The 115,343-nt window shown below is 59.9% G+C and carries 88 protein-coding genes (1 of these 88 running past the window's edge); 41 read left to right on the top strand and 47 right to left on the bottom strand.

Features of this window, described 5'->3' with window-relative positions; genetic code table 11:
• Positions 1–303: 303 nt before the first annotated feature.
• Together VJ464_05775 and VJ464_05780 are read right to left on the bottom strand one after the other, a co-directional pair.
• Positions 304–1,803 (bottom strand): PQQ-dependent sugar dehydrogenase, encoded by a 1,500-nt coding sequence (locus VJ464_05775; GenBank protein ID HKQ04619.1) that lies wholly within the window; start codon positions 1,801–1,803, stop codon positions 304–306.
• A gap of 319 nt (positions 1,804–2,122) precedes the next feature.
• The gene (locus tag VJ464_05780; protein ID HKQ04620.1) at positions 2,123–2,863 is read right to left on the bottom strand and encodes a phosphatase PAP2 family protein; all 741 of its coding nucleotides are present in this window, start codon (positions 2,861–2,863) and stop codon (positions 2,123–2,125) included.
• Positions 2,864–3,014: 151 nt separating this feature from the next.
• Between VJ464_05780 and VJ464_05785 the strand changes: the two genes are divergently transcribed.
• Both VJ464_05785 and VJ464_05790 read left to right on the top strand, forming a co-directional pair.
• Positions 3,015–4,853, top strand: coding sequence for a BatA and WFA domain-containing protein (locus VJ464_05785; protein HKQ04621.1), 1,839 nt, complete (start codon positions 3,015–3,017; stop codon positions 4,851–4,853).
• Positions 4,854–4,946: 93 nt separating this feature from the next.
• Entirely contained in the window at positions 4,947–7,898 is a 2,952-nt protein-coding gene (locus tag VJ464_05790; GenBank protein ID HKQ04622.1) for a VWA domain-containing protein, read from the top strand.
• A gap of 29 nt (positions 7,899–7,927) precedes the next feature.
• Here the strand turns inward: VJ464_05790 and VJ464_05795 are convergent, their stop codons facing one another.
• The 4 genes from VJ464_05795 to VJ464_05810 form a co-directional block, all read right to left on the bottom strand.
• Entirely contained in the window at positions 7,928–9,040 is a 1,113-nt protein-coding gene (locus VJ464_05795) for a hypothetical protein (protein HKQ04623.1), read from the bottom strand.
• A 260-nt stretch (positions 9,041–9,300) separates the two neighbouring features.
• Positions 9,301–10,551 carry a hypothetical protein gene (locus VJ464_05800; protein ID HKQ04624.1) on the bottom strand — a complete coding sequence of 417 codons (1,251 nt, stop codon included), beginning with the start codon at positions 10,549–10,551 and terminating at the stop codon, positions 9,301–9,303.
• Between the two features lie 128 nt (positions 10,552–10,679).
• Complete coding sequence (gene leuB, locus VJ464_05805) at positions 10,680–11,738, bottom strand: 3-isopropylmalate dehydrogenase (protein HKQ04625.1); 1,059 nt, start codon at positions 11,736–11,738, stop codon at positions 10,680–10,682.
• A gap of 122 nt (positions 11,739–11,860) precedes the next feature.
• Positions 11,861–13,033, bottom strand: a complete 1,173-nt coding sequence (locus VJ464_05810; protein ID HKQ04626.1) for a 2-isopropylmalate synthase — start codon at positions 13,031–13,033, stop codon at positions 11,861–11,863.
• 158 nt (positions 13,034–13,191) lie between these two features.
• On the opposite strand from VJ464_05810, the gene VJ464_05815 reads away from it, so the two are divergent.
• The 5 genes from VJ464_05815 (at position 13,192) to VJ464_05835 (ending at position 18,551) form a co-directional block, all read left to right on the top strand.
• On the top strand, positions 13,192–14,109 hold the full coding sequence (locus VJ464_05815; protein HKQ04627.1) for a LysR substrate-binding domain-containing protein: 918 nt from the start codon (positions 13,192–13,194) through the stop codon (positions 14,107–14,109).
• A gap of 78 nt (positions 14,110–14,187) precedes the next feature.
• A complete protein-coding gene (gene leuC / locus VJ464_05820; protein HKQ04628.1) occupies positions 14,188–15,594 on the top strand; it encodes a 3-isopropylmalate dehydratase large subunit in 1,407 nt (468 codons plus the stop codon).
• A gap of 124 nt (positions 15,595–15,718) precedes the next feature.
• A complete protein-coding gene (locus VJ464_05825) occupies positions 15,719–16,189 on the top strand; it encodes a hypothetical protein (protein HKQ04629.1) in 471 nt (156 codons plus the stop codon).
• 41 nt (positions 16,190–16,230) lie between these two features.
• Complete coding sequence (gene leuD / locus VJ464_05830) at positions 16,231–16,827, top strand: 3-isopropylmalate dehydratase small subunit (GenBank protein ID HKQ04630.1); 597 nt, start codon at positions 16,231–16,233, stop codon at positions 16,825–16,827.
• Between the two features lie 14 nt (positions 16,828–16,841).
• A complete protein-coding gene (locus tag VJ464_05835; GenBank protein HKQ04631.1) occupies positions 16,842–18,551 on the top strand; it encodes an acyl-CoA dehydrogenase family protein in 1,710 nt (569 codons plus the stop codon).
• Between the two features lie 11 nt (positions 18,552–18,562).
• Here the strand turns inward: VJ464_05835 and VJ464_05840 are convergent, their stop codons facing one another.
• The 4 genes from VJ464_05840 to VJ464_05855 form a co-directional block, all read right to left on the bottom strand.
• Positions 18,563–20,452 carry a S8 family serine peptidase gene (locus VJ464_05840; protein ID HKQ04632.1) on the bottom strand — a complete coding sequence of 630 codons (1,890 nt, stop codon included), beginning with the start codon at positions 20,450–20,452 and terminating at the stop codon, positions 18,563–18,565.
• Positions 20,453–20,514: 62 nt separating this feature from the next.
• Positions 20,515–21,378, bottom strand: coding sequence for a hypothetical protein (locus VJ464_05845; protein HKQ04633.1), 864 nt, complete (start codon positions 21,376–21,378; stop codon positions 20,515–20,517).
• Positions 21,379–21,469: 91 nt separating this feature from the next.
• Positions 21,470–25,159: a CHAT domain-containing protein gene (locus VJ464_05850; GenBank protein ID HKQ04634.1), complete on the bottom strand. Its 3,690-nt coding sequence runs from the start codon at positions 25,157–25,159 to the stop codon at positions 21,470–21,472.
• A gap of 62 nt (positions 25,160–25,221) precedes the next feature.
• Positions 25,222–25,770 carry a hypothetical protein gene (locus tag VJ464_05855; GenBank protein ID HKQ04635.1) on the bottom strand — a complete coding sequence of 183 codons (549 nt, stop codon included), beginning with the start codon at positions 25,768–25,770 and terminating at the stop codon, positions 25,222–25,224.
• Positions 25,771–26,059: 289 nt separating this feature from the next.
• On the opposite strand from VJ464_05855, the gene VJ464_05860 reads away from it, so the two are divergent.
• The 6 genes from VJ464_05860 (at position 26,060) to VJ464_05885 (ending at position 34,602) form a co-directional block, all read left to right on the top strand.
• Complete coding sequence (locus VJ464_05860; protein HKQ04636.1) at positions 26,060–26,713, top strand: YceI family protein; 654 nt, start codon at positions 26,060–26,062, stop codon at positions 26,711–26,713.
• A 236-nt stretch (positions 26,714–26,949) separates the two neighbouring features.
• Positions 26,950–28,038, top strand: a complete 1,089-nt coding sequence (locus tag VJ464_05865) for a ferritin-like domain-containing protein (GenBank protein ID HKQ04637.1) — start codon at positions 26,950–26,952, stop codon at positions 28,036–28,038.
• A 168-nt stretch (positions 28,039–28,206) separates the two neighbouring features.
• Positions 28,207–29,379: a dipeptidase gene (locus VJ464_05870; protein HKQ04638.1), complete on the top strand. Its 1,173-nt coding sequence runs from the start codon at positions 28,207–28,209 to the stop codon at positions 29,377–29,379.
• 220 nt (positions 29,380–29,599) lie between these two features.
• Positions 29,600–30,628, top strand: a complete 1,029-nt coding sequence (locus VJ464_05875; GenBank protein HKQ04639.1) for a polysaccharide deacetylase family protein — start codon at positions 29,600–29,602, stop codon at positions 30,626–30,628.
• Positions 30,629–30,822: 194 nt separating this feature from the next.
• Entirely contained in the window at positions 30,823–32,835 is a 2,013-nt protein-coding gene (locus VJ464_05880; protein HKQ04640.1) for a glycosyltransferase family 39 protein, read from the top strand.
• A 27-nt stretch (positions 32,836–32,862) separates the two neighbouring features.
• The gene (locus tag VJ464_05885) at positions 32,863–34,602 is read left to right on the top strand and encodes a glycosyltransferase family 39 protein (protein ID HKQ04641.1); all 1,740 of its coding nucleotides are present in this window, start codon (positions 32,863–32,865) and stop codon (positions 34,600–34,602) included.
• Positions 34,603–34,692: 90 nt separating this feature from the next.
• On the opposite strand, the gene treS is transcribed toward VJ464_05885, so the two are convergent.
• The 4 genes from treS to VJ464_05905 all read right to left on the bottom strand — a co-directional run bounded on the left by treS (position 34,693) and on the right by VJ464_05905 (position 40,885).
• Positions 34,693–36,345 carry a maltose alpha-D-glucosyltransferase gene (gene treS, locus VJ464_05890; protein HKQ04642.1) on the bottom strand — a complete coding sequence of 551 codons (1,653 nt, stop codon included), beginning with the start codon at positions 36,343–36,345 and terminating at the stop codon, positions 34,693–34,695.
• Between the two features lie 286 nt (positions 36,346–36,631).
• The gene (locus VJ464_05895) at positions 36,632–38,914 is read right to left on the bottom strand and encodes a hypothetical protein (protein ID HKQ04643.1); all 2,283 of its coding nucleotides are present in this window, start codon (positions 38,912–38,914) and stop codon (positions 36,632–36,634) included.
• Positions 38,911–40,068: an SIR2 family protein gene (locus tag VJ464_05900; protein HKQ04644.1), complete on the bottom strand. Its 1,158-nt coding sequence runs from the start codon at positions 40,066–40,068 to the stop codon at positions 38,911–38,913. Before VJ464_05900 ends, VJ464_05895 begins: the two co-directional genes overlap by 4 nt.
• Before the next feature lie 385 nt (positions 40,069–40,453).
• Positions 40,454–40,885, bottom strand: coding sequence for a transposase family protein (locus VJ464_05905; GenBank protein ID HKQ04645.1), 432 nt, complete (start codon positions 40,883–40,885; stop codon positions 40,454–40,456).
• Positions 40,886–41,174: 289 nt separating this feature from the next.
• Here VJ464_05905 and VJ464_05910 point away from each other — a divergent pair, with 289 nt between their 5' ends.
• On the top strand, positions 41,175–41,852 hold the full coding sequence (locus VJ464_05910; GenBank protein ID HKQ04646.1) for a DUF1080 domain-containing protein: 678 nt from the start codon (positions 41,175–41,177) through the stop codon (positions 41,850–41,852).
• A 136-nt stretch (positions 41,853–41,988) separates the two neighbouring features.
• On the opposite strand, the gene VJ464_05915 is transcribed toward VJ464_05910, so the two are convergent.
• Positions 41,989–42,306 carry a hypothetical protein gene (locus VJ464_05915; protein ID HKQ04647.1) on the bottom strand — a complete coding sequence of 106 codons (318 nt, stop codon included), beginning with the start codon at positions 42,304–42,306 and terminating at the stop codon, positions 41,989–41,991.
• A gap of 172 nt (positions 42,307–42,478) precedes the next feature.
• Between VJ464_05915 and VJ464_05920 the strand changes: the two genes are divergently transcribed.
• The 6 genes from VJ464_05920 to VJ464_05945 all read left to right on the top strand — a co-directional run bounded on the left by VJ464_05920 (position 42,479) and on the right by VJ464_05945 (position 47,832).
• Positions 42,479–42,829, top strand: coding sequence for a hypothetical protein (locus tag VJ464_05920; GenBank protein ID HKQ04648.1), 351 nt, complete (start codon positions 42,479–42,481; stop codon positions 42,827–42,829).
• Between the two features lie 549 nt (positions 42,830–43,378).
• Positions 43,379–44,050, top strand: coding sequence for a hypothetical protein (locus tag VJ464_05925; GenBank protein ID HKQ04649.1), 672 nt, complete (start codon positions 43,379–43,381; stop codon positions 44,048–44,050).
• A 61-nt stretch (positions 44,051–44,111) separates the two neighbouring features.
• Positions 44,112–45,122 (top strand): ABC transporter substrate-binding protein, encoded by a 1,011-nt coding sequence (locus VJ464_05930; protein ID HKQ04650.1) that lies wholly within the window; start codon positions 44,112–44,114, stop codon positions 45,120–45,122.
• A 17-nt stretch (positions 45,123–45,139) separates the two neighbouring features.
• Positions 45,140–46,021 (top strand): ABC transporter permease, encoded by an 882-nt coding sequence (locus VJ464_05935; protein HKQ04651.1) that lies wholly within the window; start codon positions 45,140–45,142, stop codon positions 46,019–46,021.
• A 5-nt stretch (positions 46,022–46,026) separates the two neighbouring features.
• A complete protein-coding gene (locus VJ464_05940; protein HKQ04652.1) occupies positions 46,027–46,809 on the top strand; it encodes an ABC transporter ATP-binding protein in 783 nt (260 codons plus the stop codon).
• A 705-nt stretch (positions 46,810–47,514) separates the two neighbouring features.
• Positions 47,515–47,832, top strand: coding sequence for a hypothetical protein (locus tag VJ464_05945; protein HKQ04653.1), 318 nt, complete (start codon positions 47,515–47,517; stop codon positions 47,830–47,832).
• An 87-nt stretch (positions 47,833–47,919) separates the two neighbouring features.
• Here the strand turns inward: VJ464_05945 and VJ464_05950 are convergent, their stop codons facing one another.
• From VJ464_05950 to VJ464_05980, 7 genes are all read right to left on the bottom strand, one after another.
• The gene (locus tag VJ464_05950; protein HKQ04654.1) at positions 47,920–49,455 is read right to left on the bottom strand and encodes a pyridoxal-dependent decarboxylase; all 1,536 of its coding nucleotides are present in this window, start codon (positions 49,453–49,455) and stop codon (positions 47,920–47,922) included.
• Entirely contained in the window at positions 49,455–50,219 is a 765-nt protein-coding gene (locus VJ464_05955) for an enoyl-CoA hydratase-related protein (protein HKQ04655.1), read from the bottom strand. Before VJ464_05955 ends, VJ464_05950 begins: the two co-directional genes overlap by 1 nt.
• A 31-nt stretch (positions 50,220–50,250) precedes the next feature.
• On the bottom strand, positions 50,251–50,817 hold the full coding sequence (locus tag VJ464_05960; protein HKQ04656.1) for a helix-turn-helix transcriptional regulator: 567 nt from the start codon (positions 50,815–50,817) through the stop codon (positions 50,251–50,253).
• A gap of 88 nt (positions 50,818–50,905) precedes the next feature.
• Positions 50,906–51,178 carry a TMEM165/GDT1 family protein gene (locus VJ464_05965; GenBank protein HKQ04657.1) on the bottom strand — a complete coding sequence of 91 codons (273 nt, stop codon included), beginning with the start codon at positions 51,176–51,178 and terminating at the stop codon, positions 50,906–50,908.
• A 100-nt stretch (positions 51,179–51,278) separates the two neighbouring features.
• Entirely contained in the window at positions 51,279–51,638 is a 360-nt protein-coding gene (locus tag VJ464_05970) for a hypothetical protein (GenBank protein HKQ04658.1), read from the bottom strand.
• A 6-nt stretch (positions 51,639–51,644) separates the two neighbouring features.
• Entirely contained in the window at positions 51,645–53,009 is a 1,365-nt protein-coding gene (locus VJ464_05975) for an acyclic terpene utilization AtuA family protein (protein HKQ04659.1), read from the bottom strand.
• Positions 53,010–53,130: 121 nt separating this feature from the next.
• A complete protein-coding gene (locus VJ464_05980; GenBank protein HKQ04660.1) occupies positions 53,131–53,376 on the bottom strand; it encodes a CDGSH iron-sulfur domain-containing protein in 246 nt (81 codons plus the stop codon).
• A gap of 271 nt (positions 53,377–53,647) precedes the next feature.
• Here VJ464_05980 and VJ464_05985 point away from each other — a divergent pair, with 271 nt between their 5' ends.
• From VJ464_05985 to VJ464_06010, 6 genes are all read left to right on the top strand, one after another.
• A complete protein-coding gene (locus VJ464_05985) occupies positions 53,648–53,776 on the top strand; it encodes an ECF-type sigma factor (GenBank protein ID HKQ04661.1) in 129 nt (42 codons plus the stop codon).
• Between the two features lies 1 nt (position 53,777).
• Positions 53,778–56,690, top strand: a complete 2,913-nt coding sequence (locus VJ464_05990) for a protein kinase (protein HKQ04662.1) — start codon at positions 53,778–53,780, stop codon at positions 56,688–56,690.
• Positions 56,691–56,816: 126 nt separating this feature from the next.
• Positions 56,817–58,109, top strand: a complete 1,293-nt coding sequence (locus tag VJ464_05995; protein ID HKQ04663.1) for an amino acid permease — start codon at positions 56,817–56,819, stop codon at positions 58,107–58,109.
• Between the two features lie 249 nt (positions 58,110–58,358).
• A complete protein-coding gene (locus tag VJ464_06000) occupies positions 58,359–60,335 on the top strand; it encodes a S8 family serine peptidase (GenBank protein ID HKQ04664.1) in 1,977 nt (658 codons plus the stop codon).
• A gap of 120 nt (positions 60,336–60,455) precedes the next feature.
• Positions 60,456–61,361, top strand: a complete 906-nt coding sequence (locus VJ464_06005; GenBank protein ID HKQ04665.1) for a GNAT family N-acetyltransferase — start codon at positions 60,456–60,458, stop codon at positions 61,359–61,361.
• Entirely contained in the window at positions 61,361–63,841 is a 2,481-nt protein-coding gene (locus tag VJ464_06010) for an EAL domain-containing protein (protein HKQ04666.1), read from the top strand. Before VJ464_06005 ends, VJ464_06010 begins: the two co-directional genes overlap by 1 nt.
• An 86-nt stretch (positions 63,842–63,927) precedes the next feature.
• On the opposite strand, the gene lipB is transcribed toward VJ464_06010, so the two are convergent.
• From lipB to VJ464_06025, 3 genes are read right to left on the bottom strand one after another with little or no spacing between them, the layout of a single operon-like run.
• Positions 63,928–64,620 carry a lipoyl(octanoyl) transferase LipB gene (lipB, locus tag VJ464_06015; protein HKQ04667.1) on the bottom strand — a complete coding sequence of 231 codons (693 nt, stop codon included), beginning with the start codon at positions 64,618–64,620 and terminating at the stop codon, positions 63,928–63,930.
• 3 nt (positions 64,621–64,623) lie between these two features.
• The gene (locus VJ464_06020) at positions 64,624–65,835 is read right to left on the bottom strand and encodes a serine/threonine-protein kinase (protein ID HKQ04668.1); all 1,212 of its coding nucleotides are present in this window, start codon (positions 65,833–65,835) and stop codon (positions 64,624–64,626) included.
• Entirely contained in the window at positions 65,828–66,394 is a 567-nt protein-coding gene (locus VJ464_06025; protein HKQ04669.1) for a sigma-70 family RNA polymerase sigma factor, read from the bottom strand. The genes VJ464_06020 and VJ464_06025 overlap by 8 nt, the downstream gene beginning before the upstream one ends.
• Positions 66,395–66,604: 210 nt before the next feature.
• Between VJ464_06025 and VJ464_06030 the strand changes: the two genes are divergently transcribed.
• Positions 66,605–67,045 (top strand): hypothetical protein, encoded by a 441-nt coding sequence (locus tag VJ464_06030; GenBank protein HKQ04670.1) that lies wholly within the window; start codon positions 66,605–66,607, stop codon positions 67,043–67,045.
• Positions 67,046–67,174: 129 nt separating this feature from the next.
• Here the strand turns inward: VJ464_06030 and VJ464_06035 are convergent, their stop codons facing one another.
• The 10 genes from VJ464_06035 to VJ464_06080 all read right to left on the bottom strand — a co-directional run bounded on the left by VJ464_06035 (position 67,175) and on the right by VJ464_06080 (position 76,697).
• The gene (locus VJ464_06035; protein ID HKQ04671.1) at positions 67,175–68,620 is read right to left on the bottom strand and encodes a dihydrolipoamide acetyltransferase family protein; all 1,446 of its coding nucleotides are present in this window, start codon (positions 68,618–68,620) and stop codon (positions 67,175–67,177) included.
• Between the two features lie 119 nt (positions 68,621–68,739).
• Entirely contained in the window at positions 68,740–69,720 is a 981-nt protein-coding gene (locus tag VJ464_06040; protein ID HKQ04672.1) for an alpha-ketoacid dehydrogenase subunit beta, read from the bottom strand.
• 19 nt (positions 69,721–69,739) lie between these two features.
• Positions 69,740–70,354 carry an outer membrane beta-barrel protein gene (locus VJ464_06045; GenBank protein ID HKQ04673.1) on the bottom strand — a complete coding sequence of 205 codons (615 nt, stop codon included), beginning with the start codon at positions 70,352–70,354 and terminating at the stop codon, positions 69,740–69,742.
• A gap of 140 nt (positions 70,355–70,494) precedes the next feature.
• Positions 70,495–70,770, bottom strand: coding sequence for a DUF4242 domain-containing protein (locus tag VJ464_06050; protein ID HKQ04674.1), 276 nt, complete (start codon positions 70,768–70,770; stop codon positions 70,495–70,497).
• 42 nt (positions 70,771–70,812) lie between these two features.
• Complete coding sequence (locus VJ464_06055; protein ID HKQ04675.1) at positions 70,813–71,808, bottom strand: thiamine pyrophosphate-dependent dehydrogenase E1 component subunit alpha; 996 nt, start codon at positions 71,806–71,808, stop codon at positions 70,813–70,815.
• Between the two features lie 136 nt (positions 71,809–71,944).
• Positions 71,945–73,351, bottom strand: a complete 1,407-nt coding sequence (gene lpdA, locus VJ464_06060; GenBank protein ID HKQ04676.1) for a dihydrolipoyl dehydrogenase — start codon at positions 73,349–73,351, stop codon at positions 71,945–71,947.
• A 50-nt stretch (positions 73,352–73,401) separates the two neighbouring features.
• Positions 73,402–73,716: a Rieske (2Fe-2S) protein gene (locus VJ464_06065; protein ID HKQ04677.1), complete on the bottom strand. Its 315-nt coding sequence runs from the start codon at positions 73,714–73,716 to the stop codon at positions 73,402–73,404.
• 274 nt (positions 73,717–73,990) lie between these two features.
• Complete coding sequence (locus tag VJ464_06070) at positions 73,991–74,854, bottom strand: hypothetical protein (protein ID HKQ04678.1); 864 nt, start codon at positions 74,852–74,854, stop codon at positions 73,991–73,993.
• 435 nt (positions 74,855–75,289) lie between these two features.
• Positions 75,290–75,994, bottom strand: a complete 705-nt coding sequence (locus VJ464_06075) for a hypothetical protein (GenBank protein HKQ04679.1) — start codon at positions 75,992–75,994, stop codon at positions 75,290–75,292.
• A gap of 19 nt (positions 75,995–76,013) precedes the next feature.
• Positions 76,014–76,697 carry a DNA alkylation repair protein gene (locus tag VJ464_06080; protein ID HKQ04680.1) on the bottom strand — a complete coding sequence of 228 codons (684 nt, stop codon included), beginning with the start codon at positions 76,695–76,697 and terminating at the stop codon, positions 76,014–76,016.
• A gap of 154 nt (positions 76,698–76,851) precedes the next feature.
• Between VJ464_06080 and VJ464_06085 the strand changes: the two genes are divergently transcribed.
• On the top strand, positions 76,852–77,904 hold the full coding sequence (locus VJ464_06085) for a glycerophosphodiester phosphodiesterase family protein (GenBank protein ID HKQ04681.1): 1,053 nt from the start codon (positions 76,852–76,854) through the stop codon (positions 77,902–77,904).
• A gap of 54 nt (positions 77,905–77,958) precedes the next feature.
• The gene (locus tag VJ464_06090; GenBank protein HKQ04682.1) at positions 77,959–79,260 is read left to right on the top strand and encodes an RNA-binding domain-containing protein; all 1,302 of its coding nucleotides are present in this window, start codon (positions 77,959–77,961) and stop codon (positions 79,258–79,260) included.
• Between the two features lie 99 nt (positions 79,261–79,359).
• Here the strand turns inward: VJ464_06090 and VJ464_06095 are convergent, their stop codons facing one another.
• Positions 79,360–80,607 (bottom strand): VWA domain-containing protein, encoded by a 1,248-nt coding sequence (locus VJ464_06095; protein ID HKQ04683.1) that lies wholly within the window; start codon positions 80,605–80,607, stop codon positions 79,360–79,362.
• A gap of 167 nt (positions 80,608–80,774) precedes the next feature.
• On the opposite strand from VJ464_06095, the gene VJ464_06100 reads away from it, so the two are divergent.
• Positions 80,775–81,104, top strand: a complete 330-nt coding sequence (locus VJ464_06100) for a helix-hairpin-helix domain-containing protein (GenBank protein ID HKQ04684.1) — start codon at positions 80,775–80,777, stop codon at positions 81,102–81,104.
• A 119-nt stretch (positions 81,105–81,223) separates the two neighbouring features.
• Here the strand turns inward: VJ464_06100 and VJ464_06105 are convergent, their stop codons facing one another.
• On the bottom strand, positions 81,224–82,192 hold the full coding sequence (locus VJ464_06105) for a DUF4436 family protein (GenBank protein ID HKQ04685.1): 969 nt from the start codon (positions 82,190–82,192) through the stop codon (positions 81,224–81,226).
• A gap of 199 nt (positions 82,193–82,391) precedes the next feature.
• Here VJ464_06105 and VJ464_06110 point away from each other — a divergent pair, with 199 nt between their 5' ends.
• The 6 genes from VJ464_06110 to VJ464_06135 all read left to right on the top strand — a co-directional run bounded on the left by VJ464_06110 (position 82,392) and on the right by VJ464_06135 (position 89,081).
• Positions 82,392–83,450, top strand: coding sequence for an asparaginase (locus VJ464_06110; GenBank protein ID HKQ04686.1), 1,059 nt, complete (start codon positions 82,392–82,394; stop codon positions 83,448–83,450).
• Positions 83,447–84,571, top strand: coding sequence for an aminotransferase class V-fold PLP-dependent enzyme (locus tag VJ464_06115; protein HKQ04687.1), 1,125 nt, complete (start codon positions 83,447–83,449; stop codon positions 84,569–84,571). Before VJ464_06110 ends, VJ464_06115 begins: the two co-directional genes overlap by 4 nt.
• 24 nt (positions 84,572–84,595) lie before the next feature.
• Positions 84,596–86,677, top strand: coding sequence for an amidohydrolase family protein (locus VJ464_06120; GenBank protein HKQ04688.1), 2,082 nt, complete (start codon positions 84,596–84,598; stop codon positions 86,675–86,677).
• Positions 86,678–86,821: 144 nt separating this feature from the next.
• Positions 86,822–87,397: an AAA family ATPase gene (locus VJ464_06125; GenBank protein HKQ04689.1), complete on the top strand. Its 576-nt coding sequence runs from the start codon at positions 86,822–86,824 to the stop codon at positions 87,395–87,397.
• 36 nt (positions 87,398–87,433) lie between these two features.
• Entirely contained in the window at positions 87,434–87,859 is a 426-nt protein-coding gene (locus VJ464_06130) for a PEGA domain-containing protein (protein ID HKQ04690.1), read from the top strand.
• A gap of 220 nt (positions 87,860–88,079) precedes the next feature.
• A complete protein-coding gene (locus VJ464_06135; GenBank protein ID HKQ04691.1) occupies positions 88,080–89,081 on the top strand; it encodes a hypothetical protein in 1,002 nt (333 codons plus the stop codon).
• A 131-nt stretch (positions 89,082–89,212) separates the two neighbouring features.
• Here the strand turns inward: VJ464_06135 and VJ464_06140 are convergent, their stop codons facing one another.
• From VJ464_06140 to VJ464_06180, 9 genes are all read right to left on the bottom strand, one after another.
• Positions 89,213–90,007: a thioredoxin domain-containing protein gene (locus VJ464_06140; GenBank protein ID HKQ04692.1), complete on the bottom strand. Its 795-nt coding sequence runs from the start codon at positions 90,005–90,007 to the stop codon at positions 89,213–89,215.
• A gap of 36 nt (positions 90,008–90,043) precedes the next feature.
• Complete coding sequence (locus VJ464_06145; protein HKQ04693.1) at positions 90,044–91,183, bottom strand: HAMP domain-containing sensor histidine kinase; 1,140 nt, start codon at positions 91,181–91,183, stop codon at positions 90,044–90,046.
• An 86-nt stretch (positions 91,184–91,269) separates the two neighbouring features.
• A complete protein-coding gene (gene metH, locus VJ464_06150; protein ID HKQ04694.1) occupies positions 91,270–94,758 on the bottom strand; it encodes a methionine synthase in 3,489 nt (1,162 codons plus the stop codon).
• A gap of 104 nt (positions 94,759–94,862) precedes the next feature.
• Positions 94,863–95,459, bottom strand: coding sequence for a hypothetical protein (locus tag VJ464_06155; GenBank protein HKQ04695.1), 597 nt, complete (start codon positions 95,457–95,459; stop codon positions 94,863–94,865).
• A 19-nt stretch (positions 95,460–95,478) separates the two neighbouring features.
• The gene (locus tag VJ464_06160) at positions 95,479–96,012 is read right to left on the bottom strand and encodes a YbjN domain-containing protein (GenBank protein ID HKQ04696.1); all 534 of its coding nucleotides are present in this window, start codon (positions 96,010–96,012) and stop codon (positions 95,479–95,481) included.
• Between the two features lie 74 nt (positions 96,013–96,086).
• The gene (locus VJ464_06165) at positions 96,087–97,916 is read right to left on the bottom strand and encodes a bifunctional homocysteine S-methyltransferase/methylenetetrahydrofolate reductase (protein ID HKQ04697.1); all 1,830 of its coding nucleotides are present in this window, start codon (positions 97,914–97,916) and stop codon (positions 96,087–96,089) included.
• 247 nt (positions 97,917–98,163) lie between these two features.
• Positions 98,164–99,276, bottom strand: coding sequence for an alanine dehydrogenase (ald, locus tag VJ464_06170; protein ID HKQ04698.1), 1,113 nt, complete (start codon positions 99,274–99,276; stop codon positions 98,164–98,166).
• A 132-nt stretch (positions 99,277–99,408) separates the two neighbouring features.
• Complete coding sequence (locus VJ464_06175; protein HKQ04699.1) at positions 99,409–100,938, bottom strand: aldehyde dehydrogenase family protein; 1,530 nt, start codon at positions 100,936–100,938, stop codon at positions 99,409–99,411.
• Positions 100,914–101,258 (bottom strand): hypothetical protein, encoded by a 345-nt coding sequence (locus tag VJ464_06180; protein HKQ04700.1) that lies wholly within the window; start codon positions 101,256–101,258, stop codon positions 100,914–100,916. Before VJ464_06180 ends, VJ464_06175 begins: the two co-directional genes overlap by 25 nt.
• Positions 101,259–101,688: 430 nt before the next feature.
• On the opposite strand from VJ464_06180, the gene VJ464_06185 reads away from it, so the two are divergent.
• The 4 genes from VJ464_06185 (at position 101,689) to VJ464_06200 (ending at position 112,385) form a co-directional block, all read left to right on the top strand.
• Entirely contained in the window at positions 101,689–102,183 is a 495-nt protein-coding gene (locus VJ464_06185) for a nuclear transport factor 2 family protein (GenBank protein HKQ04701.1), read from the top strand.
• 834 nt (positions 102,184–103,017) lie between these two features.
• Positions 103,018–109,419: an RHS repeat-associated core domain-containing protein gene (locus VJ464_06190; protein ID HKQ04702.1), complete on the top strand. Its 6,402-nt coding sequence runs from the start codon at positions 103,018–103,020 to the stop codon at positions 109,417–109,419.
• 204 nt (positions 109,420–109,623) lie between these two features.
• On the top strand, positions 109,624–111,015 hold the full coding sequence (gene lysC, locus VJ464_06195; GenBank protein ID HKQ04703.1) for a lysine-sensitive aspartokinase 3: 1,392 nt from the start codon (positions 109,624–109,626) through the stop codon (positions 111,013–111,015).
• 131 nt (positions 111,016–111,146) lie between these two features.
• Positions 111,147–112,385: a GAF domain-containing SpoIIE family protein phosphatase gene (locus tag VJ464_06200; protein ID HKQ04704.1), complete on the top strand. Its 1,239-nt coding sequence runs from the start codon at positions 111,147–111,149 to the stop codon at positions 112,383–112,385.
• A 94-nt stretch (positions 112,386–112,479) separates the two neighbouring features.
• Here VJ464_06200 and VJ464_06205 read toward each other — a convergent pair whose 3' ends face one another.
• On the bottom strand, positions 112,480–114,915 hold the full coding sequence (locus VJ464_06205; protein ID HKQ04705.1) for a diguanylate cyclase: 2,436 nt from the start codon (positions 114,913–114,915) through the stop codon (positions 112,480–112,482).
• A 299-nt stretch (positions 114,916–115,214) separates the two neighbouring features.
• Here VJ464_06205 and VJ464_06210 point away from each other — a divergent pair, with 299 nt between their 5' ends.
• A protein-coding gene (locus tag VJ464_06210) for a hypothetical protein (protein HKQ04706.1) crosses the window boundary here: on the top strand, positions 115,215–115,343 show its 5' end (the start). The gene runs 522 nt beyond the window's last position; the window shows 129 of its 651 coding nt (coding positions 1–129); the start codon lies at positions 115,215–115,217; the stop codon falls past the right edge of the window.

Below are 115,343 nucleotides of genomic sequence, written 5' to 3' on the forward strand. Positions count from 1 at the left end.
TTAAGGAATACGGTGATCGGCTTGCTGCGCAAGACAGGCGAGAGCAACATCGCCGCCGCTTGTCGGAAGTATGCGGCGCAACCTCAAGCCGCGCTAGCACTGATTGGCATCAAAACCTGAGAACTGAATGGCCGTGACAAGGGCCATTCAGTTCTCGACATTGATAAAGATGAGATAAACACAGAGACACAGAGGCACGGAGGCACGGAGTCTTCTCTGTGTCCCTCCGTGCCTCTGTGTCTCTGTGTTTGTTTCTCTTCCCTTTTTGCAGAACTCAATGGCCCTGGAGAAAACGACGTGTCGCTATTGCTCGGCGACGACTTGTAGGGTCAGCGCATTCGAGCGCGAGCCGTCGGCGCGCACGACTTCGACGACGAGCGGGCCGGGCGTCGCCAGCATGAAGTTCTTCAGCCGCGCGACGAATACCGGCTGGCCCGCTTCTATCGTGTAATCGGTGGCAAGCTCGGTGCCGTTGACGACGACCGTGGCATTGATTGATGCCGCCACCGGCGTTGACGATGATTCAAAGACGACAATCTCGAACTTCTTGGCGTTGCCGCGCACGCTGATGGGGTCTAGCACTGCGCCGCTCGCCCGCTTGCGCACCACGGCGCTGCTGACCGCAAACGGCAGCGGCGACCCCGACTCGCTGCCCAGGCGATAGATCGTGCCCTCTTGAGCGACGACGTAGACCTCACCGGCCTCGTCTTCGCCGAACGAGGTGATGTGCAACGTGGTGTCTTCGAGCCGCGTTGACCCGCCGCCTTGCAGCAGAAAGATTTCGCCCGTGCAGTAGTCGCCATAAACATAAGCACCTGCGGGCAGGCTGCCGCGCGTGCCGCGATAAACATAGCCGCCGGTGATCGAGCAGCGCCCGCCCGTGTGCGCGTATTCAGCGATGGGCGGCTCGGTCTGCACCGTCGCGCACAGCGCCGGGTCATTGCCCGTGCAGGACGTGCCTTCGATAATCCGCCAGCCATAGTTGCGGCCCCGCCGGACAATGTCTATCTCTTCACGGGCGCTCTGCCCGACGTCTGCGACATACAGCTCACCCGTCGCGCGGTCGAACGAGAAGCGCCACGGATTGCGCAGCCCGTAAGCGTATATCTCGTCGCGCCCGGTGACCGAGCCGAAGAACGGATTATCAATCGGCGAGCTGTACGGCTGGCTGCCATTCGAGCGGTCTACGTCAATGCGCAGAATCTTGCCGAGCAGCTCGTTGAGATTCTGTGCGCGGTTGCCGGGATCATTGCCCGAGCCGCCATCGCCCATGCCGATGTAGAGATAACCGTCCGGGCCGAACTCGACCATGCCGCCGTTGTGATTGGCGAACGGCTGCGGGATGACGAGCAAAGTCTTTTCGACAGGCGTGGCGATGTTGGCATTCGACGACACTTGATACTCGGCGATCACCGTCGCACCGTCGGGCCGCCGCGTGTAGTCAACGAAGAAGCGGCGGTTGGTCGCAAACTGCGGGTGAAAGGCGAGGCCCAACAGTCCCTGCTCGCCGCCCGATAAAACTTTCGCGCTGATGTCGAGAAAGACGGTTGGCGCGGTAGCGCCGGGTTGCAGCACCTTGATTCGCCCCGCCTGCTCGATGACAAACAGGCGGTTGCTGCCGTCGTGGGCATTGGTGATATAGACCGGGCCGGACAGCCCCGACAGCACAGGGACGAGCTGTGCGGTGGCGGCGGGCTCCTGTGAATGAATTGCGGTGGTGGTGCGCGCCGCGGCGCGCTGGACGGCAAAGCAAAGGACGGCGACGAGCATGAAAAGCAGGAAAGCAAACAACACCTTTCTCATAGCTCTCCTTGGCAGATCGCAGGCGATCCCTCAAGCGGTCTTCACTGGGCGTCACACTTTTGCGGGGGAGACAAGCGGGTGAGGTCGTGGCAGCGCGGTCTGCCATCTTCATTGCGCGCTTCCTGGTCGAAGCGTCTGATCGTTTCAAACCGATGCGCCGGGACGCAGATTCTTCCGTCGCTCAAAAATTCTGGCACAGCGAAAGGCAAAAGTAAAAAGTAAAAAGGCAAAAGTGCGGAGCCGGATCAATAGATAGTCTGATGCGATTTCGCCATTGCCCTGTCCTACTTTTTACTTTTGCCTTTTTACTTTTGCCTTTTTACTTTTGCCTTGCTTTCAAGCGGCGGTACAGCTCGATCATCAACGCCAGCCAGAGGCCGCCCGCCAGATAAGCGCCGACGGTATCGCTCGGCCAGTGGGCCCCGAGGTAGACTCGCGACACGCCGATCAGCGCAATCAACAATCCGAAGACCGCACAGCAGACGCGGCGCAGCCAGCCGCGCTTGAGCAGGACATAGCTGAGAAAAAGCAGGAAGCCGAAGTAGGTGACGAAAAATTCGACGTGACCCGATGGGAAGCTGTTGTGCTGGTATTGACGCATCACTTCGATCAGGCTGGCGTCGGGACGCGGGCGCGCGACAATGAGCTTGGTCAGGCCATTCATCCCCGCGCCCAGGCTGACGCCGATCATGCAAAGGACGCCTTCCAATCGAAAGCGTGCCGCGTACAATCCGACGCCCGCGACGAAGACGAGAATCGTCGGCACCAGGCCGCTGCCCAGCCACGACAAGCCGATCATCAACGGCTCGAATCCCGGCAAGCTCACGGCGCGAATCGCGTGATTGACTTTCAAGTCCCAGGCGAAATAAGCATAGGCGCGCGCCAGCACCGCGAGCCCGGCGTAAGCGCAGAGGATGATGCCGAAGACGACTAGCGCCCAGTGCGCCCGTGCGACGGCCCGGCGCGGCGAAACGGTAAGCTCGGTTTCGCCCGGCCCGCGCCCAACCACATCCGGCGCGCCCGGCGCTTCGTTCACGGTTTGCTCAGTTGTGTCGCTCATAGCCAACCTATCAGGCTAATTGTCATCCAAGCGGCGCGGGACGTAAACCTCGAACGGCTCGCGGGCGTATGAACTGTCGCAGCCGCCGGCCAATGCGGCGGCGCGCGATTGCCGCTATAATCGAATGGCTGCAAACGGGTGAAACTTCGTTATGAGATTCTTATCGGCAAGCGCGCTCGGCTGGCTGCTGCTTGGCGCCATCATCATCTTCTTTTACTTGCTCAAGCTGAAGCGCAAGCGGCGCGTCGTGCCGAGCGTCTTTCTGTGGCAGCGGGCGCTTGAAGAGATTGAAGCCAACGCGCCCTTCAAGAAGCTGCGCCGCTCGCTGCTCTTGCTGCTGCAACTCCTGGCGCTGGCCGCCATTGTTTTCGCCCTGGCGCGACCGCTCATCCAGATGCGCTCGCCGGCTTCGGGCAGCACCGTCATCATCATCGATTCGACCGCCAGCATGAGCGCCCGCGACGAAGGCACGCGCTCGCGCCTTGAGCGCGCCAAAGCATTGGCTCGCGACATGGTCGCGGGACTCGGCGGCGGCGACCGCGCCGCGGTGATCGAAAGCTCTTCGCGGGTCACCGTGCGCAGCGGGCTGACCGCGGACCACGCCGCGTTAAACGCCGCCATCAACAACATTCAAGAAACCGACGCCGCCGGCAACCTGACCGACGCCGTGCGGCTCGGCGAACAGATCGCCCGCACCGAACGCGACACCGGCATCGTCATCGTTAGCGACGGCGCAAGCGACCAGCTCGCTTCTGACCTCGGCGCATCGAGAGCAGAGGCGCGCCAGGTCGGGCTGCGCTTCGTGCGCGTTGGCGAGCGCACCGCTAACGTCGGCGTCGTCGCCATGAACTCGCGCCCGACGGCAAACAGCACGCGGCAAGAGCTATTCGCCTCGGTCGCCAACTTCGGTGACCGCGAGCAGACGTTCGGCATCGAGCTGCGCCTTGACGGCAAGCTCGCCGATGCGCGCACCGTGAGCGTCAACGCGCAGAGCCGCGCCGCGCTGGTCTTCGATACGTTGCCGCAAGCGGGCGGCCTTGCCGAATTGCGGCTCAACGTCGAAGACGATCTCGCGGCGGACAACACCGCTTATGCTTTTCTGCCTGACGCGCGCCGCCCGCGCATCGCCGTGATCAGCGACAACCCATTTCTGCTGCAAGCCATCGCCGCCAACGACGCGATTGACGCCCGCAAAGTCGGCACGGATGCGCCGCTCGCTTCGTTCGATTGCGTGGTGACGGACGGCGCGGTTACGGCGGGCGTCGTTGATTCGGGCCGCCCGCTGCTGGCCATCAACCCATCGGATGTCGCGGGCTGGTGGCACACGACCGGCAGCAGTCAGCGCCCGGAGATCACCTCGATTGATCACGGCCATCCGATCAATAGTTATCTCAGCTACGCCGACGTTCACATCGAATCAATGGCACGGCGCGAAGCCGCGGCGTGGCTGCGGCCTGTGGTCTCTGCCGCGAATGACGGCTTGATCCTGGCCGGCGAAGAGCGCTCGCGCCGCGTCGTGCTGATCGGCTTTGACCTGGCGCAGAGCGACCTGCCGCTCAAGGTCGAGTTCCCGATCTTGCTGGCGAATGCCGCCGGATGGCTGGCGGGTCGCGACACGCCGGCCAACGAGCGCACGGTGCGCACAGGCCAGCCGGTGTTGATCCGCACCGCACAGCCGAGCGCGACGATCAATCTGCCGGGCGGCGACGAGCAGACGGTCGCGGCACGCGACGGCACCATCGCCTTTGCCGACACGCTGCGTGCAGGGCTCTATCAGGTCAAAGACGCGCCGCCGTTTGCCGCAAGCCTCTTGAGCGAGTCCGAATCCAACACCGCGCCGCGCGATTCGCTCAAGACCCGCGCGGGAGAGGTGAGCGGCCAGGCCGAGACTTTTAAAACCGAGCGTGAAGCGTGGCGCTGGCTGGCGCTTGCGGCGCTGGCCGTGCTGGCCTTCGAGTGGTGGGTCTATCACCGGAGAATCGCCGCTTGATTGCGGATTGCGGATTGTGGATTGCGGATTATCGAATCGCTTCTAAAGATAATCCCCGTTCCAGATTCCGCAATCCGCAATCCGCAATCCGCAATGAGAATTGAGTTCACCAATCCGTGGGCGCTGGGGCTGCTGGCATTGATTCCGCTGGCGGTCTACTTTGCCCGTCACAGCTTGGCGAATCTGTCGCGGCGGCGCGGCCAGGCCAGCCTCGTCGTGCGTGTCATCATGCTGCTGCTCGCTGTGCTGGCGCTTGCAGGCTTGCGCGTCCGCACCTCTTCACGCGACGTTGCCGTGCTATTCGTCGTGGATGTGTCTGCGAGCGTCGCGCAAGAGTCGCGGGCTTACATACTCGACGCCATCAACAATGAAATCAATCGCGCCGGGCCGCGCGATTATGTCGGCGTCGTCGCCTTCGGGCGCGAGCCGGCGGTCGAGCTGGCGCCAACCCGCAAAGAGACGCTCGGCGACTGGCGTATCAAAGAGATCGCTTCCAGCCCGCCGCGCGATTACACAGACATCGCCGCGGCGTTGCGCCTGGCCGCGGCGCTGGTGCCCGAAGACGCGACGGGCCGTCTGGTGCTGATCTCTGACGGCAATGAAAACCTCGAAAGCGTCACAGACGAAGCGCAACTGCTGCGCGCCGCTGGCACCGAAGTCTTCACCCGCGCGATCAACACCACGAGCGAGCGCAACGAAGCGCGCGGCGAGGTCGCCATCCGCCAGCTCGATGCGCCGCCGTCACTCGCCGAAGGCGAATCCTTTGACTTGAAGGTGACGGTTGACAGCACCCGCGACACGGCGGCGACGTTGCGCATCTTCCGCAACGACTCAGTCGTCTCTGAGCGCGCGGTGCAGCTTCAGGCGGCGGGCGAGAATGTCTTTATCCTGCCGCAGCGCGTCGAGCAGAAGGGCTTCTTCACCTATCGCGCCGAAGTCGAAGCGGCGGGCGCAGACACCTTCCAGCAGAACAACAGCCGCGAAGCGTTCGCTATCGTCGAAGGCAAGCCGAAGACGCTTTACCTCTACGGCGACCCGAAGCCATCGCCGGGCCTGCTGCGCGTGCTTGCCGAAGCCAGCTTCACGGCGGACGTGCGCGCCGCCGCCGACGTGCCGACGACGCTTGCCGGCTTTCAGGATTATGACCTGGTGATCTTCGACAATGTGCCGGCAGCGGTGATGACGCCGGGGCAGATGAAGATGGTGCAGGCTTATGTGCGCGACCTCGGCGGCGGCTTTGTGATGGTCGGCGGCGATCAGAGCTTCGGGCCGGGCGGTTATTACAAGACGCCCGTCGAAGAAACCTTGCCGGTATCGCTAGACGTGCGGCAGAAGAAACATTTCCCGGCGCTGGCTATCGTCCTGGTCATTGACAAGTCCGGCTCGATGCTCGGCAGCAAGATAGAAATGGCTCTGGAAGCCAGTTCGGCGACGGTTGACTTTTTATCCGAGCGCGATTCCGTCGGCGTTGTCGCTTTTGACAGCAGCGCCTACCCGGTCGTCAGCCTCACCAAAGTCGAAGACAAGAAAGCGATCATCGATAAGATCGGCACGATCCAGGCGCTCGGCGGCACGAACATTTATCCCGGCATCAAGATGGCGTACGACTGGCTACAGGCGAGCGACGCGCAGATCAAGCACATCATCGTGATGTCGGACGGCCAGAGCGAGCCGGGCGATTTTCGCGGCATCGCTCGCAGCGTGCGCGATGCGGGGATGACGCTGTCGACCGTGGCGCTCGGCGATGATGCCGACTTTGACACGATGAAGTTTCTGGCGGACGGCGGCGGTGGGCGCTTCTATGCCGCCGACACGCCCGACAAGCTGCCGCGCATCTTCACGCGCGAAGCCTTCCTGGCGTCGAAGTCAACGATCATCGAAGAGCCGTTCGTGCCGCGCTTCGTGCGCGCGACGCAAGCGACCAATGGCATCGATTGGAGCACGGCACCACAGCTCGGCGGCTATGTCGGCACCGCCGAGCGCGACCCGGTGAAATCGCCGGCCATCACCGCCTTGATGTCGGACAAAGACGACCCGGTCTATGCCGTGTGGCAGTATGGGTTGGGCCGCGCGGCGGCCTTCACTTCGGACGCCAAGCCGCGCTGGGCTTCGGGCTGGATGAACTGGCCAGGCTTCGGGCAATTCTGGACGCAGGCGTTCCGCGACGTGCTGCGGCGTCAGGGCTCTGTAGAATTGCAACCGCGCGTCGAAGTCAACGCCGGGCGCGGCCACGTCACGGTTGAAGCGGCGAGCGCCGAGGGCGAATTCAAAAACAACCTGCGACTGAAAGCGCACGTCATCGCGCCCGACTTGACGGCGACCGACGTGACCCTGGAGCAGACGGCGGCGGGCCGTTACGAGGGCGACTTCCCGGCGACCTTGCGCGGCGCCTACCTGGCGAACATCAGCGAGGAAAGCGGCACGACCGCGCCGGTCGCGGGCGCGGTCAATTCCTATTCGCCGGAATTCAGCATTGTCGCGTCGGACACCAACCTATTGACGCAGATCAGCGAAGCGACCGGCGGCGCAAGCTTGCCGGCGCTCACCACGGACGCGGCGCAGGCGGGCGGAGTGAATCTATTCGAGCGGCGCGCGGCCCGCACTATGCCGCACGAGATATGGGAAGCGTTACTGCTCGCGGCTTTGCTGTTGTTACCGATTGATGTAGGAATAAGGCGCGTTGCCCTGTCGCGCGAGCAGATCGAGCGGGCGCGCGCCTGGGTTGCGTCGAAGCTGCGCCGACGTGTGCCGCTCGCCGTGGACGCCGAGGCGGTTGCCTCAATGGCGAGTTTGAAAGAAGCGCGCTCAAGGGTTCGCTTGAGCGACGCGCCTGCCGATGCCGTGACCGCTGCCGCCACGCAATCGCCTCTGGTTATCGAACCCGCGCGACGCAACACGGCAGCGGGCAATGATGCGCAGAGTGATTCGCGGCAAGTGAGCAAAGCCCGACATTCAGCCGACGCGACAAATTCAGCGGCGCCGGCGCAAGAAGGGTCGCCGCTCGCCAGCCGCTTGCTCGACGCCCGCAAGAAGCGGAGGGGTTAATGCACGGCGCGCACAGGCAAGTCGCCGCCTCAGGAGGTCAGTTTCTGAAGCTGTTTGTGGTTGGCGTATAGCGCCTGGCAAAACAGGTTGCGCTCGTATATCTTCGGCAACCCTTTCAAGGTGGCTTGCAGACTGTTCCGCAGCGCGGCGATCTTCTGATCCGCCAGGGCCGCCGTCTCCAACGCATCGTAGGACGCCAGCAGGCTGTAGATCATCATCAAACACAGCCGCGTGTTCGACCCATGACAGCGCAGCTTGCCCTGCTTGGCCGCCGCGCCCGCCGCGGCTTGTCGCAGGGCGGCCTCTTGCATAAAGACCAGCGCCCCACGGTTGAAATCGATCAGGCCGAAATCCGGGCGGCTCGTCGAGTAAGTCGGCGTGAACCGCTTCTCGGCGACCTCCTTGGCGTAATCCTGCAAGGTCTTCGGGCTGCCGCGCAAAAGGCCCAGCATCAGGCTGCGGTCGGCGTCAGACATCTGTGCGAACGGGCCGCCAGGGCTTTTGTAGTAGCTGAGCGGCCCCTGGAATTCGCTCACCGAAGTGATGACATATTTCGAGAGCGATTCGCGATCAATCGGGGTGCAGGCCGGCGAATAGACTTCATTCCTGACCCAGCCGGCGAATAATCGGAACAGGTCAACGAGGCTCTTCGGCGCGCCGCCCAGCAGGAAGATGGCTTTGGCCGTTTGCAGCCCGCCAACCAGGTCCGTCAGTTGTGCCAGGCTAATGTCTCCTGAAAGGTGCACGTGGATGTTCGAAGACCAGCCCAGGGCGGAAAGGTAGATGACCGGGCGCACACTGGCGCGGAACCCTGGGCCAGTCGCCGCCAGCTTCACGCGGGCGTGCAGCGGCCTGCCGACGAAAGGCAGTTGCAGGTTCCAGTAGTCGAGCTTGCCGTTGACGAACCAGAGGTCTTTGTAGCGCATCCAGAATCGGTTGTGAGTCAGCGTGCGCCCGGTCAAGGGCCGGACGGTTAAGTTGGCCGTCTGTACCGCCGCGCCGGCGTCGTACTGGGCACGGTACTGGGCGTCATTCACCAGGAAGCCGAAAGCCGGCTGAACGCAGCCGGGGTTGGCGAGCGCTTTGGGCACGCTGTGCACGTCAAAGGCGAAGAGGTTCACGTCGTGAAAGGTATACGCCATAATCGATTCACCTCGCTCGATGCGCCGCGGGGCGGTTGACGGATCAATGAACCGTCAGGTAGATTGTTGCCGTTCGAGTGGAGACACTCGGGCTGGTGAACGACCGAATCAGGGTTGGCTACAACCCGGGGTTCGTGAAACGCCGAAATTGTTGATAGCAACCGGCTCACCGAATCACACGCAGCGGCGTGACTGGTGTGGCATTAATGAGCCGGTTGAATCAATTACATTGCGGTGCCGGTCCACAAGACCGCCACCGCTCAATTTTTTAGCTCGACCAGCTTGCCCGTGCCTTTGTCCTCGCCGCCGATTGCACTTGTCACTTCGTCGTTTTGGATCGGCAGCGTCGCCCCGCCCGTGGGCATTGAGTTCCCACCGATTACCTGCTGGATCATATTGCGCCCATCCAGGAGAAGCCCTTCCTTGCGGGCGTAGCGGATCATCGGCAGCAACTCGCCGCCGGTCTCGTACTTCTTCAACTTTTGTGTGACACCCGGCCTGGCCGGGTCAAGGGTGATCGCAAACCAGCCGAACAGCCAGGTCGTGTCGCCGGTCTTGACATAAAGCGAGCACTGGTACTCGTCGCCGCTTTTGAACTGTACGGTGGTCAGCGGGCTGTAGCCGGGCTGCCGCTCAACGAGCGCGGCGTAATCTGGCCTGAGCCGCAATAATTTCTCGATCTTGTCATAAGCGGTGTCGCCGACTTTGATCGTCACCGAGGCAATCTGGCGCTGCCGCCACCACGCGTCAAACGCGCCGACGCCGACGCCGAGGAGAAGACCGACCCCCGAAAGCACCAGCAGTTTGACGACGCTGATGCCCGCGCTCACGTCGAAGTAGTCGTTCCAGTGTCGGGCGCGCACGACGCCGAGCGAGGCGACGGCGTAGCTCACCAGCCAGGCGAGCACGATGACCCCGACCGACACCAGGATGCTGTAGATCATCTTATCGCCAAGCGCAAGATCAACGCTCCAGGGCGGCTTCCAGTAAACGCTCAGCACGAGCCAGAAGAAGAGGCCGGGGACGACGTACCCGGCCAGCGTCAGCGGCACTCCGGCCACCGTGTCACTGCCCAGTAGCGTCGCCTTGAGGGGTTTCTCAGCCGTCACGAAGGTGTGCCCGCCTTTGCCGCTCTTTTGCCAGGTGTACTCAAAGGTGAAAAGGATGTTGAAGTCGCCGACCACGACGGTCGAATCGGACCTGACGCACAGGTCGAAGCGCCTGGCTTCGTTGGCGGGCAAGGCACCTAAATCGCGCGGACTCGAAAACGGCGCGCCGGCACAATCGTCGGCATACCATCTCAAGAAGCCGGGGCCGGCGACGTGCAAGCTCAGGGAGGCCAACTGCTGGTCGCCTTCGTTCGCCACCCAGACGTGAATCTCGACCTGGTCATTTTCGCGGATGCTCTGTTTGCTGAAAGATATCTGCACGGACGGCTTCGGCGCAGCCGCCTCCGGCTCCGCGGCCCTGCCGGCGCGCGCGCCGAAGAGCAGCAAGCCGAGTAATGCCATCAGGACCGGAGACGGATGATTGCGGCCTCTCATTGTCTTAAACCCAGGGCTACAGATCTTTGTTAGGGCAATTACTCTATAAGAAATGCAAGAAATGTCAAGGTGCTGATCGGTCGCGCCCGTCCGCTCTAGCCAAGTTGCTCGATGATGCGCTGGCCCATGTCGGTTGTGCTGATGGCCGACTCGCCTGCCGCAGCGAGGTCGCGCGTGCGGTGGCCGGCGGCGAGCGTTCGTTCGACAGCGGCTTCGATTGCGGCGGCCTCCGCGTCGAGGTCGAACGAATAGCGCAGCATCATCGCGGCGGACAGAATCGCGCCCAGCGGGTTAGCGATCCCCTGCCCCGCGATGTCGGGCGCAGACCCATGCACCGGCTCATAAAGTCCGACCGGCCCGCCCGTGCTCGCAGACGCCAGCAGCCCTAATGATCCGACGACCGCGCCCGCTTCGTCCGAGAGAATATCGCCGAACATGTTCTCTGTGAGGATCACGTCGAAGCTCGCCGGCCGGCTGACCAGCGCCATCGCGCACGAGTCCACCAGTTGATGCTCAAGCGTCACGTCCGGGTAATCCTGAGCGACGCGAATCACCGTCTGTCGCCAGAGGCGCGAGACTTCCAGCACGTTCGACTTGTCTACGGAGGTCACCTTGCGCCGCCGCTTGCGCGCCAGGTCGAAGGCGACGCGACTGATGCGCTCGACCTCCGTGGCGCTGTAACGCATGGTGTTGATGACGCTGTCGCCATCATCGCCGCGCGGCTGGCCGAAATAGAGCCCGCCGAGCAGCTCGCGGACGATCAGCATGTCTGTGGCTTCGATCACAACGGCCTTGAGCGGCGAGGCGTCTGCCAGCGCCGCGAACAGTCGCGCCGGGCGCAGGTTGGCATACGCGCCGAGCGCGTTGCGAATCCTCAGCAAGCCGGCTTCGGGCCGCAGGTGCGGCGGGTGATTGTCGAAGTCAGGGTGGCCGACTGCGCCGAGCAACACCGCTTGCGATTGCAAACAGGCCGCGAGCGTCTCGGCGGGCAGCGGGTCATTGAATTCGTTGATGGCGACGCCGCCGATCTTTTCGCTGGTGTAGACGAGCCGGTGGTCGAATTTCCGAGCGACGGCTTCGAGCACGCGCACGGCTTCCGAAGTGACTTCGGGGCCGATGCCGTCGCCGGGAAGAACGGTGATCTTGATCTGCATAGCGTTTGTTTTATCCGTGATGATTGCGCTTCGTCAATCGAAAGCGTGCGCCGAAAATAAAGCGGCCCACATCAGGTGATGTGGGCCTGGCTTTGGATGCGTTAGGGCCGGCAACAGGCAAATTATGCCGCGCTGGCTTCGGCCATCTGCTCGCTGATGATGGCAAGGATGTGATGATCTTCGACCGCCTTGATCTGATCGGCGAGCGCCGTGAAGCGGCGATAGATGCGGTCAAGCTCCTGGCGCGAGAACTGATAACCCAGAGCTTCGCACTTGCGACCGAGCGCGTGCCGGCCCGAATGCTTGCCGAGGACGAGCGTGGTCTCGGGCACGCCGACCGATTTTGGCGTGATGATCTCGTAGGTCAGGCGGTTCTTGATGATGCCATCCTGATGGATGCCGGCTTCGTGCGCGAAGGCGTTGCGCCCGACGATGGCTTTATTCGGCTGAACGGCCACGCCCGTCAGCTCCGTGAGCAACTGGCTGGACGGATAAAGCTCCTCGGTGTGAATCTCTGTGCGGTAAGGCATCACATCGGCGCGCACGCTCAAGGCCATGACGATCTCTTCGAGCGACGCGTTGCCGGCGCGCTCGCCGATGCCATTGATCGTGCATTCGATCTGCCGCACGCCGGCTTCAATGGCGGCGAGCGAGTTGGCGACCGCCAGCCCGAGATCGTTGTGGCAGTGAACCGAAAGCATCGCCCGCTCGATGTTGGGCACGCGGCGGCGAACGGTGGTGATGAAGTTGGCGTACTCACCCGGCGTGATGTAGCCGACCGTGTCCGGCAGGTTGACCGTGACCGCACCGGCTTCGATGACCGCTTCGATGACGGCGCAGAGATAATCCATGTCCGTGCGCGTCGCGTCTTCAGCCGAAAACTCGACATCGTCGCAGTACGAGCGCGCCAGCGCCACCGATTCGCGCGCCTGCCGCAAGGCTTCCTCGCGGCTGATCTTTAGCTTGTACTCCAGGTGAATGTCCGAAGTCGCCAGAAACGTGTGAATGCGCGGGCGGGCGGCTTCGCGCAGCGCTTCCCAGGCGCGCTCGATGTCGGCGCGGGTGGCGCGCGCCAGGCCGGCGATGACCGGGCGGCGAATCTGCCGGGCGATGGCCTTCACCGCTTCGAAGTCGCCATCGGAAGCGATGGGGAAGCCCGCTTCGATGATATCAACGCCGAGGCGGTCGAGCTGCCGTGCCATGCGAATCTTCTCGGGCAGGTTCATGCTGCAACCGGGCGATTGCTCGCCATCTCTCAAAGTCGTGTCAAAGATTTTCACCTGGGGTCGTGTCATTCAGCCTTCTCCTTGATCGTTTGAATGGTGGCCTATCGCGGATATGTTAGGGCCGTGACGGCTCAAAGTCAAAGTTATAATATTTAGAGTTGTGCCCGTTTTCGCTTATGATATAATCAGTGGCCGCTGGCCGGCAAAGTTTCTCTAATAGGCGCAAAATGGACTTATTTCAGCTAGAAATCTTCTTGACCGTGGCGCGCGAAGGCAGCTTCTCGCGCGCCGCCGAAAAACTCTACCGCACGCAGCCGGCCATCAGTCAGGCGATTCGCAAGCTGGAGCGCGAAGTCGGCGAGGCGCTCTTCGACCGCTCGTCGCGCGACGGCACGCTGACGGACGCCGGCCAGTTGTTGCAGGAGTACGCGCAGAAGCTCTTGAACCTGCGCGGCGAGGCGCGCACGGCGCTCAAAGAGTTGCGCGAGATGCACAAGGGCAAGCTGGCGATTGCCGCCAACGAGTTCACCTGTCTCTACCTGCTGCCGGCGCTCGCAGAGTTCCGCCGCCTCTATCCGGCGATCAAGGTCACCGTGCACCGGGCGCTGGCGAGCCGCATCCCGGCCGACGTGCTGAAGCACGCGGTCGAGATGGCCGTCCTCTCTTTCAATCCCGAAGAACCGCTGCTGCGCTCGATTGTCGTCTATAACGACGAGCTGGTCTTCATCGTCAACCCCAGGCATCCGCTGGCGTCGTCGCGGCAGGTCAGCATCCGTCAGCTCGGAGCCGAGACCTTCGTTGCTCATAACGTTCAGTCGCCTTATCGGGCGAAAGTGATTCAGGCATTCAAGCGCCACAAGACGCCGCTCAACATGGACGTCGAGCTGCCGACGATTGAAGCCATCAAGCGCTTTGTCTCAAGCGGCACAGGCGTCGCGCTGGTGCCGGGCATCTGCGTCGAGGCCGAGATCGCGCGCGGCGAGCTGGTGCGCATCCCCGTGCGCGAGCTGCGCATTGAGCGCAAGCTGCGGCTGGTCTATCGTAAGAATGCCAGCTTGTCACATGCGGCGCGGGCTTTTTTAAAAGTCGCCGAGCAGATGGCCGAGGAGCGCAAAGGGCGTTACCTCTACCATGCGGATCGTTGAAAGATTTGGACACATTCGCGCGCTGTGCAGTAGACTCTGGTTTTTACCTGCGCGGCGTTTGAAGATCAGGAATTATCTATGCCAAAGACGCTTTTCGAAAAAATCTGGGACGCGCATGTTGTCCGCCAGCAGCCTGAGCAGCCGGCGCTGCTCTACATCGATTGTCATCTGGTCCACGAAGTCACTTCGCCGCAGGCCTTCGAGGGCTTGCGACTGGCAGGCCGCCGCGTGCGCCGCCCTGACCTGACCTATGCGACGATGGATCACAACGTCCCCACCTGGAGCCGCAGTCTGCCCATCCTCGACGAGGTTGCCAAAACGCAGATACAGACGCTTGAAGACAACTGCCGCGAATTCGGCATCCCGCTCTACGGGCTCGACAGCCCCAGCCAGGGCATCGTCCATGTGATCGGCCCGGAGCTCGGCATCACGCGCCCCGGCATGACCATCGTCTGTGGTGACAGTCACACTTCGACGCACGGCGCGTTTGGGGCGCTGGCTTTCGGCATCGGCACCAGCGAAGTCGAGCACGTGCTGGCCACTCAATGCCTGCTGCAATCCAGGCCGAAGACATTTCGCATCAACATCAATGGTCGGTTGCCGCGCGGCGTGACAGCCAAGGACGTTGTGCTGTTCATCATCCGCACCATCGGCACGGCGGGCGCGACGGGGTACGTCGTCGAATACGCCGGCGAGACGATTCGCCGCATGACGATGGAAGAGCGCATGACGGTCTGCAACATGAGCATCGAAGCGGGCGCGCGCGCCGGCATGATCGCGCCCGACGATGTGACTTACGCTTACCTGCGAGGCCGCGAGTTCACGCCCGTCGGCGAGGCGTTTGCTGAAGCGGTCGCTTACTGGAAGAGCTTGCCGACCGACGAAGGCGCGACCTTTGATCGCGAGCTTGATCTTGATGTATCAAACCTCGCGCCGCAGGTGAGCTGGGGCACCAGTCCCGGCATGGTGATCAGCGCCACCGAGGCGATTCCCGACCCCGATTCGTGGTCGGACGACAACGTGCGCAAGGCGGCGCGGCGGGCGCTGGAGTACATGGGACTTGAGCCGGGCACGCCGATTCAGGATGTTGAGATCGACCGCGTCTTCATCGGCTCTTGCACGAACTCGCGCATCGAAGATTTGCGCGCCGCCGCGGAGATTGCCCGAGGACGCCATGTAAACCCGCACGTCCAGGCGATGGTCGTGCCCGGCTCGCAAGCGATCAAGCGGCAGGCCGAAGCCGAAGGGCTCGACGCGGTATTCAAAGCCGCCGGCTTCGACTGGCGCGAATCGGGTTGCAGCATGTGCTTAGGCATGAACCCGGACATCTTGCAGCCGGGCGAGCGTTGCGCGTCAACATCGAACCGCAACTTCGAGGGCCGCCAGGGCCGCGGCGGGCGCACCCACCTGGTGAGCCCGGCGATGGCAGCGGCGGCAGCGATTGCCGGCCACTTCGTTGACGTGCGCGGTTGGGACGCCGAGTAGGCGTTTCGGGCTTTATTGGCTTGTAGGTTTCAGCAAAGGCGGCAGGCGCAGGTTGAATGCGCATGGTTGAATAACCGAAGAAAGGCTGGGTGTGATGAGATCAATCCGCAAAGCGACGATGGTAATGATGATGGCAGCGCTGATGGCAAGTGCCGTTCTGCGGGCTGACGCGCGGATGTTGGCGCAGTCGAAAAGCGATCCACAAACGGTGGCCAAACTGGCAGGGATTCTTGAGCGGTCGGGCTACGCGTATAAAAAAGCGGCTGACAACATATGGGTGGTGAACTTCAAAGGCAACTCTCTCGCCGACGTGAACGTGATCGTCACCTCAGCTGAGGGCCTCGTTGTTATGGCCGTCGTGGTCGCTCAGAAAAGCACGATGAAGGTCACGCCGGAAATGATGTACAAGCTGCTCAAGCTGACTCACGACATTGACCGCGTGAAGATCGGATTCGATAGCGATGACGATTTATTCGTGCGTTCTGAAGTGAGTACGCGACTCTTCGACCTCGAAGAGTTCAAGTTCGATATGCAACAGGTCGCGGCGGCGAGCGACCAGATTCACGCCGCCATCAAGCCGTTTCTTGTGCGCTAGCCAGGCGCAAAAGTTATTTCACTGAAAACTAAAAACTGATCATGGAACCATTCAAGCGACACACGGGGCTGGTAGCGACGCTCGACCGCGTCAACGTTGACACGGATCAGATCATCCCCAAGCAATTCCTCAAGCGCATCGAGCGCAGCGGCTTCGGGCAGTTCCTGTTTTACGACTGGCGCTTCACACCCGAAGGCGAGATCAACAGCGAGTTTGAATTGAATGAGGCGCGCTTCGCGGACGCATCGATCTTGCTGGCGCGGGCGAATTTCGGCTGCGGCTCGTCGCGCGAGCATGCGCCGTGGGCGCTCGCGGATTACGGCTTCCGCGCCATCATCGCGCCGTCGTTCGCCGACATCTTTTATAACAACTGCTTCAAGAACGGCCTGCTGCCGGTGCAGCTTGAAGAGGCAGAAGTCGAGCGCCTGTTCACGGCGGCCAGCGCCATTCCCGGCTACGAGTTGACGATTGATCTGGAGCGCCAGTGGGTCGTGGACGACTGGGGCAACAAGTTCGGCTTCGCTGTTGATCCGTTCCGCCGCGAGTGTTTGCTCAAGGGCCTTGATGACATTGGGCTGACGCTTCAGCACGAAGACGCCATTGCCGAATACGAGGCCCGTCGCATCGCGATTACGTAATCGGAGGAGTGCTGATGGCGCGGCTCGAAGATTTCAAAGGCATCGAAAGCGCAGACTTCTTCGCCGAAGATCGCGGCATGCAGGTCATCCTCGGCGAATTGCTCAAGGAAGAAGAGCGCGAGGCGGTTTTCACATCGCTGCATGAATGCGCCCGCCTGGTGTCTGGTCCCTGGAATGAGCTGGCGCGCGAAGCCAACCGCGCCGAGAACCTGCCGCGCATCATGAAGTACGACCGCGCCGGCAACGCAACCGAGCAGATCGATTTTGGCCCGCTCACCCGACAACTGCGCCGCGACGCCGCCCGCTTCGGCATCCTCAACGAAGGGCGCAGTAACGTGCATCTCTTCGCGCTCGTCTACCTGCTGGCGCACAACGGCGAAGGCGGGCTGAACTGCGGCTTGAGCTGCACCGATGGCTTGATTCGTGTGATCGAAGCGCACGGCTCCGCGTTCTTGCGCGAGACCTATCTGCCGCGCCTGCGCTCCATCGAGACGCCGTTTGCGGGCGCGCAGTTTGTCACCGAGCGCCAGGGCGGCTCGGACGTCGGGGCGATTGAAACCGCGGCGCGTGATAACGGTGATGGGACGTGGGCGATTACTGGTGAGAAGTGGTTCTGCTCGAACCCGGACGAATACTTTCTGGTGGCGGCGCGGCCTGTGGGAGGTGCGGCGGGCACGGCGGGCGTAGCGATCTTCTTCGTGCCGCGGGTGTTGCCGGATGGTCGGTTGAATAACATTTCTTTCAGGCGCTTAAAGAACAAGCTAGGCACGCAATCGCTACCGACGGCGGAGATGGATTTCAACGGCGCGACCGGGTATGTGATTGGCGACGCGCGCGACGGCTTCAAGCTGTTGATGAGTTATGTGATTAATGTGTCGCGCCTGCATAACGCGGCGAACGCCTGCGGGTTTCTGCACCGGGCATTTTTAGAGGCTCGCAATTATGTGCGCCAGCGTCAGGCGTTCGGCGGCGCGCTGATCGATTACCCGATGATTCAGGAGACGCTGGTTTCGATGCTCGAAAGGCTGTGGCGCTACCGGCTGCTGACGTTCAAGCTGGCGGCACTGATTGACGAGCACGGCCTGTTGCCCGAAGACAGCGAGCAGGCGATGTGGCAGCGGTTCTTAATCAATCTGGTGAAGTACCGCACCGGCGCGACGCTGACGGCTTCAATTCACGACGCGATCATGGTCTTAGGCGGCAACGGTATTGTCGAAGACTTCACGGTGCTGCCGCGATTGCTTCGCGACGCGATGATTATTGAGACATGGGAAGGCCCGCACAACACCCTCTGTTTGCAAATCATGCGCGATGCGGCGAAATCGAATTTAACCGACCGCTGGCGCGCAGAGATTAGCAGCGTGCTCGAACGCTGGCCGAAAGATTTCCTCTCGTCCACCCGCGAGCGATTCGCGCAGGCTTTCCAGCAATCCATTGAACTCTTATCAAGAGAGCGCCTCGCTGACCATGCCTGGGTCGCGGCGCACGCGCGGCGGCTGGTGGACCGCCTGGGTGATCTGCTCGAATCAGCATGGATGTCGGCTATGGCTTTGCGACGCGCCAGCGCCGATGATGTCACGGCAGCATTATTGACTTCCCTTGCAATGCGCGAGCGGCTGCCGGGGCAAGAGCAATTCCAACATCCTCTCTTAAACATTTCCTCACAGGATGTGAGCGCCCTAATTCAAGAGACCCCTGTGGCCATCGAGGTGGCCTGGCTTTAATCATCCCCAGGCTAATCATTGTTCCCAGGCGGCAACGCCATTCGCACGGCAGCCGCGGCATCCACTTTACCCGCTCCCAGGATGATCGAATGCTTGAAGGTGGGCGAAACTTTAACAAAGCCGACGTCCTTGCCCTGGAGGTTCGGATCATTGGGTAAATCAAGCAACTTATCCTTCTGTTCAGGAAAAGCTTCGCTATCCGCACTTTCCTGAAGAATTCTGATGATGTCTGTGGACCGCAAGTCCGGGTTCACGGAGCGCATCAGCGCAACGACCCCGGTAACGGTCGGGGCGGCGGCGCTGGTGCCGCCGAAGTCACCTCTGCACTCTTTCGAATCGGCCACCGCCGCGACGATTCCCTGGCCTGGAAACTCGGCCACGAAACCAGGCTGATTGATCAGGGGAGGAGAGTTGTCTGAGGGAGCGGTAACGGTCAGCTTCTCTCCCCAATTCGAATAGCCGGATTTGCGTTTGCTCGATGACATGGCTCCGACGACGACGACGTCGGGGATTTCCGGGTAAAGCGAGTGGACAGCTTGGCCCGGCGGGATTGTCGAGCCACTGAACCTTATTCCGTGCTTATTCTCATCGGCGGGCAGGAAGATAGGCGCGTCATGATTCCCGGCTGAGAAGACGATGACCAGGCCCTTCCCCAGCCGTCCGCCCGTGGCGATCATTTTGCTCACCTCTTCAACGAACGGGTGATGGTCAGGCGGATCACCCGCCAGATGATTTAACACTGACGGCGGCGCATTAAAGCTACAGTTGACGACATCCGCAAACCGTGAGGCGAGACTGAGCGCGCACAGTAAAACGGTAGGGTCAATGTGGGAACTCAGGGGGATGCGAATGGGTAACAAGGTACAACCCGGTGCAATTCCCAACATCAGGTCGTCGTGGGCGTTGGCGCTGCCGATGGCGTTGGCGACGGCGATGCTGGCGACGCTGGTGCCGTGTACTTTAGAGTCATCGCCGGGATTGTTATCGCCGTCGGCGTAGTCCCACATATTCGTCTTGTCGATTTTCTTAGGATCAAAGGCAGGATGCTCCAGATCAAAGCCGCTATCAATGACGGCAATGACGACGTCGGATTTTCTGAGCACGCCCCGCTTATCCACCAGTTTCCAGGCTTTATGCAGGTTGATACCTGCGGTGGGGCCGAAGGGGGGAGGGTCTGCCAAGATCTCTGGGCTGCCGGCGTTCAGATTCCACTGTCTTTTGACCAAGTGATGCGCCTCGAACAGCGCCGGCAACTCCGGCAGGGTGACGCCTGCCGCCTCGCTCGGCTCGATGGGCAAAAGGATTTGCGGGGTACTCGATTTCACATCCTTGGCCTCGCGCTCGGCAATCTGATTGGCGATCTTCAGCGGGTTCGCGCCGGAAGCATCCGTGACCTGGAGCACGTAGGCGCTGCCCATGCGACCGGCCGAAGAGAGAGCATATTTTTTTTTAATCTCTTCGAGCGTCTTGTCATCATCCTGGCGCAGGGTCAGGAGAATCTTATCGGTGAGGGCGATCTCCTCGGGTGCCTCAAGAACTTGATAGATGTGATGCACCACGTTCGTGCGGCGCAGGAGCTCCATCAGCCAGTCGACCTGCTCGGCTTTTACTACGGTGATGCGGTAGATTCCGGTCGTCAGTTGTGAAAGTGATTGATCCGGAATTCCGGCAAAATCGGGCAGGGCCTTCAGCAACTCCAGGATTTTCGCCTTGCGGCCCATGATGGAGAAGGATGTCTGGTGGGGCATCAGTCGCCAGGTTTCGGCGCCTATTTTGATATAGTCGCCGAACGTCGCCGGCTGGCTGCCGGAAATCGCGCCGACCGCCTTCTTCCATAGTGACTTCAGCCCGCCCAGGAGTTTCTTATGTAGCGGCTTATTCGTTCCGTCTTGTGGGGGCATAAGTTGACCTCAATAGAGGCCAGGGGCCGTGGCCCCCGGCCAGCAAGCTGCGCGTCAAGCGGTTATTGCAAAGCCTGTGCGGTGTGGAGTCCCCCACATATCACCTCGCGGTTAAACGATCCTGCCTCGTCCCGCTTCAGGTTCGGTCTTTCGGCGGCATCAAAACCTGTTACCGCCTCCTTAAAGATGGTAATAAAGTCGCTCACCAACAACTCCTCAGGGATTTCCTTTAGGAGTGTCTTGGGCAGTTCCGGGCAGTCACAGTCGAACATGATCTGGTAGGTGAAGCCATTGCGGACGTCGTCGGGAGTCACCATGAAGATTGCACCCTCGTCCGTTTTTAAGATGGCAGCGCCGCCCGCTTGATCCAGCTCGATATTCGCCGCAATCGTCCGCGCGATGCGGCCGAACGCTTTCGGGGGCCCGGCTTGCAGAAGCAGCACCGGCGCTTCGGTTAAATTGACCGTGTGAAAAACGCCCTTGTGGAGTTGGAAGACCGGCTTGATTTGCTGCGTGTTGACCTGCACCGCCTTCTGCGGATCACTGAGGATATCGCGCTCAAGGTCGATGAACCAGCGGAAATCTTGCTTGTCGCCCTTCCCCTCCTCCCTGTTGAACTCCTTATCCGGGTTTTGGAATTTGCGGATGCCGGTTTGCGGCGTGCCCGCAACGATCAGCTCGAAGCCTTTGTCAAAGTTATTTTCCTTGACGTCGAGGCGTTTGGCGACGTTGATCTCGTCGACATAGACGCCATTCTTGCGTCTTGTAATCGTGATTTTTGGCCGGTGGCACGGCTCGTCATCATCAACGATTGCGCCGACCTGGGCGAGCTCTGCTTCCAGGTGGGCGACGAACAGCCCCTGGAAGATCACTTGAATGGTTGCGTCGGGGAGGTCGGGGGTGACAAGCGGGTCTGGGGTTGACATGGGGGGTCTCCTTTCGAAGTCAAACTTGATAATGAATGTCAGGCCAAACCGCCTGGGCCTCAAGGCAGCCAGCCAATCGCGGTTCCAGCCGTCAGTAGCTGGCGTAGCCGCCGATGGCGACGAACGCGGCCCAGTAATACGGCGAGCGCGGCTGGCCGTCCTGGTCTCTGAGCATGTCGATTTGCGCAAGGCGGAGGGCCGCGACGGTCGATCCCTCACTCTTGCGATAACGGTGAAAGCGGATCATCAACTCTGCCGTCGAATCCGAGTTGACCGGCCACAGGCTGGCCACCACCAGCGGCACCCGCTTGGCGATGAACGGCCGCGCCAGGCCGACGACGCCTTCGCCGCCATAGTACTTCTCGGCGCCCGTCTGGCAGGCCGATAGCACTACGAGTTTGGCGCGCGTCAGATTCAACCGATAGATCTCGTAGGCTTGAAGAATGCTATCGGCGTCGCCCGCCGCAATGCTCGCCGGGTCTTTCGCCAGCAACAGCTTCGAGCGCATCGGGTTCCACGGATCGATGATGGCGTGGGTGGCGAGGTGAATCACTTCGGCCTTTTCCATCTCGCCCTTGACCCGGCTTTTTGTCGCCGCCGCCTCGACCACCAGCCGGGGAAAGGGGTAACAGGCCGCGACGCCTTTGGCCTCTTTGGTTGCCGAAGTCAAGTCCGCCAATTCGGGGAACGCCTGGCCATCAAAGTAAGGGTTGCCGACGCTCAACAGAGGCTCACTGCCGCCAGCGGCCTTCTCGCGGGCGGCCTGCGAGCAACGGACGAACATGGTCGAGCTGGGGGAGACCATGAAGGCATGTTCTTCGATGAAGTATTTCCCCGAAGCGGGCGAAAACAGCGACTCGAAAGGCAGGTAGTTTAAAATCTTGTCGGCGACGATGCAGAGCTGCTTGCTGCCGTCGAGTTGCTTCTCGATGGGCTTGATCAATAACTCATACAAATCAGCCGCCTCGCTTAAGATCGCTGCCGCGTTGTTTTCGGGCGGTGTGGTGACCATTTGCAGGTAGCCGCGGACCCGGTTATTCAGTTCCTCGGCAGAGATCCGCTGCGAACTGCTGAAAACTTCCGTTTTATCCTTCGACAAGACCCAGATCAGCAGGCTGTCCTTCAAGACCGCATACTGCACGATCTGCGACTGTTCCGGCATAAGCTCTTGTACCGTTTCGGCGCTCATCGGCTGTGAAGGCGCGCCGAAACTGATGTCGGGATTTTGGGCGTCGCCAATGATGTCGACCTTCGTGCTAATCAAATCGTGTAGCGATCTGGCGTGACACCTTTCTGAATAGTCAAAGGCCTTTTTCGCCTCGCCCCTGGCATACTCGAACTCCATTGCCAGGTCGTAGATGCTCTGCTCAGCGTCGAAGAACGTACTGCGGTTGCTCTCTTCTAGAATCTTGGCGCGGTGCTGCTCAAACAGCTTGAGCACGGTTTCCATTTCCTGCTCGACCGAAGGGCATTGGCCTTGCGCCAGGCAGCAAAGCAATTTATCCTTGCGCGCCACGTAACTGAAGGCCCAGGACTTCAGCTCGTCATAAAACCCGATGGCCCGGTCGTAGACATCTGCGGCTTTGCCAAACTCACCGGATTTCCGGTAAATAGCCCCTAATTGCAGAAAGCAGTTGGCGGTGTTCTCTATGCGGACCCTGCGGTCGGGGAAAGAGTCCCCGATTTCCAGAGCCTGCCCCACATGGTTTGCCGCTTCCGCATAGTTGCCGGACTTGGCTAAGATGATCGCTAGATAATTATGAGAGCGGCAGATCAGCCGGGGAGCTTCTGCTTCGGTGGCCAGATTCAACGCCTCCTTCTGGAAATCAATGGCCGCCGTGTATAAGTTCAGCCCGTCGAGTGATCGCGAGATTGAAAAATAGCTGCGCCACAACTGTACCGGCTGCGGGAAATAGACCTGGGCTAATAGCAAATCCTGCAAGTGCAGCTCGACGGCTTTCTGGAAGTTATCCACAAAGCGGTACTCGTCTGCGAGCTGGAAAAGCGTCCTCGCATAGCCGATAGGGTCGCCCATCTCTTTTGATAATCTCAGGGCGCGATTGGTATGCCGGATCGCCATCGAGAGATCATTCGTATAAGTGTTGGCGTTCGCCCTGGCGATCAGACTTTGCACAAGCAGCCACTGGTACTGCGTGCGTTCGCAAGTTTTGCCCAGAGACTCGAACAAGGAAAGCCCGGCCTCGGCTTTCGACTGTTGCAGGTAACAATTACCTAACCAGTAGGCGATGTACGTTACTTCCAAAACATCGCCGCTGCGCTCGAACCCCGCCTTGGCACGGGTGTAGAGGCTGATCGCCTCTTCGAGGTCCGGTTTGGGGTTGGAGTAACTCTCGTGGCCTGCCTTTATTAAGCGACGCGCCTGCACAACGTCTTTTAGTTGAGCGGCGGTGGCCGCCTTGTAAAAGCCGCACAGGTCAGCCAGGAAGCGGTCGCGCGCCTGGCGGTATTCCAGATCACCCGTATAAGAAAGGAGCTTGATTCGTTCGTCGGCCTCATCGCGACGCCCGCTGACGGCCAGGTCGAGATATTCGTCGATCAGTTTGTTCGCGATGAAGCTGCCGCGCCAATCGCGGTTCCGGCAGATAATCTCCCAGGCTCGTCCATCATCTTTGCTTTGGTAAGCGGCGATGAAATCATCAAAAATCTGGGCGCTAGCTTGCGCCGACTGGCGCGGGCGTTCTTCGAGTTGCTTGAGCCTTTGCCGCGCCTCATTCGCCCACGCTGAGTCCGAGTCTTTCTCTAAGTAAGCTTTCCAATCTTCTTTAGCCAGGCCATACAACTGCATGTACTCATGGCACAGGGCGCGATTGAATAAGGCTTCGAGCAGTGTGGCGTCCAGGGCCAGCGCACGGTCCAGATGCTCCAGGGCGCGGGCAAATTCTTCGAGGCTTTTGCCTAAAGCATCTTTCTGACGTTTGGCCTTGCCCATTTCCATCAGCGCCACGGCATAGTCGTTGTGCAGCTGCGCGTCTTTATCGCTCAGACTCAGGGCCTTGTCGAACTGCTCGATGGCTTCGTCAAGCCGGTGTTCGGCCAGGTACAAGCGGCCCAGCGCGTGATAGGAGCCCACGCCGGGATGCGCGTCAGCCTCATCCTGGAGGATTCGTTCGGCACGGTTGCGGGCGCTGCGATCAAACCGTTCTTCCTGACCGCCCCGCGTGATGGAGGGCAACGGGGCATAGCTTAATCCGGTGATGCGCGCCTCGGTCGGGCGCTGCTCGCGGTAGGCCTGGTTCAGCGCCTGAAGTCCTTTGCTCACGTCGGACGATGGGCGGGGCGGGATAATCCCGTCGAGCCACAGCCCGATGGCTATTAAAATGACCGCAGCGGCGGCGGCTAAGCCCATATAAATACGGCGGGACCGCCCGTGCGAAGGGTGTGGTACTTGGTTCGTTGCTTGCTTCGCTGCCAGGAAATCGACGACCGCAGGGTCATTTGTTTTTTTTAAGTTCGCGATCTTTGCGGGATCATCTTCCTTCATAGGTTCGGGCACGGGGTGGACGTGCTCGTGCAGGGCGAGCGACAGCTCAAGGCGGGCGCGGCGGTCGGGCGCTGCTAAGAAATAGCTGTCGAAGCGCGCTTGCTCCTGAGCGGACAACTCGTGTGTCGCGGCCTCGTCAATCAATTCGTCTTCGACGACCCGCAGCATCTCGAAAAGCTCGTCGTCGGTCATCAGACGCTCTTCGAAATGTGACATCTCGGCCTCGGCCATCTCCCCCAGCAGGTACTGCCGGATGGTTTTTTCGTCAGCTTCTACCATAATCGGTTATTGCTTTTGTATTTGCTCTCACATTACATTATGTGCCGCGGGCGCAAAGTATTTCATTCGCCGTCCTGCTTCAGGCACGCTTCTATGCACTCTTTCAGCGTCGCGCGCAGCCGGCTCAGGCGGATGCGCAACGCGTTTTCGCTAATTCCCAGCTCGGCGGCCAGTTGCCGCCGCAACTCGATCTTTTTCCGCCCCTCGGCGGCGTAATAATCCAACAGCCGCCGCCGGTCTGCCGGCGCGAGCTGCTCCAAGCAATGCTCAAGACACCGGGCGTAGCGCTCCTTCTCCTTCGCCACGTCGGGCGGCGGCGGCGGCGGCGGCACGAGCAGCCTGGGTCGGCGAAACCACTCATGTATCACATTGCGCGCCACGCCGTAACAGTAGGGCGCCGGATTGCCTTTGTACGAATCGGCAATCTCCGGCACCTTGCGGACGACGCGGTCGATTGTATCGTCGGCAAGTTCTTCGACCTCGTTTTTCGGAATGCCGTTTGCCCGACAGATCACCATGATCCGGCGGTAAATCTTTTCATATTTCTCACACGCTTCATCGCGGTCGGGGTCGAGCCACGCGAGGAAGCGCTCAAAGTCGTCCTGATTCATCACCCACTCTTTGGCCTTCGGGGCACGGTTTCCGAATCCGCATCTCAATTGTTTATTAATCAACCTGCGAGCGCTGTTGCTAGTACCGATGAAAAAAGCAGGCTTATCCTACAGCTTATCTGCGAGCGAATCAATCTTGTCGGTGATTTATTTTGCTTTCCTCTTGCGTGGTCTGCCCGAACCCAACTGCCCGGTTGGCATTCGCCCGCCGTGGTGTTAGCATCTCTCTATTAACAGTTCCACCCGTGACTTCCTCGTTAGGCTGCCAGGTTGTTTTGAGGTGAATGTCATGCCTACTGCTCATCGCTGCTTTCGAATGTTTACCGCCGCCGCGGTCACACTGCTGTGCGCCGGCTCGCTGCCGTCAGCCGCGCCCGGTCGCGTGCCGCCATCCGAAGGGCGCTATAAGATCAACGCCGCTCAGAGCCGCTTCACGGTTCGCGCCCTGGTCGGCGGTCTGCTCTCTTCGGTCGCCGGGCACGATCACACCATCGCTATCCGCGACTTCTCCGGCATGGCACAATTTACTTATGGCACGGTGACGCCCGCGGCCTTGCAATTCACGGTCAAAGCCGACTCGCTCGCCATCACCGACAAGGTGAGCGACAGCGACCGCGACAAGATTCAAGCGACCATGCGCAATGAGGTGTTAGACGTAAACAGCTACCCGGAGATTACCTTCAAGAGCGCCTCCATCACAGCCACGCGCGTCGAAGAAGGCAAATACGAAACCCGCATCAACGGCGAGCTGACCCTGCACGGCACGACACGCCCTCTCACCCTCAACGCCTTCGTCACCTTCCTCGCGACCAGCCTGCAAGCCGAAGGACAGTTCGCGCTGCGGCAAACCGACTATGGCATCCGCCCCGTATCGGTCGCCGGGGGAACGATCAAGGTCAAAGACGAGCTGAAGTTTTCTTTCCACATCGTCGCCGAACGCTGACGTGCTGCGCACGAAGGTAAAAGTAAAAAGTAAAAAGGCAAAAGGTCGGCAGGGGATTAAATAAGTAGTTGAAGCTATCTCTTATTCCGGCTCCGTCACTTTTGCCTTTTTACTTTTTACTTTTGCCTTGCGGCTGCGGCGCAGCCGCCTGCTTGACTTGGCTGCGCCAGAGCGTTTACGCTCGTGAGCGTTCCTCGGACCCCTGACAAATTTCTTCGCAAGGAGCCCACACATCTATGAGCACACGAATGTATACGCTGCCCGTCGAACAGACCCGGTGGCAGGTGCCGAACCAGGGGTCAACCACCGTCTTCAACTGGGAGTATGATGAGAGCCGCGACAAGCTGCTGACGCTTTATGAGAAGGGCAAGACGAAACAATGGAACGCCAGCGACCGCCTCGACTGGTCAATCGAAGTTGACCTCGCGAACCCGCTCGGCTTCCCCGACTATTACATCTCGATATACGGCTCGCCGATCTGGGAGCAGATGGACGAGAAGAAGAGAGGCGAGACCCGGCTGCACCTCGACGCCTGGCGCTTCTCGCAATTCCTGCACGGCGAGCAGGGCGCGTTGATCTGCGCCGCCAAGATCGTTCAGACCGTCCCCGACATCGACTCGAAGTTCTATGCCGCCACCCAGGTCTTTGACGAAGCGCGCCACGTCGAAGTCTACTCGCGTTATCTCAGAGAAAAGCTCAACCTCGCCTACCCGATCAACCCGCACCTGAAAACGCTGCTCGACCAGGCGATCAGCGACGGGCGCTGGGACTTCACCTACCTGGCCATGCAGGTAATCATCGAAGGGTTGGCGCTGGCGGCCTTCGGCACGATCCGCGACCTGGCAACCGAGCCGCTCGGTCAGGCCTTGAACGCCTACGTCATGCAGGATGAAGCGCGCCACGTCGCCTTCGGACGGCTCGCCCTGCGCGATTATTACCCGCACCTGACCGAGCGCGAGCGCGACGAGCGCGAGGCGTTTGCCGTCGAAGCTTGCTACCTGATGCGCGACCGTTTCATGGCCGAAGAGATATGGCAGAATCTCGACCTCGACGTCGAAGGCTGCGTCAGCTATGTGCGCCAGTCGCCCTTCATGCAGCAGTACACCAAGATGCTCTTCTCGCGTATCGTGCCGACGCTGAAAGATATCGGGCTCTGGGGGCCGCGCATTCAACAGGCGTTCGTTGATATGAAGGTCATCGAGTTTGCCGAGATCAACGTTGAAGAGCTGAGCGCCCGCGACGAAGACGTCGCCGCCGAATTCGACCGCCTGCGCGCCGCCCGCGACGCCCACGTTCAGAGCGTCATCGCCGAAGGCGCTTCTTAAGATGGTGACAAGTGACGAGTGACAAGTGACAAGAAAGAGGAAGTCAGGAATCAGGAGTCAGGAGTCAGAATAAGAACTGGAGGCGAAGCCGACTTCCTTATCCATTCTGTCTTCTGAATTCTGACTCCTGACTTCTCTCCGCGTTACTTGTCACTCCCAAAAGTATCTATGAAAAAATTCTTCAAGCGCCTCTTCTTCGTCCTGCTGATCCTTGTCGTGCTGGGACTCGGCATCCTCTTTTTCGTCGTGCCGGCGCAGGTCGAAAAGCGCATGAACGTCGTGCTCAACCCGCCGCCCTACCAGGCGAGCGAGCGCGCCGTCGAGCTGCATAAGAAGCTGCTGGTCGCTGACCTGCACGCCGATTCCCTGCTCTGGGCGCGCGACCTGCTCGAACGCGGCAGCCGCGGCCACGTTGACATTCCGCGCCTCATCGACGGCAATGTTGCGCTGCAAGCTTTTACCATCGTCACCAAGACACCGCGCAACATGAACATCGAGAATAACACCGGCGACACCGACAACATTACGCTGCTTGCGGTCGCCGAGCGCTGGCCGATAAAAGCCTGGCGCAGTTTGACTGAGCGGGCCATCTATCAAGCCCACAAGCTCCAGGATACCGCCGAGCGCTCCGGCGGCAAGTTCACCGTGATTCGCACTTCGGCAGAGCTGTCGGCGTATCTCGACCGACGCATCAAAGAGCCGGGGATCACCGCCGGCTTCCTCGGCATCGAAGGCGCGCACGCGCTCGACGGCAACCTCGACAACATTGACCGGCTGTTTGCCGCGGGCGTGCGCATGATGGCGCCGACGCATTTCTTCGATAACGACATCGCCGGCTCGGCGCACGGCGTCAGCAAAGGCGGCCTGACCGACAAGGGGCGCGAGATGATCCGCCGCATGGAAGAGAAGAAGATGATCGTTGATCTGGCGCACGCCTCGCCGCAGACGATTGACGATGTGCTGGCCATCGCCACGCGCCCCGTGGTGGTATCGCACACCGGCGTCAAAGGCACCTGCGACAACACTCGCAACCTGAGCGACGAGCAACTGAAAGGCATCGCCCGCACCGGCGGCGTCATCGGCATCGGCTTCTGGGATACGGCGGTTTGCGGCAATGATGCGAAAGCGATTGCCCGCGCCATTCGCTACACGGCGAACGTCGTCGGCGTTGATCACGTCGCCTTGGGCTCAGATAATGACGGCGCGGTCACGGTGCCTTTCGACATCAGCGGCGTCGTCCAGATCACCGACGCGCTTTTGGAAGAAGGCTTCAGCGACGAAGAGACCGGCAAGATCATGGGGCGCAACGCGCTGCGCTTGTTGATCGAAAACCTGCCTTGACGCGGCTTTCTTGATTGAACCACGGACGGCCAAGTAGAATAAGCTTCCCGCTGGGGAATTCATACAGTGGAAGATTCCTGACCGTGTGCCGCCAGGGGGCGAACTGCGGGGCGAGGGGCGCAGTTGGCTTCGTGGTTTTGCCTAATCCTTTCAGGCAAGCATGATCGCTCGCCCGCGCCGCGCTGGCGATGTTCAGGATCGATGGAGGCCTGAAATCAGTTTGAAAACCGTAACCGCAATCCTTCTGCTGGCCATCACCCTGCTTTTGACAATCGGCGCCACCGCCTGCAAACAGCCGGCCCGGAGTAGCGATAAGCCGCCGGTGGCCCGCTGCATGGAAGACCTCAACAACATCCCGGAACTGGCGGCGCTCAAAGCGCGCAATAAGGAACAGACGGAAGAGAGCGCTTCGGGCCGGCCGCTCGATGGCATGGAAATCGCCCTGACCTTGAACGATCAAGTGCGCAGCGCCGGCGACCCGAACGATGTCGACAACTGGTGCGAGCGCGAAGACAGCCGCGAAAATTTCGACCACCTGCTGGCGGCGCTCAAAGCCCAGCAGATGCCGCCTGTGGTTGACTTTGCCATCGGTCAGGGGATGGACGGGCAGCTCGCCTCGGATTGGGTCGCCAGCGGCCACCGGCTCGGCCTGCTCACCTTCAGCCACAAGAAGCCCAACAAATCGTCCGCCGAAGAGTTCATCGCCGACATCGCGCGCAACGAGCAAGCCGTCGGCCCTTATCAACCGAAGACGCCGGGACAGCCGCGCTATTTTCGCTTCCCGCGCATGAAGGTCAGCCTCGACCCCGAAGCCCGCGCCCGCATCGATCAATACCTGCGCGACAACGGCTACACGGTCGCGCCGGCGACGATTGACGCGCTCGACGAAACTTTCAATGGCATCTACTGCGCGGCGATGTCGCGCAAAGACGACGCCTGCGTCAATCTGCTGAAGGTCTACTTCAAGAGCCTGCTGCTCGACACCGCCACGAAGGCGCGTGAAACCGCTCGCCAGTTGGCCGGCCATGACGTCAAGCAGATACTGGTCTTCAAAGCCGATCAGTTCACCTGCGATATGCTCGGCGAAATCCTCGCCTGGTTAAAGACGACCGGCGTACGCTTCATCACGCTCGACGAGGCGCTACGCGACCCTTTCTATAAGATGGTGGACGAAGAAGGCAAGCCCGTGGCCACCGGTCTGACACGCACGATCAAGCACGCGCAGAGCGAAAGCGGTCAAAGAAAGTAACCTGTGTGGCGGGGCGAGGCGGAAGACGCAATGAAAGTTAAACACAGAGACACAGAGGCACGGAGACACAGAGAAACCCTTCGTGCTATCTCCGTGCCTCTGTGTCTCTGTGTTTAACTCGGCTCACGCATGTTCATCGTTGAATGGCCCTTATGCAACAGCTTCAGGACGTTCAGGCTCCAGAGATAAAGCGTGTGAAGTTATACAGGCTCGCGGCGCGATGGGATTTGCTGTTGTTCGCCGCGGTGCTGGGCGGCTTCCTGCTGGTGGCTACAGTGCGGATCAGCGATGTGCCGGTTTATGAGACCGACGAGTCGTACAGCTTACAGGTGCCTTACGAGGTGCTGACGCGCGGTCATCTGGCGCTGCCGATGTATCGCTTCCTCGGCGGCAACATCACTCAGGTCTGGCATTCGCTGACGCCGCTCTTCTTTCTTCTGTTGAGCGGCTTCCTCAAGCTCTTCGGCTTCGGCGTCCTTCAAGGGCGCGTCTTCAATCTCATCACCGTGGCGCTCGTCATGATGATGGTTTATCTGCTCGGTCGGCGGCTCTTCGATTGGCGCGCGGGGCTTGCGGCCCTCGTGCTGATGGCGTCGGACCAAACGGTGCTGGAGCGTGCGCGGCTGCTGCGCAATGACTACGCCGCGGAGTTCTTTGCCCTGCTCGCCTTCTGGCTCTACGACGTAGCCGAGCGGCGCGGGCAGGCGCGGTTTTATGTCGGCGCGGGATTGGCCGCAGGCTGTGGCGTGATGTGCCACTCCAGCATCCTTTACATGATCGCGGCCGTAGTGCTGCTGATGCTGATGCGCGACGGCTGGCGGTTGTTCAAACAGTCAAAGCTCTACCTCTTTCTGGCCAGCGCCTTCGCGGTGATGGCTTACGAAGTCGTCTATATCCTCCTCGACTGGCGAAATGCCCGGGCGCAGTACCGCAGCGACGATTTGCACTTCGGCATGTTTTCGCTGTCAGGGTTGTGGGCGAATCTGCTGGATGAGCCGCGACGTTACGTGCGCTGGTACAACGCCTATGATGTTTACTTCCCGAACGTGCCGCGCACGTTGTTGCACCTCTTTCAATTGCTGATTGCCGTAGCCATGGTTTATCTGCTGGTGCGGCTGGCGCTCGCCATCAAACGGCGCGTCGTCACGCGCGAGCCGCGTGTTCGCTTGCTGGTGGTTGCGCTCATCTCGGCGCTCTTCTTCGCGGTCATCACGCACAAGGCCGGTTATTACAACGTCCATCTGATTACCTGGTATGCGCTCGCGGTCGGCGTGATGTTCAGCGATGGGTTGAGCGTTGTGCGCGACACGTTGCGCGCCCGCTGGCCGCATGCGCTCGCCGCGCGAGTGATAGCCATTGGCGCGCTTGCCGTGGCGCTGCTCGCTTATGGCGCATTGTGGGCGCGGCAGACGGTGCGCTATCTCCGCGAAGTCCGCAACCCTGAGCTGGCGCGCTTTGATGAGATGAAAGCGGCGTTGCGCCAGATCATTCCCGACGACCTCTGCCCGGCAGCCGTCAAAGCGCCGGTGATGTGGCTGGCGTTCGTCGAAAAGGACGATTGCTTTGCGACCATCGAGCGCCGCATGGCCGACGCCATAGACATCGACGGCAAAGATTACGCGCTGATCGTGCGGCCCAAGAATCCCGATTACTGGGCGCGTGTGCTGGATGATGATGGCCACTTGCTTGGCGAGCTGAGCAATACGCCCTACGGAAATTTCCGCGTCTACTACACCGGCAACGATCCGCGCTTTCTGACCCGAACGCCTGAGCATTACACCTTCTTCCGCCGCTGGCGCGGTCACGCGACCGACGCACAGATTGCCGCCGCGCGACCGGTCTGGAATAAGAGTTATGATGTGGCGGGCGAGCAAGGATTGATAATCACGCCGCCGGAGAAAAACGCGACGGCTGACGGCGCGCAGACGATTGACGCCGTCGCGCTCAAGCCGAAGACGATCTATCAACTGCAACTCGAAGCCGCCTCCGGCTCGGATTGGCAACTGGTGATCGTTGATGGCCAGAGCAATGTTGAGCTGGAACAGATTGAAGTCAGTGGCGGAGGTATCGAAGCGCCGATTCAACAGGTCTTCAGAACGTTCAATGAGCGCGTCCGCCTGCTGGCGCGTCCGCTCAAGGCGAAGCGCGCCGAGCCGCTGCGCCTGATTCGCGTGACGATCAACGAAGTCGCGCCGGTCGAAGAGTGAAGCCCATCTGACAACGACGATCATTCGATGAAAGAAGCTCTCAACAAAGCGGACGCGACAGCGGCGACCGATCAGGCGCAAGGCTCGGCAACCGGGAAAGGCTCCGGGTGGTGGCACGCCTTGCGGGCGCGCGCCGACTTCGGGGCGCTGCTGTTGCTGATTGGCGGTTTCGCCTTTGTCGCCGCGCAGCGACTCGGCACGATTCCTGTGCCGGAGGGCGACGAGGCCATGATCCTGCAACTGCCCTACGAGGTCATGTACCGCGGGAAGTTCGCGTGGCCGATGTTCCGGTTGCTGGGCGGCAACATCGAGAACGTCTGGCATTCGCTCAGGCCGGTCTACTTCTGGATGATCACCGGCGTGTGCGAGCTGTTCGGCCTGGGGATAGAACAGGGGCGCATCTTCAACCTGGTTACCGCCGTCACGACGCTGCTGATGGTTTACCTGATTAGCCGCCGCCTCTTCGACTGGCGGGCGGGCATGTTTGCCGTGCTGATGCTGGTCGGCGACCAGACGTTCCTCGAACGCAGCCGCCTGATCCGCAACGACTATGCGCCGGCGACCTTCGCGCTGCTGGCTTTTTACCTTTACGAAATCGCCCGCGAGCGCCAGCGGCCCGGCTATTACATCGCTGCGGGACTGGCCGTCGGCTGTGGCGTGATGAGTCACACCAACATTCTTTACATGATCATCGTCATCGGGGTGCTGATCCTGCTGCGCGATGGCTGGCGCGCACTCAAGGAGCGCCCGCTCTACCTGTTCGGCCTGTCGGCGGTGGCGGTGATGGCCTACGAGATCATTTACGACATCATCGATTACCGGAATCTGGTGCAGCAATACCGCACCGACGACCTGCACTTTCGCGCGCTGTCGCCGGCGGGCATCTGGCAGAACCTGCTCGAAGAGCGCCTGCGTTACGGCAAGTGGCTCGCCGGCAGCGCCATGTTTGACAACTTGCCGCAGGCGACGCTGCGCGTCTTTCAACTGCTCAGCGTCGGCGCGGTAATCTATCTCACATTCGTCCTGATACGCCGGTGGCGCGGCGGGCGGCTCATTGAAGAGCCGCGCGCCCGCGTCTTCATCGCCATTGTGACGGTGGTGCTGTTTCACGCCCTGATCGTCAGCCACAAGCGCATTTATTACATGGCGCACATCGCGCCGTGGTTCGCCATTGGCGTTGGCATTCTCTTGCGTGACGCGATGGCGCGCATCTCGGCATGGCGCACGATGAATTGGCCGCGCGGCAGGCTGGCGCATCGCTTCGGAATGGCGCTGGTTGCCCTTGCGGTGATCGCTTATGGCGGGCTGCTGATCCGTCAAGCGACGCGATTCATTCAGGAGATTCGCAACCCGGAGCTGGCGACGTTTGATGAATTCGCCGCGACGCTCAAAGAGATCATCCCCGAAGGTCTGTGTCCGGTGGCGGTCAAGAATCCGAGCGTCTGGCTCGCCTTCCCAGAAAGCGACCGCTGCTTTGCGACGATTGAAAATCGCATGAAAGAGGCGCTCGACCTGGACGGCAAAGAATACGCGCTCATCACGCGGCCCAACGTCGTGACTCGCGGCGGCGAGCGCGCGAGCCCGCTCGAAATGGCGGCTGGAAAATATCACCTGTTGGGCGAGATGCAAGAGACGGCTTACGGGTCGTTGTTGATCTATTACACCGGCCGCGACCCGCGCATTCTGGCGCTTGCGCCAAAGCGCTTTCAGTTTTACGGCCTGCGGCGCGGGCGTCTGCAATTGAGCGAAACCGAAACGAGCCGCTGACCGCCTCGCCTCTATGTAGCGCAATGCGGTTAGCTTGCGCGAGTCACGGCGCAATCTGTTAGATTGCGCTACTCCCGATTGCAATCCGCTCTAAGCTCTGCCATCTGAGAGCAGAAACCAGTAAAAGCCATAGGGCGCGAGGGCGAGTTGATATGGCTGGCCGGTGATCTGCGGGAACGGCGTGCGGTCTATCATTTCGATGGGCACGCGCCCTTCGCAGGCTTGCAGGTCGAGGCTGACCGGCTGCGCCGAGCGCGCCAGGTTGTAGACACAGAGAACCGTCTCGCCTTCGTAGGAGAGCGTGAAGGCGAATACCTTGCGGTTTTCGGGCTTGATGAATTCCATCTTGCCGCAGCCGAATACTTGATGCTGCTTGCGGACGTGGATGATATGCTTCATCCAGTTGAGCAGCGACGATTCATAACGCTGCTGCGATTCGACGTTCACCGACTGGTAGCCATAAACCGGGTCCATAATCACCGGAAAGTACAACTGCGCGAAGTCTGCGCGCGAGAATCCGCCGTTGCGGTCTATGGACCATTGCATCGGCGTGCGCACGCCGTCGCGGTCGCCGAGATAGATGTTATCGCCCATGCCGATCTCGTCGCCGTAGTAAAGGAAAGGGCTGCCCGGCATTCCCAGCAACAGGCCATGCATCAGCTCGATGCGCCGCCGCCCGTTGTCGAGCAAAGGCGCGAGCCGCCGCCGTATGCCGAGGTTCAAACGCATCTTCGCCGACTTGGCATATTCGCTGTAGAGGTAATCGCGCTCTTCGTCGGTGACCATCTCTAAAGTCAGCTCGTCGTGATTGCGCAGGAACATGCCCCACTGGCAGTTCGGCGGGATGGCCGGCGTGCGCTCAAGGATTTCGACGATAGGCCGGCGATCCTCCTGGCGGATGGCCATAAACAGGCGCGGCATGATGGGGAAGTGATAGCACATCTGGAATTCGTCGCCGTCGCCAAAATAGGCGACCACGTCTTCCGGCCACTGGTTGGCTTCGGCAAGCAGCAACGCTTCAGGGTAATGCGTATCGACAAAGGCGCGCAGGCGTTTCAAGCAGGCGTGGGTTTCGGGCAGGTTCTCGCAATTCGTCCCTTCGCGCTCGTAGAGGTAAGGCACAGCGTCAACGCGAAAGCCATCAATGCCGAAGTCGAGCCAGAACTTGACGACATTGAGGATGGCTTGCTCGACTTCCGGGTTGTCATAGTTGAGGTCGGGCTGGTGGCTGAAGAAGCGATGCCAGTAGAACGCCCCGGCCTGCTCGTCCCACGTCCAGTTCGAGCGCTCGGCGTCTGTAAAGATGATGCGCGCCTGTGGGTAACGGCTGTCGGTGTCGCTCCAGACGTACCAGTTGCGCTTCGGCGAATGCGGCGACAGCCGCGCCTCTTGAAACCACGGGTGCTGGTCGGAGGTGTGATTGACCACCAGGTCGATGATAACCCGCAGGCCGCGCGCATGCGCCGCGTCGAGGAACGTCTTGAATTCGTCGAGCGTGCCGTATTCGGGCAACAGCGCGTAAAAGTCTGCGATGTCGTAGCCGCCGTCGCGCAGCGGCGAGGCGTACATCGGCAGCAGCCAGATGCAATCGACGCCGAGGTCGCGAATGTAGTCGAGCTTCTCGGTCAGGCCCGGAAAATCGCCGATGCCATCAGCGTTCGAGTCATAAAAGCCGCGGACATAAACTTCGTAAAAGACTGCATGCTTGTACCAGAGGGAGTCATTGACGTGGGGTTTCGCCACCGTTGCAACCTTCCAGCAAGAGAGTCACAGCAGCTCACAGTGTCCTTATGTTAAGTGTCTCTGCCGGCGGCGCGCATGTCAAACGAGCATGAGTGCAGGGCTGTTGCAAAGTCAAAGCAATCTTTGGGGTGTGGTGACAAGTCACCGCTTTGGAGTCAGGCTAAAACCATGATGGCCAACTCAAAAGCGCCGACTCGTCGGCGCACTCCAAAGAAGTAGCTGCCCTTCACTCCGTAAGTTACTTTGCAACAACCGTGCCGGCCTGATGCGGCTTTAATCAAGATGGTTACCGATCAACGATATCAGTGGCAATCTCTCTTTCGGTTTTCTGTCCGGCTTTAATCTCAACGATGCTGCTTGCACCCGACGAGCCATCCAGTAAAACATGACCAGGGGCTTCAACATATAAGAAATACTCGCCTGGCGGCGCGACTAGTCTGGCGGACTTTCCGGTGATACGTGCGCCCCCGTCTACTGGCGTTAAAATCACTGTGATGTTGGAAAGATGCACACCCTTATTCGATTGGGGATTGAAAAAAGTAACAATTAGCATGCCCCTCTCTATGTCGTCTGCAAACCATATCTCAAAATGTCCTGGCCGCATTTTGGAAGAGAATTTGAGTGCGACGGCAGACCAGTTCGGCTTATCTGTAGTCTGGATTATGCGTAGAACATCATTGGGATCAGGCGCTCCTGGTGATGAGTTGGATCCATCATCCGTTTTGTAATAACGTAACTGGTTGTTTGAGGGCGCGCGCTGACTGGTTACTGATTCATAAACCGGAATGTCAAATCCGAGCCCCTTTAGCGCGGCGGCGATTTTGTCGGCGCGCGCACGCTGCTTATCACTCGCTATCTTGATGTAAGCGCGCGGCTGCAATTCAGGTGTGGTCGGCGGCTTCAGTTTCTTTTTGGCCTCTTCAGCCGCCACGTCACGAAAATAAGAGGCCGCGTTAGATACTTCTTGAGATTCATCCTTCGATATAACCCCTAAAATTACGGGGACGAGGCCGGGCGGGAGTTGCCCTTCTTTATGTAGGTCGCGTAAACCAGTAACGGCTGTCAGGCGTTCTTGCGGGTCTACATTAGTCAGCTTGTCCAACAGCACGACAGTGTTTTCTAAACGTTCTTTTTGATCGGTCAACGCTTCCTGCGCTTGCTGCTCTGACTGACGGAGATACAAAGCATAGACCAATAAGCCGACCGCTACAATAAGGAGCAGGCTGAGGACGCTGATTCCGATCCACAGATTGCGTTTTCTCTTTTCGGCGGCCAGCTTGCGAGCCTCTATCTTTGCAAGCAGCGCCGTCTTTTTCTCTCGTATCCAAGGGACGAGGAATTCGCTGGCGATCTCGTAGAAATATATTTGATTGCGAGGCTCGCGCCTGACGAGATTGCGGTCGACCAGGGCTTCTAGAGCCGCGTCAATCTGCGCAGGCGTGAAATTAACTTTTTCGTTATCCCTGAGATCAGGTTCGGAAATGATGTTGCGCGTATTTGAGGAAGTGACCATGCGGCTGAGCAACGCGATGGCCGGGTCATATAGTTCATCCATCTCTGCAAGCACGTCTGCCCAGTGGTCTTCCAATATCTTTTGGATGCCCCCTTTTTGTTCGAAGAGGCGGACGGGGTCGGGCGATTCCCAAAGCTTGCGGCATATGATCTGTAGCTCCGAGAGATTGATAAAGCCGCTCTCACTGCGCTCCCGAAGTTGAGCGGCTATGGTTTTGGCCAACGACTCAGGTATCTCCTTGCCTCCCTCGCCGGGCGCATCTTTGATGAAGTTGCTCTTCAGATCATCAGCAAACGGCGCGCGTATGATCTTTTCCGCTTCCTCCACGCGCGGCGGCAGCAATCTCACGTACTGATCCAACACATCGGGACAGGTCTGGAAAAGAAGATTCAGCTTTGCCAGGTAATCTTCTCTGAATACGAAAAGAAGCTTGACAGGCAATGTGTCGTCGTCAATCAATCTGGTGAGCGTATCCAGAACAGCTTGCTGGACTCCGGGAGCCTCTTTCTGCGCGAGCTTCGCTTCGGATGTTTCCCCACCGCGAAGGGCTTCTTCAAAGATGGTGATGAACTCTTCGAACTGGTCGAAGATTAAAAGCGGGCGAGGCTCACCGAGCGGTTGATGCTCGTCGGGCGCTTTCCGAAGTCTCTGAAGACGCTCCCAAAAATCTCCCAAGGAAATATCCAGACTCAAAGCTTCATCTTTATCGGAACCCTCCTCGATGAAGGCCGAAGAAAGGTAAGGAGGCTTATCTTCGGATTCGGTAGAAATGCGTTCGATTTTAAACTCCTTGCCGTGTCGGGGTTGTATTCGCAGACGGTTGGCTATGAGCTTCTCTTCCAATGCTCCTGGAATCAGCCCGGCATTTACGAGCGAAGATTTCCCCGATCCGGAATCCCCGTACAACAAGACTCCGCGATAAATCAATATATTGCTCAAAAGGTCCCACGTTTCGTCTTCACGCGCAGAGAAGATGCGCTGGTCTATATAACGAAACGACTCAATTCCTCGGTAGGGCGATTCCGGCAGAGGCGGGTCCTTTGTGATCGCTGTCATTTCGGCCCCCCTTTGACGGCGGCATGGAGTTCGGGGACGAAATTCCAAAGGTTCTGGACGATAAACGACACGTAACGCCGCTGGCTTTCCCACACATCACGGATTAAGATATCGGGTTTCTTGTCGACCGAGTAGGTGGGAGGAATATACGCGGCGTCTAATTTCCACCGCAGGGTCTTGAAGAGGAGCCGCAGGTTATAATCGACCAGGCTATAGCCGATAAATAGGGTCGGCCACTTCATAAGGTGCGCCAGAATATTATTGCCGAATGGATGGTAGGGATGCTTATCGCTCATACGCAAGACGAACTGTATGTAATCCTCATCGGTGAGCACAATCGATTCCGGCTTGTCCACATCTCCATGAATCTTGAGAATATATGGCTGCTTGAAATCCGGGTTTCGCAAGCAATCAACCGTTTTAGTCTTGTTTTGGGTATTCGGGTTATAGACGCTGCGCCGATATTGCGTCGCGGGCTTGCCGGCGGCCTTCTCCTGTTCGGCCTTTTTGTCCAGCGCCTGTTCGTAAAGCTGGTCGTAGTTCGTGGTGATAACAATAGGAAACTCAAGGTCCGCCAGTTTTTGGAGAATCTCAGACGGCTCGCGCCCTACGTAAACCTCTTTCTTAATCTCTTCCACCAGACGGGACCGGAAAAGTCTAGTTTCAAAATGCTGTGCGACCCTTTGCAAATTCCACCAGTCACGGTTCGGATAATTACTCTTCTCTGCCAGATTTTTAGACAACTGGCTGGCAATAGGAGGAGCCTTCTCTTTTGGGTAACTATATTGCGGGAGTTCAGGAGGAGGAAGGGTGTGTATGGCAGAGCCTAGAAATAGTATGCATTGATGTTGAGCTACTCTCTCTACGATGTAGTTAAAAATTTCAACATAGGATGTATGGGCTTGATCGACTTCTGCGCCGTCAGTCAAGGCGATTCCGTTCGAGGTGTAAATTTCAGGTCGGTATTGCGGTTCGGGAATTGGCCTTCCGGCAGCACCGGCTGCTTCGAGCCAACGCTGTTTTTCTTTTTCAACTTTGGCGAGTGCTTCGGCTGGCGTTTGACCGAAGGCAGAGCACATTTCAAGGTCAGGAATGTCGGCAATGTAGCCTTGTTTATCCTCTTGGTAAAAAATATTGATGTGATAGTCTTTCATCAATCTATTCTTGGTTTCAAACCCTATTACCTTACAAGCCGGAGGAATCGATTGGGTACGGCCATGTGGCTGCCGCCTGATCCGAATGGTCGAAAACCAGATAACGATAGTCCTACATTATAACCGTGTCAATTAGATTACCCTTTGTTTCACGGCTGTAACAGAGTCTGGGTTAACGGCGCAAGATGAGCTTTAACCCTTCAAGTGGTTGAGCGTTCTACTTCCTTCTCGCATCGGGCAGGTACTTGGAGCCTTCCCTCAGCGCCAGCCCCATTACCAGATTGTTTATTACTGCCATTGCCTGCGCCGCATCTCCTATTCGCAACCTGCAATAATCCTCTCTCCGTGTCCAGTCTCTCCGATAGTGTAGCCTGTTTTCTATCTGTCAATGCTTTTGCACTATCTCCAATAACTTCAACGCATTTGCTTGTTTGTAGCTTAGGCTTGTTACTCCATAGCTCACCTCGTTACGCTTCTTGCCGCTTGTTAGTTTTTCCACTTCTCTTTCTATATCAACGGCCTTGCCCAGTATTCGAGAATAAGTAATCGGATGCGGCACTGTGTCGCGGTCAAAGTGGAGGGCTTGTTGGAGAAGTTCTTTTCGCAACTCTACCCGCTGAGCTATCTCGCGAGGTACCTGCTCGCCAGCAAGTTTAGCAAGGATGATGAAAACCAAAGCAACTGCAAGCGCATAGCGGATGCCGTGCGGATCGAGGCGGTCATTAAGATTCTGAAGATGTTCATAGAGGCTGCCTACAGCAAAGAAGAAAGCATCGTCTAAAGCGTCAAGCTCCAGACCAGCAGTGTTATACTTCATAGAGACCTTCCTCCGGCTCTGTTTAGTCTTTCAACTTACAGATTAACTGGGTTAGGTCCTTTTTTTAGTTGTCAACCTACTTTGTTACAGCCCTGAGCATGAGTGGCGATTTCGGCTTGCGCCGGACAAGGCGGCGGCTTAGAGTGTGCTTCTTGCCAATCGTGAACATCAATTCGAGGGAGAGACTATGCGAATGCTCAAATCGAGATGGTTGAAGATCAGCGCGCTGATGGCGTTTACGTCGCTCGCAATTATGATCATTTCTAGCATTGTGGGGTCAAGTCAAGCTATGCAAGAACTGAAGCCTTTCGATCCGCCGAAAACCGAGCCGCCCATCGTCACGCCGGGCCGCACGCCGAGCGATGCGCCGTCGGACGCCATCGTCCTGTTCGATGGCCGTGACCTGTCCGCCTGGCGCAGCGCCGCAGGCAGCACTGATGCGAAGTGGACAGTCAGGGACGGCTACATGGAGGTCGCGGCGCGCACCGGCGACATCGCCACCAAACAGGAATTCGGCGACTGCCAGTTGCACATCGAGTGGGCAACGCCCGCTGAAGTCAAAGGCACCAGCCAGGAGCGCGGCAACAGCGGCGTCTTTCTGATGGAGCGCTACGAAGTGCAGGTGCTCGATTCCTACGACAACAAGACTTACTTTCACGGCCAGGCCGGGGCCATCTACAAGCAGTATGCGCCGCTCGTCAACGCCTGCCGCAAGCCCGGCGAGTGGCAGACCTACGACATCATATTCAAAACGCCGAAGTTTGATGAGCAAGGCAAAGTCACCGAGCGCGCCCGCATCACCGTCTTGCAGAATGGCGTGTTGATCCAGAACAACGTCGAGATATACGGCAACACCTGGCACGACAAGCCGGCGCTCTACATCGCCCACGGGCCGAAGGCGTCGTTGAAGCTACAGGATCACGGCAATCCTGTGCGCTATCGCAATATCTGGATCCGTCCGCTCTGAAAATGATGAATGATGAATAAGGGAGACAAATCCCATGGCAATGGGCGCGGTAGGCTTACGGCAGCCTTCAGGCGACCGCCTGCCCTCCGGCCGTTCATCATTCATCATTCATCGTTCATCATTGCTTTTCCTGCCTCTAGGGATTGCCTTGAGCAGCCGGTGGCGGCTCGCTCGCCGCCGGGCGAATTGTCCGCTCGGCGTGGCTGGCGCTCTCCCACGCCGCCAGCATCACGACATCGTCGTGAAACTTATTGCACACCACCGGGTCTAACTGGCGCAAGGCATTCAAACCGCGCTTAAAGGCGGCTTCCTTTGCCGCCGTCGCCGTCACCCGGCTGTCCCTATGCGGATACCTGTCGCTCAGCGCATCCTCAAATTCCGCGATGTCGGCTGCCTTGATGATCAGAAAATCCGCCGGCAGCTCACGGTCGCAAATGGTTTTTGAAGGTCTCAAATCGAAGGACAAAGGGCCTTTTGAACAAGCACATCGAGTATTGGGTGAACTGATCGTCTTTGAAGCTGGCAAGGAAGAAATTGAGGATTCTCCTGATCCTTAGTGGATTGCGGGTGGTGTATGTTTCGTTTTAGAAGATCATGCAGGAGCGCAGGAGGATTCTGCACTTGATGTGAAAAAAGCGCGACGAGTTTCCTTGCACCCGAATTGGATGCGTGATCATCTTGACGCATCAAAAAGCACCGGAATAATTCCGGTGCTCGTAACTCCCGTGTCAAAAATTACACAAGGTGTTGTCTCGCACTTAAAAGGTGTGACTCTTTGGCCGCTCAATGAGTTTCGCAATTGGGCCGAAGTGGCAGTCTCAACAATTCGCGAGTTGCGCACCACGTTTCTTGAGCCTGGAGATTTAATTTGGCGCGCTCACGCTGCGGAACTTTTCGTGTCTCGTGGGCTAGATGCAACTAGCCTTACAGCCCGATTGAAACAGCGGCTTGCTAAAGATCACCTTAAGCCGATTTAAATAACCCAATAATAATCCGCCAAAGTCTGTCGATGCCTTTAATATCAAACCCTGACTATAAAGGCACTTGAAAGATTCCTTCGATAGAATTGCTCAATGATTATAGTGCAACATAACGTCCTTTATGTATCACAAAGCCTATGCTATAACTTCACTCGTCCGAAGGAGCATAACGGCTAAAAAGGGGATCAGACCGCCTGGATCGGGACAGGCTAGAGGAAGGCCCGGACCAAGAAAAGCGTTTATAGGCCAAATGTGGAGGGCGAATTTTGAGCACCGCTGCAAAAAGGTGGGAATACAATCAAGCAGCTTTGGGAACAGAATTGAATCTGCATTTGGCAGATAAGCACGCAGCCTTACGAGTTTAAGTTAAATAAAACAATGGCCCTATCTACGTTTCACAAACCTAATACTCGCACTATCATAACCATTATTTGGAATTTCTTGGTGCTGTCTACTGCCGTGATGAGCCCCATGTACTATTTGAAGATTAGCAATTGGCTTCAGTCTTTAGGGTTGTGGAAGTTTGTACCGAAGGAAAATGGCCAAGTGGAGCAAACCATCTTTGTTACAGCTGCTTGGCTAGTGGCAACAAACTTGAGCAGTGTTGTAAGCCTTTTCTTTGTTAATGACGAGGCAAGTCAAGAAAGAGGGAGATTGATAAGAGATAAAGCTATCCCATCAGAATGTAGGCAAATGGCTCGCCGCGTTGAACGTAAGCTTAGATTCGTCTACTCGATAACTTGGGTGATGGTCCTGTTTCTGGTACTTGTAATTTTCCTGCTTATTTATCACGGCCCTTCAGCGAGTGTAATTCACTTTGCAACCATTTCTTCTGGTGGCATCTACTTGTTTGTGGTTTTTCTTAACGATCTTATAGGGCATTCAGCCATTAAAAACTGTGAAAATATTAAAGAAAAAACGATAGAAGAACTAGGCAATTTGCCAGATGGCCCAACTAAAGAAAATAAGAAAGAATTTTTGGAGGAACTAAACGAGCAAATAGTTTCAATGTCCTTTTTTACTAAAGTAGTTTTCTTAGTCGATATACCAATTCTTTTAGGTTTAGCGATTATATATTGCCAGGAGTATGGCGTGCTAAATGAATCCGTATTTAGATTAGGGTTTGCCACCGGTGCTATTGCTATGCACATTCTTGCGGCAAATTTGGTCTCCATTGCTCTAAGCGTATTTGTTTTTCAAGAAGCGCAATCCCAATGAAACTCAATGAAAGGTAGGATCGACAATGTATTCACAGAACTACTTGTTCTTGAAACGATGTATGCTTAGCATTTCTAATCAAGCTGTTAAGATGGTTTTGATCGTTTGCTTCTTTAGCTGCTTAATAGCTTGCTCTAGCTGTAGGCAGACTAATGGAACCAAACAGCCAAATACAGTTGTAAAAGTGGGTGTTGTTACTTGGGCCGGGGTTGGCCCAGGATACGTTGGGGTAGCCAAAGGTTTCTTCGGAAACATTCAGGTAGAGATGCGTATTATCGAAGATACTAATGCAAGATATTCAGCATACTCTAGTAGTGATTTAACTATGATGCTTACAACTGCCGATCAGCATTCAAGGGAGTTTGAAAGAGGACTTCCAGGTAAACTATTTTGGATCACAGATGTCTCAAATGGCGCTGATGGTATGGTTGCTTTGAAGAGTATTAAGACCTTGGCTGATCTTAAAGGCAAGCGTATCGCATATCCTGTGGGGACAGCTAGCGACTATTTATTACAAAAGGCATTGCAAAGCGTAGGAATAAACCGGACGGATGTAACATTACGAACGGTTGATGACCCCAATAACGCAATTGCTGCTTTTAATGCAGGGCAAGTAGATGCAGCAGTAGCTTGGGAACCATTACTAGGCGAAACAGTTGCTTCCGGTAAAGGTCACATCCTTTTCACCTCAGCTGATATACCAGGAGCAATAGTAACTGCTTTTGTCGCTAAGGATGAATTCATTAATGATTCTGTTACAGCAAAAGCCTTCTTAGATGGATGGCAGAAGGCAATTGAGTATAGCAAGAGTAATCCCGACGAGGCTTACGCAATTATGGCTCAGGGAATGAGTATAAAACCTGAGGAAGTAACCGGAATGATGTCAGGTATAAAGATAGGGGATCGACAATTGAATAAAGATTTCTTTTGCCCAGACTCGTCTGGCATAATCCGGCTTGCTAAAGTTGTAGAAGATTCTGCTGCCTACTGGAAGGAAATAGGTGTTCTAAATCAGCCTCCTTTTGCGCAAGACCGTCTGGCTACTTTTACCCAGAATTACTTATGTCGATGACTTAGAGACCCTTTTCAATGGAAATTACGATTGCAGGGTGGGCTATTCCATTTATCCTAACTGGGGGAGCCCTTCTGTTCTTTTGCATTCGCCGTCCTCTTATAGAACTCAATGCCTTTTCAAGGACGAAATTTTCTTCCCTTGACTCAGTAATAGCTACTTTTGGTGGAATAGCCCTATTTATAGGCATATGGTCATTTGCATCTTGGCTTCGACCGACGGGAATTACTAGAATTCCTTCTCCTTGGACAACCTTTAATGAAGCTCATATGCTTATTGTAAATGGCACTCTTTATGAAGAGGCAAAACAAAGCTTCATCCGTGTTTTAGCTGGTTTTTCAATTGCCTCAGTAATTGGGGTTAGTGGGGGACTTCTTGCCGGAAGTTTTGTATTGGCAAACCGATTAACTCTTCCAGTTAATACATTCTTCCGGTATATCCCTCCCACAGCATTTGTCTCTGCAATGATTGTTTATTTTGGAATTGGGGAATCCTATAAATATGCGGTGGTGTTCATAGGAGTTATCTTCTTTATTTTTCAGATGACAATCGATGTTGTTGAGGATCTAGATATTAAATTTCTCGAAATGGGGCTAACCACAGGGCTTTCGAGAGTTGGGGTTTTCAGGCGAGTTATACTACCGGCCTCGTGGCCTCGAATCGTAGATGTCTTGCGTATAAACTTGAGTGCTGCTTGGACATTTCTCGTCGCAGCTGAGATCATTGGTGCGGATACCGGTTTGGGGCACTTAATAGCAATTAGTCAGAGGTTTTCACGAATAGAGCAACTCTATGTAGCTATTTTAATCTTCGGTGTAATTGGCCTTTTAACAGATTGGGTTATTCAATTCATTTCCAATAAACTATTTCGCTGGCATGCGATCCAAGTTTCCAAATGAACTGTTTGATTAAGCTCAATCAAGTATCCTTCTGTTATAGCACCCATAAAATTGTTCAAAATCTCGATCTGTGCATAGAGCGCGAATCAATCATGTCTATTATGGGTCCTTCAGGTTGTGGCAAGTCCACTTTATTGCGTCTGATCTCTGGTCTTGAACTTCCATCATTGGGATATATTAGTTTTGATGGCGAAGCAGTATCATATCCTCCAAAGGACTTGCGGTACTCATTCCAAGATTATGATGCTTTTCCTTGGCTAACGGTTGAGGAAAATGTGTTGTTGTCTAACAAATCTCTGAAGAGAAAGGATGCACTTTCTCAAACTAACGATATTCTCAAACGAGTCGGGCTTTATGACCACCGCAAAAAATATCCCGCACAGTTATCTGGAGGAATGCGTAAGAGACTTGCTTTAGGCCGATGTATTGCGGGAGCGTCTAAAGCCATTTTACTGGACGAGCCTTTTTCATCTCTTGATGTTGACGCACGTAATGACTTACATAATCTAGTACTGACATTGGCAAAACAAATCAAGTGTACTTTTCTAATTGTTACCCATGATATTGAGGAAGCGATCTTTTTGAGTAGCAAAGTGGTAATTGCCACTCAGTTGCCGTTTCAAATAAGAGCGATTGTAGAAATTCCATTCCCTTATCCACGAACCGAAGCGTTGCTTCTACTTCCAGAATTCCAAATTATAAGTAAAAGAATCCGAGGGCTACTTATACAGCACTCATCCGAAATGGGGCGAATACTAGGAGACAGAGAAAATATAAATGATGCTTAAAAGCATTATTTAAGTATAGTATTCAAAGCTAAGTAACTGGTTTTCCGGCTTTCTCTTTACGGAGCTATAGTTACTACCAGCTTAGAACTCTACCGGATCAATTACTTTAAGCGGCCAAGCCTTCATCGAAACTCTTTGCATTCTGTTGTGTGTCCTGTCATTCCCCTCGCCTCTTCCCAGTCATTTTAATCGCGCCTCAACTCTCTTTCTCCCCTCTTCCTCTGATTTGAAGTAGTGCATCCTCGTTTCTGTAATTTCGCGAGGCTGGTGGTCGAATGAGCGGCCACGAGGTTATCCTTATGGGGATTATGAACATTCCCGAAGGAGGATCTCCCCTGTGGCCCAGCAATCACAGCATACTCTCATTGAGCAGGTCTTGGAACTGCTCAGTGAGCAAGGGACGGATGGTTTCCTTGCCGCTCTGAGCATTCTCTTGAGTGCTGCCATGTGCTTTGAACATGAACACTTCTTACAAGCCGCCCCCTATGAGGGCACCCGGAGCGCCGCGACGTTGCCAAGGGCTTCAAGCCCAAGCGCCTGCGTACCCACTTGGGTGAACTCGACCTGCGCATCCCACAGGTGCATCAGAGTGACTTCTACCCACAAGCGACCCGGCCCTGCAAAACTGTAAACGATCAATTAACCGCAGCAAGGGCATGTGTCAAGAGCCGAACGATTCAGGAGATTGCGCGGAAAGTACCCGGCGTGCAGACCCAATATGACGGCTACGGCAACCCCACACTCCAGACCGATGCCCGCGGCGTTCAGATGCCCGCTGAAGGTCTGGTACATCGGCACAGGCGGCAGCGACGATCCGACCGCCACCAGGCCGCTTTTGCCTTCAGGGGTGGCCGCCCCTCCGATATCACCATCAGCCACAACAACCTCAGCAGCTCGGTGGCGGGCAACACCTGGCACGACAAGCCGGCGCTCTACATCGCCCACGGGCCGAAGGCGTCGTTGAAGCTACAGGATCACGGCAACCCTGTGCGCTATCGCAATATCTGGATCAGACCTCTGTGAGTGAACAGTGACGGGTGACAAGGGATGAGGAATGAGGGCGGCGGGATGAGTAAGAAGACGGCGCGCTGAACGTCTCGTTCTCATCCCTCATCCCTCATCCCTCATCCCTTCCTTAAGCTGGCGCGCAACGCGGCGCAGGTCGTCGAGCAGAATTTCCATGTCGCGCATGGTCGTGCGGTAATTCATCACACAGCCGCGCAGGCTGAAGCGTCCATTGAGGCGCGCGTTCGACAGGTACGAGCTGCCGTCGCGTTGCAGCTCGACCAGCAGCCGTTCGTTCAAGGCGTCGAGCTGCTGATCGAGCTGTTGGCGTTCGCTTTCAGCGATGCCGTCGAGCGCGCGCTTGAGCCGCGCCGGCAGGTAACGAAAACAGAAGATCGATAGCTCGACCGGCGCGAGCATCTCGAAGTCGTCGCTCGCCTGCACCATCCGTTCAAGATAGTGTGCGCAAGCGATGTTCGCTTCAATGGTTTCACCGAGCCGGCGGACGCCGACGCCTTTCAGCACCATCCACAATTTCAAGGCGCGAAACCGCCGTGACAGTTCCGGCCCATAATCCCAAAAAGCGAAGGCTTCGTCCGCCTCTCCTTCTATGACGCGCGTGTACTCGGTATCGTGCGCGAAAGTCGCGCGCGCCGCATCACCGTCGCGATACAGCACACAGCCGCAATCGAGCGGCAGGTAGAGCCATTTGTGCGGGTCGAGGGCGATGGAATCGGCTTCGTTGATTGCCGCAAACCAGGGCCGCGCCGATTCGGCCAGCGCCGCAAAGCCGCCATAGCTAGCATCTACGTGCAGCCACAGGTTGAACCGGCGAGCGATGCGGCTCACTTCAGCAAGCGGGTCGAAAGCGCCGGTCGCCACCGTGCCGGCATTCGCCACGACGCAGAACGGCAGGTGGCCGTCGCGGAGGTCCTCGGTAATCTTCGCCACCAGATCATCGAGGTTGATTTTGAAGCGCCCGTCTACCTTGACGACGCGCATGTTGTCGCGTCCCAGCCCGAGCAGCGCCGCCGCCTTGGCGACGGAATGATGGGTTTCTTCGGAAACATAGAGGCGCATCGCTTGCGGCAAGCCGCGCGCGCCTTCGCGCATCACGTCGGCCGGAGCTTTCGCGCGGCGGGCGGCGGCCAGCGCCGCAAAATTCGCCATCGAGCCGCCGCTGACCAACAACCCGGCGGCGCTCGCTTCAACGCCGAGAATCTGCTTGATCCAGTCAATCGTCAGCCGCTCGACCTCCGTCGCCGCCGGCGCCGAGCGCCACGCGGTCAGGTTGGCGTTGAGCGTTGAAGCCAGCAGGTCGGCGAGGGCCGCAATAGCCGTGCCGGGTGATTGCACGTAGCCAAACATACGCGGGTGACCGTTATGCCGGCTCGTCGGCACGATCACCTCGCGGAAAGCATCGAGCAGTTGCTCGAAGTCAACGCCTTCTTCGGGCAAGACAGCGTCTAATCGCTCGCGAATCTGATGGGCTGTGGTGTTTGGGTAGACTTGCCGCTTGCTGACTGTGTCGAGATAGTCGGCTAAAGCTTCGACGGCGGCGTTGCCCCAGCGGCGCACCGTTTCGGCAGACGGATCGAGCGCGGCTGCGGGTTGATGATCCGGCTTCAGGTTATCGCTCATCACTTTTTCAAGAAGCGGGCGACGCCGCGCTTGCAGTCTTCGGTCATGCGCGTGATGGCGTTGAGCTGGGCGCCGGCTTCGAGCGCCGTTTCCATCGTCATGCCGTCCATGTGATAAAGCAGGCTCTTGGCCAGCATCACCGCCGATGCGCTCTTGCGCGCGAGCTCGTTGAGTGTCGCTTCAACGCCTGCGTCGAACTGGTCATCGGCAAAGCTGGCGTTGATCAAGCCGATCTCCGCGGCCAGCGGTGCGGCAATAATCTTGCCCAGTGTAATCAGCTCGAAGGCGCGTTTCTCTGACACAGAGCGGCGCAGGATGGCCATGACCATCGCCGGGATGAAACCGATGTTGACTTCCGGGTAACCGAACTGCGCCGACTCGGCGGCCAGCACCAAGTCGCAGGCGGTCGCCAGTCCGCAGCCGCCCGCTAGCGCCCGCCCGCGCACGGCGGCGACAATGGGGCGCGGGTGGCGGCGCATTTCGATGAAGAGGTCGGCCAGGTGGCGTGCGTCAGCGAGGTTTTCCGACACCGTCGCCTCACTGATGCGTTGCAGGGCGGCGAGGTCTGCGCCGGAGCAGAAATCCTTGCCGGCGCCCGTCAGCAAGACGACGCGCGCGTTTGCATCGCGCGCCGCTTCGCCGAGGGCGCGGCGGATTTCCGCGACGATCTCCGCATCCAGCGCATTACGCTTATCGGGCCGGTTCAGCGTGACGCGCGCCACGCCGCCGCCGACCGCGTAGAGAATCTTCTGATAATCACTCATAGCGTCCCGCGCCGATGCGAAGGCCGGCGGGTTATTCGATGCGCCGTTCTTGCATCAGGCGGCGCATGCGCAAGACCGTCGAATTGTTCGGACGGCTCTTGCCATTCAACCAGCGGTCAACGGTCGAGCGGTGCAGGCCGATGGCGCGCGCCAGTTGCTCGCGGTTGTTGTTGAATGCCGCCATCAGTTTCGGCACCAGCTCGCGCCAGTCTTGATCCGAAACGTCGGGCTTCGCTTGCGTCTGCGTGTCATTGTTGGTTTGCGCGCTTGTGCCGCCGGTGATTTCAGCCGAATTGGCAACCCCTTCGCTCTGATCGCCGGTCGGTTGCGGCATCGCCGTTGCCGCCGTCTGCGCGGCTTGCGGGTTGCCGGACTGTTGCGAGGTGAAAGCAAGACTGCCTTCGGCCTCGTTCTGCACATCAGCGGTACGCTGCGGCTCGGCCTGCGACTGGCCGACATTTTCAGCCGCGCTGCTCGTCGCCGGCTGCGAAGTTGCGGATTGCGCGCCTTGCGCGTTTTCAATGATGTCCGCTGTTTGGGTTTGCTCGGGTTCCCGCTCGCGGGCAGGGGTGGCGGCGTCGCCTTGATTATTGCTCATCGTTCCCTCGAATGTCTAAAGATAACTCGACAAGCGCCACAACTCGATACATTCAGATTAGCAAACCACGCGCGCGCGCGGCAAGCAATCAGAACTTGCCGAGCAAGATCAGCACGCCAATGATAATGAAAGCGACGGCGGCGGCGCGCTTGATCCATTCGAGCGGCAGGTAATGGCTGAGCGTCGCGCCGACGACGACGCCGAGCGCCGACACGCAGGCCAGTGCCAGCGACGCGCCGATGAAGACCGCCAGCGGCGCTTTGGTCTTTGCCGCCATCGTCATCGCCGCAAGCTGCGTCTTGTCGCCCATCTCTGCCAGAAAGATCATGCCGAATGTCGTCAGTATAATTTTCCAATCCATCGCGGGTGGCCTCCTCAGAAAAAGAAAAAGACGCGAGGCACACAGACCGTCTCTGCGTATCCTCTGCGTCCTTTGCGGTAAAACAGTCTTTTACCGACGGCTAATCGGTCACGCGCGCGCCGTTCAACTCGCGCGCCAATTGGTCGTCTACTTCAATCTCCATCCTGAGCAGCGCCGTGCTGTAGGTCTTACCCTGCGCGTCGGTCTTCAGCGACAGCGTGCCGCCGCCGTCAAGCGAATGGTGCAGCAGAAAATTCAGCGCGCCGAGATTGGGCAATTCATAGCGCTCGACCTCGCCGTGGCAGATGCCCGCGAAATGCGCTTTGACGCGCGCCGCCGTCACCTGCTCGGCAAGCAGTGGATAATACTCCGGCTGGTAAGCGATCAAGCCGACGTTGGCCGTGTCGCCTTTGTCGCCCGAGCGCGCGTGAGCCAGCTTCACCAGTTGCACTTTTGCCATAATCGTCTATGCCTTCATCACGGAAATCCGCGGCTCGACTTCATCTTTAGGGACGAGCGCCGGCCAGTAAGCGATGATCTCTTCGACCTTCGGGCGCCCGCCGGCGAACCCGGTTACGGTCGGCGGGCCATTCAAGACCAGCGGCGCAATCTCGCGCGTGAAGCGCTCGACGGCGCGCTTATCCTGCGAGCGCACGCCGATGCGGAAGGTCACTTCGGCAAGGTCGGTCGGCGGAGCGCCTGACAGCGGGCCGTGGCACGCATCTACGCCGACGAATTCCGTGAGGATCGAATCGAACTGTAATCCCATGCGCTCCAACCGCTCGCGCAGGACGCGATCCGCGGCTTGCGCTTTCTGGTAAGCGCCGGGCCATGCATAGACCAGCGAGCCGACGGCTTTCCATCCTGCCGAATAGCTGATGCTGACCTTGTAAGAATCGGTCGCCGTCCGGCCCTTGATTCCCGAAAAGCGCACGCGGTCACTGCCCGCCTGTTCGAGCTGGATAGTCGTGAAGTCGGCGACGCAATCGGGGGTGATGTAAGCGTGCGGGTCGCCCATCTCGTAAAGCAGTTGCTCTTTGATCGAAGCGACGCTGATGCGCCCGCCGGTGCCTTCGTGCTTGGTGATGACGAAGGTGCCGTCTTCTTGCGCTTCGATGATGGGATAGCCGATGTCGGCCATGTCGGGAATCGTCTGCCAGTCAATCAGGCAGTTGCCGCCAGTGCATTGCGCGCCGCATTCTATCGTGTGCCCGGCAATCGTCCCCGCGGCCAGCAAGTCCCAGGCGTCGGCGGGCCATTTGAATTCGTGAATCATCGGCCCGAGCGACAGCCCCGTGTCCGTGACGCGCCCGCAGATGACGATCTGCCCGCCTTGATCCAGGCACTCGGCGACGGGCCGCCCGCCGAAATAAACATTGGCGCTAGCGACCTGCGGGCGAATCTGCGCGAGCGGCTCGCCGGTATCGAGATTCTTCAGCTCGACGCCGCGCGCAATGAAATCATCGAGCCGGTCGAGGATGTCGTCGCCAGCGACGATGCCGACCGCGACGCGCCCGCCGAAGCCTTTGCGGCGCGCGACTTCGATCACCGCATCGCGGCAGGCTTCAGGGTTGACGCCGCCGGCATTGGCGACGACTTTAACCTGGCGCTCGACGAGGTCGGGCAAGATTTCTTCGATCATCGCCACGAAGTCGCGCGCGTAGCCCTGGCGCGGGTCGCGGGCGCGCTGCTTCTGCATGATCGACATGGTGATTTCGGCGAGGTAATCGAGCGTCAAGTAATCGATGGGGCCGCGCCGCACCTGTTCGATGGGCGCGTCGAGCGAATCGCCCCAGAACCCCTGCCCGTTGGCAATGCGAATGGTTTTCATGAAGCCTCAGAATAGTGACAAGTGACAGGTGACAAGTGACAGGACGTTGTCACTCAGAACCCTTGCATACTCTGGCATGCGCATTCCTTCTTGTCACTTGTCACCTGTCACTTGTCACGGTTTACGCTTTGGGGACGGGTGCCGGCAGGTCGCGCGCTTCGACGGTGGATTGAAACCCGCCGCGCGCATGCGAGCCGTCGCAGAATGGCTTGTTGGCCGATTGGCCGCAGCGGCAGAGCGAAACAATCTTGCGCCCGCCGAGCCCGAAGGTGTTGCCGGCGGCGTCTTTGAGAATGATGTTCTCGCCCATCACGCGCAGCGGCCCATTGTTATTGCAGATGATTACCTGATCGTTCTCGTCGCTCATTGGTCGTCTCCTTGAAGGATGTGGATTGCAGCCATCGTCTGACCGGTCATTGTAGCGCACGCGCCGCCCGCACAGAAAGCGCATTCGGCAATGCCAGGATCAACAGAGGACATCACGGCTGCTGACCATCTACCATAAAGATTGAGGAGAGGCTCAACCTGGAGCCGACGCTCGCAGTTCGCCAATCAGAACATGGCGAGTCCCTGGACCTGCCACAAGCCGCGCCCCTGGAAGCCTACGTTGAGGACGTTGCCAAACAAGCATATCGAGCATGCGCTTCTTTGGCGGACTGAGCATTGAAGAGACGGCTGAGGTGCTCGCCGTTTCGCCCGGCACCATCATGAGAGATTGGACACTGGCCAAAGCATGGCTACACCGCGAGATCAGCAAGGAAGCCTGAGATGGAGCCTGCCCGCTGGGAACAAATCAATCGCCTCTTCCACGCGGCCATCGAGTGCGGGCCTGACGAGCGCGCCGCCTTCCTCGGGCAAGCCTGCGCTGGCGATGAAGGCTTGCGTAGAGAAGTCGAATCCTTGCTGGCCTCGCACGACGAGGCGGCCAGCTTCATTGAAGCGCCGGCGGCTGATTTGGCAGAGGATTTCCTGGTCGAGAAGCAAGCTCGCTTAAGTGCCGGGCAGACAGTCGGTCACTACGAGATTGAGGCGCTGCTCGGCCGCGGCGGAATGGGCGAGGTCTACCTGGCCATTGATACGACACTGGCCCGCTGCGTTGCCCTAAAAATTCTCCCGGCGTCCGTCTCGCAGGAGGCCGACCGCATCCGCCGCTTTCAGCAGGAGGCGCGCGTCGTTTCCGCGCTCAATCACCCGAATATCGTCACTATCTTTGAGACAGGCGAGGCGCAGGGCCTATCCTTCATCGCCACCGAATACGTCGAAGGCGAAACCCTGCGGTCGCGGCTCCGGCGCCAGGGGCTGACCATCCCGCAAGTGCTCGACCTGGCCATTCAGGTCGCCGAGGCGTTGGCGTCGGCGCACCAGGCGGGGATCGCGCACCGCGACATCAAGCCTGAAAACATCATGGTGCGCCCCGACGGTTATGTGAAAGTGGTGGATTTCAGTTTGGCGAAGTTGAACGACCGCCCGGCCGCACTTCCTCTGCCGGGCACGCAGACTTCTTCGAGCATCAGCACCGTCCCCGGCCTCATCCTGGGCACGGCCCAGTATATGAGCCCGGAACAGGCGCGTGGGCAGAAGGTGGATGCGCGCAGCGACATCTTCAGCCTCGGCGTCGTCGTGTACGAGGCGGTGACCGGGCGCTTGCCCTTTGCCGGTGAAACGACCAGCGACCTCATCGCCAATCTTCTCAAAGAGGAGCCGCCGCCGCTGCGCACGCTCAGACCGGATGCCCCTCTCGAGTTACAGCACATTGTCGGCAAAGCCTTGCGCAAAGACCGCCGGGAACGCTATCAGCACATCACGGAATTCTTCCAAGACCTGCAAGACCTCAAGCGCGATGTCGAGGCGCAGTCGCGTCCGGGGGAGCCGTTGCCCTCTGCCTCGACCGACCATTCGCTGACGCAGCGCCTGAAGGCAAGCGGCAACTCCTTCGTCGTGCAAGTCAAACGATATAAGGCGATGGCCGCCGCGTGCGCGTTGCTGCTGTTGGGCGGCATCGGCTTGCAACTGTATCGCACGGCTGCGCCGCGCGCGCTCAAGCCGCTGTTGGCGCTGGCGAATTTGAAGTTCACGAAGCTGACCTCGACCGGCGACGCCATCTGGACCATTTCGCCTGATGGCCAGTTCGTCGTTTATGAAACCTCCGAAGACGGCGGCGGGGCGCTGGAGATGCGACAACTGGCGACCGGCGAGACGGCACGGCGGGCGCATTTCCCGGCCTCGATCAGACTTTGGGGAGTCACGATTTCGCCCGACAGTCATTTCGTTTACTGCTGGGTGAGCGAGGTGGCAAACCCGGACGCCAGCTATATCGAGCGCATCCCTTTATCGCCCGGCCCTTCGCAAAGGGTGATTGCACGGGTGAAAAGTCGGGTGACGTTTTCACCCGACGGACAGCGGCTGGCCTTTTCGCGATGGCTAAGCCCCCAGGAAGATTCGATCATTCTAGCCGACAGCTCAGGCGACCATGAGCAGGTGCTAACGCGACTGCCCAGGCAAACAGCGATCATCAGAGACGTTGCATGGTCGCCGGATAATCGCTTGATTGCGGCGGCCGGTGAATTTCAAAATGGGGATGAAACCTACTATGGCTTGATTGGCGTTCGGTTCGAGGATGCGGCAGAAGTGCCGTTGAGCCAACAACGCTGGTCGTACATGCGTAACCTGGTGTGGCTGCCTGACGGCAGCGGCATCATCATTTCGGCGGTTGACCACATTGGCAACCCCGAACAGTTATGGGAGGTCGCTTATCCTACCGGCGTCGCCTTGCGCTTGACTCCCGAGTTGCTGACTTTTGCGGGCGTGAGCATCACCGCGGATGGCAGCAAACTGCTCACCAGCCAGGCAGACCGCCCGTCAGACATCTGGCTCGTCCCCAATGGTCAGTCCAGCCGCGCCATGAAATTGACGACGAATACCGCCGGGTATGGTTGGCTGGACTGGACGCCGGATGGCCGCATCGTCTACGAATTGAGTTCGCCTTCGGGGACGAGCATCTGGGTCATGGACGCCGATGGCAGCAACAAAAAACAATTGACGTTTCCCCTCGGCGGCAACGTCTGCCCGGTGGTAACGCCGGATGGTCAAGCCATCGTTTTCGTATCGCGCCGGACAGGGGCGGATAATTTGTGGCGCATGGACTGTGATGGCGGCAATGAGAAACAGTTGACCTTCGGCAACCGCGACCGATGGCCGGTGGCAGTGCCCGGCAGCCAGTGGATTCTTTACAAATTCGAGCAGCCACACCGCCAGGCCATTATGAGAGTCTCGCTCGCCGGCGGTCCGCCGAAACAAATCGCCGAAGGGCAGCTTGGCTCTCTGCTGGCCGCGTCACCCGATGGCCGGCGGCTCGCTTATGATTATTATGATGAAGCCAATAAGAAAATGGTGACCGCCATCCGCCCACTCGATGGCGGCGCTGTAGAAAAGACACTCGACATCGAGGGGTTCTACAAGTTGCACTGGTCTGCCGATGGGCAGAGCTTAATCAGCAACCGTGATGGTCATAATCTATGGCAATTCCCCATCAACGGCGGCCCCGCCCAGCAGATCACCCATTTTCCAGACCTGCCGGCAGCGGAAATGATCATTCATTTTGCCTATCGTCGCGACGGTAAGTATCTCGTGGCGACGCGCGGCAAGTGGAGTAGCGATGTGGTGATGATTCACTTGCAATGAAGGCCGGCTATCAGCTCACCGTCATGCTGAACTTGCCGCCCTGTCGCCGCGTCGCCCCTGCCTTTTGCCTTGCTCTATTCGTCTGTAGTATTTCTTCGGGGCGATTTCAATTCAAGAGGAGACTCATTGACGCAACCGACACAGGAAGGGCTGGTGCGCGGCATCAGCCGCTGGAGCTTGATCGCCGTCGCCATCAACGGCATCATCGGCGCCGGCATCTTCGGCATCCCCTCAAAAGTCTTCGCGCAGACCGGCGCCTATTCCCTGGTCGCCTTTGTCGCCTGCGCCCTGGTGGTCGTCCTGATCATTCTCTGCTTTGCCGAAGTCGGCAGCCGTTTCAGCGCCACCGGCGGCCCCTACCTCTACGCCCGCGAAGCCTTTGGCCCGGCGGTCGGCTTTGAAGTCGGCTGGCTGCTCTGGCTGGCGCGGCTGACGGCCTTTGCCGCCAACTGCAACCTGCTGGTTGATTACGTCGGCTTCTTCTGGCCCCAGGCCACTGCCGCGTACTATCGCGAAGCCATCATCATCGTGGTGGTCGCGCTGCTCGCCACGGTCAACCTGATCGGCGTGCGCGATACGGCCATGGTCAGCAATCTCTTCACCATCGGCAAGCTGGTTCCGATGGTGCTGTTCATCGCTGTGGGGCTGTTCTTCATCAATCCCGGCAGCTATTCGTTTGCCGAAGCGCCCGGCTACGGCGCGTTCTCGCAATCGGTCTTGATGCTGATCTATGCCTTCACAGGATTCGAGATGGCCGTCATCCCTGCGGGCGAAATCCGCGACCCGCGGCGCAATCTGCCACTGGCGATTCTTTCAGCCATCGCCGTCGTCGCCGTGCTCTACATCGGCATTCAAGTCGTCTGCATCGGCACGCTGCCCGGCCTCGCCACGTCGCAGCGGCCCATCGCCGACGCTGCCGCGCTCTTTATGGGCCGCGCCGGCGCCGCGTTGATCGCCGCGGGCGTCATCGTCAGCATCATCGGCAATCTGAACGTGCTGATCCTCGCCGGTTCGCGGTTGCCGTTCGCGATGGCCGAAGGCGGCGAACTGCCGCGCTGGCTGGCCAGCACCCATCGCCGTTTTCGCACGCCGCATCCGGCGATCTGGATTACGGTTGCCGTCATGCTCGGGCTGACGTTGTGGAGTACATTCGGCACCCAGGTCAAGATTTCAGCCATCACCCGCCTGCTCTCTTACAGCGTCACCTGCGCGGCGCTGATCGCGCTCCGCAGAAAGAGCGCGGCGCCGCCCGCGCTCTTCAAAGCGCCGGCAGGCGTAGCCGTCGCCCTGGCCTCGCTGCTGCTTGCCGCCTGGCTGCTGTCGAACAGTACCTGGCCGGACGCGCGCGACACGGCCATTGCCGCGGCGCTCGGCCTGGCGATCTTTTTTGCCAACCGGGCGACGAAGCCGGCGGCGTAATTTTGCTGTGCGGGCAAGCCGTTAAGTATCCCCAAGCTCCCCATAGATCAGCCTTTTTCGGTCAATCCGCTTCGGTCATCTTGACAGATTCGTCCAAGTCAGAATGAAGGTTTAGGGCCTGCGGGATTCCCCTAAATCATTGTAAACTACTACCATTCTTACCCTATTTCTGGCAGGCATTTATGGCGCGCCGATTGCGAATCACGGGCCGAGGGTTTATCGATCAGACTCCATACGGGGCGGAGGAATATGAAAAAGAACTATCTCTCTCGTGCGATTCCGTTCTTGATTTCCCTTGCGTTGCTCATGCCGACCATGCTCGGCAACGCCAGGGTCTCCCGCGCGGATCAAGCCGATCAATCAGAGGTAGTCTCGACACGCGGGCCGGCGTTCAACACGGACGATTCTGCCAGGTTCAGGGGCAAGAAGATCTCGCCCGAATTAGAGTCTATGGCGGCGCAGTCGGCGGCAAGTGACGAGCCCATCCGCACCATCGTGCAGGTCAAAGACCCGCAGAGCCAGAGCCTCAAGCAATTGCTCAAGCGCCACGGCATTCGCGTGCGTAAAAACCTGACTCGTTTACAGATGCTCGACGCCGAGCTGCCCGCAAGCGCCTTGCGCGAGCTGGCCGAGAGCGACGATATCGAATTTGTTTCGGCTAACCAGGATGTGGCGGCGCTCGGCCACGTGACGCTGACGACTGGCGCCGATGCGGCGAGCCAAATGGGCGGCGGCAAGGACGGCCTGGACGGCAAGGACATCACGATTGCGATTCTCGATTCCGGCATAGACCTGTCGCACAAAGCATTCAGCAGCAACCTTAGCCGGATCAAAGCCAGCGTAGACTTCACCGGTGAGGGGAAGATCTACGAAGACCCTTACGGTCATGGCACGCACGTCGCCGCGCTGTCGGCTGCCAATGATGACCCGACCCATGATGTCTATGGCGGCATTGCGCCCAGTGCCAACTTGATCAACCTGCGCGTCCTCAACTCTCAGGGCGTCGGTACGACCTCTGCTGTGCTGAACGCCATCAATTGGGTGCTGACGAATCGGGTGACGTACAACATCAAAGTCGTCAACATGAGCCTGGGCTCGCCGGCGGTCGCCTCTTACCAGAATGACCCGATCTGCCTGGGCGTGCGCCGTCTGGTCGATGCCGGCGTCGTCGTCGTCGCGGCGGCGGGCAACAACGGCAAAGATGCCAACGGGCAAACGATCTATGGCGCGATTCACTCGCCGGGCATCGAGCCGTCGGCGATTACCGTCGGCTGCTCGAATACCATGGGAACCGACTCGCGCGCCGACGATGTCGTCACGTCATTCAGCTCGCGCGGGCCGACGCGCGGCTATACGACGGACAGCGCCGGCGTCAATCATTACGACAACTTGATCAAGCCCGATCTGGTCGCGCCCGGCAACCGGCTGGTTCAGGCCGAATCGGAAAATAATTACCTGGTCAGGACTTACCCGACACTCGAAACCGGCATCTATCATCAAGACAACATGAGGGAGATGTACCTGAGCGGCACATCGATGTCCAGCCCGAACGTCGCCGGCGCGGTGGCCTTGATGCTGCAAGCCAACTCGAAGCTGACGCCCAACATGGTCAAAGCCATCCTCATGTACACGGCGCAGCCGCTGCCCGGCTTCAACATGCTCGAACAGGGCGCCGGCCAGCTCAACGTCGAAGGCGCCGTAAGGTTAGCCAAGCTCGTACGCACAGACCTGACGGCGCAGACGGCGCTTGGCAGCGCACTGTTGACGGTTAGCACGCCGCCGGTGCCGCAGACGACGATAGCCGGCGGCACCTTCACCTGGGCGCAGGGGATCATCGGTAACTACAGCTACATGACGGGCTCGGACCTGATCACCAAGTACCAGCTCATGTACGGCCAGGGCTTCCTGCTGAGCAATGGCTTTCTGCTCAGCAACGGCTTCCTGCTGTCGGACTCCACACAGGTGACGAATGGCGTGACGGTCGGCGATAGCCTCCTGACCAGCAACGGCTATCCGCTGGGCAATGGCGCGAGTTTCCTGGGCACGAGCTTCTTGCTCAGCAATGGGGCGATGCTGCCGGATGGCTTCCTGTTGAGTAATGGCGTCGTCGTCAGCGACGGCTTCCTGCTCAGCAATGGATTTTTATTGAGCAACGGCTTCTTGCTCAGCAACTCTTACCAGGCCTTTACACAGGCATTTGGCGATCCAGGGCCGTGTATGAAGTAGCACGACGTATGCAGTAGCACCCAGCAACCCGGCTTGCGCCGCTGGCCCCTCTCAGCGAGCCCGAGCCTCTGCGATCACCGTGCAGGGCGCGTCAAACGACGCCACAAGTTAGGAGGAGATGTGCATACATTAGTCCAACCCCAAGCGGACGTTGCCGCGAGCTGTTGCCTGCTTAGGCCGCCGCGCGCCGCGCAACGTCTAACCAGTGAAGACGAACCGGAAGTCCGCCGGTTTCTCGCCCAACGCCCCATGCAGACGTTCGGGCTGCTCGGATTGATCGCCGACAACGGCCTGGTCAGCCCGCACAACCGCGGCGACTTTTACGCCTATCGCGGCGCTGAGAATCAGCTCGAGGGCGTCGCCCTGATCGGCTACAACACGGTCATTGATGCGCGCACCAGTGAAGCCATCCAAATTTTCGCCGACCTGGCTAAGGCGGTGATCAACCCTCTGCTCATCCTCGGGCAGGAGCAGCAGATTGATCGCTTCATCGAGTATTACGCCGACGTCATGTACAAATGCACGACGATTGATCGCTACTGGCTCTTTCGCCAGGGCGGCCACCCCGATAACCATAACCCGCTGCCCGGCGTGCGACTGGCAACCCTCGCCGACCTGGAGCTGGTCGCCCGCGCCCACGCGCAGTGCGGCAAGGAAGAGACCGGCGTCGATGGCCTGGTGATGGACGCCGAAGGCTTTATGGCGCGTTGCGCCCGTCGCATCAGCCGCGGACGCACATGGGTGTGGATCGAGCAGGGTCGGCTCATCCTCAAGCTCGATGTCGTCACAGAGGCCCCGGAGGTCGCTTACCTCGAAAGCCTCTGGGTTGCCCCCGAAGATCGCGGCAAAGGCTACGGCTCGCGATTCATCAAACAGGTGGGCGAGCACCTGCTGAAAAACTCGGCGGCGGTCTGCCTCCTGGCCCAGGAAACCAATCACACGGCGCACATGCTGTATTGGAAGGCGGGCTACGAAGTGATTGATACGTACCGGGCAATGTTCTGCAACAAGGCCATGACAGTTTGATGGAACAGCGCGGCAAAAAACACCTCTACGGCCCATACGTCTGGACCATCGTGATGGTCGGGCTGCTGGTGCTCGTAGATGCGGGGCGCCAGTTGTACGCCCGGCAAGTCGGCACGCACTTCTGGCTGCTGCTGCTGGCCACGGTGCTGATCGCCTCGCACATCACGGTCAAGTTCTTCCGCTTCGATTCCTACATCTCGATTTCGGATATCTTCATCTTCCTGGCGCTGCTGCTGCTCGGACGCGAAGCGGCGGTGATGATCGGCGCCGCCGAAAGCCTCTACTCGTCTGTGCGGATCACCAAGAAGCCGCTGACGATGGCCTTCAACGCCGCCGCCATGGCCTGCTCGACCTATATCACCGCCAGCATTTCGACGGCGCTCTTCGGGCCGCTATCGCAACTGGCCGACATCGATTATTCGGCGCGGCTGATCGCCGCCACCTGCGTGATGGGCACCGTGCAGTACTTCGTCAATTCGTGGCTGGTGGCGACGGCGGCCAGCTTCTGGATGGACAAGCCTGTGCTGGCCACCTGGCGCAAGCATTACGTCTGGGCCTCGATCACCTACCTGGCCGGCGCTTCGGCTGCCGCCATCACCTTTAAGCTCATCGGCATGGTCGGCTTTTACGCGTTCATCGCCGTGATGCCGATTGTCGCCATCATCTACTTCACCTACCTGACCTACGTCAAAAACATCCAGGCTTCGACGGCGCAGGCCGAGAGCGAGAAGCGCTTTCACCAGGCTTTCGATCAAGCGCCCATCGGCATGGCGCTGGTCTCGCCCGATGGCCGCTGGCTGCAAGTCAACCAGTCGCTCTGTACGCTGATCGGCTACTCCGAGCCTGAGTTGTTGCAGAAGAACTGTCGGGCGATCACGCTGCCTGAAGACCTTCAGAAGATGGCCGCGACCATCGCCCAGGTGGCCGAGACGCAGGCCGCCATCTCGCAGGTCGAAGTGCGCTACCTGCACAAGCAAGGGCAGCAGGTCTGCGCCTTGATCGGCGTGTCGCCGCTCGTCGGCGCTGAAGAGGCCGCGCCGCAGTTGATCTTCCAGATACAGGACATCACCGACCGCAAGCGCGCCGAAGCGCAGCTCATTCACGACGCTTATCATGACGCGCTGACCGGGCTGCCCAATCGCTCGTGGTTCACTGAACAGCTCGGCCAGGCGCTCACTGCCGCGCGCAGCGACTCGCGGGCCGGCTTCGCCGTTCTCTTCCTCGACCTCGACCGCTTCAAGATCATCAACGACAGCATGGGCCACCTGTTCGGCGATCAGTTGTTAATCAACACCGCCGAACGCTTGAAGGCGAGCGTCCGCCCCGGCGACAAGATCGCCCGCCTCGGCGGCGACGAGTTCACCGTCTTGATGAGCGGGCTCACCGAGCAGGCCGAAGTCATTCAGATCGTCGAGCGCATTCAGCGCGAGGTGTCGCTGCCTTTCGTGTTGAATGGCTTCGAGACCTTCACGACCGCCAGCATCGGCATCGCCCTTTCAGAGCTCGGCTACGACAAGCCTGAAGAGCTGCTGCGCGACGCCGACACCGCCATGTACCAGGCCAAGTCTCTGGGCAAGGCGCAGCACGTCATCTTCGACAAGCGCATGCACCTGCGGGCTCTGAACCTGCTGCAACTGGAGAGCGACCTGCGGCGCGCGATAGACCGCGGCGAGTTCCGCGTCCAGTATCAGCCGATCATCTCGCTGAGCAGTGGGACGCTGAGCGGCTTTGAGGCGCTGGTGCGCTGGCACCACCCCGAGCGCGGCTTGATTTCGCCCGACGAGTTCATCTCGGTCGCCGAAGAGACCGGCTTGATCGTGCCGCTCGGCAAGTGGGTGCTGGCCGAAGCCTGCGGGCAGATGAAGCTGTGGGAGGCGCGCTTTGGCGCCGACCTGCCGCTGTTGATGAGCGTCAACCTCTCTAGCCGTCAGTTCATGGACGCCAACCTGCTCGATCAGATACTCCAGATCGTCGCCGAAACGCGCGTTGACCCGCGCAAGCTGAAGCTCGAAATTACCGAGAGCGTCGTCATGGAGAACATCGAGGTGGCGACGCAGATGCTCAACCAGTTGCGCGCCATCGGCGTCGGCCTGAGCATAGATGATTTCGGCACAGGCTACTCGTCGCTGTCGTACCTGCACCGTCTGCCGATCAACACCTTGAAGATTGACCGCTCGTTCGTCAGCCGCATGAATGACCAGAATGAGAATTACGAGATTGTCCGCACCATCGTCTTGCTGGCGCAAAACCTCGGACTGGGGATCATCGCTGAAGGCGTTGAGACCATCGAGCAGGTGGCGCGCCTGGCCGAGCTGAAATGCGATCACGGCCAGGGCTTCTTCTTCTCCAGGCCCATTGACGCCGACAACGCCACGCTGCTGGTCGAAAAGATGATGCGCGCCGAGCCGATCAGCATGGAAGTAGACGAATTGATCGGCGGCCACCTCGACGTCGCGCTGGTCAACACCTACCCAATGTAAGAAGTCAGGAGTCATGAGTCAGAAGTCAGAATAAAGAAAGAAGTCGGCTAACGAGGCCACTTTTATTCTGACTTCTGACTTCTGACTCATGACTCCTGTTCGCCTGCTATGTCGCGGTCGAAGACTTCGCTGAAATGGCGTGTGGCGACGCCGGCGACTTCGCGCAGATCAAGCTCGCGGCCCACCAGGCGACTGAGCGACGTGACGCCTTTATCAGTGATGCCGCACGGCACGATCATTTGGAAGTATCGCAGGTCGGTGTTGACGTTGAGCGCGAAGCCGTGACTGGTCACCCAGCGGGCAATGCGCACACCGATGGCCGCCACCTTCTCGTCGCCCACCCAGACGCCCGTGAGCCCATTGATGCGCTCGCCTTTGACGCCGTACTCGCCAACCGTGCGAATCAAGACCTCTTCGATGTCGCGCACGTAACGGTGCACGTCGCAGCGGTCCGGCTTGAGATTGATTATGGGATAGCCGACCAGTTGGCCCGGCCCGTGGTAGGTCACGTCGCCGCCGCGCCCGGTCTCGTGAACTTCGATGGCGTGCGCGGCGAGCTGTTGTTCGTCGGCAAGAATGTTGGCCGCGTCGGCACCGCGCCCGAGTGTGAAAACATGCGGATGCTCAAGCAACAGTAACTGCTCGTTGCCAGCGCCTGCGCGCAAGCCTTCGACGGCGCCCTCCTGTAAGCGCAAGCCATCCGCGTAGCTCGTCCGTCCGAGCCAGCGCGCTTCACACACGCGGCGCGGTTGGGTCGTTTGATCGGTTGCCGTCTGCATCACTTAAGATTTTAACCAGCGGACGAGATGCGCGAAACCGCGTCGCAGGCGAGACGCGGTAGCCGGTGACGTCACTGCCTGCGCCGGCTCGGCGCTCGCCAAGGCTGACGGTGCTGGACTGCTGCCGAGTGTCAGTTGATCCCGCAGGCTTTCCAGGTCGATCAGCAGATCGCGCATCGTCTGGTAGCGCCGGTCTCTGTCCTTGCGCAGTGCCTTGCCGATCATGCGTTGCAGCTCGTCGGGAACGTCGTCGGCGTAATGCGCCAGCGGCGGCGGGATGCTGTTGATGACGGCTAGCAGCGTGTCGGCGCGGCTCGGCGCGTCGAACGGCGAGCGCCCGCTGATCATTTCATAAAGCACCGCGCCGAAGCTGAAGACGTCGGTGCGCGCATCAAGCGGTTCGCCGCGCGCCTGCTCGGGCGACATATACGGCGCGGTGCCGATGATCGCGCCCGGCGTGCTGATGAACGATTGCGTGTCGGCGAGGCTGGCGGATGGCTCGTCCGGCGCGATGATCTTGGCCAGCCCAAAGTCGAGCACCTTCACTTGGCGGCGCGAGTTGATAATGATGTTATCCGGTTTGATGTCGCGGTGGATGATGTGATGCGAGTGCGCCTCGGCCAGCGCGTCAACGATCTGAATGGCATAGTCGAGCGCCTCGGTGATGGCCATTGGCTGGCGGCGCAGGCGAGCCGCGAGCGTTTCGCCGGTGATGTATTGCATGACGATGAAGGGCTGGCCGTCTTCTTCGTTGACTTCGTGAATGGCGCAGATGTTCGGATGGTCGAGTGCCGCCGCGGCGCGCGCCTCGCGCAAGAACCGCCGCCGCGCCTGCGGGTCATCGGCGATGATTTCGGGCAGAAACTTAATGGCGACGCGCCGCCCGAGCCGTGGGTCTTCAGCGAGATAGACTTCCCCCATGCCGCCCTCGCCGAGCGGCGAGAGAATTTTGTAAGCGCCGAGCTGCTGTCCCGGCGCGCGCCGCTCGGCGAGGGCGGCGACATGGCGCGCCGCCATTTCGAGCGCCGGCGCTTCAATAAAATCCGCCGCCCGCTCGTCGTAGGCGAGCAAGGATTCGACTTCGCGGCGCAGCTCGGCATCACAGGCGCAATGCGCCGCGAGCCAGGCGCGGCGCTTCGCCGGCGGACGCTCCAGCGCCGCATGATAAAGCGCCTCGATCTGCTGCCAGCGTTCCGGCGCAACCCGCTCACTCATTGCTCAACTCCCTGAGCAGCCATGCTTTCGCCAGCCGCCAGTCGCGCATGACGGTGTCGGGCGAAACCTTCAGCGCCTCGGCGGTCTCTTCGACGCTGAGGCCGCCGAAGAAGCGCAGCTCGACGACTTTGCTCTTGCGCTTGTCTATCTCGGCCAGTGCCGTGAGCGCGTCGTCGAGCGCGATCAGGTCGCCGCCGCGCGCCGCGCCGACCAGAAGCGCGGCGTCGAACGACACGCGTTGCGCCGCGCCGCCGCGCTTCTGGTAATGGCGCGAGCGCGCGAAATCTACAAGGATGCGGCGCATCAACTGCGCCGACACGGCGAAGAAGTGAGCGCGGTTCTGCCAGCGCACGCGGCTCGAATCGATCAGCTTGAGAAAAGCTTCGTTGACCAGCGCCGTCGTCTGCAACGTGTGGCCCTCGCGCTCACGGTTCATGTAGCGGTGCGCCAGGCGGCGCAGCTCGGCGTAGACGATGGGCATCAGCCGTTCGAGCGCCGACTCGTCGCCGTCGCCCCAGGCCAGCAGGATTTCGGTGATCGCTCCGTTCGGCTCGGCCATTCCAACCCTCGCGTGACCGGCGTAATCCTCAGCGCGCCCATTATAGCAGCGTCGCAAAAAATCTCCGACCGGCGAAAAAAATTTCAAGGGCGTTCAAGTTTTTCGCCGCCCCTCGCGCCTTAATCAATGTACAGGGAAGGCCGGAATCAAAACGGCACGGCAAAGCTTATCCCGCGCCGCGCGGCCCGCCCTCGAACAGAAAAGGAGGCGATGATGAAGACTATTTTCAAAACCATTACGCTGTTGAGTTTCTTCGCGATGTTGATCGGCGTCAGCGCCCAGGCCCAGACCGAAACCTCTATGAGGGCGCAGGTGCCGTTCGAGTTCAACGTCAACAAGCAGGCGCTGCCTGCCGATCAGTATGAAGTCAAGGTCAAGCGGATGGGCGGCGCCTGGGCACTGCAAATCAGCCGCGAAGGGCAGACGGCGGGCATCTACTTCGTCACCCAGCGGACGATCCGCGGCGCCGCGCCCGACACGCCGCAGTTGATCTTCCACCGCTACGGCGAGCAATACTTCCTCGCGCAGGTGCGGTTGAGCAATGACCGCGAGGCGCTGACGCTGCCGAAGTCGCGCCTTGAAGAAGAAGTGATGACCGCAATGCGGGGCGCTGCGCCGCAGATCGTCGCCGTCAACCTGACGCGGCCTTGATCGCCAGCATCGGCCCGCCGGGTCACGCAAGCCACTATTCTAGGAACGCCAAAATCGAGCGGCGGTCGGTGCTTCGTACACCGACCGCCGCTCGATTTTATCATCAGGCTTGCGCTTCGCCTTCGCGGGCTAAGAGGTGTACTCGCCCGCTTCGATCACGTCGCGCAGGATGGCGAGGAACTGTTCCGCCACCGCGCCGTCAATGATGCGATGGTCGTAGCTCATCGTCAGCAACCCGGTCTGGCGAATGGCGATGGCGTCGTTAATGACGACGGGCCGCTTCTTGATGCCGCCGACGCCGAGAATGGCCACCTGCGGCTGGTTGATGATCGGCAATCCCATCAGGCCGCCAAAGACGCCGGGATTGGTAATCGTGAAGGTGCCGCCCTGCACTTCGTCGGGCTTGAGCTTCTTGTTGCGGGCGCGGTCGCCGAGATCGTTGACCGCGCGCGCCAACCCGAGCAAGGATTTCTCGTCGGCGTTGCGGATCACCGGCACGATCAATCCCCAGTCGAGCGCCACCGCCACGCCGACGTTGATGTCCTGCTTGTAGACGACCTGGTCGCCCCACACCGACGAGTTGATGATCGGCCACTTCTTGATGCCTTCGATGACCGCTTTGATGATGAACGGCAGGAAGGTCAGCTTGACGCCGTCGCGTTCAAGATATTCGCCCTTCAGGCGGTCGCGCAGGCGGGCGGTCTCTGTGTAATCCACTTCGATGACCGAATAGACGTGCGCCGAGACGCGGTGGCTTTCGATCATGCGCTCGGCGATCTTGCGGCGCATGATCGACATCGGCTCGATCTGCACGCGGTCGCCTTCGCTGTAAGGCGGCGGGCCGACTTCCGTAGTCGCAGCCGCAGGCGGGCTGAGCGGCTGCGGCGGGCGCGGCGCTTGCGGCGGTGCCGCCTGTGGCGCAGCCGCCGCTGATGACGGGGCAGGTGCTTGCGTCACTTGTGGCGTTGCGGGCGTCGCGCCGCGGTTTTCGATGTAGCTGAGAATGTCGTTCTTGGTGACGCGTCCGCTGATCCCCGTGCCTTGAATCTGCGAGATGTCAACGCCTTGCTCTTGAGCGATCTTGCGGACGACCGGTGACGAGCGCAGGCGGCGCAATTCTTCTTCGGACTGTGGCGCGGCAGCCGGCGCTGACGTGTCGGTCGCCGCCGCCTTCTGCTGCTCATCGGCGGGCGGCGCGGCAGCGGCTTCGCTCGGCGCTTCAGCGGCGGGCGCAGTCGCTTGCTCAGCCGGCGCAGGTGGCGCGGCGGGCGCAGGCACAGCGGGCGCAGGCGCGGCGGGCGCGACGTCCTGCTTCGGCACGGCAGCGGGCTGCGCGCCTGCGCCGTTGATGACCGCGACGACCGTATTGACCGCGACCGTTTCGCCTTCGTTCACCTTGATCTCGGACAGCACGCCCGAGGCCGGCGCGGGAATCTCGGCATCCACCTTGTCGGTCGAAATCTCAAACAACGGCTCGTCGCGTTTGACCGTCTCGCCGACCTGCTTGAGCCATTTGACAATCGTTCCTTCCGCGATAGATTCGCCCATCTGCGGCATCTTCACTTCTTCAGCCATAGCTCTCCTCAGATAGTGACAAGTAGACGAGTGACAAGTGACAAGACGTTGTCGCTCCTATTCCTGGCAAGCTTTGGCATGCGTAGCCTTCTTGTCACTTGTCACTCGTCACTTGTCACTCAATAAGCTGCCAGCGCGCGCGCGGCTTTCAGCACGTCGGCGACTTGCGGCAGGAAAAATTCTTCGAGCGGCGGCGCGTAAGGCACCGGCGTGTCAATGGCCGTGACACGCACCACCGGCCCGTCGAGGTATTCGAACGCGCCTTCATTGATGATGGCCGTCAGCTCGCCGGCCATGCCGCCGGTGCGCGTCGCCTCATGAAGAATGATCGCTTTGCTCGTCTTCTTGACCGATTCGAGAATCGTCTCGCGGTCAATCGGCAGCAGGGTGCGCAGGTCAATCACCTCCGCGTCAATGCCTTCAGCTTCGAGCTTCTCGGCGGCTTCGAGCGCCGTGTAGACCATCGCCCCATAGGTGATGATTGTCATGGTGCTGCCGGTTCTCCGCACCGCAGCCTGGCCGATGGGGACGATGTAATCTTCCGCCGGCACTTCCTGCTTGATCTTCGGATTGCGGTACAACAGCTTATGCTCGAAGAACAACACCGGGTCTTCGTCGCGAATAGCGGCTTTGATCAAGCCCTTGGCATCATAGGGCGTTGACGGCTCGACCATCTTGAGGCCGGGCGTGTTGAGGAAGAACGCTTCGACGTTCTGCGAATGGAACGGCCCGCCGTGAACGCCGCCGCCGCACGGGCCGCGCACCACCATCGGCAAGCCGATGTCCTGGCGATAGCGACTCTTGGCGGCGTAGTTGGTAATCATGTCGAAAGCGCACGAGATGAAATCGATGAACTGCATCTCGGCCACGGGGCGCAGCCCCATCATCGCCGCGCCGCAGGCCGCGCCGACAATCGCGCTCTCAGAGATGGGCGTATCGATGACGCGCTCTTCGCCGAACTTTTCGAGAAAGCCGTCGGTCATCTTAAAGGCGCCGCCATAAATGCCGATGTCTTCGCCGAGGATGAAGACGCGCTCGTCGCGCTCCATCTCTTCCCACAGCCCCTGGCGTATCGCTTCGAGTAAGGTGATTGCAGCCATAGTTTGCTTGTTGTCGGTTTCAAAATCGCAGCACGACGCCGCCGCTGATCAAGGCATTGTTTTGACGCTTTTCAAACAGCGTCAGGGTGAAGGCCGGTGTGACGGTGTTGTAATCGCGGATCTCGCCACGCAGGCTGATGTGCGGCGCCCACTTCACGTCAACGCCGCCGCCAAAGCTGTACGCGACGTTGACCTTGGTGTCGCTTGTGACCGGCTGGCCATTGACAAGGGTGTCGCTCGGGCTGAGCCGCGCCAGGCCGATGCCGCCGACCACGTAAGGCGAAATCCGGGCCAGGGGCAAGAGCTTCAGCTTGACGCCCGGCGTGAAATAGAGCGACGAGTAGCTGCGCACTGACAGCGCGTTCGAGGTGATGATGTTGGTCTTCGGCGTCACCGCCACCGGGAAGTCGAAATAAAGCGACGCCAGCCCGACCGTGAAGAAGCGCGCCGACAGGTCGGCTTGTAGCGCAAAGCTGTTGCCGCTGTGCGCCGTCGGATCGCTGCTGCTGGTTGCCAGGTTGCCGCCGCCGGTCTTCAAAGCACCGACCGTCAGCCCCAGTTCAGCTTGCTGCGCCGAGGCCGCCGATACGCACAATAGCAGCGTGACGATGGCGCCAATCGTTCTCAACCTCATGCCCCTCCCTCTTTCCTCTGCGGCGGTAAGCGCATCACCAGAGCAGTTTTCGATTGCGATTGCCATGTAGCGCAATCTGTTAGCTTGCGCTGTGGCTCGCGCAGTCTAACAGATTGCGCTACACCCCATTGAAATCCGCTCTAGGCTTCCGCTGTCGTCGGATCGATCACCTGCTTGACTTCCGAGATGCGGTTCGCCGGGAAGCCGCCTTGCTCGGCGTGCTCGCGAACCAGCGCTTCATTCGGCGCGATGTAGACGCAATAAATCTTGTCGTCGGTGACGTAGCTCTGAACCCACTGAATGGATGGCCCCAGCTCGTTCAAGACGCCGCACGACTTCTGCGAAATCGCCTGCAACTGCTCGGCGGATAGCTTTCCGGCATCGGGGATCTCTCGCTCAATAACATATTTCGGCATCGCGAATCTCCTTTCAAGGCGGCCTGACTTTTATCGCCAACGCTACGAGCCGGCGCCGATGGCGCTGGGCTTATGGTCGTCGGCATAGACGCCGCCGAGCGCCTCTTCCGGCTCAGGCGGCGGCTGACTCTCGGTCCACGCGAGGTCTTCTTCCAATAACGCATTGACGCGCCGGTTGACGGCTTCGATCTCTTCGGCGGTGGCGACTTTATTCTTCAGCAACTGCTTTTCAAAGTTGCCGATGGGGTCGCGCCGCTGCCATTGCTCAAGCAACTCTTTCGCGACGTACGATTGATTGTCGTGCGCCGCGTGGCCGCGCAGGCGAAACGTCTTGGCTTCGACGAGCGTCGGCCCGCCGCCCGAGCGCGCTCGCTCGACCGCTCGCCGCGCCGCCCCGTACACCGCCAGCACGTCGTTGCCATCAACGATTTCGGTCGGCATGCCATACGCCTTGGCGCGGTCGGCGATATTCAAGACGCGCATCTGACGGCTAGTCGGCGTCGAATACGCAAAGCCATTGTGCTCGCCGACGATTACCAGCGGCAGGTTCTGCACCGCCGCGAAGTTCGCGGCCTCGTGAAACGCGCCGGTGCTGGTGCCGCCGTCGCCGATGTAAACCATGCCGACCGTCTTCTTCTTCCGCATGCGCGCCGCCAGCACGACGCCATTCATCACCGAAACCAGCGTGCCGAGCGGACTGACGGTGCCGATAAAGCCGCGCGCCATGTCGGTGATGTGAATGTTTTGATCGCGCCCGTGATTGAGCGACGTGCGCCGCCACAGGTATGACGAGAAGACTTCGCGCGGCTGGGCGCCCATCACCATCATCGCGCCGAGGTCGCGGGTCAGCGGCGAGAGTATATCGCCGTGGCTTTTATCGAGCGCGTAAGCCGAGCCCACCGCCGTCGCTTCCTGGCCGAGGCTGCGAAATAATCCGCCGACGATCTTGCCCTGCTTGAGCAGGTTGTCGAGCCGGTCTTCCAGCGACCGCGTCAGCCGCATGAAGTAGAGCAGGTCGAGTTGTTGAGTCTTCTCCATAAAGAAGTCAGGAGTCAGAAGTCAGAAGTCAGAATGGAAGAGGGAGCCAGAGTCAGAAGTCTTGAGTCAGAATTAATGTGGAGGCGATAGCCGACTTGCTTATTCATTCTGTCTCCTGACTTCTGACTCCTGGCTCCTACGCTCCGTGAATGACCATGCCATGCGCGTCTTCAAAGGCTTCGTGGATGCTCTCAGAAACGGTCGGGTGCGCATGGATCATGTGAATCATCTCGGCGACCGTGGCTTCCATCTGCAACGCCGCGCCGCCTTCGACGATCATCTCTGTGGCACTCGGGCCGATGATGTGCAGGCCCAGCACTTCGTCATACTTTTTGTCGCTGACGACTTTTACCATGCCTTCGGTCGCGCCGACGATCTGCGCTTTGGCCAGCACAGGGATCGCGAACTTGCCGACCTGCACGTCATAGCCGCGCTCGCGCGCTTTGGCTTCGGTCAGCCCGACGCTGGCGACTTCGGGGCTGCAATAAGTGCAGCTCGGCACGTGGTCGTAATTGAGCGGGCGGGCCTCTTTGCCGGCAATCGTCTCGACGGCGAGGATGCCTTCAGCCGAAGCGACGTGCGCCAGCCACGGCGTCGGGATGACATCGCCGATGGCATAGACGTTCGGCTCTGCCGTGCGCATGTGAGCGTCGACTTTGATGTAGCCGCGCTCCAGCTCGACGCGGGTGTTTTCGAGCCCGAGGCCGTCCGTGTAAGCGCGCCGCCCGATGGCGACCAGCAACTTGTCGGCGGTGAATTCGTGCGGCTCGTCGCCGCGCTTGGCGACGATTTTCACCTGATTGTTTTCGACCGCCGCCGATTGAAAGTTGGTGCCGGTGAAGACCTTGATGCCTTGCTTCTTAAACGCTTTGGCCAGCTCGGCGCTGATCTCTTCGTCTTCGATGGGCAGCAACCGCGGCAGCAATTCGATGATCGTCGTGTCCGAGCCGAAGCGCGCGAACATCGAAGCGAACTCGACGCCGACCGCGCCCGCGCCCAGAACAACAAAGGATTTCGGCACCTCTTTCAATTCAAGCAGCTCGTCGCTGGTGATGATATGTGTGCCGTCTATGGGCAGGTTCGGCAGCGAGCGCGGCACCGACCCCGTCGCGATGATCGTGTTTTTGGTCTGCACGGTCTGAGTCGCGCCGCCGGCGTCAGTGACGGTGATCTGGCCCGGCTTGTCGATGTGCGCCGTGCCCTTGATGATCCGCACCTTGTTCTTCTTCATCAAGAACTCGACGCCCTTGGCGCCCTTCAAAACGATCTTGCCCTTGTTCTTCTGCGCCTGCTCGAAGTCGAGCCTCACATCGCCGACGGTGACGCCGATGCTCTTGGCGTGTTTGAACTCGTCGTAGACATCGGCGGTGTGCAGCAAGGCTTTCGTCGGGATGCAGCCGCGCAGCAAACAGGTGCCGCCGAGATTCTTGTCCTTTTCGATGATCGCCGTGCGCAATCCCAGTTGTCCGGCGCGGACGGCAGCCACATAACCGCCCGGCCCCGAGCCAATGATGATCAGGTCAAACGTGTCGTTTGCGCTCAATGGGGTGAATGCCTCCTTGACGCAAGGCCGGCTTGCGGCTAGTGCGTCGTCTACTCCAGCGAAACCTTGATCTCGTCGCCTTCAACCTGAACGTCGAAGGCTTCGACTTTGGCCAGCACATTGACCGGCGAAACGCCGCTCGCCAGGGCAAACGTCCAGCCGTGCCACGGGCACTGCACGGTGCCGTTGATGCAGTCGACGTAGCCTTCGCCAACCGGCCCGCCGCGATGCGGGCAGACGTTGTCGAGCGCGAAGTACTGGCCCCCGCAATTGAACAAGGCGATGGCGCGGCCCGCGACTTCGACAACCATTCCCTGCCCCGGTGCAAGCTCCGAAGTCTTTGCCGCCGTGATGAATTCCGACATTGCGCTCCCTTTCAAACCCTGATGCCCGCCGCCATTGTCCACTTTATGTCATAGCGAGCGACTGACCATCTTAGCAACTCGCTTACGGGCGTTTCAAGTTGGATGGCTTTCGTGACGGAAGGCTGAGCGTCGGCTTTAAGGGTGATGGTCGGAGCCAAAGAAGCAGCGGCGGCCCCGTTGCTACGAGGCCGCCGCATTAGAAGGAGTTGGCGAAAGCGTGGAGCGCGCCCGGCAATCCTGCATTGCCGGAGTGCAGGCTTGAGAATGGTGAAGATTAACGGAAAGCCGGTGCCATCGAGTTGCTTTCGGCCAGCGCGACGAGCACCTGGCGTTCTTCGACGACGCCCATCTCGACCAGGATTTCACCGAGCCGCTTCGCGCGGTCGGCCATCTGGCTCTGCATATCGAGAGCGGCTTGCAGGTTGGCCTGAGTGATCAGCCCGCGCGACACCAGCACTTCGCCGATCCTCGACTTATGCGGGTGGCGGCTCGCATCATAATTCCACTGCCGCATCAGATAGACAGGCAGCGAGGCCGGCATCGTAAAGAGCAAGTGCATTGTGTTCCACAACACATAGCCCTTGAGCGCCGCCAGTATCGATTTGTCGAGCGAGAAGGCTTCGTAGACGGCGAACAGCAAGGTCGAGAGGCTAAAGTAGCCGACCGCGCAAACCGCCATCGCGGCAATCGCTGCCGCCCCGGTCAATTCTTCCTGCGCCATCCCGAATGATGCGAAGAGGCTCGCCGTCGCGTGCGAAGCGACATTCATCGCGACGATGCTGCCGCCGATGCCGTAGAGAATCCACGCCTTCCCGGCCTTCCCTTCTTTCTTGCTTCCGCAAAACAGTAGATGATTCGTGGCCACCGCCAGCACGGCCGCCGCCGGCGCGATCATCACCGCCGCGCCAATTGCCGTCAGGTCATTCAAGGCGAGCGCCATCTGATTACCTAACTGTCGCCGGCTGGCCAGAAAAGCCGTCACCAGGATCGCCCCCAGAAGGAATAGCCCGGATTGGTTGAACTGACTGGCGCGATCCAGCACGGACGCCGCGACGACGACAAACGCATCCACGCAGATCACCAGCAAGATGGCCGTTGAGATTGGTACTGCTTGTTTGGGAGTATTCGTGCTTTCCATCGCCTTCTCCTATGCGCTTGAAATTCGACTCGTGCCTGCATTTGACAAAGACCGAATGGCAGCCTGATCTTTGTTCTGTCCTCCCACAAGTCAATTGCTATGCCACGCACAGCCGCCCTCCGAGAGGTTTTGAGGGCGCCCCGGCAGTGCCGCTTACCCGTTGCATTCATTATCGTTTAAGCTGATGCCCCGTCTACGGCAGAATTGCTGTGACCGAGTCTCGCGGGAGCAAGCGCAGAGGCATGACGCAAATTGACTGATGCATTTCATCAATTTGCCTTTTCATTCCGTCACCGGATGAAGGAAGGGAGACGCGGTGACGCGGTGACGCGGCGACGCGGCGAGGGAAAGAGATCGTGACGCAACGCTTCTCTTTCCCCGCGTCACCGCGTCGCCGCGTCACCGCGTCTCTCTTCGCCGTGTCGCCCTGTCGGTTTATTTCGGCGGGTCAATCTTGATGTCGGCGTTGTAGTCGAAATAGGTGATCGTCGCCTTCGAGGTCTGACCGTTGACATCGGCTTCGGTTTCGATGCGGTGCGGCAAGTTGTCGGCGACCGCGACCCAAGCTTTCGAGCGGCTGGTCATGTTCGTGCCCATCATATTGCGCAGGGTGTATTGATAGACCGTCATCGGCTTGGCGTCGAGCGTGTCCGGGCCGACGAGCTTGACTTCGGCGCTGCGGCGAATCTCTTCGATGATCTTCGGGTCACGCACCGCGGCGATCATGCGGCTGGCGTCAATGGGCAGCTCTTGCCAGGCACCGGCATTCTGTCGCGACCACGCCTTATTGCCGATGATGATCGTCTCTTCTTTATCGCCCGCCATGCGAAAGCGGTCGGGCGCGACGTATTCGATGGTACGCGCCACCTCTTGATTATTGAAGGTCGAATCCAATCGGGCGCGGAACGACCGGGCATTCAATTGTGCGCTGATGGCTTGCGTCAGCCCATCGAGCGCCTGCGGGTCGCTCGCCGTCGGAGCCGTGCCGCCGGCTGCGGCATTGGCTGATGCCGAGTTGTTGGCGTTGCCGGCATTGCTGTTTGCGCCGGCGCCGTTTCGAGTCCCCGGCGCATTGCAGCCCGCCGCGGTTATGACGACGAGGGCGAGGACGAGCGCCAGCAAACGAGTCGAATGATTCATAGCCAAATCTCCTTGGGTGTCAGATCGAGCCTTTCAGGTACGCCTGCCGCTCGGCTTCGGGAAAACGCTCGATGGCATAGCGCAGCGTGGTACGCGGCAGGCGCGGGTAATGGGCGACGAGAAACCTGCGCGCCGCGTCGCCATCGCGTTTGCCGACTTCACGCAGCATCCAGCCCACGGCTTTGTGCATCAAGTCTTCTTTGTCCGTGAGCAAACGTTCAGCAATGGCCAGCGTGTCGCCGAAATCATGTTGTCGGATGAAGTAAGCCGTCGCGACGATGCTGATGCGCCGCTCCCACAGGCTCCGCGAGCGGGCGAGCCTGTAAAGCGGCTTGCGGCTTTTGTCGAACAGATAGGCGCCGACGACGTGCGGCGCGGATACGTCCACAAGGTCCCAGTTGTTGATGAAAGCGGTGTGCGCCAGATAAAGGTCGTAGATGTGCTTGCGCTCAGCCGCGTCGGCTTTGGCGAAGCGGCGCACCAGGATGAGCAAAGCGACGGCGCGCTCTTCGTGAAATGGCGAGCGCAAGAGCTTAAGGAGTTGGGCTTCGGCAAGCGCCTGATACTGCTTCGCCAGCCCGCGCAGCTCTGCCGCGCTGCTGCCGTAAAAGATGTCGCCTTCGCCGTACTGCCCGGGGCCTGTCTTGAAGTAACGCTTCGACATCTCGGCGCGCTCCGGGCTGCCGAGGCTTCTGAGTTTCATGCGAACGTCGTTTGCCGTCATCGTTTTTTTATGTGATAGCCGGCATTATAGCACGACGGTTTCGCCGCCGTTGAAGCGGCCCTGAGTTGAAACAGCGCGCGGTTGCGGTTTAATCTTCACACGGCACCGTCACCCCGCAGCGAAAGGAATGCTCATGCCTGGATCATCTCTGCCCTTACACGCCCGCCCGCAATCTGTCTGGCGCTGGCTGACGCTTTCGCTTCTGCTCCTGCTTACGGTTCCGGCGACTTTGGCAGGCCGCGCAGATCAACCGGCGCGCAAGCCGCTGCTCGTCGCCCACCGCGGCGCGTCCGGTTACGCGCCGGAGCATACGCTGGCGGCCTACGAAATCGCTATCCAGCAAGGAGCCGATTTCGTCGAGCAGGATTTGCAAATCACCAAAGACGGGGCGCTGATCTGCATGCACGACCCGGAGATGAGCCGCACGACGAACGTCGCCGAGGTCTTTGCTGACCGCGCCACCGTGCGCGACCCCGAAGAAACCGGCAAGCCGCACCGCGGCTATTTTGTGTTTGACTTTACGCTCGCTGAAATCAAGCGGCTCGACGCCGGCTCGTGGTTCAACCGCGCCAACCCGTTTGCGGCGCGACCGGAATACGCCGGCCAGCGCGTGCCGACGCTGGAAGAGACGATTGCCTTTGTCGGCCCGCGCGCCGGCCTTTACATCGAACTGAAGCATTATCCGTTTTACAAGCGGCTGGGGTTTGACATGGCCGCACAGCTCGTGACGATGCTGAAAGCGCGCGGCTTCGAGCGCGCGCCGGAGCGCATCTTCATCCAGTCATTCTTCAAAGAAGCGCTGCTCAGCATGCAGCAACTCGCGCCGCGCTACCGGCGTGTGCAGTTGCTGCCGATGGAAGACGCCGGGCGCAAGGATGATTCGGCCAGGATCACCGCTCAACTGGCGCAAGAGATTGCCCGCTATGCGCAAGGCGCGGGGCCGAACAAGTCCATGCTCAAAGACGCCGCCGACGTAGCGACGCTGCATGCCGCCGGCCTGGTCATTCACCCATACACTTTTCGCGGCCAGACGCTGCCGGTCGTGCGCCGCCCGCTCGACGAAAAACAGGCCAACGGCGCATCGGTGCGCGACAACATCATCACCGACATCCGGCGCTATCTCGGTTACGGCATAGATGGCGGCTTTACGGATTATCCGCAACTTTGGCGAGAAGCGACGCGGTGATCCGTCGCCTGACCGCCGGCGGTGTGCTATGATTTTGCCGACTAAGAGGCGATCATGGCACGGGGCAAAAAGTTCCGCCCGACGAGGCGCATCCCAGACACCGAGCGGTCGCTGTTCGAGCAAAAGCTGACAGGCCGCTACACACGCACCCTCGACCGCACGGACTTGCTCAATCTCGTCCGCGGCGGCGAAGACACTCACCTCGAATTCAAAATCCGTCTGGTCAACGCCGACAAGATCGCCGCGGAGATCGTGGCGATGGCGAATGCCGGCGGCGGCGCGATTCTTTTCGGCGTCAACGACCAGCGGCGCGTCGAAGGTCTGGACGATCCCGAACAGGTCGAAGACGAGCTGATCGATATCTGCCGCAACCAGATCAAGCCGGCCATCCTGCCGCGCCTGGATAAAGTCGCCTTTGACAACGGCGCGCGCATCGTCGTGCTGCAAGTGGATGATCGCCGCGCGCCTTATCAAACAATCGATCATCGCTACTACATCCGCATTGGCTCGACCAAGCGCGAAGCCGACGGCACAGAGATCGCCGCGCTGTTCGCGCGCTCGCGCGTCGCCGCGCTCGAAGACATGCCAATGACCAGTACGTCTATCGAAGACATTGACGAGGCGCTGGTCTGGAGCTACGTCCGCGATCTCGAAGGCGAAACTTTTCGCGAGCCTGCCGGCTACCCGACCGCCGCGGCCATGCGTGACCTCAGACTGGCGGCCGATTACGGCGCCGCGGTGACGCCGACGATGGCCGGCTTTTTACTCTTCGGTCGCAGCGCAGCGGTCGAGCGCGTGCTGCCGCAGAGCCGCCTGACGCTGATGCGTTATTCGGGCACGGCGCTGACCGCGCCGATCATCGAGCAGGTCGAATTCGTCGGCAACATCACCTCGCTGTTTGACCGCGCCGCGCAGTTCATTCGGCGCTATGTAGACCTCTGGGATGCGCGCCCGCCGCGCTCGGCGCAAACCGCCGCGCCCGGGGATGAAGCAGCGCCGGTACGCGCCCGCGCCAACTACCTGCGCGATGCGGTGCTGGAAGGGCTGACGAATCTGCTGGTGCATCGTGACTACGCGATGGTCGCCGCGCCGTCGCGGGTGTTGATCTTCGACGACCGCATGGAGATGATCAACGCCTGCCGCACGAATGGCACAACGAAGAAGTCGGTCGAGTATGGCGCAACCTTGCGCTTGAACCCGCGCCTGCATCGCGTCTTCACCAGTCCCGAATACGGCATCGAGTCGGCGCGACGCGGCATCCCATTGCTGCGCCGCGAGCATTTTGCCTTCACCCGCCGCGAACCGCGCCTGTCGCTGTTGAATGACGAATTCCGCCTTGAGCTTTACGGGATTTAAGGAAAATGACGAATGAGAAATGATGAATGATGAATTACCGAAAGCTGCTGAACCGCAACGGGCGCAAGCTCCGGCAGTTTATCATTCATCATTTCCTACCTACGGCTCGTCGGGCGCGAAGTATTGGTTGCGCCCGTGGACGTAGTATTCCGGGTGGTTGCGCACGCTGATCTTGACATGGCGCGGCTTGCCGTCGCGCGCCGCGTTCGTCGGGTAATAACCGATGACGTATCGTTGGTTGATGTCTTTGAGAATCGTGGCGTAGATGCCTTCGGCCTGTTCGGGCCTTTCCAGGTACGCCATCCAGCCGCCGGTCATCATTGCCACGCGCCCCGCCGCCTTTTGCCCTTCGACAAACATATCCGTGTAGAGTTTGATCTTGTAAGCGTCGCGCGGATTGTCAGGATCGATGGACGCGTGCCACCACTTCTGCAACAGCTCGCCGCCGCGCTGATACAGCTGCGAGGGCGGCAGGCCGACCAGGCGCGCATTGGTCATGACGGAATAGATCGTGGCGCGCGATTTCTTAGCCGCGTCAAAGATGTCGCCGAGGCCATAATCTTCGGAAGCCAGGCCATTGCTGAAGAAGGCAAAGCGCTCGGCATCCGGCTGATCTCTGAACGACACCGCCTGATCGCCGTCGGTTTGAAAGATGATGATGGGCCGGCGCTGCTCGTCACTAATCAACTCGCGGAGCGCCGCAAACAGCGCCGTGAATTGCCAGCTATGACTGTGGCGGTTGGGGTCACTCGCGCGCTTCTCGACTTTGTCGAGCGCCGCCGCGAGCTTCGCTTTGTCATGGGTAAAGTCACACACCAGGTCTACGTCATCGGTGATGATGGCCATCTCGTCGGCGGCATTCAATTGATTGATCAGCACCTGGGCGGCGCGGATGCTGGTTTCGATAAACGGGCGCTGGCTGCCGCTCCAATCGATCAGCAAGATGATCGAGCGCGGCATATCCACATCATCGCCGCGCGCCAAGGTCGCGACCAATTGCGGCTGGTCGTCTTCGCTGACGACGAAGTCATCTTTGCCGAGCCCTTCGATAACGCGTGTGTGATTGGCATCGGTGACCAGCACATCAAAGGTCACAAGCAGAGTCTTGAGCTTGACCGGCGTCTCGGCATCGTCTTTGGCTGCCGGCTTCTTGCCGTTTGCTTTTTCGGGCTTTTCGACGGCAGCCTGTTTCGCCTTATCCCACTTCAAGCGTTTGAGGCTGGAACCGAACTTCTCATGCTTGGCTTTCTGCTCATCGGCTTTCGAGGCGCGCGCAGGCCATACGGCGAGACAGAGGCTGAAGCCGATCACCAGGGCAAGGGCGCTGCGGCGAAAAATGACTGGCATCGTGAACGACCTTGAGAATGAGAACTGGCCGTCGCCCGCGGCTTCAGGCCGCGGGCGACTATAATATTGTATGCGCCGCGCGGCGCGCAGACAATCCGCCATGTCGCGCCCTGCTACGGCGTGCTATGGTTAGCGCCTGAAGCTGGTTGTTGATCGCTGGAGGCGTTGTGAGAAGAAGACTGACAATCCCGGCTCTGGCGCTCGTGGCGCTTCTGCCGGCGGCTTGCAACCGCAAGCCCGAAAAGCTGGATGCGCCCGCCGCCGACAATCGCAATCTGGCCGCGACCGCCACCGCGCATCAACCGTGCGTGAATCTGAATCGAGCCAGCGCCGAAGAGCTGAGGCAACTGCCCGGCATCGGCGAAGTGATGAGCCGCCGCATCATCGAATACCGCGAGCATCATGGCCCATTTCGCCGTCCCGCCGAGATCATCATCATCGAAGGCTTCAGCGAGAAGAAGTACCGCGCCATCGCCGACCTCATCTGCGGGGAGTGACGAGTGACGAGTGACAAGTGACAAGAGCGTGTTGCTATTGCTGCAACGCTTTCCCACTCATCACTCATTACTCATCACTCGTCACTTCTTGTCACTTGTCACTCGTCACTTGTCACTGTTTACGATGGGCGGCGCACGACCCACAGCGTAATGATCGTCACCAGCAGGATGGCGATCATCGCCTCGGCCCAGAAGAAGGAGAGGTAATCGCTGTAAGTGCCGAGCGGCGGCACGCCCGGCTGGCTGTTGCGCATGGCCGGGAAGGCGAAGAGCATCGCCCCGTACAGGCTCATCGCGCCGAGTTCGATCTTACGCCCGCCGAGCCAGAAGCGCAGCATCATCACCGTCGCCACTGCCATCAGGCAGAGCATCAACACCATCACGAAGGTCGAGAAGAAGACCACCGTCTTAGAGCGCGAAATCTTCATCTCGATGCCGGTGTAGCCGACCTCGCTCTCTTTGTCTTTCTCGGCTTCGAGCTTGAGGCCGGGGATCGAGCCTTCGAACTCGACCGCCATCGGCACCGGCTCGTTGGTGTCATAGATGCTGGCTTTCTGCGGCGGCTTCGGCGTGGGGTGTTCTTCATCGCCGCTCTCAGCTTTGGGCTGCTCCGGCTTGGCTTCGGGCGCTGCCGGCGTCGTCATAATCATCGTCAATTCCGCCTCGTGTACGTCGAACGGATAATCGCTCGCCTGGCCATCGAGCGAGATCGTCACGTCCATCGGGTTCATGCGCTTGCCCTTTTCAAACTTGTGCTCCTGCTTGCCGGTGGCGCTGTTGAGGTAGAGCGTCAGGTCATGGGCCGGCGACAGCTCATCTTTGGCCATCTCGCCTTCGGGGTCGAAAGCCATGCGCACCGTCATGTCGCCTTTGATCGGATCAACGGCAATGACCTTGATGTCTACCTTGATGTAGTCGTTGTCGGCGGTCTGTTTGTCCGAGATGTGAAACGAGCGGTTGGCGCCCTCCTGACTATACCCGCGCAATACGGTTATATAGGCGACGGCGAGTAAGAGGAGCGCGACGATGGCGATGATGATACCCACAATGTTGCGCTTGCTGGCGGGCTGCGCCTGAGCTGCTGACATAGATTTGATCTCCTTTGAGTTGGGGTGAGAGGCGAAAAAGCTTGACTGAGCGAAATCTTGACGTGCGAGTTATACAGAATGCGCGCCCGCTTGTCCAGGCTCGCAACTCAAGCGCGCGGCTCACCGGGCGCGGCTGATTGATGGTTGGCCGGGCGTGCGGTAAATTTAGAGTTCGCAGACCGACCGTGAAAGGCAGGCCATGAGCAACCCGCTTCCCGTGCTCGCCGAAGTCCGGCGCGGCCCCATCGTCGAATCGTGGCATCGCGGCGTCATCGTCATCGCGGATCCCGACGGCCATCTCGTTTTCAGCTATGGCGACGCCGACCTCGTCACCTCGACGCGCTCGACCATCAAGCCCATTCAGGCGTTGCCCATCATTCTGAGCGGCGCGGCGGATCATTACCAGTTGTCGCCGCGCGAGCTGGCCGTCGCCTGCGCCTCGCACGAAGGCGAAGCGATTCACACCGAAACCGCCGCGCACATGCTGGCGCGTGTTGGCTTGGACGAATCGGCCCTGCGCTGCGGCGCGCACGCGCCGTATCACGCCGCGACCGCCCGCCAGCTTGAGCGCGACGGCCTGCCCTTCAATCAACTGCACAACAACTGTTCGGGCAAGCACGCAGGCATGCTGGTGACCGCCGTGCATCGCGGCCTTGAAACCGAAGACTATGTCGCGGCGACACATCCCGTGCAGCTCGACATCGTCGAGGCACTGGCGCGGCTCGGCGATCTGCAAGCGCCCTTGCCGACGGCGATTGACGGATGCAGTGCGCCGACCTTCGGCGTGCCTTTGCGCGGGCTTGCGGTCGCCGCCGCGCGACTCGCCAACGCCTGTTGCGACGGGGCGGCGCAGGTCGCGCTTGACCCTGAGACGGCGGCCGCCGCGCGCCGCCTGGTCAACGCTATGGTCGCCTATCCCGAAATGATCGGCGGCACCGAGGGACGCTTCGACACAGACCTGATGCGGGCGGCGCGCGGCAAGCTGATGGCCAAGGTCGGAGCCGAAGCCGTCTATTCGGTCAGCGTCCTGCCGTCGGAAAAATATCCGCGCGGGCTCGGCCTCGCCTTCAAGATGGAAGACGGCTCGTATCGCGGCCTCGGCCCTACGGTCGTCGAAACGCTCAGGCAGATCGGCGTGCTTGACGAGACCGAAACCATGCAGTTAACCACTTACCATCGCCCGGTGATTGAAAACCGGCGCGGCCTGCACGTCGGCGAAGTGCGGGCGATCTTCGATCTCAGGTTGAATCAACAATGAACGACGCGATCCGCGCTCTCTTTCCGGTAACTGAAAAATACGTCTATCTGAACCACGCCGCCGTCTCGCCCCTGTCAACGCGAGTGCGCGACGCAATGAATCAACTGATTGACGACGTGACGCTGAATGGCTCGGTGAATTACGCCGGCTGGTTGGAGGCGTATGAGCAGGCGCGGGCCTCGGCGGCGCGGCTGGTCAACGCTCGTCCGTTAGAGATCGCTTTTATGCGCAACACCTCTGACGCCATCTCGGCGGTCGCCAACGGGCTGGCGTGGCGGGCCGGCGACAACATCGTCACTAACAACGTCGAGTTCCCCGCGAACGTCTACCCGTGGATGCGCATCGCCGAGCGTCATGGCGTCACGATCAAGAAGGCCGCTGAGCGCGACGGGCGCATTGACACGGACGAGTTGCTGGCGCTCGTGGACGAGCGCACACGCGTCGTGACGATGAGCTGGGTGCAGTTTGCAAGCGGCTTACGCGCCGACATTCAACGTATCGGGCGCTTTTGCCGCGAGCGCGGCGTGCTCTTTTTCATAGACGTGATTCAAGGACTCGGCGGCTTGCGGCTCGACATCGAGCGCGATCACGTAGATGCGTTCGCGGCTGACGCTCACAAATATCTGCTCGGCCCCGAAGGCGTCGCGGTGATGTATATCTCTGAGCGCGTGCTGGAGCAGGTCGAGCCTACGGTGGTCGGCTGGACATCGGTGAAGCACTGGGAAGATTACCTCGATTACCGCCTGGATTACCGCGAAGGCGCGTTGCGCTTCGAGTGCGGCACGCTGAACACGGCGGGCGTCTATGGCATCGGCGCGGCCATTGATCTGTTCTTAGAAGTCGGCCCCGCTGCCATAGAAGCGCACCTGCTCGGCTTGAACGATTATCTGGCCGAGCAGTTGAGTGGCAAAGGTTACCACGTCGTCAGCTCGCGGCGTCCGGGCGAAACTTCGGGCATCGTCTGCTGCACGCACCCGCGCTACGCGCCGTCGCAGTTGTATCACCACCTGCTAGAGCGCCACATCGTCACGGCGCCGCGTGTCGGGCGGCTGCGCCTGTCGCCGCACTTTTACAACACCCGCGACGACATTGATGCGCTGATCGCGGCGCTGCCGGAATAAACCAGAATTAAGGAGAAAGGTCGGATGAGAAGATGGCTTCTTGCCGTATTGCTGCTCACCTGTTCGCTTTCCGCGAATGTCGCTCTGGCAGAGGGTCAAGCGCCGCAGCGGCGCACGGTTGCGGTTGACCACGGCGCGCAAGACCCGGCGGTGTCGCCCGATGGCGCGCAACTGGCGGTTTCTATTCTCGGCAAAATCTGGCTGCTGCCCATCGGCGGCGGCGACGCCCAACAACTCAGCGAAGGCTTCGGCTGGGACACTCACCCCGCCTGGTCGCCTGATGGGCAGTTCGTCGCCTACGCTCACCAGTTGCCGAGCGGCACCGATTTGATTGTAAGGAATCTTACTACCGGCAACTCGACCGCCATTTATCACTCGGAGTCCGAGATCGGCCAGATCGCCTACCATCCAAAAGGCGGCGAAGTCTTCTTCATCGTCGAGCGCTCGCAATACGACGCGCACCTGTTCCGCATCGCGCCCGGCGGCGAAGCCAAGCAATTAACCCACGGCGAGAACTGGCACGAGTGGTCGTTCGCGCTCTCGCCCGACGCCCGCGAGGTCTTTCTCGATTCGGGCCATTATGGCGGCAGCGACCTTTATCGCATCCAGCTCGATTCGATGCAGATGACGCGGCTGACGCGCACGCCTGTGCATGAGCACGACGTCGCGTGGAGCCGCGACGGCAAATCGTGGGCCTTCATTCAGACAGACAACGGCGTTGACCGCGTGATGGTGCAGCCGTCAGGCAGCAGCGCCGCCCGCGCCGTCTATTCGAGCGCTTACGATCAGAAGCAGATGACGCTGCTGCCCGACGGTCAAACGGCGGTGCTGTGCGCGGCGAGAAAGCTCTATCGCTTGAACCTGGGGTCGGGAGCCATCGCGCCCATCGCTTTTACGGCGCGCTTCGTTGTGCCGCAACAGGCCCGCGCCGATCTGGTCATCACCAATGCGCGCCTGCTCGATCCGGGCACGGGCCGCGCTTTGCCGAGCGCCTCCGTCGTCATCCGCGACGGGCGCATCAGCGAAGTTCACGCCGGCCAGGAGGCCGCCGGCTTGCCCGCGGGCGTGCCGGTGCTGGACGCCGCGGGCAAGACCCTGATGCCCGGCCTGATGGACAACCACTATCACTATTGGAGCGCCTTTGACGGTGGCTCGCTGGTCGCGCGCGGCGTCACAGAGATACGCGATCCGGGCGTCGCCATCTCGATGAGCATGAACTTCAAGGAAGCCATCGCGCTTGGCCTGCTCGAAGGGCCGGACATCTACACCTGCGGGCCGTTGATTGATGGGCTGGATGGCTATCACCCTTATGTTGATGTTGAATTGACGCGCCCCGAAGCTGCCGCGCCGCTCGTCCGCGCCTTGAAAGCGCAGGGCGTGGACGCGCTCAAGGTCTACTTCATGCTCGACCCCGAAGTGCTGCGCGCCGTCGTCAAAGAGGCGCGGCGCGAGGGCCTGCCGGTGACCGGCCACATCGGCGTGCGCACGGGCTGGCGCGAGGCGATGGATGCAGGCATCAGCGGCTTTAGTCACATTCGCCTCTGGCGCGATATGCTGCCGCTTGAGCGCCAGCCGCAGGGCGACAACGAAAGCCTCGATGCCAGCAAGAACTTAATCGCCCGCATGCAAGCCAACTGGAGCGACATCGACCCGGACGGGCCGGCCACCGGCGAGATCATCAAGCTGATGCTCCAGCACCACGTCGGCTTCGACCCGACGCTGGTCATCCAGCGCATCCCGGAAGCCGACCGCCGCCGCTATGGCATCGAGCAGTTCGCCATCGTCAAAGACAGTTACCGGCGCATGGCGCGCTTCGTCGCCCGCGCCGAACGGATGGGCGTGCTGCTGCTGGCCGGCACCGATAACGAGAACCTTTTTGATGAGCTTGACGCCTACGCCGCCGCCGGTGTGCCGAACCTGGCAATCTTGAAAGCGGCAACCGTCAACGGCGCAACGTGGCTCGGCAAACAGAGCGACTTCGGCACGATTGAGGCGGGCAAGCGCGCCAATCTCATTCTTGTTGATGGCGACCCGCTGAAAGATGTGAAAGAGCTGCGCCGCATCAGCGTCGTCATCAAGAACGGCCGCATCGTCTTCAGAAAGTAAAGCCGGACTTGAACCGCCAAGACGCCAAGGACGCCAAGAGAACACAGAGCTTTTCTTGGCGTCCTTGGCGTCTTGGCGGTTCATCTTTACGCCGCCGGCTGTTAGAATCTTCGCGCTCAAGAACGTTCACGGAGGTCAGGGGATTTGTTCAAGGTCGCACTGGTAGGCACACACGGCGTCGGCAAAACGACGGTGGCGTATGAGCTGGGCGGCGCCATCAAACGACGGGGCCGCACCGTCGAGCTGATTACGGAAATCGCCCGCGAATGTCCGTTCGCGCTCAACGATCAGGCGAGCCGCGAGGCGCATCAATGGATCATCGCCCGCCAGGTACAGCTCGAAATTGAAAAACGCCCGCGCGCCGAAGTCTTGATCTGCGACCGCTCGGTGCTGGACAACTTCGCCTACTATGCGCGGCTCTATGGCACCGCCGGCGAGCAGGCCGAAGCGCTGCTCGGCTACTGTCGCGCCTGGACCAGCACCTATGATCTGCTGGTGCGGCTGCCGGTGATGGCGCCGCTTACGGACGACGGCTTCCGCTCGACCGACGTGGCGTTTCAACATGAGATCGAGCACTGGTGCGACGAGTTATTCGAGGGGCGTTACGACGAGCAGAGCCGTCCCACCTACATCCGTCACCTGCTGGCCGCAAGCGACATCGCCGGCTATATCCTGGCCTGTTGCGCCGAGCGCGCGCCGCAGGCAATGCGGATGAAATAACTTTCGCTTGAGCTTCTATCATCAGGGGGAATTCGCATGACGGTAACACGCCGCGCACTGCTGGTATTCGCCGCTCTCATCCTGTCGGCTCTCGCCGCTTGCTCGCCGGCCTCGAACCAGAACGCCGCGCCCGGCAACACCAACGCCGCGAGGCCCACGGCCAACACCAACACCGCCAATCTGAACGCAGCCAACACCAACGCGGCGGCGAAATCGAAGCCCGGCACCGGCAGCCTCGAAATCGCTTCGACGCCGCCGAGCGCCGGCATCACGATCATCCCGACCACCGAAGACAGCGCCGGCACGCCGCAAGCCTATGGCGCGACGCCGGCAACGATCAACGACCTGACGCCGGGCAAATACACCGTCAACCTGAACAAGCCCGGCTATAAGAATTTTCAGAAGGAAGTCACGGTCAAGGCCGGCGCGACAGTCACCGTCAACGCCGCGCTCAGGAAGTAATGGCCGAGTGTGCCGTGCCGAGCGAAAGTAATCCAACAAACAATTGACAAGCCCGATGGGCGCTGCTATTGTAGGCGGGCCTCCGGCAGGCTCTCCGCATTCTTCCCCTCAGGAAGAACGCGAGCCCCGGCAGGCAGCCGGTTGTACAATTGGTGGGAATCTCAAGTACAAGCAAGCAGGCTTGTATACCGCAAACCAAATTCAAAGTCTAAAGGAGCTAATGATGAAGATCGTGTTCCGTCTCGCTTACGTCATGGCGTTGCTTGCCATTTTTGGCTTGTCCAGCAGCGCCTTTGCACAGGAAACGCAGTCGGCGCGTCACAAAGCGCCCGCCGAGGAGGTTGCGCCGGGCCAGGATCAAGACAACGTCGAGCTGCCCAAGGTCATTTACCGCTCGTTGGATAATCTCGGCACGGACGAAAATCGCAACGTCCATGGGCGGGTCGGGAGCCGCGGCAAATTCTCGACCCTGGCAGTGCCGCAAAACGGCATCCAGTTTCACGGCGGCCCGGTGATGCGCACCACCAAGAACGTCTATTACATCTGGTACGGCAACTGGAGCGGCAACAGCGCCGTGACCATCCTGACCGACCTGGCCAACAGCATCGGCGGCTCGCCGTACTTCAACATCAACACCACCTACACGGATGGCGCCGGCACGGCGATCACCAATTCCGTCACCTATGCCGGCAGCACGACCGACAATTACTCGCGCGGCACGCGGTTGTCTGACACGGCGATCCGCGGCGTTGTCAGCGACGCCATTACCAGCGGGCGCTTGCCGAAAGACACCAACGGCATTTATTTCGTGCTGACCTCGCAGGACGTGACGGCGACCTCTGGCTTCTGCTCGCGCTACTGCGGCTGGCACACAGCCGCGTCGATCAGCGGCAGCGACATCAAGTATTCCTTCGTCGGCAACGCGGCGCGCTGCCTGTCGTCGTGCGCGGCGCAAAGCACCGGCCCGAACGGCAATGCCGGAGCTGATGGCATGGCCTCGATCATCTCCCACGAGCTTGAAGAAGCCGTGACCGACCCCGACCTCAACGCCTGGTATGATTCGAGCGGCGAGGAAAATGCCGACAAGTGCGCCTGGACGTTCGGCACTACGTCTACGGCGGGCAACGGCTCGAAGTACAACATGACGCTCGGCTCGCGCAACTATCTCATCCAGCAGAACTGGGTGAACGCCTCGGGCGGCTTCTGCGCCAAGTCGCACTAAGCCGGCCATCACGATGTGTGCAACCGCGTAGCGAACAAATTGCGGGGCCCGCCACAGCGCCCCGCGACCAGCATAAAAGCCACCGGCAAGCGCTTGCCGGTGGCTTTGACTTTTTGTAGAGCGGAACTGGCTTACTGTTTGCCCGGCGCGGCGAGCATCTTGTCGAGCGCCGCCTTGAACTCGTCGTAAGTCTGCGCGCCAAGCAACACCTGCGAGACCCTGACGACCTGGCCGCCCGAATCGATCACGCCGATTAAGAAGGCCGGCGTGCCATCAATGCGCAAGCGTTCGGCAGAGGCGATGCTGCGCCGCACCGGGTTGCGGTATTTGTCCGTCGCCATGCACTCGTCGAAGCGCGCCGCGTCCAACCCGAGCGCGGCAGCGTGTTGTTTCAAGGCGTCGGGGCCGAGGGCATTCTGATTGGCAAACAGCCGCTCGTGCATCTCCCAGAACTTGCCCTGGTCGCCGGCGCAGCGCGAGGCCATCGCCGCCGCCATCGCCTGCGGGTGCATCTGGAGCGGCAGGTCGCGGAAGTAGTAACGCGCCTTGCCGCTCTTGATGTATTCGCCTTCCAGGCGCGGGAAGACTTCGCGCGCGTACTCGCCGCAGAACGGGCACTGATAATCCGAATACTCGATGACGGCGACGCGCGCCGTCGGGTTGCCCTTAAACGGCTCGCCGCCGACCGGCATGATGATCTCCTGCGGCGGCGGCGCAGCCGCTTCCTGAAACGATTGCAGAATTTTTTTGATCTCTTGCAGCTCTTTGAGGATTTGCTGCTGACCGGCTTTCAGCTCGTCAATCTGTTGTTGTAGCGCCGCCTCTTTCGACTGCGGCTTGTCGTCGCGCTTCTGCGCCAGCCCCGGCGACAGGCAGACAACACTGACGACGGCCGCCCCTATAAGCGAGCGGATGATTTGATTCATCACGGATTCCCTTTCTCGATTTTCATTGACCGTAGTTTAAGGAGCGGCGCTGGCGACCTTCTGGATCGGCAGCTTGATTGTAAAGGTGGCGCCGCGGTCTTCGCCGTCGCTTGCGACTTCGATGTTGCCGCCGTGAAGTTGGACCAGGTGGCGGACGATGGCCAGCCCCAACCCGAGGCCGCCGGCACGGCGGTCGGCCTGATCGCGCTGGCGAAAGCGCTCGAAGACGAAAGGGAGGAACTCTGCCGCGATGCCTCTGCCGGTGTCGCTGATGGTGATCTGCGCCTCGCCGTCTTGCTGGGCGAAGGCGGCGCGGACGCTGCCGCCCGCGGGCGTAAACTTGATCGCGTTCGAAAGCAGGTTGTTGAGAACTTGTCGCATGCGGTCAGGGTCGGCCAGGCAGTTGTCCTCTGAAGCGCCGTCCGCGACCTCAAGGCGAACCTCTTTGGCCTCTGCCGCTGGCCGCATGGCCGTCACGACGTCTTGCACGAGCAAGGCCAGGTTCACCGGGCGCATATCGAGTTGGAGTTTGCCGTTGATGATGCGAGCGGCGTCGAGCAGGTCATTAATCAGCTTGGCCTGCGCCTGGGCGTTGCGGTTGATGACGTTAACGGCCTGCACTTGCTCGGCATCTTTCAGCTCTTTGCCGAGGATGTGCGACCAGCCGAGAATGGCGTTGAGCGGCGTGCGCAGCTCGTGCGACACGGTCGCTAGAAAAACGTCCTTCTCGCGGTTGGCGGCTTCGGCCTGGGCGCGCGCCTTCTGCTCCTTTTCGTTGGCGACCAGCAGTTCGCTGGTGCGCTCGGCGACCTTCTTTTCAAGCTCCTCGTTCGCCCGCGCCAGCGCCGACTTGGCGCGCTGGTTGGCCTCGTTGAGCGAGCTGACCAGCAAGGCGACCAGCACGAACTCGGCGACGATGGGCAGGTCGTCCCAGGCCAGGCCGATGGCGTAGATCGGCTCGATGAAGAAGTAATCGAGCGCCAGCACCGACAGCAGGATCGTCAGGGTGGCGGCGCGCAGGCCGCTCCAGCGGGCGCTGATGACAACCGCCGCAAGAAAAAAGAGCGTGGGCGTTTCGCGGATCAGCGGCTTCAGCGCGAGGCTCAAAAGGATCGCCGCGATCAACGCGGCGGCGGAGATGAGGTAGCGTTTCGCAACCGAGGGCTTGTCGTCCATGCTCACCGCCGGCCATCAAAATTCAGGAGAGTCATTAAGAATCTAACTCGGCGGCGCGGCTTTGACAATCTTCAGACATCGGCGGATCAATCCGCCGTCGCTTCGGCCATCTCTGACGCGCCGACCGAAAAGTAAGCCGCATCGGGATGGTGAAAGACGAGCGCCGACACCGAGGCTTCCGGCTCCATCATGAAACCTTCCGTCAGCTGAACGCCGATCTCTTCGGGCCGGAGCAGGCGGAACAATCCGGCTTGCTGCTCAAGGTCGGGGCACGCCGGGTAGCCGAACGAATAGCGCTTGCCGCGATAGCGCGCTTGAAACAGCGACCGCCGCGATAGATCGTCCGCGTCGGCAAAGCCCCACAGCGCCCGCAACCGCGCGTGAATCCATTCTGCCGCCGCTTCCGCGGTCTCAAGCGCGAGCGCCTGCAACGCATAAGAGCGCAGGTATTCGCCCTGCTGTTTCGCCGCTTCGGCCAGCTCGCGGATGCCTTCGCCGGCGGTCGTCACAAACATGGCGATGTGATCGCGCTCAGCCACACGCCCCTCGCCGTCGCGCCGTGGCGGCAACACGTAATCGCTCAAAGCCAGCCCGTCGGGCTTGCGCTGCCGTGGGAAGGTGAAGCTCTCAACAGGCTCGCTCGCGCCGCGCCCGGCAAACAGGTGCAGGCGATTGCCGTCGCTTTCAGCCTCGAAGAATTGCCACAGCACGCGCACCTGCATCGCGCCGCGCCGGCACTCTTCTTTGACGCGCTCGATCTTCTCTTCCAGCTCGACGGCCTTGCGGTCGCCGGCAGCGATCAATTCGGTGAAGCGCCCGCGCAGGCCGAGATGCCGCCCGTAAAGCATCTGCGGGTTGATATAGCTCCAGACCTCGTCAAGGTCCGTGACCTTGATGGTGTGGCGGTCGAGGTCGGGCACCGCGGGAATTGGCACGTCGAGCGACACGCGCGAGCTGCGCTGTTCGCTCTCGTCAAAGATGACCGGCGGGGGCGCGGGCCGCGCGCCAAAATCCTGCTCGATCAATTCGGCTTCGAGCCGCAGGCGCTCGTCGGCGCTCATCAGGCGGTTGAGCGTGTCCAGTCCGTTCATCGCGTCGCTGCAATAGACCACCGTGTTGCTGTAAGCCGGCGCGATCTTGGTGCGCGTGAAGCGATTCGACAGCGCCGCGCCGCCGACGAGCAGCGGCACCTGCACGCCCGCGTTCTTCAAATCTTCCGCCGTCAGGACCATCTGCTGCGCCGATTTCACCAGCAGGCCCGACAGGCCGATCACGTCAGGCCGGTGCTCGCGCGCCGCCTGAATCAAAATCTCTGACGGAATCTTGATGCCGAGGTTGATCACCTCGTAGCCGTTGTTCGACAGGATGATGTCAACCAGGTTCTTGCCGATGTCATGCACATCACCCTTGACGGTCGCCAGCACAATGCGCCCGCGGATCGAGTCGGCGCGCTTCTCCATGAACTGCTCAAGGTGCGACACAGCGGCCTTCATCGCTTCGGCGGATTGCAGCACTTCGGCGACGATCAGCTCGTTGTTATTGAACAGCCGCCCGACCTCTTCCATGCCGCGCATCAATGGGCCGTTGATGATGTCGAGCGGCGCGGCCTGCTTGAGCTTCAAATCGAGATCGGCGATCAGCCCTTCTTTGGTGCCTTCGATGATGTAATTCGCCAGCCGCTCGTCTAAGGGCAAATCGCTCGCCACCTTCTTGGTGCGTGATGTCTGCGAGCGGAAGTGCGCCGCAAACGCCGCAATCGGGTCGCCGCCGCGATTCCATAACAAGTCTTCGGACAGGCGGCGCTCCGCTTCGGGAATCGAGGCGTAGCGTTCGAGCTTCTCGGAATTGACGATGGCCAGATCGAGCCCGGCCTTGGTGCAGTGATAGAGGAAGACCGAGTTCAAAACTTCGCGGCCCGCGTCTGGAAGCCCGAACGAAACATTGCTGATGCCCAGCACGGTCTTGACGTGCGGAATCGCTTCCTTGATGAGGCGCACCGCTTCGATGGTCTCGACGGCGCTGCCGACGTAGTTCTGATCGCCGGTGGCGCATGGAAAGACCAGCGGATCGATGATGATGTCTTCGGGCCGGATGCCGTAGTCTTCGGTGAGCAACTTCACAGAGCGTTCAGCGACCGCCAGCTTGCGCTCGCGGGTGACGGCCTGCGCCTGCTCCTTGTCTTCGTCAATGCAGCCGACGATCAGCGCCGCGCCGTACTTGCGCGCCAAGGGCGTAACGCGCTCGAATTTCTCCAGCCCGTCTTCGAGGTTGATCGAGTTGATGATCGACTTGCCCTGGCAATACGTCAGCGCCCGCTCGATGGCCACGGCGTCGGTCGTATCGATCATGATCGGCACTTTGATCAAGCGGTTCAGGCGGTCATAGAAGCGGTCAATGTCGTATAGCTCGTCGCGGTCGGCATTCTGCAAATTGACGTCAATGATCTGCGCGCCGCCTTTGACCTGCTGCCGCCCGACCTCGGCGGCCTCTTCGTATTTCTCTTCGGTGATCAGCCGCTTGAATTTGCGCGAGCCGACTTCATTGGTGCGCTCGCCGACGATGAGCGGGCGCTGGTCGTCGCTCGCTTCGACAAAGTCTATGCCTGAAAAGAGCGTGCGATGATGCGGCTGCCAGGCGCGCGGGCGCTTGCCCTCGACCATCTGCGCAAGCGCCCGGATGTGCGCCGCAGTCGTGCCGCAACAGCCGCCGACCAGATTGAGCCAGCCGTGATCGATGAACCGTTCGATGGTCGCCGCAAAAGTTTCGGGCGTTTCGCGGTACTGGCCGGTTTCGGGGTCGGGCAAGCCGGCGTTCGGCACACACGACACGCGCGTTTGCGCAATCGCCGCGACGCTGCGAACGTGGTCGGTCATCAGTTCAGGGCCAGTCGCGCAATTCAAGCCAATCGATAGCAAGTCGGCATGCGCCAGCGACACCGCTAAGGCTTCGGCGGTCTGCCCCGCGAGCATAGTTCCCATCACTTCAATCGTGCCCGATACCATCACCGGCAGGCGGACGCCAAGCTCGTCAAACACTTTCCAGATGCCGATGAGCGCGGCTTTCGTGGTGCGCGTGTCAAGCTGCGTTTCGACTAACAAGATGTCTGCGCCGCCCGTGACCAGTCCGGTGGCTTCCGCGTGAAAGGCGTTGATTAGCTCGTCGAAGGTGACGCCGCCGGTAACCGAGATCGATTTCGTCGTCGGCCCGATGGAGCCGGCGACAAAGCGCGGGCGATTCGTGGTCGAATACTCGGCGGCGGCCTGTCGCGCCAGCCGCGCGGCAGTTTCGTTCTGCTGGACGGCCAAATCCTGCAAGCCGTATTCGGCGAGAACGATGGGCGTGCCGCCGAAGGTGTTGGTCTCGATGATGTCGGCGCCGGCTTCGAGATAACCGCGATGGATGTCCAGCACGACATCGGGCCGCGTGAAGACGAGGTTCTCGTTGCAGCCCTCAAGCTGCGCGCCGCCGAAATCTTCGGCGGTCAACTGATGCGCTTGAATCGCCGTGCCGGTCGCGCCATCCAGCACAAGGATGCGCTCGGCCAGCAACTCTTCGAGTAGTTTTGTACGTTCCATATTCAGTAAGCAGGAAGCAGGAAGCAGGAAGCAGGAAGCAGTCGGAAGAAAGAGTGTGGGATCAGTCTCTCATTCCTGACTGCCTCCTGCCTCCTGCTTCCTGCCTACTGGTTCGGCGGTTTTTCTTCCGCCGCTTTCTTCACGTCGGTCGTCCGCTCTTCCCTGCCCACCGGCAGGCCGAGCCGTTGGCGAATCTCGCCGCGCCGCTCGCGCGTTACCGCTGACATAGTCAGGTAAATCGTGTCGAATTCGGCGGCGGTCAACGGCGTCACGCTGCTCAGCAGGTACTTGTAGCCGATGTCGTTATCGCTATCGACAAAGAAGCTGCCCAGCGTGATGGCGTCGTTGGTCGAAAGCAGGTATTGGAAGACCTCTTCCTTGTTGGTCACATTTTTGACGTTGCCGAAGTTGTAGACGTAGAAGCCGACCAGATTCTTGCGGCGGTCGTTGGTGATGACGATGGTGGTCTTGCCGCCTTTCGGGTCGTTGTAATTCGACACCACCATGTCCGCCGTGCTCTTGGCCGGATCAATGCTCGCGCCGAGTTTTTGCAGATAGAGCTTCGTCTTCTCGGCAAAGGTCAGCTTCGGCGCCGGCGGCTTCGGCTTGGGCGGCTGAGCCTGCGCCGGGTCGGTCTGCGCGCACACCGCGCCGGTGATGAACATGACAACGACGGGAACGGTTAGAATCAGTTTTCTCATAAGCATCCGGTCCTCAGGCTCACGGTTTCTTCAACGGGTCTTTGTCCGTCTGCTCATTGCGCATAAAGCCATCGAGCGTCGGCACGTATTCGTCGGTGATGCGCAACAGTTCGATGACGGATGAGCGGAAGGTTTCATAGCCGACGCCGTCTTCGGTCGAAAACGTAAAGCGCGCGCCGATGTCGCCCTGGTTGTCAACGAAGAAGGTCGCAAAGGCGCGATGATTGGCTTCCAGCAATCGCTGAAACAACTTCTCGCGGTCGGCAACGCGCGCCAGATTGAAATAACGCCCTTTGAATTTCGGGTACGCCGTCAGCACCAGTGTCTGATCGGCGCGCCGCTCGACGTAGAGATCAATGCGGTCGGCGTTCTGGTTATCGGTGCTGGGCACGACCAGCGTGTCGGCGCTGCGCGGGTGCGGCACCGATTGCATCTCCATCTTGTCGAGATAGACCTTGACCGTCTGTATGCTGATGCCCTTCTGCTGCGGCGTCGCAAAGGCGAGCCCCAGCAGCGCCGCGGCCAGTATCAGCATGGCTATAGATCGTTTCATTATCAAATATCTCCGCAATCGTCACCGGTTTCTTGCTGAGGGTATTTTACCGCCAAACGGAAACCGGAAACCAATCAGAGCACGCTGAAGACGTCGAGCGCATACTGCACCCTGCCGAACGGCGCGCTGACCTGTACGCCCTGCACCAGGTGGCGCACTTCCATCAAAGTTTCGCGGGCGATGGCCAATCCTTCTTCGCGCGCCGCGTCCTTGTCGGTGACCCGCTGCATCCGTTTCAAGATCGCTGGCGGCACGACGACGCCGGGCACTTCGTTGGCCAGGAACTCGGCGTTGCGATAACTGACCAGCGGCCAGATGCCGGCGATCACAGGGATGCGGTAAGGCGCGATGCGCTTCAAAAAGTTTTTTAACTGCTCGACATCAAACGTCGGCTGCGTGATCGCGAACTCGGCGCCGGCCTCGACCTTCCACTGGAAACGGCGCAACTCGTATTCGAGATCGACGGCGCACGGGTTGACGCCGACGCCGACATAAAACGAGGTCGGGCCGCCGATGGGATTGCCGCCAATGTCCAGGCCGTGATTCAAGCGGTTGACCATGTTGACCAGGCCGATGGAATCGATGTCGAAGACGGCGGTGGCTTCCGGGTATGGCCCCATCTTCGGCGGGTCGCCGGTGATGATTAAAAAGTTGCGCAGGCCGAGACCGGCAGCGCCCAGCAGGTCGCTCGTCATGCCGAGCAGGTTGCGGTCCCGGCAACAGTAATGCACCACACATTCGATGCCGACCTGCTGTTCGATGATCGTCGAAACCGCCAGCGCCCCCATGCGCGACTGCGCGCGCGGCCCGTCCGGCACGTTGACCGCATCAACCCCCGCCTCTTTCAGCAAGCGCACACTTTCTAACATTTTCGAGGGGTCGCAGCCTTTCGGCGGCACGATCTCGACCGAAGTGACGAACTGGCCTTCGCAGATTTTCTTAGCGAAAGCGGACTTCTCGGCGCGCGGCGTCACCTGAACGCGAGGCGCGGACTCTTCGATGACATAGCCGCTCGCCGCCGGGCGGCCGGGGCGGAGCGCCGCGACGGCGTTGGCAATCTCTTTGATGTGCCGGGGCGTCGTGCCGCAGCAGCCGCCGACGAACTTGGCGCCGGCCTGAATCAAGCGCTTGGCGTACTTGGCCATGTAATCGGGCGACGCCATGTAGAACAGCCGCCCGTCCACCTGTCGCGGCAAGCCGCCGTTGGGCTGCGCCGAGAGCTTGCGCCGGGTCACTTCGCGCATCTTTTCGATGGCCGGCAGCATCGTCGCCGGGCCGACGGAACAGTTCAGGCCGATGACGTCAGCGCCCCACTCGTCCAGCCGCCGTGTGAAGATTTCCGGCGACGTGCCGTAGCTCGTGTTGCCATCATTCTGGATGGTGATCTGCGCAACCAGCGGCAGGTCTGTGAGCGAGCGCACGGCGAGTATCGCTTGATGAATCTCGGCGATGTCCGAGAAGGTTTCCAGCACCAGCAGGTCAACGCCGCCTTCGACGAGCGCCTGCGCCTGCTCGCGAAAGATGGCCTGCGCTTCTTCGGTCGACGTGGGGCCGTAAGGCTCGATGCGGATGCCGAGCGGCCCGAGGGCGCCGGCAACGAAGGCGCGGTCGCCGGCGGCTTCGCGGGCGATGCGCACGGCAGCCGCGTTGATGTCGGCCATCTTGTCTTGCAGGCCGTAGCCGGTCAGCTTGATGCGGTTCGCGCCGTAGGTGTTGGTCTCGATGATGTCAGCGCCGGCCTTCACGTATTCGCGCAGGAGGCCAAGAACGAGGTCGGCGTTCGTCAGGTTCAGCTCATCATAACAGCGGTTGATATAGACGCCGCGCGCATAGAGCATCGTCCCCATCGCGCCGTCGAAGACGTAGACACGGTCATCGGTGACTGCGTTGCGAAAATCTTTCATAAAGCAAAATCAAAAGCCCCGCGCTAAACTGCGCGGGGCCGAATCCGGGCTGTTTAGCAGTCTTTTTACGTGGAGCAAGTTGCCTGAAATCGCCACGTTAAATTGTCAACGTTGACAATGTACACGCCGCGACGATGCAAGTCAATTGTAGGGTAGTGGGGCCAAGGTGTATTGAGCAGGGGCAGCCGTTGCGGCAGGCGAATTGAATGATCACGCTGCCGCAGATGCGCCGGTCCCTTGAGCGGCTTTAGATCAATTGATCTATGGGCGTGTACGGCAAGCCCTGATCTTCGGCGACCGCTTCATAAACCACTTTGCCCCGATAGGTGTTGACGCCCTGCCTCAGGTGCGCGTCGCGGCGGAAGGCTTCTTCCGGCCCATGCTTCGCCAGCTTCAAGGCAAACGGCAGCGTCACGTTCGTCAGCGCGAATGTCGAGGTGCGCGGCACCGCGCCCGGCATGTTGGTGACGCCATAATGCAGGACGTTCTCGACATAGTAAGTCGGCGCGCTGTGCGTCGTCGGCTTCGTCGTTTCGATGCAACCGCCCTGATCAACCGCCACGTCAACGATCACCGAGCCGCGCGGCATGTTTTTCAGCATCTCGCGGGTCACCAGCTTCGGAGCCGCCGCGCCCGGCACCAGCACCGCGCCGACCACCAGGTCCGAAGCCGCTACCGATTCGGCGATGGTGTAAGGGTTTGACGCCAGTGTGCGTATGCGGCTGCCGAAAATGTCATCGAGATAGCGCAAGCGTTCAAGGTCGCGATCAATGATAATCACCGCCGCGCCGAGGCCCACGGCCATCTTTGCGGCGTTGGTGCCGACCACGCCGCCGCCGATGATCGTCACGCGGCCCGGCGCTACACCCGGCACGCCGCCCAGCAAAACGCCGCGCCCGCCGTTGATCTTCTCAAGATAAAACGCGCCGACCTGCACGGACATGCGGCCCGCGACTTCGCTCATCGGCGTCAGCAGCGGCAGGTGGCCCTGGTCGTTGGTGATCGTTTCGTAGGCGACGCCGATGACGCCGCTATCAACCATCGCTTTCGTCAGCTCGCGCGCCGGCGCCAGGTGCAGGTAAGTAAAGAGCATCAGGTCTTCGCGCAGGAAGCCGTACTCGGAAGCAATTGGCTCCTTGACCTTAACGACCATGTTGGCGCGCGACCAGACCTCTTCAGCCGTGTCGAGCATCTCGCCGCCGGCCTGGACGAACTCTGCATCCAGGATGCCTGAGCCTTCGCCGGCGCTCTTCTGCACAATGACTCGATGTCCCGCATCCGTGAGCGCCTTGACGCCAGCAGGCACCAGCCCGACGCGAGACTCGTTGTCTTTCACTTCTTTCGGTAATCCGACGATCATGATGTCTCCTTGAAGGGAGTCAGGAGTCAGGAGTCAGAAGTCAGAATGGAAAGGAGAATCGGCGGTAGTGAGCGACCTCGTCGCGTCTCCTTCTTCATTCTGACTCCTGACTTCTGACTCCTGACTTCTTCTTTATCCAATCCCACTGGTGATGGTGTCGATCTGCGCGCGTTGCAGCTTGCCTGAATAATCAACGTAGACGGCTTTCCATTCCGAGAAGATGTCTAAGACCTGCGTGCCGCCTTCGCGGTGGCCGTTCCCCGTCGCCTTGGTGCCGCCGAACGGCAGATGGACTTCGGCGCCGATGGTCGAAGCATTGACATAGAAGATGCCGGTCTGCACGTCTTCCATGGCGCGGAAAGCGCGATTCGTGTCGCGCGTGTAGATCGAAGCCGACAACCCATAGCGGACGCCGTTGGCAATCTCGATGGCGTGGTCGAGGTCGCGGCATTCGATGACCGAAACGACCGGCCCAAAAATCTCTTCCTGGGCGATGCGCATCTCTGGCCGCACGCTGGCAAACACCGTCGGCTCGATGAAGTAGCCGTACTTGAGATCGCCGCGCTCGGCGCGCTTGCCGCCCGCGAGCAGCTTCGCTTTGTCTTCGCGCTGGCCGATCTCGATGTAACTCAAAATCTTTTCCATCGCCTCTTGATTGATCACCGGGCCGACGTCCGCTTTGTCGCTCAGGCCGTTGCCCAATCGCAGAGACTTCGCGCCGTCAACGAGCAGGCTGGTGAACTTCTTGGCGACCTTCTTATGAACGACGACGCGCGAGGCTGCCGTGCAGCGCTGCCCGGAAGTGCCGAAGGCGCCCCACAAGACGCCTTCGACGGCAAGCTCGAGGTCGGCGTCTTCCATGACCATCACGACGTTCTTGCCGCCCATTTCGAGCGAGCAAATCTTATCGCTGGCCGCCGCCGCCTGGCCGACGATGCGGCCCACGTCGGTCGAGCCGGTGAACGATACCAGGCGGACTTTCGGATGATTGACGAGCGCCGCGCCCGCCGCTTCGCCGTAGCCGCTGACGATGTTGACGACGCCCGGCGGCACGCCGGCTTCCGTCAGCACCTCGACGAAGTTGTAGGTCGAAAGCGGCGTGTCTTCCGCGGGCTTGATGACCACGGTGTTGCCGCAGACGAGCGCCGGCAGAATCTTCCACGAAGGGATGGCCATCGGAAAATTCCACGGCGTGATCAGCGCGCAGACGCCGATGGGCTCGCGCACGCACATGGCGTACTTGCTCGGCAGCTCGGCCTTCGTCGTGAAGCCGTGCAGGCGGCGGCCCTCGCCGGCGATGAAGTAGGTCATGTCAATCGCTTCCTGCACGTCGCCGCTGGTCTCTTTCACGACCTTGCCCATCTCGCGCGTCATGGCGCGGGCAAACTCGTCTTTGCGCCGAGTCAACAACTCGCCGGCGCGAAAGAGAATCTCGGCGCGGCGCGGCGCCGGCAGCTTGCGCCATTTCTGGAAGGCGGCGGCGGCGGCCTGCACCGCCCGGTCGGCGTCTTCGGGAGCCGAGGCCGGGAACCGTCCGACCAGCTCGCGGGTGTCTGCCGGGTTGCGGTTTTCGATGTAATCACCGGATGACGGCGCGACCCATTCGCCGTTGATATAATTGCGATAGGTGTCGGTTTTCACCTTGCTGGCGGGCTTAGCCATAACGAAGTAACCTCCCTGGTTGTTGGTGTGATGAAGATGGCAGGCGCGGCGCTCTGGTCGGGATATTTGTGGCACACATAACACGGCGTCGTCTGGTCGGGCGGTTTGCCCTTTTTGGGATGGCGCGGCGACATCGGCGCGACGCCGGCATCGGGCGCGTGACAGGCCCAGCAAGCTTCGCGCTTGGTGTCGCGGGTGACCGCTGTATGTTCGGGCCGCACATTGAGCGGCGGCGCTTTGCGGCTGACAAGCCATAGGAAGGTGAAGAGTCCGACGACGCCCAGCGCGATGAGCAAAAACCAGAGGTCTTTCTTATTCATAAAGCTTCGAGCCGTAACTCGTGCGGGTACATCCTAAATGGCGAATCTAACAAAGCGCACATGGGGTGTCAAGAAAGGCCGGATGCGGGCCAGGGTCTATTCATTCTCCGGACTTGAACCGCCAAGACGCCAAGGACGCCAAGAGAACACAGAGCTTTTCTTGGCGGTCTTGGCGTCTTGGCGGTTTATATCCCCATGGTTATTCGAGAATGAATAGGCCCTGGGATGCGGGCAAAAGCCAGGGGGCAAAAGATAAAGGGGCAAAAATGATTGACGGAAGCCAGAATAAATCCTGTCTCGCGGGCGGCGCGTAGAGTCATTGGCCATTCGTCGGGCGCGGGCATCGCCGCCCAGGCTTTGACGTTTGGCTTCCGGCCGATTACTTTTATGCTCGTTGCGCAAACGGGCAAAACAACCAAGGAGACAAACAATGAACCGACCCGTGAAAGCCCTTCTCGCCCTGACGCTGACGTTGATGGTTGTGCTGATTGGCGCGGCCCAAGCCAAAGCGCCCGCCCGGCAAGCCGGCGGTGACGCCGAATTCAGAAAGCTCATCACAGACTACTACGCCGACTGGAGCAAGTTTAACACCGACGCGCCTGCGAAGTATTACGCCAAAGACGCCGACCTCATCTTCTTCGACATCGCGCCGATGAAGTACACCAGTTGGAAAGAGTATAGCGAGGGCGTGCAGAAATATTTCTTCGCCACGGCCAACAGCGCCACGCTGACGCCGAACATGAACGACTTGAAAATCACCCGGCGCGGCAATGTCGCCTGGACGACGGTGACCTTTCGCCTCTCGATTGCGCCGAAAGCCGGCGGCACACAAGCGCTGGACGCGCGCCACACGGCCATCTGGGAGCGGCGCGGCGGTCACTGGCTGATCGTCCACGAGCATGTCAGCGTGCCGCTGCCCGGATAAGTCGGACGGCGTGACCTGCGCCCCGAGCGCCGGGGCACAAAGCCGGGAGGACGCCAGGGCGATCAGGGACTTAGTCTTTCGCGGCAGGCTTTTCGCCTTTCCACCCTGGCGTCTATCTTCCGCGCTTGTCTCCTCAGCACTTGTCGAGCCAGCCCGCTGTAGGCCGGCCCGCGGTTTTGTAATGTACGCCACCTATCATAACAAGGGTTCGATTCGCCGTGGCATGGATACTTCAGTACCAGGTGTGGATACCACGGTCCGAGATAATGGCAATTCGATTCCCACTTAATTTCCATCAGCGCACCGTGCCGTCGAGCCGCGTGGCCCGGCCCGAATGGTAATAAACATTATAAGTATCCCCCACGAGTGACTTAGCTTTTAAGAACCGGGCTGCGCATTCTCGTTGTAATTCATGGCACATTAGATGCTCTTAGGAGAGTCGGCAACACTGACGTTCAGGAGTTGCTTTGATCCACTGACCGACTAGAAACGGGTCGGGAGATGAGTAGGGCAGCCGCGTTGCTGCGGAATGAAACGCGTCGTTCCCACCTACACGCGCCCTTTGGATTCAAGATCGCTTCACCGAGAGGTCACGCTCTCACACTCGGCGCTCCGGATAAGGACCTCTCGCCAACTGAACCGTCAATACACCGCACGCGGGCCTGCTGAACTTTACGGAGCGGGCGCGGTCCATACAGTCCAGGTTGCTGCCCGATGGCGGACAGGGAAACTTGTGCGTCAGGGCGGCGCCGGCGGCTGATCAGTCCTTTCACGGCGACAGCCGCCGAGAGAGAACAGGTGTTGTCAAAAACCCGCCCTGACGGAGGTATTGTCATGAAGTTTGAAACTCAAAGAAGAGCCCAGCGCTCACTCGCCTGCACACTGACGATAACGCTACTGCTTTTGCAGCCGCTTCCTCTAACCGTGGCCCAAGTGCGCGAGACAGCGGACATCGCCCGGCCTTTCAGCCAGACGCTTTCGGATCAGACCCGGCAATCCGGGGAAGACTCCAAGGATACGCCATTCAAGCTGCTGGGCATGGAGACCGCCGGCGAACGGCTGAGCCGGCTGATTAACGAGGCCCGCCCCGCCGAACGGCTTGGCTCGCCCAAGCTGCCGCCGCCGGTCGTCCCGCCGCGCCCGCAGGCCGAGGGCCTGAACTTTTTCAACGGGCCGTTGCAGTTCACAACCATGATGGAGAGTGCGGCCAGGCCCGCCTGCGGCTGCAACGGCGAGCCGACTTATAATCAAGGTATCAGTCTGATTGCCCAGGAAAAAACCAGTTGTCAGAACGCCGGCGCGGTTCCGGGAATTGCCCAGGATACCGGACATGCCACGGTGTTTCTGCACAATGGCGAATTCTTTCTTTATCAGGTCGATCTCGAAATCAAGGGCAGAGGGTTCAACTGGAAGTTCGAGCGGAAATATCGCAGCGGCATTAATTTCGAGGGGCCGCTGGGTCACAACTGGGAATTCAATTACAACCGCCGGTTATTCATGGCCGATAATGGCGACGTCATCCGCATGGATGGCGAAGGCCGGGCCGACCGCTATACGCGCAACGGCGCGACGTTTATCGCGCCCGCCGGTTTTTACACGCGGCTGAACCAGAATATAGACGGGAGTTTCGTCGAGCGAGATAGGAATGGCGCCCTGGTCTTTTATTCCGCACCCGACAATCAGCACCTCTGTCACATGACGGAGCTGCGCGACCGCAATGGAAACCGCATGCAGTTCAAGTACAATGACGCCAAGCAACTGAAAGAAGTTATTGACACGCTTGGGCGGTCTATCGCTTATCGCTATAACACTAGCGGTCACCTCGCCGAAGTCGAAGATTTCACCGGGCGCAAGATCACCTTTCACTACAACGATGAAAGAACGACGGCGCGCACCGGGCCGGGCGACTTGATTGCCGTCACCTCGCCCCAGGTCGTCGGGACGCCCAAGGGCAACGATTTCATCGCCGGCAAGACCACTCTATTCCGTTATAGCTCTGAGTTCGCTGACGAAAAGCTCAACCATAATATGGTCGAGGTGGTTGCCGCCAACGAGGCGGCGGCATCGGGGCCGCCGCGGGTCACGGTCGAGTATGACAACGATGTGAATTCTCCCAACGCAGACCGCGTGCTGCATCAACTGATCGGCGGCGTAAACCTGAGCGGCGTGGCCGCCGGCGGGACGATCTCTTATCAATATCAGCCGCTGGGCACTGCGCCAGCCGGTGACTTCGACACGGCGGTATTTCAAACGACGGTGACCGACCGCAATGGCAATCTTACCGAGTATCGCTTCAACCAACTGGCCAACATCGTGCGCGTCAGAGAATTCACGAACCGCCACATCCGGCGCGGCGACCCTGGCTTCTTCGAGACGCGCTACGAATACAACCAGGACGGCGAGATGACGCGCATGGTCCGGCCCGAAGGCAATGCGGTTGAAAACGTCTACGACGAACACAACCCGCTGAGGTTCGGGCAGGGCAATCTGCTGAGCCGGACGACCAGGCCCGACAGCAAGCGCGGCGGCGATCAGGCGTTCATCCAAACGACCAGGACTTATGAGCCGGTCTACAATCGGCTGCGCACGGAGACCGAACCGCGCGGCAACGACCCGGCTTACGCGCCGCAAAATGGCGGCACGCAGTCGGCGCAGAGATACACCACGACTTACCTCTTCGACTATCAGGAAGGGACGAACTTTGCCGGGCTTGCCGACGCGTTGGGTGTGAGCGTTGCAGAGGTAATGCAAGTGCTTACCAGCAACCATATTCCTATGGCACTCGGCGACGTGAACGGCGACGGGCACACCGATCAGATCGCCGGCAATGTCGTGGCGGTCATTCATCCCACCGTGAATTTGCTGCCGGATTCCAACATGGCGCAACTCGAAGGCCGCCCGCAACAGCCCATCGCCGAATTTTTCCGCTACAACCAGTTCGGCCAGATAACGCAGCACGTTGACGCCGAATCGAACATTGATACCTTCGAGTATTATCCTGAGAATGACCCCGATGGCGATAAGCTGAATCTGACCCCCGGCATTCTCGATGGCCCATTTGGCTATCTCAAGCAACAGACTATTGACGCCGCGGGCGGCCCGACGGACAACACCGCCCTGCGCGATTCGCGGACCAACCCCAAACCGGCGGCTATCAAACATGTCTACTTCTATGATCGCGTCGGCAATGTCATCAAAGAGGTGGATGGCCGCGACATCGCCACAGAGTATTCCGTCAACGAGCTGAACCAGGTGGTCGAGATTCGCCGCGCCGCCGACACGCCGTCGTTCAATTACCGCATAGACATCTTCTACGACGCTAACAACAACGTCATCAAGCGCGAAGTCGAGAACCGCGACTCTAACAACCAGAGCCTGCTGGGGAATTCCATCGAGCACCGCTTCGTGTATGACATCCTCGACAACCTCGTCGAAGAACGGCAAGAAGTGAGCAAGACGCCGGGCGAAGCCGTGGTGACCAAGTACCGCTACGACCGCAACGAGAATCGCGTGCTAGTCATCAGCCCGGTCGCCAACCTGCCCGTCGGCAGCCCCGAACGCCAGCCAAGCAATGTCGTCAGCATGATCTTTGACGAACGCGACCTGGTATTCACCTCGACGCGAGGTGGCATGGTCAACGCATTCCGCGTGCTGCCGGCGTACGCCGACATTGCCGAAATCGGGCTGATCCCGAACAGCGCCGACATGGCGACCGGCGAGCGCGACTACGACGGCAATCGCAATCTTGTCCGAACGGTTGATGCGTCCGACAACACGGGCGACGGATTACCCGAAGCGACGCTGCACCTGTACGATGGCTTTGACCGGCTGGTCAGCGACGTGGACGCGGTCGGCAACCAGAGCCTGATGCGCTACGACCCGGCTGGTGACGCCATCAGCACGTCGCGCTTCGGGCCGGTCGGCGGCCGCAGCGCAGTCAACTCGGTCGCCGCCACGCTCGACCAGCCGCTGCGCGTCGAGAATCTGCGCCAGCCATTGTTGAGTCAGGCCGAGTTGAAATATGACGAGATGCGCCGCCTGTTCGAGCGCGACGACCGGCTGTTTGATTACCGCAATCAAGGCGTCCGCTACGACCGCGCGCCGCTGCTTAGAGACGGGCCGCTAGGCCAGTCGAATGATGGCCTCGTCGTAACGCGGTACGAGTATGATCGCAACGGTCGCCGCACGCACGTCATCGAAGACGACCTCGACACTCGGCAAACTTTTTATGACGGCGCGGACCGCGCCATCAGCGAGGTTGACCCCGAAGGCAACGAGGTCGCCAGAGAGTACGATGGCGATAGCAACGCCATGACCGTGATTGAGAGGGAGTACACGCAACGCCAGGACGTTGCGGCGCACCGCGCGCCCGCCCTGCAAGAGACCTTCACGACGATCAACGTCTACGACCGGCTCAACCGCCTGATCCGCACCACCGACAACCTGGGCCAGACGATCCGTTACCAGTACGACAGCCGCGACAACCTCATCCAGCGGAGCGACGCGCAGCACTCGCGCGACGATGCGCAGTTGATTGCTGACCCGCTCGGTCGTTTTCCGGTCGCCGGTCAGCTGGTTAGTAAAATCAATCAGCCCGGCAACACGACGGATTACTTCTACGACGGGATGAATCGCAAGATCGCCGAGGTGCGCCAACTGCGGGTTGGCGGCCAGGGCGGCGGCGCTCTCGATACGAGCAACGCGGCCAACCCCGACGGGTTGATCGTCAACAGCTGCGACTGGGACGCCAACAGCCGTCTGATCGCAATGGCTGATGATGGCAGCACGCCCGGCGACCAGAACACCAACGTCGGCATCATTGACTCGGCGGACCCGAAAGGCAACATCACCCGTTACGTCTACGACGACCTCAACCGCCGCAAGCAGGAAATCTTCGACGACGGCACGATCCGGGATTACGTTTACGACGGCGACAACAATCTCCTGCGTGTGGTAGATCAAAACGGCACGATCCTGACGAGGCGCTTTGACGGCATCAACCGGCTGGTGCAGATTGATGTGAAGCGCGCCACGTCGCGCACCCCGCACCGAGCCGGCGGCTTCAAAGACCCGAACGTGAGGTGGCAAGTCACCGGCACAACCTTGCAGCGGTTTGAATACGACGGCTTGTCGCGGCTGACGCTGGCCTTTGACAACAACGACCCGGCTGACCCGCTCGACGACCAGCCGGTGACGTACTCCTACGACTCGTTGAGCCGCGTGCTCGAAGAACGGCAGTGCGAGTTCCCCGTGTCCAGCCGCTGGGCAGGCGATAATAACCGCGTCGGGCTGGTCTACCCGAATGGCCGCGCCCTTGACATCACTTACGACCACCTCGACCGCATTGACACGATCAGCGACGCGAACACGGGCGCTACGTTGGCTGCTGCGCCGATTGTTGACTACTCCTACATCGGCCCCGACCGCGTGCTCGAACGCGTTTATGGCAATGGCGTGCGGCTGACGCACCTTGATGGTGATTCTCAGCACGACGTAGGGTACGACGGAGTCAAGCGCGAGGTCATGCGCCGCCACCTCGACCGGAATGGCGCGCTGATCGCCGGGTTTGAATACAGCTACGACCGGGTGAACAACAAGCTCTCTGAGAAAGAGAGCCGCACAAACCAGACGCCGAACCAGCCAGCCCGCGTTGAGAGTTACGAATATGATTCAGCGTACCGCCTCACGAAGTTTGACAGGACAGGCGATGACCTGGACACCTGGCAGCTTGACGGCGTCGGCAACTGGGCCAAGCGCCGCAGCCTCGCAAACCAAGCCAATAACATGAACGAGTACACGGTGTTCGGGCGCGTTGCCGGAGCGACAGCGGGCATTCCCTTGCAATCCGGCAGCGCACAGTTTCATGACGACAACGGCAACCTGCTGGATGACGGCACGAACCTTTACGAGTACGACTTTGCCAACCGGCTGCGCAAAGTTACGCGTAAAGCGGACCGGGCCGCCGTTGCGATTTATTTCTACGACGCGCACAACCGGAGATTTCAAGCGACTGTGACCAACAGCCGCAGCGTGAGCGGAAATATAAACGGCACGGTGCGATATTTCTATGACGGTTGGCAGGAGATCGAAGAAGTTTCAGTCAGCTCGAATTTACAACGCGCCGGCGCGACGCAGCAATATGTTTATGGCCTGTGGATAGACGAGCCGCTGACGCTCGACGTAGACGGCAACAACGATGGCCGCATTGAGCCGAGCGACGCGACAGGCGACGGCGACAGTGACCGCTTCGATCAAGTGAAGGACAAGCGATTCTTCTACAGCGAAGACGGCAAGCGTTACATCGCGGCATTGACCGACCATCACGGCGCGGTCGTCGAGCGATATCGGTACGATGCTTATGGCATACCAACGATCACCGACGCCGCCGGAACGACGCACAGTCAGAGCGCCGTCAACAATCACTATCTTTTCGCCGGACGCCGCTTCGACCCTGAGAGCGGACTTTACTATTATCGCCATCGCTATATGAATCCCCAGACCGGGCGATTCATTCATCGCGACCCGATTGGTATGTGGTCGGATGAAGTGAATCTCGGTAACGCCTACGCTTACGTGGGCAATAATCCGATCAATTATGTAGACCCCGATGGGCGTTTCTTCTGGGTTATTTTAGCAATCGCTATTGCTCTAGCTACTGTACCGGGAGATTCAGGCGAAGGCGTAGGCTGTGCACACTGTACTGGACGCATTCGTAAGCAACAAAATCCTTATCAGCCAGAGCAGCCAAGAGCACAATTAAGCCCAAACGGACAATTTGTAGCGCCCCGACTTAGTTCTTATAGTGACAGCCTTGCGCCAACAGATAACCAACTACAAGGCTTTACGCTGCCATTGCTGAATTCCACGCCGACTTCCTCTGGTCAGGATTGGAGTGAGCCACACCAATTCTTTCAAGCGCCGCCTTTCTTCAGTTTTACCGAGCAAGATCATAGAGAACTGGTTGGCGGGTTGTTTAATCGACCTTTCAGTTTTGGAGGATTTGAGGGCAGTAATTTAATTATTAATATACCACAGCAACCTGGAATAGTTGCGGCTCCCGATGCGGGGGCTCCCCAGGCAGGCTCAAATTGCAGGGCCGTGTGTATTCGCTACGACGGTGACCAACCAGTATGGGGTGGGTATGTTAAAGGAACACAGCCTGGCCCTGCGGGGGCTAGGGGGGCGTGCAAACTGATAGGCGGTATGACTCTAAAAACAAAGGACTGTGGTGAATGAGGACAACCTTGCAATAAAGACACCAGGCTCTAGTAAAAAGAGATGTTATATCTTCTTTTATGTGGCTGCCTGTTCTAAGTGGCATCAGGGTGTGATTAACCGACAGCCAACGGGGAACGTACTTTACTTACACCCAGCAGCTTTTGCGAAATCGCTCGCCATCGCGCAGTGGTCGTTGGTATAACCTTTAGCCGGGGTGAACCAATGATCGTCATGAAATTCGGCGGCACGTCGGTGGGCGATGCCGCCGCCATTCATCAAGTCGCGGAGATTGTTAAGAGCAAACTTCACCGCGCGCCGGTGGTCGTCGTCTCGGCAATGACGCGCGTGACCGACGCCCTCTTAAGCATCGCCCGCATCGCCACCGAGCGGCGCTATGAAGAAGCCGCCGCTATCATCGAAGCCTTACGCGAGCGCCACCTTGAAACGGCGCGCGCTTTGATGGCGGGCTGCGCCGACACGGGCAGCTATTCGCTCGAATGGGCCGCGCACAGCATCGATTACCAGTTCAACGAATTGACCGGGCTGGCGCGCTCTGTGGCGACACTGGGCGAGCTGACGCCGCGCAGCCAGGATGCCGTCGTATCGTTCGGCGAACGCTTGTCGTCGGTGATCGTCACCGCGGCGTTCGCGGCGCGCGGCATCCGCGCCGAGCTGGTTGATTCGCGCCAGTTCGTCCTCACCGATAAACAGTTCACGCGCGCCGCGCCTGATATGGCCGAAACCCGACTGCGAACACGCGCGGTCTTGTTGCCGGTCGTCGAATCGAAGTGTGTGCCGGTGGCGCAAGGCTTCATCGGCTCGACCGCCGATGGCGTGACGACGACCATCGGGCGCGGCGGCTCGGATTATTCAGCGGCCATCATCGGCGCGGCGATTGGCGCCGAGGCGATTGAGATATGGACGGACGTTGACGGCTTGCTGACCGCTGACCCGCGTGTCGTCCGCAACGCCCGCCGCATCCGCGTCATCTCTTTCACGGAAGCCGCCGAGCTGTCGTACTTCGGCGCCAAGGTGCTGCACCCATCAACCGTCCTGCCGGCGGTCGAGCAAGGAATTCCCGTCCATATCTTCAACACCCACAACCCGACGGGCGAAGGGACTTTGATTGTCTCGAAGCCGCCGCGCACCGCAAACGCCATCAAATCCATCGCCCTCAAACGCGGCGTCACGATCATCCACGTCACCGCGACGCGCATGCTGATGGCCTATGGCTTCCTGCGCGCGCTGTTCGAGGTCTTCGAGCGCCATCAGACTTCCGTTGATGTCGTGACGACTTCGGAAGTCTCGGTTTCGATGACCCTCGACAGCGCCGACAACCTCGAAGCCATCGAGCGCGACCTGCGGCAGATCGGCGAAGTCGGCATCGAGCGCGACAAGGCGATTGTCTGCGTCGTCGGCGAAAACCTGAAGTCCACGCCGGGCGTCGCGGGCCGATTGTTTGGCGCCATCGGCGATGCCAACATCAACATGATCAGCCAGGGCGCGTCCGAGATTAACCTCACGTTCGTCACAGACGAGCGCGATGCCGCCGTGGTTATCGAGCGTTTGCATGAAGCGTTCTTCACAGAGGCTGACCCGGCGGTCTTCGCGTGAGATTTGATTCTTCGAGATATGATGAGAAGATTAAACACCGAGGCACGGAGGCACGGAGGCACAGAGTCTTCCCCGTGCCTCCCCTGTGCCTCGGTGCCTCGGTGTTTCATTCCGATTCCAAAGCAGACGCGATGCCAGTACATGAACAAACTATTGCTACGCTGATTGACGCCGTGCGCCGCGTCAGCGGCTCGCTCGACCTCGACGAAGTCCTCGACACCACGTTCGACTCGCTCAAAGAGCTAATCGATTATTCGGCGGCGGTCATCTGCATCATTGACCCGCCGACGCACGCGCTCTTCGAAGTGCGGACGCGCGGCTACCCGCCGCAGGTGATCGGCGACGACTTCCTGCAATCGGGCGGCGGCATCATCGGCTGGGTCATCAAGAACGCCCGCGGCGAGATCGTCAACAACGTTAAGAGCGACACGCGCTACGTCAAGGCGCGCGCCGAGACGCGCTCGGAGATCGCCGCGCCGCTCATACGCGCCGATGGCGCGGTGATCGGCGTCATCAACCTCGAAGCCGACCGCGTTGATCGCTACAGCGAGCGCGACCTGGAACTACTGACCATGTTCGCGGCGCTGACGGCCTCGGCGGTTGATCACACGTTGCTTTACCGCGAAGTCGTCAGGCAGCGGCAGGCCGAGAGCGAAATCGAGCTGGCGCGCAAAGTCGTCGAAGGGTTGTTGCCGCGCGCCTTCCCCAACCACAGCGGGCTCGACATCTACGGGACGACGATCCCTGTGCGCGAAGTCGGCGGCGATTATCTGGACGTGATCGATCAGATATCGGATCGGCTCGGCGTGCTGGTGGCCGATGTTTCGGGAAAAGGACTGGCGGCGGCGCTGATTATGGTGACGTTTCGCGCCTATGTCCACGCCACCGTCATCAATGAGCTGGCGATGCGCGTCGTGATGACGCGCATCAGCCGGCTGGTACACGAAGCGACCAACGGCGACCGCTTCATCACGACTTTTTACGGATTGATTGACGTAGAAAACAAGCGGCTGATGTATATCAACGCCGGCCACAACCCGCCGCTGTTGCTGCGCAGCGACGGCAGCAGCCAGTTGTTATCGCACGGCGGCCTGCCGCTCGGCGTGTTTGAAGAGGCGCGCTACTCGGAATCGGTCGCCGAGTTACGTTCGGGCGACGTGCTGGTGCTATACACCGACGGCGTCGTCGAAGCGCGCAACTCGAAAGACGAGATGTTCGGTCTGCCGCGGCTTGAACAGTTGGTGCGAGCCAACGAAAGCGACCGCGCTTACGACATCGTGCAGGCGGTCACCAGCGCGGTTTACGAATATACCTTTGACATGGACGGCCCCGAAGATGATCTGACGGTCATGGTGATTAAGGTAAAGTGACAAGTGACAAGTGACAAGAGGAACGGCGTAGGCCAGAATCAACCAGGAATCGGAGTGACAATGTCTTGTCACTTGTCACTTGTCACTTGTCACTTTATAGAGCTTGGCGCGGGTCGGAATCGTTAGCGAGGAGGTGGCGCGAGGGGCCGGGCAGCCCTTTGCGGCGTGCTTTGTCGGCGTACATGGCGCGGTCTGCGGCCAATAACAGCTCATCGAATAATTCGCCGTCCGCGCCGAAGCTGGCGCAGCCGATACTGACGCCGAGCCCCACCCGATTGCCATTGAAACCGAACTCGTGCCGGTCTATGGCCTTCTGCAAGCGCGCCATCGCTTCGCGCGCCTCTTCGGCGCCCACCTGCATGACGATGACGAACTCGTCGCCGGCATAGCGGCCCAGAAAATCCATCGAGCGGATCAGCCCAAGCATCACTGCCGCCAGTTGCTTTAGCACTTGATCGCCCGCCTGGTGGCCGAGCCGATCATTCACCGCCTTGAAGCCATCCAGGTCGAGCAGCATCACTGAAAAGGTGTCGCGGTGGCGGCGCGCGCGGTCGGCCTCTTCTTCAAAGCGATAGCGCAGCGCGCGCGCGTTCGGCAATCCGGTCAGCGGGTCGGTCAGGGCGCTGTTCTCTGTGCGCTCGTGATGCACCGAATTGGCGACCGCGTCCGAGAGCAGCTTGGCGACAGCTTCCATCAGCCGCAGATGGTCGGGGGTGTAGGCGTCCAGCTCTGCCGAGTAGACCGCCAGCGCGCCGAGCGCTTCGCCCTCTTTGATCAGCGGCACCACGGTCGCCGCGCTGTAGGGTTCGCCGGGGTCGAGCTGCATGGCATCGAAATCAACCGACGGGTTGCAGTTGTGCATGGGATGGCTGTTGGCGACCACCCAGCCGCTGATGCCGCGCCCCGACGGCATGCGCTTGCCGCGGAAGGCTTCGCCGTTGCGCCCCGCGACCTGCGCCGCCTCGACCTCTGTGGCGTCCTGCCGCGCCAGGTAGAGAATGCAGGTGGTGTAGTTGACGATGTCGAGCAGGCGCGCGGAAAAGACCGCGAAGCTGTCGCGCAGGTCGAGGCTGGTGCCGATGGTCTGGGCGATGTTGTAGAGCGCCAGCACTTCGCGGTGGGCATCGCGAATCTGCTCGAATGCCAGCGGCCCGGAGGGTCTCGGTTGCAAGCGGCGGTCGTCGCCCGTCTTGCGGCGGAAGGCCTCGGCCTGGGCTTCGACGCGGCACTCGCGGATTTCCGCCTCGAAGATTTCAAGGTGATCGAGGAACGCCCGGACCACGTGCGGGTCGAAGACCGCGCCGGCGCCCTCTTTGAGCGTCACGATGGCTTCGTCGCGGGACATCGCCTGACGGTACTGGCGGTCTTCGCGCATTGAATCGAACGAGTCGGCAATCGTCAGAATCCGCGCCGTGATGGGAATCTCGTCGCCGCACAGACTGTCGGGATAGCCATGCCCGTCCCAGCGCTCGTGATGATGGCGCACGACCGGCACGACCGGGTAAGGAAAGCCGACGCGCTCTAGTATCTCTGCGCCGACCGTCGTGTGGACTTTCATCTTCTCGAACTCGGCGGGCGTCAGCTTGCCGGGCTTGTTAAGGATGTAATCGGGGACGGCCAGTTTGCCGATGTCATGCAGCAAAGCCCCGGCCTTTAACGCTTCGATCTCCATGTCCGACAGGCCAAACAGGCGCGCCAGCCCGGTCGCGTAAATCTGCACGCGCCGCACATGGTCTTGCGTGACTTCGTCTTTGGCGTCAATGGCGATGGCCAGCGCCTCGATAGTTCGCAGGTGCAGGTCGGCCATCTGCTCGGCGTGGCGGTTCGAGGTCTCGACGCGTTCGAGATAAACGCGGTAGGTGAAATAGGTAATCGATGCAATGGGCACCGAGAGAATGAAGGCGTAAAACGAGATGACGGCGATCAGCTTGACGATGATACAGGTCATCAAGGCGCCGCCGAGATAAGAGACCGCCGCCCACCACCGCGACGTCCGGTTGACCGCAACGCCGCCGCCCCGCCGCGTGGCGATCAGGCTGGCGAGGCCGAAATCGCAGGCGAAATGCGCCGCGGCAATGACCGCTACGGCCAGGCCGAGGCTGAGCATATCTGCCGTCAGCTGCGTCAGGTCGCCGAATAGCAAGGCCGCTACGGCGCTTGCGACGTAAGCCGCCAACGCCTTGCGCGTCGCGTGGTAGAGGACGACGCGGCGCTGTTGTTTGTGCTGTAGCGAATGGATGGCGGCGTCGGCGCCGGCCAGGGTCACCGCCGGGAACGGGCCGAATAAGAGCATGGCCATAAAGACCAGCACGTCACCGAGCGCCAGGCCGCCGGCAAGGCGCGGCATGCCGACATCGAGGCGCGAGGCGAGCAGCACTGTGACCAGGCTGAGCAGCACCCATTGCACGCGGATGCCGTTCGAAACCAGCAGGGCCGTCGAATAGGCGAGCGCCGCCAGCCCCAGCCCGGTGACGACACCAGACAGCGCGTTGCCGATGGTCATGTCCCGCTCAAGAACCGCGCCCGCCATCTCTCTACGGCCTCCCCCCTGGCAGTCGAAGATATAAATCGGAGCTTATAGGGCAAAGGCTGTTCCAAACCCGGCGCGGCGATTAAGTCTTATGTTTGCGGCTAATCGGCCCGGCTTTGCTCACGGGGCGCGGCGAGAGGCAGCAAAATGAATGAATGGCCTAAGTCAAAATGCCACAACTTGTGTCAATTGCTTCCGTTGCGGGTGAAACCGCCCGGCGCACCTTTGCGTAAACTTGACGGGCAGGTTATAAATTTATATAGCGTGTCCCCCGAACGACTTTGAGGTTTAGAGAAGAAGTGCAGAAGCAAAGACTACTGGTTGTCGCAATCCTGGCAGTGACCTGCATCGCGGTAGCCACCACCTTCATCCTCGTTGCCAGCAACGGCCAGCGCCGCGTCGCGGCCTCGGGCAGCGCTACGCTGATG

This window comes from Blastocatellia bacterium, assembly GCA_035275065.1.
Lineage (GTDB): Bacteria > Acidobacteriota > Blastocatellia > UBA7656 > UBA7656 > DATENM01.

Excerpts from the sequence above, each read along its gene's own strand:
- VJ464_06010 (HKQ04666.1), top strand. The coding sequence starts at position 61,361 with ATGGAACAGCGCGGCAAAAAACACCTCTACGGCCCATACGTCTGGACC.
- VJ464_06050 (HKQ04674.1), bottom strand. The coding sequence starts at position 70,770 with ATGCCGAAATATGTTATTGAGCGAGAGATCCCCGATGCCGGAAAGCTA.
- VJ464_05795 (HKQ04623.1), bottom strand. The coding sequence starts at position 9,040 with ATGGCGTATACCTTTCACGACGTGAACCTCTTCGCCTTTGACGTGCAC.
- VJ464_06085 (HKQ04681.1), top strand. The coding sequence starts at position 76,852 with ATGCCTGGATCATCTCTGCCCTTACACGCCCGCCCGCAATCTGTCTGG.
- VJ464_05845 (HKQ04633.1), bottom strand. The coding sequence starts at position 21,378 with ATGTCAACCCCAGACCCGCTTGTCACCCCCGACCTCCCCGACGCAACC.
- VJ464_05990 (HKQ04662.1), top strand. The coding sequence starts at position 53,778 with ATGGAGCCTGCCCGCTGGGAACAAATCAATCGCCTCTTCCACGCGGCC.
- VJ464_06205 (HKQ04705.1), bottom strand. The coding sequence starts at position 114,915 with ATGGCGGGCGCGGTTCTTGAGCGGGACATGACCATCGGCAACGCGCTG.
- VJ464_05835 (HKQ04631.1), top strand. The coding sequence starts at position 16,842 with ATGGCGCGGCTCGAAGATTTCAAAGGCATCGAAAGCGCAGACTTCTTC.
- VJ464_05870 (HKQ04638.1), top strand. The coding sequence starts at position 28,207 with ATGAAAAAATTCTTCAAGCGCCTCTTCTTCGTCCTGCTGATCCTTGTC.
- VJ464_06110 (HKQ04686.1), top strand. The coding sequence starts at position 82,392 with ATGAGCAACCCGCTTCCCGTGCTCGCCGAAGTCCGGCGCGGCCCCATC.
- VJ464_05865 (HKQ04637.1), top strand. The coding sequence starts at position 26,950 with ATGAGCACACGAATGTATACGCTGCCCGTCGAACAGACCCGGTGGCAG.
- VJ464_06080 (HKQ04680.1), bottom strand. The coding sequence starts at position 76,697 with ATGAAACTCAGAAGCCTCGGCAGCCCGGAGCGCGCCGAGATGTCGAAG.
- VJ464_05855 (HKQ04635.1), bottom strand. The coding sequence starts at position 25,770 with ATGAATCAGGACGACTTTGAGCGCTTCCTCGCGTGGCTCGACCCCGAC.
- VJ464_05970 (HKQ04658.1), bottom strand. The coding sequence starts at position 51,638 with ATGGCAAAAGTGCAACTGGTGAAGCTGGCTCACGCGCGCTCGGGCGAC.
- lipB (HKQ04667.1), bottom strand. The coding sequence starts at position 64,620 with ATGCAGACGGCAACCGATCAAACGACCCAACCGCGCCGCGTGTGTGAA.
- VJ464_06190 (HKQ04702.1), top strand. The coding sequence starts at position 103,018 with ATGAAGTTTGAAACTCAAAGAAGAGCCCAGCGCTCACTCGCCTGCACA.
- VJ464_06160 (HKQ04696.1), bottom strand. The coding sequence starts at position 96,012 with ATGAAACGATCTATAGCCATGCTGATACTGGCCGCGGCGCTGCTGGGG.
- VJ464_05885 (HKQ04641.1), top strand. The coding sequence starts at position 32,863 with ATGAAAGAAGCTCTCAACAAAGCGGACGCGACAGCGGCGACCGATCAG.
- VJ464_05980 (HKQ04660.1), bottom strand. The coding sequence starts at position 53,376 with ATGAGCGACGAGAACGATCAGGTAATCATCTGCAATAACAATGGGCCG.
- VJ464_05775 (HKQ04619.1), bottom strand. The coding sequence starts at position 1,803 with ATGAGAAAGGTGTTGTTTGCTTTCCTGCTTTTCATGCTCGTCGCCGTC.
- VJ464_05930 (HKQ04650.1), top strand. The coding sequence starts at position 44,112 with ATGCTTAGCATTTCTAATCAAGCTGTTAAGATGGTTTTGATCGTTTGC.
- VJ464_05935 (HKQ04651.1), top strand. The coding sequence starts at position 45,140 with ATGGAAATTACGATTGCAGGGTGGGCTATTCCATTTATCCTAACTGGG.
- VJ464_05985 (HKQ04661.1), top strand. The coding sequence starts at position 53,648 with ATGCGCTTCTTTGGCGGACTGAGCATTGAAGAGACGGCTGAGGTGCTC.
- VJ464_05790 (HKQ04622.1), top strand. The coding sequence starts at position 4,947 with ATGAGAATTGAGTTCACCAATCCGTGGGCGCTGGGGCTGCTGGCATTG.
- VJ464_06175 (HKQ04699.1), bottom strand. The coding sequence starts at position 100,938 with ATGGCTAAGCCCGCCAGCAAGGTGAAAACCGACACCTATCGCAATTAT.
- VJ464_05960 (HKQ04656.1), bottom strand. The coding sequence starts at position 50,817 with ATGAGCAATAATCAAGGCGACGCCGCCACCCCTGCCCGCGAGCGGGAA.
- VJ464_06165 (HKQ04697.1), bottom strand. The coding sequence starts at position 97,916 with ATGAAAGATTTTCGCAACGCAGTCACCGATGACCGTGTCTACGTCTTC.
- VJ464_05950 (HKQ04654.1), bottom strand. The coding sequence starts at position 49,455 with ATGAGCGATAACCTGAAGCCGGATCATCAACCCGCAGCCGCGCTCGAT.
- VJ464_05850 (HKQ04634.1), bottom strand. The coding sequence starts at position 25,159 with ATGGTAGAAGCTGACGAAAAAACCATCCGGCAGTACCTGCTGGGGGAG.
- leuC (HKQ04628.1), top strand. The coding sequence starts at position 14,188 with ATGCCAAAGACGCTTTTCGAAAAAATCTGGGACGCGCATGTTGTCCGC.
- VJ464_06055 (HKQ04675.1), bottom strand. The coding sequence starts at position 71,808 with ATGGAGAAGACTCAACAACTCGACCTGCTCTACTTCATGCGGCTGACG.
- VJ464_06140 (HKQ04692.1), bottom strand. The coding sequence starts at position 90,007 with ATGAATCAAATCATCCGCTCGCTTATAGGGGCGGCCGTCGTCAGTGTT.
- VJ464_06065 (HKQ04677.1), bottom strand. The coding sequence starts at position 73,716 with ATGTCGGAATTCATCACGGCGGCAAAGACTTCGGAGCTTGCACCGGGG.
- VJ464_05910 (HKQ04646.1), top strand. The coding sequence starts at position 41,175 with ATGCAAGAACTGAAGCCTTTCGATCCGCCGAAAACCGAGCCGCCCATC.
- VJ464_06155 (HKQ04695.1), bottom strand. The coding sequence starts at position 95,459 with ATGAGAAAACTGATTCTAACCGTTCCCGTCGTTGTCATGTTCATCACC.
- leuD (HKQ04630.1), top strand. The coding sequence starts at position 16,231 with ATGGAACCATTCAAGCGACACACGGGGCTGGTAGCGACGCTCGACCGC.
- VJ464_05810 (HKQ04626.1), bottom strand. The coding sequence starts at position 13,033 with ATGACACGACCCCAGGTGAAAATCTTTGACACGACTTTGAGAGATGGC.
- VJ464_06145 (HKQ04693.1), bottom strand. The coding sequence starts at position 91,183 with ATGGACGACAAGCCCTCGGTTGCGAAACGCTACCTCATCTCCGCCGCC.
- VJ464_05905 (HKQ04645.1), bottom strand. The coding sequence starts at position 40,885 with ATGAAGTATAACACTGCTGGTCTGGAGCTTGACGCTTTAGACGATGCT.
- VJ464_05860 (HKQ04636.1), top strand. The coding sequence starts at position 26,060 with ATGCCTACTGCTCATCGCTGCTTTCGAATGTTTACCGCCGCCGCGGTC.
- VJ464_05785 (HKQ04621.1), top strand. The coding sequence starts at position 3,015 with ATGAGATTCTTATCGGCAAGCGCGCTCGGCTGGCTGCTGCTTGGCGCC.
- VJ464_05975 (HKQ04659.1), bottom strand. The coding sequence starts at position 53,009 with ATGAAAACCATTCGCATTGCCAACGGGCAGGGGTTCTGGGGCGATTCG.
- VJ464_06185 (HKQ04701.1), top strand. The coding sequence starts at position 101,689 with ATGAACCGACCCGTGAAAGCCCTTCTCGCCCTGACGCTGACGTTGATG.
- VJ464_05895 (HKQ04643.1), bottom strand. The coding sequence starts at position 38,914 with ATGACAGCGATCACAAAGGACCCGCCTCTGCCGGAATCGCCCTACCGA.
- leuB (HKQ04625.1), bottom strand. The coding sequence starts at position 11,738 with ATGCAGATCAAGATCACCGTTCTTCCCGGCGACGGCATCGGCCCCGAA.
- VJ464_05800 (HKQ04624.1), bottom strand. The coding sequence starts at position 10,551 with ATGGCATTACTCGGCTTGCTGCTCTTCGGCGCGCGCGCCGGCAGGGCC.
- VJ464_06135 (HKQ04691.1), top strand. The coding sequence starts at position 88,080 with ATGATGAAGATCGTGTTCCGTCTCGCTTACGTCATGGCGTTGCTTGCC.
- VJ464_06000 (HKQ04664.1), top strand. The coding sequence starts at position 58,359 with ATGAAAAAGAACTATCTCTCTCGTGCGATTCCGTTCTTGATTTCCCTT.
- VJ464_05815 (HKQ04627.1), top strand. The coding sequence starts at position 13,192 with ATGGACTTATTTCAGCTAGAAATCTTCTTGACCGTGGCGCGCGAAGGC.
- lysC (HKQ04703.1), top strand. The coding sequence starts at position 109,624 with ATGATCGTCATGAAATTCGGCGGCACGTCGGTGGGCGATGCCGCCGCC.
- VJ464_05900 (HKQ04644.1), bottom strand. The coding sequence starts at position 40,068 with ATGAAAGACTATCACATCAATATTTTTTACCAAGAGGATAAACAAGGC.
- VJ464_05965 (HKQ04657.1), bottom strand. The coding sequence starts at position 51,178 with ATGGATTGGAAAATTATACTGACGACATTCGGCATGATCTTTCTGGCA.
- VJ464_05825 (HKQ04629.1), top strand. The coding sequence starts at position 15,719 with ATGATGATGGCAGCGCTGATGGCAAGTGCCGTTCTGCGGGCTGACGCG.
- VJ464_06045 (HKQ04673.1), bottom strand. The coding sequence starts at position 70,354 with ATGAGGTTGAGAACGATTGGCGCCATCGTCACGCTGCTATTGTGCGTA.
- metH (HKQ04694.1), bottom strand. The coding sequence starts at position 94,758 with ATGGAACGTACAAAACTACTCGAAGAGTTGCTGGCCGAGCGCATCCTT.
- VJ464_06035 (HKQ04671.1), bottom strand. The coding sequence starts at position 68,620 with ATGGCTGAAGAAGTGAAGATGCCGCAGATGGGCGAATCTATCGCGGAA.
- VJ464_06105 (HKQ04685.1), bottom strand. The coding sequence starts at position 82,192 with ATGTCAGCAGCTCAGGCGCAGCCCGCCAGCAAGCGCAACATTGTGGGT.
- VJ464_06030 (HKQ04670.1), top strand. The coding sequence starts at position 66,605 with ATGATGAAGACTATTTTCAAAACCATTACGCTGTTGAGTTTCTTCGCG.
- VJ464_06075 (HKQ04679.1), bottom strand. The coding sequence starts at position 75,994 with ATGAATCATTCGACTCGTTTGCTGGCGCTCGTCCTCGCCCTCGTCGTC.
- VJ464_05840 (HKQ04632.1), bottom strand. The coding sequence starts at position 20,452 with ATGCCCCCACAAGACGGAACGAATAAGCCGCTACATAAGAAACTCCTG.
- VJ464_06180 (HKQ04700.1), bottom strand. The coding sequence starts at position 101,258 with ATGAATAAGAAAGACCTCTGGTTTTTGCTCATCGCGCTGGGCGTCGTC.
- VJ464_06130 (HKQ04690.1), top strand. The coding sequence starts at position 87,434 with ATGACGGTAACACGCCGCGCACTGCTGGTATTCGCCGCTCTCATCCTG.
- VJ464_06090 (HKQ04682.1), top strand. The coding sequence starts at position 77,959 with ATGGCACGGGGCAAAAAGTTCCGCCCGACGAGGCGCATCCCAGACACC.
- VJ464_06200 (HKQ04704.1), top strand. The coding sequence starts at position 111,147 with ATGCCAGTACATGAACAAACTATTGCTACGCTGATTGACGCCGTGCGC.
- VJ464_05955 (HKQ04655.1), bottom strand. The coding sequence starts at position 50,219 with ATGAGTGATTATCAGAAGATTCTCTACGCGGTCGGCGGCGGCGTGGCG.
- VJ464_06095 (HKQ04683.1), bottom strand. The coding sequence starts at position 80,607 with ATGCCAGTCATTTTTCGCCGCAGCGCCCTTGCCCTGGTGATCGGCTTC.
- VJ464_05780 (HKQ04620.1), bottom strand. The coding sequence starts at position 2,863 with ATGAGCGACACAACTGAGCAAACCGTGAACGAAGCGCCGGGCGCGCCG.
- VJ464_06115 (HKQ04687.1), top strand. The coding sequence starts at position 83,447 with ATGAACGACGCGATCCGCGCTCTCTTTCCGGTAACTGAAAAATACGTC.
- VJ464_06020 (HKQ04668.1), bottom strand. The coding sequence starts at position 65,835 with ATGAGTGAGCGGGTTGCGCCGGAACGCTGGCAGCAGATCGAGGCGCTT.
- VJ464_06120 (HKQ04688.1), top strand. The coding sequence starts at position 84,596 with ATGAGAAGATGGCTTCTTGCCGTATTGCTGCTCACCTGTTCGCTTTCC.
- VJ464_06025 (HKQ04669.1), bottom strand. The coding sequence starts at position 66,394 with ATGGCCGAGCCGAACGGAGCGATCACCGAAATCCTGCTGGCCTGGGGC.
- VJ464_06070 (HKQ04678.1), bottom strand. The coding sequence starts at position 74,854 with ATGGAAAGCACGAATACTCCCAAACAAGCAGTACCAATCTCAACGGCC.
- ald (HKQ04698.1), bottom strand. The coding sequence starts at position 99,276 with ATGATCGTCGGATTACCGAAAGAAGTGAAAGACAACGAGTCTCGCGTC.
- VJ464_06040 (HKQ04672.1), bottom strand. The coding sequence starts at position 69,720 with ATGGCTGCAATCACCTTACTCGAAGCGATACGCCAGGGGCTGTGGGAA.